74 protein-coding genes, 1 rRNA gene, 2 pseudogenes and 2 riboswitches are annotated in these 85,109 nt (G+C 34.6%); of the genes and pseudogenes, 60 read left to right on the top strand and 17 right to left on the bottom strand.

Annotated elements, in window-relative coordinates; all coding sequences use genetic code 11:
• The 8 genes from ACEVFT_RS12840 to dnaA form a co-directional block, all read right to left on the bottom strand.
• Positions 1-181, bottom strand: a 16S ribosomal RNA gene (locus ACEVFT_RS12840); the annotation flags it as partial.
• Positions 182-619: 438 nt separating this feature from the next.
• A complete protein-coding gene (locus ACEVFT_RS12835) occupies positions 620-1,702 on the bottom strand; it encodes an HD-GYP domain-containing protein (RefSeq protein WP_393950173.1) in 1,083 nt (360 codons plus the stop codon).
• 141 nt (positions 1,703-1,843) lie between these two features.
• Positions 1,844-4,309 carry a DNA gyrase subunit A gene (gene gyrA / locus ACEVFT_RS12830; protein WP_205446315.1) on the bottom strand — a complete coding sequence of 822 codons (2,466 nt, stop codon included), beginning with the start codon at positions 4,307-4,309 and terminating at the stop codon, positions 1,844-1,846.
• A 25-nt stretch (positions 4,310-4,334) separates the two neighbouring features.
• Entirely contained in the window at positions 4,335-6,269 is a 1,935-nt protein-coding gene (gene gyrB / locus ACEVFT_RS12825; RefSeq protein WP_393950170.1) for a DNA topoisomerase (ATP-hydrolyzing) subunit B, read from the bottom strand.
• Positions 6,270-6,361: 92 nt separating this feature from the next.
• Positions 6,362-7,477 (bottom strand): DNA replication/repair protein RecF, encoded by a 1,116-nt coding sequence (gene recF / locus ACEVFT_RS12820; protein ID WP_205446313.1) that lies wholly within the window; start codon positions 7,475-7,477, stop codon positions 6,362-6,364.
• Positions 7,478-7,480: 3 nt separating this feature from the next.
• On the bottom strand, positions 7,481-7,705 hold the full coding sequence (gene yaaA / locus ACEVFT_RS12815) for a S4 domain-containing protein YaaA (RefSeq protein ID WP_205446312.1): 225 nt from the start codon (positions 7,703-7,705) through the stop codon (positions 7,481-7,483).
• Between the two features lie 113 nt (positions 7,706-7,818).
• Entirely contained in the window at positions 7,819-8,955 is a 1,137-nt protein-coding gene (gene dnaN, locus ACEVFT_RS12810) for a DNA polymerase III subunit beta (RefSeq protein ID WP_004233305.1), read from the bottom strand.
• 170 nt (positions 8,956-9,125) lie between these two features.
• On the bottom strand, positions 9,126-10,520 hold the full coding sequence (gene dnaA / locus ACEVFT_RS12805) for a chromosomal replication initiator protein DnaA (protein ID WP_393950167.1): 1,395 nt from the start codon (positions 10,518-10,520) through the stop codon (positions 9,126-9,128).
• 548 nt (positions 10,521-11,068) lie between these two features.
• Between dnaA and rpmH the strand changes: the two genes are divergently transcribed.
• The 11 genes from rpmH to ACEVFT_RS12750 all read left to right on the top strand — a co-directional run bounded on the left by rpmH (position 11,069) and on the right by ACEVFT_RS12750 (position 21,661).
• Entirely contained in the window at positions 11,069-11,203 is a 135-nt protein-coding gene (gene rpmH, locus ACEVFT_RS12800) for a 50S ribosomal protein L34 (protein WP_004233310.1), read from the top strand.
• A gap of 100 nt (positions 11,204-11,303) precedes the next feature.
• A complete protein-coding gene (rnpA, locus tag ACEVFT_RS12795) occupies positions 11,304-11,648 on the top strand; it encodes a ribonuclease P protein component (RefSeq protein ID WP_205446310.1) in 345 nt (114 codons plus the stop codon).
• A 360-nt stretch (positions 11,649-12,008) separates the two neighbouring features.
• Positions 12,009-12,779 (top strand): membrane protein insertase YidC, encoded by a 771-nt coding sequence (yidC, locus tag ACEVFT_RS12790; protein WP_342442108.1) that lies wholly within the window; start codon positions 12,009-12,011, stop codon positions 12,777-12,779.
• Positions 12,776-13,576 carry an RNA-binding cell elongation regulator Jag/EloR gene (gene jag, locus ACEVFT_RS12785; RefSeq protein WP_205446308.1) on the top strand — a complete coding sequence of 267 codons (801 nt, stop codon included), beginning with the start codon at positions 12,776-12,778 and terminating at the stop codon, positions 13,574-13,576. The genes yidC and jag overlap by 4 nt, the downstream gene beginning before the upstream one ends.
• A gap of 253 nt (positions 13,577-13,829) precedes the next feature.
• Positions 13,830-15,215, top strand: a complete 1,386-nt coding sequence (gene mnmE, locus ACEVFT_RS12780; RefSeq protein WP_205446307.1) for a tRNA uridine-5-carboxymethylaminomethyl(34) synthesis GTPase MnmE — start codon at positions 13,830-13,832, stop codon at positions 15,213-15,215.
• A gap of 27 nt (positions 15,216-15,242) precedes the next feature.
• Positions 15,243-17,135 carry a tRNA uridine-5-carboxymethylaminomethyl(34) synthesis enzyme MnmG gene (gene mnmG, locus ACEVFT_RS12775; protein ID WP_393950164.1) on the top strand — a complete coding sequence of 631 codons (1,893 nt, stop codon included), beginning with the start codon at positions 15,243-15,245 and terminating at the stop codon, positions 17,133-17,135.
• A 112-nt stretch (positions 17,136-17,247) separates the two neighbouring features.
• On the top strand, positions 17,248-17,964 hold the full coding sequence (gene rsmG / locus ACEVFT_RS12770; protein ID WP_205446305.1) for a 16S rRNA (guanine(527)-N(7))-methyltransferase RsmG: 717 nt from the start codon (positions 17,248-17,250) through the stop codon (positions 17,962-17,964).
• 179 nt (positions 17,965-18,143) lie between these two features.
• The gene (gene noc, locus ACEVFT_RS12765) at positions 18,144-19,043 is read left to right on the top strand and encodes a nucleoid occlusion protein (RefSeq protein ID WP_205446304.1); all 900 of its coding nucleotides are present in this window, start codon (positions 18,144-18,146) and stop codon (positions 19,041-19,043) included.
• 223 nt (positions 19,044-19,266) lie between these two features.
• The gene (locus ACEVFT_RS12760; RefSeq protein ID WP_205446303.1) at positions 19,267-20,028 is read left to right on the top strand and encodes a ParA family protein; all 762 of its coding nucleotides are present in this window, start codon (positions 19,267-19,269) and stop codon (positions 20,026-20,028) included.
• Complete coding sequence (locus ACEVFT_RS12755) at positions 20,021-20,869, top strand: ParB/RepB/Spo0J family partition protein (protein WP_205446302.1); 849 nt, start codon at positions 20,021-20,023, stop codon at positions 20,867-20,869. The genes ACEVFT_RS12760 and ACEVFT_RS12755 overlap by 8 nt, the downstream gene beginning before the upstream one ends.
• A gap of 78 nt (positions 20,870-20,947) precedes the next feature.
• Positions 20,948-21,661 (top strand): DUF554 domain-containing protein, encoded by a 714-nt coding sequence (locus tag ACEVFT_RS12750; RefSeq protein ID WP_205446301.1) that lies wholly within the window; start codon positions 20,948-20,950, stop codon positions 21,659-21,661.
• Here the strand turns inward: ACEVFT_RS12750 and yyaC are convergent.
• Positions 21,581-22,213: a spore protease YyaC gene (gene yyaC / locus ACEVFT_RS12745; RefSeq protein WP_338652191.1), complete on the bottom strand. Its 633-nt coding sequence runs from the start codon at positions 22,211-22,213 to the stop codon at positions 21,581-21,583. The two genes, ACEVFT_RS12750 and yyaC, sit on opposite strands and share 81 nt — an antisense overlap.
• A 91-nt stretch (positions 22,214-22,304) precedes the next feature.
• Here yyaC and ACEVFT_RS12740 point away from each other — a divergent pair, with 91 nt between their 5' ends.
• The 4 genes from ACEVFT_RS12740 (at position 22,305) to ACEVFT_RS12725 (ending at position 25,701) form a co-directional block, all read left to right on the top strand.
• A complete protein-coding gene (locus tag ACEVFT_RS12740) occupies positions 22,305-23,177 on the top strand; it encodes a mechanosensitive ion channel family protein (protein ID WP_205446299.1) in 873 nt (290 codons plus the stop codon).
• Between the two features lies 1 nt (position 23,178).
• The gene (locus tag ACEVFT_RS12735; RefSeq protein ID WP_205446298.1) at positions 23,179-23,379 is read left to right on the top strand and encodes a DUF951 domain-containing protein; all 201 of its coding nucleotides are present in this window, start codon (positions 23,179-23,181) and stop codon (positions 23,377-23,379) included.
• Positions 23,380-23,476: 97 nt separating this feature from the next.
• Positions 23,477-24,577, top strand: coding sequence for a redox-regulated ATPase YchF (gene ychF / locus ACEVFT_RS12730; protein ID WP_016994923.1), 1,101 nt, complete (start codon positions 23,477-23,479; stop codon positions 24,575-24,577).
• A gap of 83 nt (positions 24,578-24,660) precedes the next feature.
• A complete protein-coding gene (locus tag ACEVFT_RS12725; protein ID WP_393950159.1) occupies positions 24,661-25,701 on the top strand; it encodes an acyl-CoA dehydrogenase family protein in 1,041 nt (346 codons plus the stop codon).
• Positions 25,702-25,767: 66 nt separating this feature from the next.
• On the opposite strand, the gene ACEVFT_RS12720 is transcribed toward ACEVFT_RS12725, so the two are convergent.
• On the bottom strand, positions 25,768-26,337 hold the full coding sequence (locus ACEVFT_RS12720) for a DUF3267 domain-containing protein (protein ID WP_393950157.1): 570 nt from the start codon (positions 26,335-26,337) through the stop codon (positions 25,768-25,770).
• A 177-nt stretch (positions 26,338-26,514) separates the two neighbouring features.
• Between ACEVFT_RS12720 and rpsF the strand changes: the two genes are divergently transcribed.
• The 3 genes from rpsF (at position 26,515) to rpsR (ACEVFT_RS12705) (ending at position 27,881) form a co-directional block, all read left to right on the top strand.
• Positions 26,515-26,802 carry a 30S ribosomal protein S6 gene (rpsF, locus tag ACEVFT_RS12715; RefSeq protein ID WP_205446295.1) on the top strand — a complete coding sequence of 96 codons (288 nt, stop codon included), beginning with the start codon at positions 26,515-26,517 and terminating at the stop codon, positions 26,800-26,802.
• A 43-nt stretch (positions 26,803-26,845) separates the two neighbouring features.
• Positions 26,846-27,415: a single-stranded DNA-binding protein gene (ssb, locus tag ACEVFT_RS12710; protein ID WP_054610250.1), complete on the top strand. Its 570-nt coding sequence runs from the start codon at positions 26,846-26,848 to the stop codon at positions 27,413-27,415.
• Positions 27,416-27,644: 229 nt separating this feature from the next.
• Positions 27,645-27,881 carry a 30S ribosomal protein S18 gene (gene rpsR / locus ACEVFT_RS12705; protein WP_004233359.1) on the top strand — a complete coding sequence of 79 codons (237 nt, stop codon included), beginning with the start codon at positions 27,645-27,647 and terminating at the stop codon, positions 27,879-27,881.
• Between the two features lie 191 nt (positions 27,882-28,072).
• Here the strand turns inward: rpsR (ACEVFT_RS12705) and ACEVFT_RS12700 are convergent, their stop codons facing one another.
• Positions 28,073-28,339 (bottom strand): hypothetical protein, encoded by a 267-nt coding sequence (locus tag ACEVFT_RS12700; protein ID WP_393950154.1) that lies wholly within the window; start codon positions 28,337-28,339, stop codon positions 28,073-28,075.
• A 361-nt stretch (positions 28,340-28,700) separates the two neighbouring features.
• On the opposite strand from ACEVFT_RS12700, the gene ACEVFT_RS12695 reads away from it, so the two are divergent.
• The 8 genes from ACEVFT_RS12695 to ACEVFT_RS12660 all read left to right on the top strand — a co-directional run bounded on the left by ACEVFT_RS12695 (position 28,701) and on the right by ACEVFT_RS12660 (position 36,976).
• Positions 28,701-29,192: an RNA polymerase sigma factor gene (locus tag ACEVFT_RS12695; protein ID WP_393950152.1), complete on the top strand. Its 492-nt coding sequence runs from the start codon at positions 28,701-28,703 to the stop codon at positions 29,190-29,192.
• Complete coding sequence (locus ACEVFT_RS12690) at positions 29,192-29,956, top strand: hypothetical protein (protein WP_393950150.1); 765 nt, start codon at positions 29,192-29,194, stop codon at positions 29,954-29,956. The genes ACEVFT_RS12695 and ACEVFT_RS12690 overlap by 1 nt, the downstream gene beginning before the upstream one ends.
• Before the next feature lie 282 nt (positions 29,957-30,238).
• The gene (gene rpsR / locus ACEVFT_RS12685) at positions 30,239-30,445 is read left to right on the top strand and encodes a 30S ribosomal protein S18 (protein ID WP_342534819.1); all 207 of its coding nucleotides are present in this window, start codon (positions 30,239-30,241) and stop codon (positions 30,443-30,445) included.
• 250 nt (positions 30,446-30,695) lie between these two features.
• Positions 30,696-31,637: a YybS family protein gene (locus ACEVFT_RS12680; protein WP_205446294.1), complete on the top strand. Its 942-nt coding sequence runs from the start codon at positions 30,696-30,698 to the stop codon at positions 31,635-31,637.
• Positions 31,638-31,650: 13 nt separating this feature from the next.
• Positions 31,651-33,621, top strand: coding sequence for a DHH family phosphoesterase (locus tag ACEVFT_RS12675; protein ID WP_205446293.1), 1,971 nt, complete (start codon positions 31,651-31,653; stop codon positions 33,619-33,621).
• Positions 33,621-34,067, top strand: a complete 447-nt coding sequence (rplI, locus tag ACEVFT_RS12670; protein WP_205446292.1) for a 50S ribosomal protein L9 — start codon at positions 33,621-33,623, stop codon at positions 34,065-34,067. Before ACEVFT_RS12675 ends, rplI begins: the two co-directional genes overlap by 1 nt.
• A 13-nt stretch (positions 34,068-34,080) precedes the next feature.
• Complete coding sequence (gene dnaB, locus ACEVFT_RS12665) at positions 34,081-35,442, top strand: replicative DNA helicase (RefSeq protein ID WP_004233370.1); 1,362 nt, start codon at positions 34,081-34,083, stop codon at positions 35,440-35,442.
• 244 nt (positions 35,443-35,686) lie between these two features.
• Positions 35,687-36,976: an adenylosuccinate synthase gene (locus tag ACEVFT_RS12660; RefSeq protein WP_205446291.1), complete on the top strand. Its 1,290-nt coding sequence runs from the start codon at positions 35,687-35,689 to the stop codon at positions 36,974-36,976.
• Between the two features lie 44 nt (positions 36,977-37,020).
• Here ACEVFT_RS12660 and ACEVFT_RS12655 read toward each other — a convergent pair whose 3' ends face one another.
• On the bottom strand, positions 37,021-37,884 hold the full coding sequence (locus ACEVFT_RS12655; protein WP_205447205.1) for a YitT family protein: 864 nt from the start codon (positions 37,882-37,884) through the stop codon (positions 37,021-37,023).
• Between the two features lie 381 nt (positions 37,885-38,265).
• Between ACEVFT_RS12655 and ACEVFT_RS12650 the strand changes: the two genes are divergently transcribed.
• The 9 genes from ACEVFT_RS12650 (at position 38,266) to rlmH (ending at position 47,890) form a co-directional block, all read left to right on the top strand.
• Positions 38,266-39,729, top strand: coding sequence for a M23 family metallopeptidase (locus ACEVFT_RS12650; protein ID WP_205446290.1), 1,464 nt, complete (start codon positions 38,266-38,268; stop codon positions 39,727-39,729).
• 213 nt (positions 39,730-39,942) lie between these two features.
• Positions 39,943-40,656, top strand: coding sequence for a response regulator YycF (gene yycF, locus ACEVFT_RS12645; RefSeq protein ID WP_036077923.1), 714 nt, complete (start codon positions 39,943-39,945; stop codon positions 40,654-40,656).
• 5 nt (positions 40,657-40,661) lie between these two features.
• Positions 40,662-42,527 carry a cell wall metabolism sensor histidine kinase WalK gene (gene walK / locus ACEVFT_RS12640; RefSeq protein ID WP_205446289.1) on the top strand — a complete coding sequence of 622 codons (1,866 nt, stop codon included), beginning with the start codon at positions 40,662-40,664 and terminating at the stop codon, positions 42,525-42,527.
• The gene (locus ACEVFT_RS12635) at positions 42,524-43,849 is read left to right on the top strand and encodes a YycH family regulatory protein (protein ID WP_342533657.1); all 1,326 of its coding nucleotides are present in this window, start codon (positions 42,524-42,526) and stop codon (positions 43,847-43,849) included. Before walK ends, ACEVFT_RS12635 begins: the two co-directional genes overlap by 4 nt.
• Positions 43,836-44,660: a two-component system regulatory protein YycI gene (locus ACEVFT_RS12630; protein WP_205446287.1), complete on the top strand. Its 825-nt coding sequence runs from the start codon at positions 43,836-43,838 to the stop codon at positions 44,658-44,660. Before ACEVFT_RS12635 ends, ACEVFT_RS12630 begins: the two co-directional genes overlap by 14 nt.
• The gene (locus ACEVFT_RS12625) at positions 44,660-45,448 is read left to right on the top strand and encodes an MBL fold metallo-hydrolase (RefSeq protein ID WP_205446286.1); all 789 of its coding nucleotides are present in this window, start codon (positions 44,660-44,662) and stop codon (positions 45,446-45,448) included. The genes ACEVFT_RS12630 and ACEVFT_RS12625 overlap by 1 nt, the downstream gene beginning before the upstream one ends.
• Before the next feature lie 167 nt (positions 45,449-45,615).
• Positions 45,616-46,911, top strand: a complete 1,296-nt coding sequence (locus ACEVFT_RS12620) for a S1C family serine protease (RefSeq protein WP_243456365.1) — start codon at positions 45,616-45,618, stop codon at positions 46,909-46,911.
• 244 nt (positions 46,912-47,155) lie between these two features.
• Complete coding sequence (locus ACEVFT_RS12615; RefSeq protein WP_205446285.1) at positions 47,156-47,320, top strand: CxxH/CxxC protein; 165 nt, start codon at positions 47,156-47,158, stop codon at positions 47,318-47,320.
• A 90-nt stretch (positions 47,321-47,410) separates the two neighbouring features.
• Positions 47,411-47,890: a 23S rRNA (pseudouridine(1915)-N(3))-methyltransferase RlmH gene (gene rlmH, locus ACEVFT_RS12610; RefSeq protein ID WP_205446284.1), complete on the top strand. Its 480-nt coding sequence runs from the start codon at positions 47,411-47,413 to the stop codon at positions 47,888-47,890.
• 294 nt (positions 47,891-48,184) lie between these two features.
• Here the strand turns inward: rlmH and ACEVFT_RS12605 are convergent, their stop codons facing one another.
• The gene (locus ACEVFT_RS12605) at positions 48,185-49,699 is read right to left on the bottom strand and encodes a P-loop ATPase, Sll1717 family (RefSeq protein ID WP_393950144.1); all 1,515 of its coding nucleotides are present in this window, start codon (positions 49,697-49,699) and stop codon (positions 48,185-48,187) included.
• Between the two features lie 483 nt (positions 49,700-50,182).
• On the opposite strand from ACEVFT_RS12605, the gene ACEVFT_RS12600 reads away from it, so the two are divergent.
• Both ACEVFT_RS12600 and ACEVFT_RS12595 read left to right on the top strand, forming a co-directional pair.
• On the top strand, positions 50,183-50,944 hold the full coding sequence (locus ACEVFT_RS12600) for a DUF5986 family protein (protein WP_393950142.1): 762 nt from the start codon (positions 50,183-50,185) through the stop codon (positions 50,942-50,944).
• 30 nt (positions 50,945-50,974) lie between these two features.
• Positions 50,975-52,156, top strand: coding sequence for a helix-turn-helix domain-containing protein (locus ACEVFT_RS12595; protein WP_393950140.1), 1,182 nt, complete (start codon positions 50,975-50,977; stop codon positions 52,154-52,156).
• Positions 52,157-52,369: 213 nt separating this feature from the next.
• Here the strand turns inward: ACEVFT_RS12595 and ACEVFT_RS12590 are convergent, their stop codons facing one another.
• Complete coding sequence (locus tag ACEVFT_RS12590) at positions 52,370-52,615, bottom strand: hypothetical protein (RefSeq protein WP_393950138.1); 246 nt, start codon at positions 52,613-52,615, stop codon at positions 52,370-52,372.
• Between the two features lie 332 nt (positions 52,616-52,947).
• Between ACEVFT_RS12590 and ACEVFT_RS12585 the strand changes: the two genes are divergently transcribed.
• The 12 genes from ACEVFT_RS12585 (at position 52,948) to ACEVFT_RS12530 (ending at position 71,676) form a co-directional block, all read left to right on the top strand.
• A complete protein-coding gene (locus tag ACEVFT_RS12585; protein ID WP_393950136.1) occupies positions 52,948-53,397 on the top strand; it encodes a hypothetical protein in 450 nt (149 codons plus the stop codon).
• Positions 53,398-54,613: 1,216 nt separating this feature from the next.
• Complete coding sequence (locus ACEVFT_RS12580; RefSeq protein WP_393950134.1) at positions 54,614-56,308, top strand: DUF5906 domain-containing protein; 1,695 nt, start codon at positions 54,614-54,616, stop codon at positions 56,306-56,308.
• 560 nt (positions 56,309-56,868) lie between these two features.
• The gene (locus ACEVFT_RS12575) at positions 56,869-57,165 is read left to right on the top strand and encodes a hypothetical protein (RefSeq protein WP_393950132.1); all 297 of its coding nucleotides are present in this window, start codon (positions 56,869-56,871) and stop codon (positions 57,163-57,165) included.
• Between the two features lie 998 nt (positions 57,166-58,163).
• Positions 58,164-61,361 carry a helicase-related protein gene (locus tag ACEVFT_RS12570; protein WP_393950130.1) on the top strand — a complete coding sequence of 1,066 codons (3,198 nt, stop codon included), beginning with the start codon at positions 58,164-58,166 and terminating at the stop codon, positions 61,359-61,361.
• Positions 61,361-62,086 carry a DUF4391 domain-containing protein gene (locus ACEVFT_RS12565; RefSeq protein ID WP_393950129.1) on the top strand — a complete coding sequence of 242 codons (726 nt, stop codon included), beginning with the start codon at positions 61,361-61,363 and terminating at the stop codon, positions 62,084-62,086. Before ACEVFT_RS12570 ends, ACEVFT_RS12565 begins: the two co-directional genes overlap by 1 nt.
• Before the next feature lie 3 nt (positions 62,087-62,089).
• A complete protein-coding gene (locus ACEVFT_RS12560; RefSeq protein ID WP_393950127.1) occupies positions 62,090-64,069 on the top strand; it encodes a site-specific DNA-methyltransferase in 1,980 nt (659 codons plus the stop codon).
• A gap of 12 nt (positions 64,070-64,081) precedes the next feature.
• A complete protein-coding gene (locus ACEVFT_RS12555; protein WP_393950125.1) occupies positions 64,082-67,183 on the top strand; it encodes a restriction endonuclease in 3,102 nt (1,033 codons plus the stop codon).
• A gap of 106 nt (positions 67,184-67,289) precedes the next feature.
• Complete coding sequence (locus tag ACEVFT_RS12550; protein WP_393950123.1) at positions 67,290-68,189, top strand: abortive infection family protein; 900 nt, start codon at positions 67,290-67,292, stop codon at positions 68,187-68,189.
• 291 nt (positions 68,190-68,480) lie between these two features.
• The gene (locus tag ACEVFT_RS12545) at positions 68,481-68,696 is read left to right on the top strand and encodes a YdbC family protein (RefSeq protein ID WP_393950121.1); all 216 of its coding nucleotides are present in this window, start codon (positions 68,481-68,483) and stop codon (positions 68,694-68,696) included.
• Positions 68,697-68,856: 160 nt separating this feature from the next.
• Positions 68,857-69,357, top strand: a complete 501-nt coding sequence (locus tag ACEVFT_RS12540) for a hypothetical protein (protein WP_393950119.1) — start codon at positions 68,857-68,859, stop codon at positions 69,355-69,357.
• 57 nt (positions 69,358-69,414) lie between these two features.
• On the top strand, positions 69,415-70,290 hold the full coding sequence (locus ACEVFT_RS12535; RefSeq protein WP_393950117.1) for a hypothetical protein: 876 nt from the start codon (positions 69,415-69,417) through the stop codon (positions 70,288-70,290).
• A 561-nt stretch (positions 70,291-70,851) separates the two neighbouring features.
• The gene (locus ACEVFT_RS12530; RefSeq protein WP_393950115.1) at positions 70,852-71,676 is read left to right on the top strand and encodes a tyrosine-type recombinase/integrase; all 825 of its coding nucleotides are present in this window, start codon (positions 70,852-70,854) and stop codon (positions 71,674-71,676) included.
• Positions 71,677-71,725: 49 nt separating this feature from the next.
• On the opposite strand, the gene ACEVFT_RS12525 is transcribed toward ACEVFT_RS12530, so the two are convergent.
• The gene (locus ACEVFT_RS12525; protein ID WP_393950113.1) at positions 71,726-72,433 is read right to left on the bottom strand and encodes a helix-turn-helix domain-containing protein; all 708 of its coding nucleotides are present in this window, start codon (positions 72,431-72,433) and stop codon (positions 71,726-71,728) included.
• Between the two features lie 272 nt (positions 72,434-72,705).
• Between ACEVFT_RS12525 and ACEVFT_RS12520 the strand changes: the two genes are divergently transcribed.
• From ACEVFT_RS12520 to ACEVFT_RS12510, 3 genes are all read left to right on the top strand, one after another.
• The gene (locus ACEVFT_RS12520) at positions 72,706-72,852 is read left to right on the top strand and encodes a hypothetical protein (RefSeq protein WP_393950111.1); all 147 of its coding nucleotides are present in this window, start codon (positions 72,706-72,708) and stop codon (positions 72,850-72,852) included.
• Positions 72,852-74,423 (top strand): recombinase family protein, encoded by a 1,572-nt coding sequence (locus tag ACEVFT_RS12515; RefSeq protein ID WP_393950109.1) that lies wholly within the window; start codon positions 72,852-72,854, stop codon positions 74,421-74,423. The genes ACEVFT_RS12520 and ACEVFT_RS12515 overlap by 1 nt, the downstream gene beginning before the upstream one ends.
• A 611-nt stretch (positions 74,424-75,034) precedes the next feature.
• Positions 75,035-76,159, top strand: coding sequence for an acyltransferase family protein (locus tag ACEVFT_RS12510; RefSeq protein WP_393950107.1), 1,125 nt, complete (start codon positions 75,035-75,037; stop codon positions 76,157-76,159).
• 98 nt (positions 76,160-76,257) lie between these two features.
• On the opposite strand, the gene ACEVFT_RS12505 is transcribed toward ACEVFT_RS12510, so the two are convergent.
• Complete coding sequence (locus ACEVFT_RS12505; protein WP_205446269.1) at positions 76,258-76,836, bottom strand: TetR/AcrR family transcriptional regulator; 579 nt, start codon at positions 76,834-76,836, stop codon at positions 76,258-76,260.
• Between the two features lie 1,165 nt (positions 76,837-78,001).
• Here ACEVFT_RS12505 and ACEVFT_RS12500 point away from each other — a divergent pair.
• The 6 genes and pseudogenes from ACEVFT_RS12500 to ACEVFT_RS12475 all read left to right on the top strand — a co-directional run bounded on the left by ACEVFT_RS12500 (position 78,002) and on the right by ACEVFT_RS12475 (position 81,263).
• On the top strand, positions 78,002-78,187 hold the full coding sequence (locus ACEVFT_RS12500) for a hypothetical protein (RefSeq protein WP_205446268.1): 186 nt from the start codon (positions 78,002-78,004) through the stop codon (positions 78,185-78,187).
• Positions 78,188-78,444: 257 nt separating this feature from the next.
• A riboswitch (PreQ1 riboswitch) is annotated at positions 78,445-78,491 on the top strand.
• A gap of 124 nt (positions 78,492-78,615) precedes the next feature.
• Entirely contained in the window at positions 78,616-79,116 is a 501-nt protein-coding gene (queF, locus tag ACEVFT_RS12495) for a preQ(1) synthase (protein ID WP_004233404.1), read from the top strand.
• Positions 79,117-79,139: 23 nt separating this feature from the next.
• A riboswitch (PreQ1 riboswitch) is annotated at positions 79,140-79,183 on the top strand.
• A gap of 52 nt (positions 79,184-79,235) precedes the next feature.
• Positions 79,236-79,895 carry a 7-cyano-7-deazaguanine synthase QueC gene (gene queC, locus ACEVFT_RS12490; RefSeq protein ID WP_393950104.1) on the top strand — a complete coding sequence of 220 codons (660 nt, stop codon included), beginning with the start codon at positions 79,236-79,238 and terminating at the stop codon, positions 79,893-79,895.
• A gap of 3 nt (positions 79,896-79,898) precedes the next feature.
• Positions 79,899-80,137 (top strand): annotated as a pseudogene (locus ACEVFT_RS12485) (6-carboxytetrahydropterin synthase); the annotation flags it as partial.
• Positions 80,117-80,677, top strand: a pseudogene (gene queE, locus ACEVFT_RS12480) (7-carboxy-7-deazaguanine synthase QueE); the annotation flags it as partial. The pseudogenes ACEVFT_RS12485 and queE, both read left to right, overlap by 21 nt.
• A gap of 46 nt (positions 80,678-80,723) precedes the next feature.
• The gene (locus ACEVFT_RS12475) at positions 80,724-81,263 is read left to right on the top strand and encodes a VUT family protein (protein WP_393950102.1); all 540 of its coding nucleotides are present in this window, start codon (positions 80,724-80,726) and stop codon (positions 81,261-81,263) included.
• 120 nt (positions 81,264-81,383) lie between these two features.
• Here ACEVFT_RS12475 and ACEVFT_RS12470 read toward each other — a convergent pair whose 3' ends face one another.
• Positions 81,384-82,574, bottom strand: coding sequence for an MFS transporter (locus tag ACEVFT_RS12470; RefSeq protein ID WP_393950100.1), 1,191 nt, complete (start codon positions 82,572-82,574; stop codon positions 81,384-81,386).
• A 236-nt stretch (positions 82,575-82,810) separates the two neighbouring features.
• Here ACEVFT_RS12470 and ACEVFT_RS12465 point away from each other — a divergent pair, with 236 nt between their 5' ends.
• Positions 82,811-84,058: a TerD family protein gene (locus ACEVFT_RS12465; protein ID WP_205446261.1), complete on the top strand. Its 1,248-nt coding sequence runs from the start codon at positions 82,811-82,813 to the stop codon at positions 84,056-84,058.
• A 513-nt stretch (positions 84,059-84,571) separates the two neighbouring features.
• The gene (locus ACEVFT_RS12460; RefSeq protein WP_342441721.1) at positions 84,572-85,078 is read left to right on the top strand and encodes a helix-turn-helix domain-containing protein; all 507 of its coding nucleotides are present in this window, start codon (positions 84,572-84,574) and stop codon (positions 85,076-85,078) included.
• The last annotated feature ends 31 nt before the right edge of the window (positions 85,079-85,109 follow it).

Below are 85,109 nucleotides of genomic sequence, written 5' to 3'. Positions count from 1 at the left end.
TTATTCGGTATTAGCCCCGGTTTCCCGGAGTTATCCCAAACTATAGGGTAGGTTGCCCACGTGTTACTCACCCGTCCGCCGCTAACGTCGAAGGAGCAAGCTCCTTCTCTGTTCGCTCGACTTGCATGTATTAGGCACGCCGCCAGCGTTCGTCCTGAGCCAGGATCAAACTCTCCATAAAAGAAATTTGATTAGCTCAAATTGTTTTGCTGGCATCAATTTTGATGTCCAAAATTTTTGTTTCGTTCACTAGCCGAAGCTAGCTACTTAAAACTTTATTGATTACGTTTTGCTTGTTCAGTTTTCAAGGTTCATGTTCTTTATTTCACTGTCACCTCTTGGCGACTCATTTATAATATCAAGATTCTAAAATAAAGTCAACACTTTCTCCGAAAATATTTTAATACATTAGATTTGAATGTTTCAAAACATAATCATAGTGAAAATGCCCACTATTTAATGATTAATATTGGTTATCATTTCTTAAGAAAAATACTAAACTGCCGCCTATTAAGAAGGCGTAAACTAAATTGTTTTCACTATATACAGTGAAAACCTCACTTCCCTGAAAACCTTTGAATAAAAATAGGCAAGCCATATAATATGGTTTGCCACTTTTTTATAGATTAGTTATGATTCGTGAAATATAAAAACTGCGATTTTTTCCTAAATCAAAAATTTCCCCTGAATGAATTAATTTAATGAGAGGTCGTGTTGGGGCAAATTTATTTACAAACATCACTTCTCCACGTTCTAGATTAGAAAGTTCTACAATCGTCCCTATCGGAAGATCTGCAACAATATCAATTAAAGCACGTACTACTTTAATATCAAACTTTCCAAACTCAGATTCATTAATCATTTCTATAACTTTAAATGAAGATTGCTTCGATCTATACACTCGTTCACACGTCATAGCATGAAAAACATCTGCAACAGCAATGATTTGTGCAAAAATAGAAATATTGGCGATCTTTTCGCTCTTCGGATATCCGCTACCATTTAAACGTTCATGGTGTTGGAAGATGGCTTCTTTCATTGTTTCTTTTAAAATGGTCAGATCTTTCACCATGTTATGGCTATAAGTCGGATGTTTATATATTTCATCATATTCTTGCTCTGTTAAAGGTGTCTTCTTATCTCTGATACGAGGATGTACTTTAGCCATACCACAATCGGCTAATAAACCACCAATGGCTACTTGAATAGTGGTTCCTCTATCATAACCAAGTTTTTGCGCAATAACTGAGGCAATCAAACCAGTTGCTACACAATGATGATACAGGTAGTCTTTAGGGCTTGAATACTCATTTAGATCAAAAATAATAGTACGATCTTCTAGCACCATCTCTACTAAAGGTAAAATAATTGTCCTTGCTTTTGCAATATCTACCTTTGCTCCCGCTTCCCAATTTTTAAATTCCTTTTTAAACTGTTCAACAGAATGATTATAGACTTTTCTAAAGGTCGGAATTTCTTCAATTGTAACTTCGACATCGATTTCATTCTTTTCTAATCGAGTATCATTTTCACTTTTGTAAACTGGGACGTTGAAAATATTAAATGCATGAAAAACTTGCAAGTGTACATAAGAAATCATTGTATCTTTGAATATAATCGGATACTGTGTATTAGCAAATATATCTTCAGAAATTACCTTGCCAACGCCTAGCTCTGAAATCGGAACATGTATAGTTTCCACGGAATGAACACCTCTCCACTATTTCTTGCTTCAAAATAAGGTATTTCCATTTTATCATGGAATTCAAAATAATTACTTATTTTTCATTATTTACGTAAAAAAACCGATGGCGACATTCAATGTTGTCGTCATCGGCTTAAATTATTCTTCTATTTCTTCTTCGTCCTCTAAAGCCTCTTCTGCTTTTTCCACTTTAGCTACAGTTGCAACCAATTCGTCATCTCCTAGTCGAATTAAACGAACTCCCTGCGTACTGCGCCCAATTAGTGAAATATCATTTACATCCATACGAATAAGCATACCATTAATGGTAATAAGCATTAAATCCTCAGAACCATCAACAGTTTTTACAGCCACCATTGGACCATTCTTATCTGTAATTTGGATAGTTTTCAGACCTACTCCGCCACGACTTTGTAAACGATAGTCCTCTTCAGAAGTACGTTTACCGTAACCTTTTTCGGTTACTACTAAAATTTCTTGTCCTGGCTCAACAATCTCCATACCTACTACTTCGTCACCATCACGCAGCTTAATACCACGAACACCACCAGCTGTACGACCCATAGAACGGATGTCGTCTTCTTGGAAACGAACGAGCATACCGTCACGTGTACCAATAATTACTTGTTTCTCTCCATCCGTTAGACGTACAGAAATAAGATCATCGTCTTCTCTCAAGCTAATAGCTATTAAACCATTTGTTCGGATGTTAGCAAATTGTGATACAGGGGTACGTTTTGTAATACCTGTTTTTGTGGTAAAGATAAAGTAAGCATCTTCATCAAACGACCCAACACGAATCATAGCTGTTACTTTTTCGCCTTTATCTATATTGAGCAAGTTTACGATTGGTAACCCTTTAGCCGTACGACCGAACTCTGGGATTTCATATCCTTTGGCTCTAAATACTTTACCTTTAGACGTAAAGAATAGAATTGTATCGTGGGTTGAAGTATTCATTAGATGCTCTACAAAATCGTCTTCATTTGTACCCATTCCTTGTACACCACGACCGCCACGCTTTTGACTACGATATGTATTCGCAGCTAAACGCTTGATATAGCCATTATGCGTTAAAGTAACAACTGAGTTTTCAACAGGAATTAAATCCTCATCCTCAATCATTTCTAGACCACCTGATGTAATCTCAGTACGACGTATATCATTAAAACGTTCTTTCAGCTCTAAAATTTCAGTACGAATAATATCAACAATTTTCTCTTCATCTGCTAAAATTGCCTTTAATTCAGCTATAAGAACTTGAAGCTCTTGATATTCTGCTTCAATTTTTTCACGCTCTAAGCCACTTAATCGAACGAGGCGCATATCTAAAATAGCTTGAGCCTGACGCTCAGACAAGCTAAAACGTTCCATCAATTGAGGTTTCGCTTCTTCACCACTACGTGAACCACGAATAATAGCAATTATTTCATCAATATGATCCAGTGCAATTCGTAAGCCCTCTAATATATGTGCGCGGTCTTCCGCTTTTCGAAGGTCAAATTCTGTACGACGACGAATAATTACTTTTTGGTGCTCTAAATAATGGTATAGCATTTCCTTTAAGCCTAATACTTTGGGCTGACCATTTACTAAAGACAGCATATTGATACCGAAGCTCGATTGCATAGCTGTTTGTTTATATAGATTATTTAAAACGACATTAGCATTTGCATCTTTACGAATTTCAATGACTACACGCATACCACGACGGTCAGATTCATCACGTAAATTTGTGATACCATCTATTTTTTTATCACGTACAAGCTCTGCAATTTTTTCAATGAGCTTAGCCTTATTCACTTGGTAAGGCAGTTCATGAATAAGAATAGTTTCCTTACCATTTGCCTTTTGCTCAATTTCCACTTTCGCACGAATAATGATGGAACCTCGACCAGTTTCGTAGGCTCTACGTATACCACTACGTCCTAAAATCAATCCTCCAGTAGGAAAATCAGGGCCTGGAATAATTTCCATTAGCTCCTCGGTTGTAATGGCTGGATTTTCAGAAAGTGCTATAACGGCATCAATTGTTTCTCCCAATTGATGTGGAGGAATATTTGTTGCCATACCTACGGCAATCCCTGCTGCACCATTTACTAATAAGTTTGGATAACGACTTGGTAAAACGACTGGTTCTTTTTCAGAGCCGTCATAGTTATCCGTATAGTCAATTGTATTTTTATTAATATCACGAAGCATTTCCATTGCAATGCGAGACATACGTGATTCCGTATAACGCATCGCCGCAGCTCCGTCACCATCGACAGAACCGAAGTTACCGTGACCATCAACAAGCATATAACGATAGCTAAAATCCTGCGCCATACGTACCATTGCATCATAGATGGAAGAGTCACCATGTGGATGGTACTTACCCATTACATCCCCGACGATACGTGCTGATTTTTTATACGCTTTATCTGCTGTATTTCCTAGCTCTTGCATGCCATATAAAATACGACGATGAACTGGCTTCAATCCGTCGCGTACATCTGGTAATGCACGCGAAACGATTACACTCATTGCATAATCGAGGAAGGATGTTTCAATTTCTTCTGTTATATTAATTCCTTTTACACCGGAGCGTTCTTGTTCTGACAAAGTGTAGACCTCCCCTCAACTAAAATTAAATATCTAAATTAGCGTATACGGCATTTTCCTCAATAAATTGACGACGAGGTTCAACTTCATCGCCCATTAAACGCTCAAATGCTTGGTTTGCTTTAATTGCATCATCTAATTCTACTTGTAATAATGTGCGGTACTCAGGATCCATTGTTGTTTCCCAAAGTTGCTCAGCGTTCATTTCACCAAGACCTTTATAACGCTGCACATTTGGTTTTGGCATTTTTGGTAGTCGTTCTAAAATTTCTTTTAATGTCTCTTCATCATAGCAATACTCAATATATTTACCTTGTTTCACTTGATAAAGTGGTGGCTGTGCAATATAAATATAGCCCGCTTCTATAAGTGGTCGAAGGAAACGGAAGAAGAATGTTAAAAGTAATGTACGGATATGCGCTCCATCAACATCGGCATCTGTCATGATAATGATTTTATGATAACGAGCTTTTTCTAAATTAAACTCCTCACCTATCCCTGTGCCGAATGCTGTAATCATTGCACGGATTTCCGCATTCGATAAAATTTTATCTAGTCGAGCTTTCTCAACGTTAAGAATCTTACCACGTAAAGGCAAAATTGCTTGGAAATGACGGTCACGCCCAGATTTAGCGGAGCCGCCGGCAGAATCACCCTCAACAATATAAATTTCACAATCAGCTGGGTTTGTAGAAGAACAATCAGCTAATTTACCTGGTAAGCTAGATACTTCAAGTGCATTTTTACGACGAGTAAATTCACGTGCCTTTTTCGCAGCTACACGTGCACGAGCTGCCATTAAACCTTTTTCGACAACCTTACGTGCAACAGTTGGATTTTCTAACATAAAACGTTCAAAGCCATCAGAGAATAATGAATTGGTAATTTGACTTACTTCTGAATTCCCTAACTTTGTTTTTGTTTGTCCTTCAAATTGAGGATCTGGGTGTTTAACAGAAACAATAGCTGTTAACCCTTCACGTACATCCTCCCCTGTAAGATTAGCGTCAGATTCTTTGAGCAAGCCATTTTTTCGCGCGTAGTCATTAATAACGCGTGTAAGGGCTGTTTTAAAACCAGACTCATGTGTACCGCCCTCGTACGTATTAATGTTGTTAGCAAATGAAAAAATATTAGAAGAGAATCCAGCATTATATTGCATGGCAATTTCTACTGTGATGCCATCCTTCTCTCCAAGAACATCAATTGGATCATGGATTGGTTCTTTAGATTGGTTTAAATGCTCAACATAGGAACGAATACCACCTTCATAGTGGTATGTAGTTGAACGAACCTCTTCTTCGCGTTCATCAGCAATCGTAATCTTAATACCACGATTTAAATAAGCCAATTCTCTAATACGATGAGCTAAAATATCATATTCATAAACAGTTGTTTCTTTAAAAATTTCTGGGTCAGCTTTAAATCGCGTTGTTGTACCATTGTGATCTGTATCACCGATAACTGTTAACTCTTGAATAGTTTTTCCACGTTCAAATTTTATTTCATGGATATGACCTTCACGATGAACTTGGACAATTGTTTCAACAGAGAGTGCATTTACCACTGATGCTCCAACTCCATGAAGACCACCAGAAACTTTATAGCCTCCACCGCCAAATTTACCACCAGCATGTAAAACAGTCATAATAACTTCAACTGCTGGCTTACCCATTTTTTCTTGAATGCTAACTGGAATACCACGACCGTTATCTTCTACGCGGATCCAGTTTTCTTTTTCAATTGTTACTTTTATATCTGTACAAAATCCTGCAAGAGCTTCATCGATACTATTATCAACAATTTCCCATACTAAATGGTGAAGCCCTTTAGAACTTGTTGAACCGATATACATCCCTGGTCTTTTACGTACTGCTTCTAAACCTTCTAATACCTGTATCTGATCGGCCTCATAAGCTTGGTTTTGTAAACCTTCGTTCTCTATAGCCACGGCTTTCATCTACTCCTTCATAACATCATTGTGTGTAAATGAATGAACAGTCAACCGAGCTGACTATTACCATTCTTTTGTAATCTAAAAAACTACCCTGGCTAACTTTTTTCAATCGCACCTTGTTTCACGTGGAACAGTTGAGCCTGTTCCATCGTTTCATGATGAATTCCATCCACACTTGTGGTTGTAACAAAGGTTTGGACTTCACCCTGAATGGTATTTAATAAATGCGATTGGCGATAATCATCGAGTTCCGATAAAACATCATCTAAAAGTAGTATGGGTGTTTCGTTTGTTTCTTGTTTAATTAATTCAATTTCAGCAAGTTTTAAAGACAATGCAGTCGTACGTTGTTGTCCTTGTGAACCATATGTTTGAACATCATAGCCATTTACTAAAAACTGCAAATCATCACGGTGTGGACCAACGAGCGTCACACCCCTATCAAATTCACGTTCTCTCGCTTCAATTAATTTTTGATGTAAAGTATTTTCAATTTCACTAGTAGAGTGTTCTTTTTCAATACCAGCTACCGTACGATATTTTATAAGCAGTGTTTCCTTACCTTGCGATATACCTGCGTGTATGGGTTCCGCCCACTCCTGCAATAAATCCATAAATTGAAATCTTTTACGAATAATTTGGGTAGCAGCGTGAATATATTGTTCATTGTAGACCTCATACATCACATCATTTGACATGGACTTGCCTTGGTTCATTTTTAAAAAATGGTTACGTTGTTTTAAAACTTTTTGAAAGGTTAATAAATCATGTAAATAGACAGGCGAAATTTGCCCAATCTCCATATCAATAAAACGTCGACGTATTTGCGGACTTCCCTTTACAACGTTCAAATCCTCTGGCGCAAACATAACGACATTCATTTGACCAATATAATGACTAAGGCGACTTTGCTCTATATGATTTATCTTGCCCTTTTTACCTTTCTTTGTGATCGTAAGTTCGATCGGTAAAATACCATGCCTTTTTTTAACGGCCCCTTCTATTTTACCATAGTCTGAATCCCAACGTATCAATTCTTTATCGTTCGTTGTTCGATGGGACTTAGCCATTGCTAAAACATAGATGGACTCCATAACATTTGTTTTTCCTTGTGCATTTTCACCAATGAAAACATTAATTTTTGGAGAGAAGTTTAAAGCTAAGGCATCATAGTTACGGTAATTTGTAAGTTTTATTTGATCAATATACATAATTTATTGTCCAGTTGGTCCTACGATTTGAAAACGACCACATCCAGGAATATTAACAACGTCTCCGTTACGTAATTTCCGACCTCGACGATCATCTACTTCTCCATTTACATATACAGCATGTTCTTGTAAAAACCACTTGGCCATTCCACCTGAACTAATGGCATCCGTAATTTTTAAAAGCTGCCCTAACGTGATGAACTCCTCATCAATTTTAATGTCCTGCATAGTGTGTTCCCCTCCGAATACAGACTGTCTATCTCTCTATCATACCTAAAATTACGCCATAAGTAAAAAAAGATAGTCACTATGAGCGACTATCCTAACAGATCTTATATTCTTTAGTAAGTTCGTACAGGTAAAATTAATTGTAAAATAGCATCATCATGAACGGAACGTAAAATAAACGGTCTCATTGCCCCAGTAAATTGAATAACTACGTCTTGTCCATCAATTGCTTTTAATGCTTCCATCATATATTTTGCACTGAAAGAGATTTTCAAACCTTCCCCTTCCAATGCTTCTACAGGGATTTCTTCTTGTACTTTACCGATTTCAGGAGAATTAGAAGAAACTTCAACTGCTTGGTTATCTAAAATTTCAAAACGTACAACATTATTACGATCTCCTCGTGCAACAAGTGAGGCACGGTCAATAGCTTGTAATAAAGATTTTCCGTTAATCGTTACATTTGTTTGATATTCTTCAGGAATTAGACGAGTTGTATCTGGATAATTTCCTTCCAGTAAGCGAGAGAAGAATAATACATCGCCAGTTTTAAATAATACTTGCTGACTTGTAATAACGATTTGTACAAGATTTGTAGAATCCTCTAATACTTTATTTAATTCGTTCAAACTTTTCCCAGGAATAACTACACTATGTTCAACTTCTGGTAAATTTTCCAGTTGCACTTTACGTCTAGCTAAACGATGACTATCTGTTGCAACACAGATTAAAGTTTCGTTTTTGATCTGCCAGTTTACACCTGTCAACACGGGTCTACTTTCTGAAGTGGCAACAGCAAATACTGTTTCACGAATAATTGTTTTTAAGAGATCAGCTGGAATAGTAAATTTTTGATCTTCTGTTAGCTCTGGTAATAATGGGTATTCTGCAGCATCCGAGCCAATTAAATGGAATTCGGATTTTCCTGAACGAATATGCGTTTGGAAACCAGGTGTCACTTGGATTTCAACATCGTTTGTTGGTAATTTACGTACAATTTCATTAAACATACGTGCCTGCACAACAATTGATCCAGTTTCTGTAATGTGAATAATTTGTTGTCCATCTTCTTCAACTGGAATAAATGTTTGAATAGTTATATCAGCATCACTACCTGTTAAGCGGATACCTTCTTCTGTAACGTCAATTTTAATCCCTGTTAAAATCGGAATAGTTGTTTTTGAACTTACTGCTTTCATGACATCATTTAAACCCTCTAATAAACGGTCACGTAAAATATCAAATTTCATTCGTTTTCCCTCACATATTTATATTATTTATTTATATAAAATAAAAAAGATATAGTAATAGGCCCTGTGGATTTGTGGATAAGTATCTTTTTATGAATAAAATCAGTCTATCCACATGTAGATAGACTGTGTATAAGTTTGTGTTTAACTAAATGGTTTGTCCACAGTATTTACTTCCCTAGCATACTACGAATTTGTTTAACATCTTGTTGAAGCTGAACGTCATTTTTCAACATAGAAGATATTTTTTCGTGCGCATGGATAACAGTTGTATGGTCGCGACCACCAAATTCTTCGCCAATTTTCGGCAGCGAAAAATCTGTTAATTCGCGTGATAAATACATAGCAACTTGACGTGGAAAAGCAATTAGTTTTGTACGTTTTTTGGCAGTGAAATCTTCCAAACGTATACTAAAATGCTCCCCTACCGCATTTTGAATGTCTAATATTGTCACTGTCCGCGGCTTTGAATTTGGAATGATATCCTTCAATGCTTCGGCAGCTAATGTCGCTGTAATATCTTTGTTAACCAGTGAAGAGTAGGCAACGACGCGAATAAGCGCACCTTCAAGCTCCCTAATATTGGAGTCAATCTGGTTCGCAATATAAAGCATTACTTCATTCGGTACCTCTAGACCGTCTGCTTTTGCTTTTTTACGCAAAATAGCGATACGAGTTTCCAAATCGGGTGGCGCAATATCAGTTATTAACCCCCACTCGAAACGTGAACGGAGCCGATCTTCTAAAGTTGGAATCTCCTTTGGAGGTCGGTCACTTGATATAACAATTTGTTTTGATTCTTCATGTAAAGTATTAAAAGTATGGAAAAATTCTTCTTGAGTTGATTCTTTTCCAGCAAGGAATTGAATATCATCAATTAGCAGTACATCCACGTTGCGGTACTTATTGCGAAAATCAAGTGCTTTGTTATCACGAATGGAGTTAATAAATTCATTTGTAAATTTTTCGGATGATAAGTACACCACTTTTGCATTAGGATTATGCTCTAATACATAATGACCAATGGCGTGCATTAAGTGTGTTTTACCTAGCCCAACGCCCCCATAAATAAAGAAGGGATTATATGCCTTCGCAGGTGCTTCTGCGACAGCTAGCGAAGCTGCATGTGCAAAGCGGTTACCAGAGCCAATAACAAACGTATCAAAAGTATACTTCGGGTTTAACATACCTGGTGAAATATCATGATGTTCATTATTTTTTGCTTGGATAATCGGCGCTGGCAAATCGAAATCGTCCGAATCCTGGTTTTTTTGAACAACAAATTTAATAAGCAAGTCTTCGCCTGTAAGCTCCGTTAATATACCTGTAATCAAATGAATATAATGATTTTCAAGCCAGTCTCGAGCAAACGAATTTGGCGCAGCAATCGTCACAGTGGAACCACTACCATTGTAAGATAGTAACTTTGTAGACTTTAGCCACGTTTCGAAGCTTGGTTTAGAAATTTTTTGTTCAACTTGAGCCAGGACATTGTTCCATAGTTCTTCTAAATGTTCCAAGCTGCTAATCTCCTTTACAGTGTTCAATACAAAAAAAAATCGCATTTATAGAAATGGTAAATACGTTCATTTTACAACTCGTCCACATAATCACAAGTTGTGGATAAAAGTTAACCAAAGGCTGTGATAAAAATTATCCACAGCATATTAACAGTTGTGGATAATTAAAACGTTCGTTTTAGTTTTCAACAAAGTGAAGCACAGTAATCGTATCAGAAAAACAAAGCCATTTCAATAGTTTGTGAAACTTATCCACATAGCTTATAGTTATGCACTTTGTAGTTGTCCACAAGTACTGCTTATGTGAAAAACCTGTAGATAATTGTTGTGGATAAAAAATAATGCAAAAAATACTATACACAACTCTGTGTAAAAAAGACAAGTACTCTGTGGATAATTATTTTTATATTTATGAATTAAAAATCTCGCTTGTAAAAATCTGAAGACTAAAAAATTGAAAATAGAATAAATACATAGTTCGACTGATTAAAAGAAATTTATGAAATTCATTGACAAAATAACTAGATACTTTATATAATATTCGAGTCTGTATGTTGAAAAATTCAACTCAATTCAGGAGGTGTCTATATACAATGAAACGTACTTACCAACCAAAAAAACGTAAGCACAGCAAAGTACACGGTTTCCGCGCACGTATGAGCACGAAAAACGGTCGCAAAGTTCTTGCTGCTCGTCGTCGTAAAGGAAGAAAAGTTTTATCAGCATAAAATAAGTCCACTGAGCCACATCAGTGGTCTTTTTTTTCTTTATTTTTGGTAAACCTAGAAATGAGGATCAAAAGATATTATCTAATAGCAGGTGAAAGAAATGAAAAAACGCCAACGAGTGAAGAAGAATGATGATTTTCAAAAGGTGTTTAAAAAAGGTAAATCTTTCGCTAATCGTCAGTTTGTTGTTTATTTTTTAGCAAAAGAGGGACAAACGGAATTTCGTGTAGGTTTATCAGTTAGTAAGAAGCTTGGGAATGCGGTAACACGCAACCAAGTAAAACGCTATATTCGACAAAGTATTCAAGAATTAAAAAATGATCTAAAGCCGAATATGGATTATGTTATTATCGCCAGACAACCGGCGGCCACTATGGATTTTCATGAAGTGAAGCAAAGTTTGCAGCATGTACTACGAATCGCAAAGGTAATGAAAAAAGTGTAATGTATGCAACCAAGTGGTGAAATTACGCCTGTACAGTTAGCAATAGAATAGAAAATGTGCGATTTTGCATACAATTATAAGTAAGTGAATTATACGCATAGGGGTATTTTGGCGTGAGTTTTTGCTTAAAATTATGTAAAATTCGCAACTTAACTCAGGAATAAGTGTATGTAGTTAGAATATTTAGTAGAGTGAACGTTATAGGCATGATAAAATAACTGATAACTTTATCTTCATCGAGGACTCTCAAAATTGGACTGAAATAAAGATAAGGCTACTGGCTGTTAACCGATTATGTCAGTATAAAAAGAAGCATATAGAAATAAGAAAAAGTGAATAGTAATTGTAGGGGGAAGAAGGTTGAAAAAACAACATTGGGTAATTTTGTCACTAGTATCAGTAGCCTTACTACTTTCTGGTTGTACAGAATTCAATGAACCAATTTCCAAAGATAGCACAGGCTTCTGGAATGAATTCATTGTTTGGCCGTTGGTATCAGCGATAAAATACTTTGCTGATCTGCTAGGTACGTATGCATGGGGGATCATTGCCGTAACGATTATTATTCGTTTAGCAATTTTGCCATTGATGATCAAACAAACAAAGAGTTCAAAAAAGATGCAAGAAATTCAGCCAAAATTGAAGGAACTGCAAAAGAAGTATGCTTCTAAGGATGCTCAGACACAACAACAATATCAGCAAGAAATGATGAAGCTAATGAGTGAATCTGGAGTAAATCCACTAGCTGGATGTTTACCAGTAATCATTCAAATGCCAATCTTAATTGGTTTCTATCATGCAATTAGCCGTATGAATGCTACATCTACATTTGATTTAGGGAATTTCTTTATCTTCCCGTTAGCAGATCCTGCACCTGCATTAGCCATTACTGCAGGTTTAATGCAATTTATCGTGTTACGTACAGGACCAGCAATGGATAATCCTCAAATGAAAATTATGATGTATATTATGCCATTCATGATTATTGGTTTTGGTATGGCCTTACCAGCTGCATTATCATTATACTGGGTGATCGGAAACATTATTTCGGTTTTCCAAAACTTGTATATTTATAAACCTTGGAATAAAGATAAAACACAACCTGCTCAAAATGGAGGGGCTAAAAAGTGAAACAACTTACGCAAATAGGCGCAACAACACAAGAAGCGGTCTCATTGGCGTTACAGAAACTTGGCAAAACCCGTGAACAAGTAGATGTTGAAGTTTTACAAGAAGGTAAAAAAGGATTTTTAGGTTTTGGTGCACGATCTGCAGAGGTACGTGTAACAGTAAAGGAAGTTCAGGTTCCGACAATTGAAAGTGACAATGCTGAAACGCAAATGGCAACTCAATTAAACGAACCAATAGTAGTAGATGATGTTGAAACACTAAGTTCACAAGTTTCTGAACAACCAAGTGAAATGGAAGACGTTCAACAAGTCGTTAAAGAACAAGATGAAGATGTAGACTCAGCAAATCCAATTGAAGAGGCAAAGGCTTATTTAATAAGTATCGCTGAACAATTGGCTATTCATGATCTTGATATTGCTACGACACGCGAAGGGAAATATGTATTATTTCAACTAAAAAGTGAGAAAGCTGCACTGCTTATAGGGAAACGTGGTCAAACATTAAATTCCTTACAGCAATTAACGCAACTCGTATTAAATAAAAGCGCTAAGCAGTTCTTAATGGTGAAATTGGATGTAGAAAACTATCGCGAGCGTCGACAAGTAGCTTTAGAATTACTTGCAGATCGAATGGCGGATAAAGCATTACGCTTAAATCAACGTGTGGCATTTGAACCAATGCCGTCTTACGAACGAAAGATAATTCATAATCAACTAGCAAATCGTCTAGATCTTGAAACGTATTCAGAAGGTACAGAGCCTAATCGTTATTTAGTAATTGAACCAGTAAAAAAATAATTAGATGTTGCTCATCACCATACAGACAGACAATATATTTTGAAAGGTCATTTTATCTTCGAGATAAAATGACCTTTTTTAATGAAAAATAGCAAAGTTTGTCGAAAATAGGATTAGCGAAAAAATTGATTTTATCCACATTTGGAAATCATCCTTACTTTAGATTTTGCTGAAAATATGTTAGTCTAAGGTGTTAGTAAGTATTGGTCGGTTTTGATTATCCACATGTGGATAACGTCGAGGAGGTCATTAAATGGAGTTCGATACAATTGCTGCGATATCCACACCGATGGGTGAAGGTGCCATAGCCATCGTTCGTTTAAGTGGGGACGAGGCAGTGACGATTGCAGATAAAATATTCAAATCACCCGGGGGAAAAAGTTTAACAACGAAAGATTCGCACACTATTCATTATGGGCATTTAGTTGATCCTAAAACTAATGAGGTAGTAGAGGAAGTAATGCTATCGCTGATGCGCGGACCAAAAACATTCACGCGTGAGGATGTAGTTGAAATAAATTGTCATGGTGGACTAGTTTCAGTCAAACGTGTGTTGCAACTTGCCTTAACGAATGGAGCAAGGTTAGCTGAGCCTGGCGAATTCACAAAACGAGCATTTTTAAATGGACGCATAGATTTATCACAGGCTGAAGCGGTTATGGATTTAATAAGAGCTAAAACAGATCGTGCGATGAACGTTGCTTTGGGTCAAATGGATGGAAAATTATCGAGACTTATTGGTGATTTGCGCCAAGCTTTACTAGAGACATTAGCACAAGTAGAGGTTAATATAGATTATCCAGAGTATGATGATGTAGAAGAAATGACAGTACCTGTATTAGTAGAAAAATGTACATGGGTAAGAAATGAAATTAGTAAACTTCTACAAACATCTTCTCAAGGAAAAATTTTGCGTGAGGGATTATCAACTGTTATTCTAGGTCGTCCGAATGTAGGGAAATCTTCACTATTAAATAGCTTAGTACAAGAAAATAAGGCCATAGTGACAGATATTGCAGGGACTACTCGTGATATTATAGAAGAGTACGTCAATGTCCGTGGTGTTCCACTTCGTTTAGTGGATACAGCGGGTATTCGGGAGACAGAAGATATTGTTGAACGAATTGGTGTAGAACGCTCACGGGAAGCTCTTCGTGGAGCAGATTTAATTCTGTTTGTATTAAACTATGCAGATGAATTAACTGCTGAGGATGAGCGTCTATTCGAAACAATTGAAGCGATGGATTACATCGTCATTGTCAATAAAACAGATTTACCGCAAAAAATTGATTTGGCACGTGTCAAAGAATTAGCTGGTGAGCATCGCATTGTAACAACATCTTTGTTACAAGAGGAAGGTATTATAGAGCTAGAGGAAGCCATTGCTGCGTTATTCTTTGAGGGACAAATCGAAGCGGGCGATTTAACATATGTTTCAAATGCAAGACATATAGCACTTCTGCACCAAGCGCAAGCAACGGTTGAAGATGCAATAGTAGCTGCACAGGATGGTGTACCAGTTGATATGGTACAAATTGATGTAACAAGAACATGGGAAATACTTGGTGAAATCATTGGTGACACTGTACAAGAAAGCCTAATTAACCAGCTATTTTCACAGTTCTGTTTAGGAAAATAATTTTAAGAAAGAAAGGAAGGTACGAGCATGCCAACAAAATATGAGGCAGGCACGTTTGATGTTATCGTGATTGGCGCAGGTCATGCAGGCTCTGAAGCTGCACATGCCGCAGCTAAAATGGGTGCTAACACATTAATGCTAACAATCAATTTAGATATGATTGCATTTATGCCATGTAATCCATCTATCGGTGGCCCAGCCAAAGGAATTGTCGTACGTGAAATTGACGCTTTAGGTGGCGTCATGGGAAAAGTGATAGATAAAACACATATACAAATGAGAATGTTGAATACAGGGAAAGGTCCTGCAGTACGTGCATTACGTGCACAAGCAGACAAAGTTTTATACCAACAAGAGATGAAACGTGTGTTGGAGGATACGGAAAACTTAACAATCCATCAAGGAATGGTTGAAGAGCTAGTTATTGAGGATGGAGAAGTTAAAGGAGTCATTACACAAATTGGTGCTGTTTATCGTGCTAAAACAGTCGTTGTGACAACAGGTACTTTCCTACGTGGTGAAATCATTATAGGTGATATTAAATATTCAAGTGGACCTAATAATCAGCAACCGTCAATCCGCTTAGCTGATAATTTAAAAGAGCTTGGTTTTGACCTAGTTCGCTTTAAAACAGGTACACCACCACGTGTGAATAACCGTACAATTGATTATGACAAAACAGAGATTCAACCAGGAGATGACGTTCCGCGTGCATTTAGTTTTGAAACAACTGAATGCATTATGGATCAGCTACCTTGCTGGTTAACATACACAAGCCCTGAAACACATGAAATTATTGAAGCAAATTTACATCTTTCACCGATGTACTCAGGCATGATTAAAGGGACAGGTCCACGTTATTGCCCATCTATTGAAGATAAAGTGGTACGTTTTAATGATAAGCCAAGACACCAAATCTTCTTAGAGCCAGAAGGCCGTAATACACGTGAGGTATATGTTCAAGGTTTGTCAACAAGCTTACCAGAGCATGTCCAAACACGTTTACTAAAATCTATACCTGGTTTAGAAAATGCGGAAATGATGCGTGCTGGTTATGCTATTGAATACGATTCAATTGTGCCAACACAATTATGGCCAACTTTAGAAACAAAACGTATTAAAGGCTTATATACAGCTGGTCAAATTAACGGTACATCTGGCTATGAAGAGGCTGCCGCGCAAGGCTTAATGGCGGGAATGAATGCTGCTGCCAATGTACTAGGTAAAGACGAATTAATTTTAAGCCGTTCTGATGCTTATATTGGCGTTTTGATTGATGACCTAGTGACTAAAGGAACAAATGAGCCATATCGCTTATTAACATCTCGTGCAGAGTATCGTTTACTATTACGTCACGATAATGCAGATCTACGTTTAGTAGAGTTAGCCTATAAAATGGGGATGATTCCACAAGAACGATATGCAAGTTTCAATGAGAAAAAAGAGCTGATTGAAAATGAAATTGCACGTCTTCGTGAAGTCATTATTAAACCAAATGAAGCGACTCAATCTGTTATTCGTTCTGTTGGTGGTAGTGAATTAAAAGACGGTATACGTGGTGCAGATTTATTAAAACGCCCTGAAATGCATTATGAGTTAATTTCTTCTTTAATTCCGGCAGAAATCGAATTGACGGATGAAGTGAAAGAACAAATTGAAATTCAACTTAAATATGAAGGCTATATCGAAAAAGCATTGCAACAGGTAGAGAAACTACACAAAATGGAAAATAAAAAAATCCCTGAAAATATTGATTACGATGCTATTTCAGGATTAGCAACAGAAGCGCGTCAAAAATTAAAACAAGTTACACCACTTTCTATTGCGCAAGCCTCTCGTATTTCTGGTGTTAATCCAGCTGATATTTCAATTCTTCTTGTTTATATTGAACAAGGTAAAATTGCGAAAGTAAGCAGCTGATCAACAACAGTAAAGTAAATAAGAGGCGGGCATACCATTGTGCCCGCTTCCTATTTTTAGGGCTATACTATTAATTGTAGTTGTATAGCTAGATCAACAAAGGAGACTTAACATGAACGAACAACAATTTATTGAGGCTCTGAAAGAGAAAGGTATCGAACTTTCTGATACGCAGATTGCTCAATTTAAAAAGTATTTTGAATTACTTGTTGAGTGGAATGAAAAGATGAATTTAACCGCTATTACAGATTTAGAAGGCGTATATTTAAAGCATTTCTTCGATTCAATTAGTCCTTCATTTTATTTTGATTTTTCAAAAGTAGTAACTGTTTGCGATGTTGGAGCTGGAGCTGGTTTCCCAAGTATCCCCATTAAAATCTGCTTCCCACATTTACATGTTACAATTGTCGACTCCTTAAATAAAAGAATTACCTTTTTAAATCATTTAAGTGATGAGTTACAATTAGAGAATATGCATTTTGTACATGCTCGAGCAGAAGAGTTTGGTCAAAATGTAAAATACCGTGAACAATTTGATGTGGTAACAGCACGTGCTGTAGCTCGTTTATCAGTTCTATCAGAGTTATGTGTACCTTTAGCAAAACAAGAAGGACATTTTGTTGCTTTAAAAGCCGCAGCCGGGGCAGAAGAATTAAAGGATGCTAAAAAAGCTTTAACAACATTAGGTGTTAAACTGAGAGAGGAATTTTCTTTCAAGCTACCTGTTGAAGAAAGTGACCGCATTTTATATATATTTGATAAAATAAAAGGAACACCGAAAAAATATCCGCGTAAGCCAGGTGTACCAAATAAAACACCAATTCAATAATTAGTGTTTCATGTGAAACTTCTCAAAGTGGAAAATATTTTTTCTATTTTGAGCATACATACTAGTTATGGATGGTTCACGCAAAAGACATCTATGAACTATATACATTTAAGGAAATATAATAAATAATAATAGAATGACACAGAGCAAGATAGTTACTTAAAGGTGGTGCCACTTGGATGAAAAGTCCTTTTTCACGTTTTTTTGGAGGCGGAAGTAAAACAGAGCCTATTGTGAAAAATGAAGTAGAACAAGCAGAGGCGGTTCATGCAGCGGAAGAAGTTATAAAGTTGCCTATTGATCAAATTGTACCTAACCGTTTTCAGCCACGTACTATTTTTGATGATGAAAAAATTGAAGAATTATCAAGAACCATTCATACACATGGTGTGATTCAGCCAATTGTTGTACGTAAAACATCAGAAAATCAATATGAAATCATCGCTGGTGAGCGTCGATATCGAGCGATGAAAAAGCTACAATGGACAGAGGTCCCTGCTATTGTACGTAATTTAACTGATAAGGAAACAGCATCTATTGCGTTAATAGAGAACTTGCAGCGTGAGGAGTTAACAGCAATTGAAGAAGCGGTAGCCTATCAAAAATTATTAGAGCTTCATGAGCTAACACAGGAAGCTCTTGCCCAAAGACTTGGAAAAGGACAATCCACTGTAGCCAACAAATTACGTTTATTAAGGCTGCCAGATGAAGTACAGCAAGCTATTTTGAAGCGTAAAATATCTGAACGACATGCACGTGCATTAATTGCTATTAAAGATCAACCATTGCAATTAGAAATTTTACAGCTAGCAATGGATAATGATTGGAATGTGCGACAGCTAGAGGAGCAAATCCAGGCCATATTACATCCTGTAGCTGACGAGCAGGAAGAAACAATCCCAAAGAAAGCTAAGCCGAAACGTAAGGCCATAAGTAAAGATGTGCGTATTGCTTTGAATACCATCAAACAGTCGTTAACGATGGTAACGAAAAGTGGGATTACGGTGAAAACTGAAGAAGAAGATACAGAAGAATACTATCAAATTACAGTGAAGATTCCTAAAAAGAAAAAAGTGTAATAAATTATTTTAGTAAAGTAATTTATAATCAAATTCATCACTGTATAGGGGAGATATCTCAAAAGATTAATTGAGATATCTCCTTTTTTGTATATATTCTTAATATTTTATACAACTCTCTTCAATTTTTTTGATAGAATGAAAGTTAGATAGCGGATTAAATAGTGATTTTACAAATGATTTGTCAAAGTAAACTTTGATAGATGAAAGCAGGTGCTTTTAAATGGGTAGAATTATAGCAATCGCCAATCAAAAGGGTGGCGTAGGTAAAACAACAACTTCGGTCAATTTAAGCGCTTGCCTAGCATACTTAGGTAAGAAAGTGCTTTTAATTGATACTGATCCGCAGGGGAATACAACAAGTGGACTTGGTATTAATAAAGGAGAAATACAAGGGTGCATTTATGATGTGCTCATTGATGATGAAGATGTTGAAAATGTCATTCAAATAACCAATGTAGAAAATTTATCTATCGTGCCCGCAACCATTTCACTTGCAGGCGCAGAAATTGAATTGGTTTCGACTATTTCAAGAGAAGTACGTTTAAAACATGCTCTACAAAATGTGAAAGAAGATTTCGATTATATAATTATTGACTGTCCACCATCTTTAGGGCTTTTAACAATCAACGCCTTAACAGCTTCAGATGCGCTCATTATCCCTGTACAATGTGAATATTATGCATTGGAAGGGTTAAGTCAATTATTATCAACAGTTCGCCTCGTTCAAAAGCATTTGAATCAACAGCTTTACATTGATGGCGTTTTATTAACAATGCTAGATGCACGCACGAATTTAGGCTTGCAAGTTATTGATGAAGTGAAAAAATATTTCCAAGATAAAGTATATAAAACAATAATTCCTCGTAATGTGCGATTAAGTGAGGCACCAAGTCATGGTCAACCAATCATCACTTATGATGCAAAATCTAGAGGTGCAGAAGTTTATTTAGAGATGGCGAGGGAAGTGATTAAAAATGGCTAAAGGTCTAGGAAAGGGTATTGGTGCATTATTTCCAGGAGAGTCTTTAGAACACAGTGGGCAAGTGGAAGAAATCCTATTAGATTTAATTGTTGCGAACCCATTTCAGCCTCGTAAAATTTTCGATGAAGAGAGTTTACAAGAATTAGCAGATTCTATCAAAGAACATGGGATTTTGCAGCCGATTGCCGTGCGTAAAAAAGCACGCAAGTTTGAAATTGTTGCTGGAGAACGTCGTTACAGAGCGTGCCTATTAGCAGGCCTAGAGGTTATTCCTGTTATTATAAAAGAGTTATCAGATGCACAAATGATGGAGCTAGCTATTCTAGAAAACCTCCAACGTGAGGATTTAACTGTAATTGAAGAAGCTGAAGCCTATCAGAGTTTAATGGAAAACTTACATTTAACACAGGAAGAGTTATCGAAGCGATTAGGAAAAAGTAGACCACATATTGCAAATCATGTTCGGCTACTTGCTTTACCAGAAGATGTACGTAAATTGATGAATGATGGAACATTATCGATGGGGCAGGGACGAGCCTTACTCGGCTTAAAAAATAAAAGAAGAATATCAGAAGTGGCCAATAAGGTAATAAGTTTAGGATTGAATGTACGTCAAGTTGAATTATTAGTGCAAAACTTAAATGAAGAAGTTTCACGTGAAACAATCCCGCCTAAGAAAAAAGATATCTTTGTAAGTGCAAAGGAGTCACAATTACGTGATTACTTTGGCACAAATGTTCAAATTAAAAAAACAAATAATAAAGGGAAAATTGAAATTGAATTTTATTCTGAAGATGATTTAGAACGTATATTGGAAATATTAAACATACAGGAAGAATAAAATAATATTTCTATAACTTAATCAGAGCGCCAAGCAAACAGGCGCTCTCTATTTTTTAGAGAGAAAGAAGGCTTAAGTGTGGTATTACTAGGAGCTTTGATAAATGCTGTGTTAATTGTAGCAGGAGCATTAGTAGGGCGCATTTTTAAAAATATCCCTGAATCTATGAAGTCTACGGTCCTATCTATTATTGGTTTAGCCGTCACATTATTAGGGATAAAAATGGGCTTTGAAAGTGATAATTTTATTATATTGGTAGTAAGTTTAGTGGTAGGTACAGTAATAGGTGAGTGGTTAGATTTAGATAAGCAAATGAATCGTCTTGGTAAATGGGTAGAGAGTTTATTTCGTACAAAACGGGATGGCCAAAATCAAATTAGTATAGCAGAGGGCTTTGTTACTGCTTCCCTAATTTTTGTTGTTGGCTCAATGGCTGTTATCGGTGCACTCGATAGTGGTCTTCGTAATGATCATAATGTACTCATTACAAAAGGATTAATAGATGGATTTACATCCATAATTCTAGCATCCACATTAGGTATAGGTGTATTGCTATCCGCTGTACCTGTCTTTGTTTATCAAGGATTAATAGCACTTTTTGCAGGTGTTATAAGTTCCTTTATCCCTGATGCCGCACTACAAATGTTCATTACAGAAATGACGGCTGTTGGCGGGGTTATGATTATGGCAATAGGGTTAAACATTGCAGGCTTAGCTAAGATCAAAGCTGCTAACTTGTTGCCAGGTATCGTCATTGTTGGTATTATGGTGGCTATCTTCTACACTTTTTAGTGAATAACGATGAGCAGCCAGTAATAATGCTCTTGAAAGCTTTTCAGCCATTGCATAAGAAATATGAAGTCTTGTGTTTTGTAAAACAAGCATTTCCATAAAGCCTCCAATATTGACGATTCCTTTCACGGAAATGTCTCCAATTGGGGGTAATTCTTTTTTTACAGCTTTTCCAGGGAATATCGGTCCACTTTGAACGGAAATATGACCAACATTTTGCTCACTGCCAAGACAGGCATCAATCGCAATAATGAATGGTTTTGTAGTATGATTGTGTAGCTGTTGCATTGTAGAATCTAGGTTTAGAGCATGTAAAGGATCTTCTAAGGATCCTACAATTTCATAAGGAAAGCTAACAGATTTTTTTAAGAAACTACCAGTTAATGGCCCAAGTGTATCACCCGTACAACGATCACTGCCAATACAACAAAAAATTAGTCTTTCATGATGAAACGGTATATGTTCTAAAAATAATGTACTTAATTGCCAAACAGCATTTTTACTCTCGTGATGAAGGGAATAAGGTAGTAACAAATTTGGTATAGTATTCATAAAAAAACTCACTTTCTTTTTATTTTTAGAAGTGCTCAATTTTTATGCAGTATACGCAAATTTTTAGCAAGTTATTCAAGAGGTGGTAATGATGGAAAAGAATAAAAAATTAATGGAGAAATACTGGGATAAGCTCACATCTGAGGATCTTTGGGAACATGTTATTGATGCATCTATAGAAATTGTGCTCATTCTATTAGCTTCATGGATAGCGGTAAGACTAGGTAAAAAATTTATTAAAAAAGTGTTTTTAATCCGTATGCGTTCACCATTAAGCCACTCAGAGCGACGCCAACGAACAATTTCAAGATTATTACAAAGTGTGATTTCCTATGTTGTTTATTTCTCTGCAATCATTGGTATTCTTTCTTCCTTAAATATAAAGGTAGCAGGTTTATTAGCGGGTGCAGGGATCGTTGGTTTAGCAATAGGTTTTGGTGCTCAAAGCTTAGTAAAGGATGTTATTACTGGATTTTTTATTATTTTTGAAGACCAGTTTGGTGTAGGTGATTATATAAAAATAAATGCTGCAGAAGGTACGGTTGTAGAAATTGGCTTACGTACAACAAAAATTAATGGTGCTACTGGTGAACAGTTCATCATTCCCAATGGTGCCATTGGCGAAGTCGTCAACTATTCTGTTAACAACTCCAAAATTTTTATAGATTTACAAATGGCCACAGATGCTGATTTTGAAAAAGCAGAAGGGGTTATTAATAAGTATTTAGAGACATTGCCTAAGATGCATAAAGAATTAATTGCCGCTCCAGTATTTCTAGGTGTGCAAAATGTTAAAGGGACAGAAGTAACCATTCGTATAGCTGCTGAAACCTTACCACAGCAACAATATGGAGTAGCACGTATCATTCGTCGCGATATTACGAAACTCTTTGAAGAAAATAATATACCAATGGCCTATCCAAAAATGATGTTCTATGGCAAAGATGAGGGGAGAAGTGAGTAAGATGGAGACAAAGAAATTTGGTTTAAATGATATTGTTGAAATGAAAAAACAACACCCATGCGGTACTAATAAATGGAAAATTATTCGTATGGGGGCGGATGTACGTATCAAATGCGAAGGATGTCAGCATAGTGTCATGATTCCACGTCGTGAATTTGAGAAAAAAATGAAAAAGGTTTTATTTTCTGCGAATGAGTCGTAACATCAGGCATATTAGACTTTTTCTGAGTGAATCAATATAATAGATAAGGTTATATGAGAGAAAATTTGAACTGAGTATAGAAAGGTTGTGTCCATTCATGGCATTAACAGCTGGAATCGTTGGTTTACCTAACGTTGGAAAATCGACATTATTTAACGCAATAACAAAAGCGGGCGCATTGGCTGCAAACTATCCATTCGCAACGATTGATCCGAATGTTGGTATCGTTGAAGTACCTGATGCACGTTTAGATAAATTAACAGAATTAGTTGTACCGAAAAAAACTGTACCAACTGCATTTGAATTTACAGATATCGCTGGAATTGTTAAAGGTGCTTCCAAGGGTGAAGGATTAGGAAATAAATTCCTAGCTCATATTCGTGAAGTAGATGCAATTTGTCAGGTAGTACGTTGTTTTGTAGACGAAAACATTACGCACGTTTCCGGTGCAGTAGATCCAATTGATGATATTGAAGTTATTAATCTAGAGCTTGCGCTAGCTGACTTAGAATCTGTAGATAAACGTTTACAACGAGTTAGCAAAATGGCGAAACAAAAAGATAAAGAGGCTATGATCGAAGAGCCAGTACTTCTAAAAATTAAAGAGCAACTAGAAAACGGTAAACCAGCTCGTGCAGCTGAGCTATCAGATGATGAATTAAAGGTAATTAAAGGTCTTCATTTGCTAACAATTAAACCAATGCTTTATGTAGCAAACGTTTCAGAAGATGAAGTAGCAGATGCTGACAACAACGAGTATGTGAAAAAAGTACGTGAGTATGCATCGGCTGAAGGTGCTCAAGTTATTACAATTTGTGCTAAAATCGAAGAAGAAATTTCTGAGCTTGATGATGAAGAAAAAGCTATGTTCTTAGAAGAATTAGGGATTAAAGAATCTGGTTTAGATCAATTAATTCGTACTTCTTATGATTTATTAGGATTAGCTACGTATTTTACTGCAGGTGTACAAGAGGTACGTGCCTGGACGTTCCGTAAAGGAATGAAGGCACCACAATGTGCAGGTATCATTCATACTGACTTTGAGCGCGGCTTTATTCGTGCAGAAACAGTTGCATATGATGATCTACTAGAGGCAGGTTCTCAAGCAGCAGCTAAGGAAGCTGGTAAAGTACGTCTTGAAGGTAAAGAATATGAAGTACAAGATGGCGATATTATGTTATTCCGCTTTAATGTATAAAAACTAACATGGGCAATCTATATGGTTGCCCTTTTTCGATTGCATAGTTATCAGAATTTTTAGTGTATGGAGGCAACCTTTGAATGAATGTTATGCAAATTAAGGAACGTGGGTTAGAGTTTGAGCAATTGGGGATGCTGCCACAAGATGTCTTAGATTATATTTATGAACAACAACTATTCAAATTGTTCACTTCAAGAGAATTAGGTGGTAAGGATTTAGATTTAGTAGAAGGTGTAAAGGTATTCCAGCAGATGTCTGCACTTGATGGCAATTTTGGGTGGCTCATTACGATTGGTACAGGTGGAAATGCATTTATTCCAACATTCAGTCAGGAAATCTGTGAAAAAATCTATTCTCCTAAAGAAGCAGTTATAGCAGGTAGTGGATATCCAACGGGTATAGCTGTCAAAACAGCTGGTGGCTACTATGTAACAGGGCAATGGAAGTATTGTAGTGGTTCTAATTATGCTTCGACATTTACGATGAATTGCTTAATTGAAGAAGATGGTATCAAAACAGAAAAAATTATTAGCTGCTCAGTGAATCCACAAGATGTTGAGATTTTGAATGATTGGTCTGCAATGGGTTTGAAGGCAACAGCAAGTCATACAATCCGTGTAAACAACGTTTGGGTGCCTCAGGAAGCTACTTTTCAATTAGGTACAATCAGAAATGATTATGGCAATTCAGTGCATAGCTTTCCATTCACCACTTTTGCGGAGGCTTCCTTTTTAGGTGTTTGTCTTGGGATTACAGAGAATTTTTTAGAAGAAGCTTTTGCTTTAATGAAGCAACGAAATGATGATATAAGCAGAACTGAACGAATTGGAGCCTTACAATTTTTATGGATGCAGCAGCAGAAACGTTTCAAGCAATGTGAGGAGCAGTTCTTCGCAACATTATCTGTCTATTGGCAAAAGCATCAAATAGGTGATGAATTAACAGAAGATGAATTATCACAATTTACCCAAATGACTAAGGATATAGCTGCTGCTTGCTTAGAGATAGCGAATAATTTAATACGCAGTCTCGGTATGGATGCTATTACAGAAACATCCACGATTAATCGAATTTGGAGAAATTTATATACAGCAGCCCAGCATGGATTTTTAACTCCTTAAAGTATAAATAGAATCTGTAGCTATTCATTTTAATCTACAGATTCTATATGTTTATGTAGTCTTACTTTACTGGGCATCCTTTTTCTTTGATGTATAAACATACAGCTTGGGTAATTTGGGATCATCCTGTACGATAGCATTTCTCGGATATTTCCGTAGTTCTTTATACATGGCAAAATCACCTACGGCACCGGCTATTAACACCGCCCCTATCAAGATTAAAACGGTGCTGTTAAGATAAAACCCAATGATAGTTGGGAGTACACCAGTTGTCCAGAATGGCAGTAATAGAGCCTTTTTCATAGCATGATTGTAGAGAGGTTGCTCAGTAGTTGCATAGGCAATGCCCAACTCTAAATTTACGCCATATTTCAAAGCTTTATAGGGCACTTTGCCAAAAATCATAAAGCCAATTAAATGAAAAGCCTCATGTAGGATAATAAAAATTATATACAGTACGACAAATAGTGCTGTGCCACCAACCATATTCCAAAAAGAAAAATGAAAATCTTTAAAGCAAATATATTGAATGGCTATAAATAATATGACAAGACCACTTGTAATGACAAAATTGTCGATCATTAATTTTTTTAAATCTAATTCGATAACGATAGGTTCCTCATCATTGGTGAACATGAAGGCACTCCTTTCATAGATAATTGAAATATACTGTTATTATATAATGAATTATTAGTTTGTGACTTGAAAGACATGTACCTATATGTTACAATTCATTGATGTGAGTAATAATTAATTACTTGCTCCTTGCTCCCTTAAATAGGAGAGCCTAAGTCCATAAGGAGGTGTAAACAGATGAGAAAATACGAATTAATGTACATCGTACGTCCGAACATTGAAGACGAAGCGAAGAAAGCTTTAGTTGAACGTTTCAACGAAATCTTAACTTCTAACGGTGCAGAAGTCATCGAATCAAAAGAGTGGGGCAAACGCCGCTTAGCTTATGAAATTCAAGACTTCCGCGAAGGTTACTACCAAATCGTAAAAGTAAACGCTACTTCAGATGCAATCAACGAGTATACACGTCTTGCTAACATCAGCGAAGACATCATTCGCCACATTGCAGTTCGCCAAGAAGCTTAATTATTAAATTTTTACAAAATGCTGAAAAGGAGGTTGTATTCTGATGATAAACCGTGTCGTATTAGTTGGAAGACTAACAAAAGATCCTGAGCTACGTTATACACCGAATGGAGTTGCGTCTACAAGATTTACAGTAGCTGTAAACCGTGCATTCTCAAATCAACAAGGTGAACGCGAAGCTGATTTCATTAGCTGTGTTGCCTGGCGAAAACAGGCTGAAAACCTAGCGAACTTCATGCGAAAAGGGAGTTTAATTGGGGTAGAAGGTCGTATCCAGACAGGCAGTTATGAAGGACAAGACGGTAAGCGAGTATACACAACAGATGTCGTGGCGGATAGCGTACAGTTTTTAGAACCCCGTAATGGTAGCGGTGCTCCTGCTCCTCAATATGGTGGTGGACAAACTTACGGTAATAACCAACCGTCATATGGCGGTGGTCAACCACAACAACAGTTTGGTGGCGCTATGCCAGGGCAGGGTTCCTATGGCGGCGATGCTTATCAGCAAAATCAACCACCTATGAATCAGCCGAATTATACACGTGTAGATGAGGATCCATTTGCGAATAGCAAAGGACCAATAGAAGTATCAGAGGATGATCTTCCATTTTGAGAAACTTAGAATGAGTAATCTGGGATTTTCTTAGAAAGCTTGTTAAATTGGCCTTTCTAAAGAGTTACTGTGTGTAATCTTAGACAAGGTTTTCATCTAAAAATTAAAGGTTATTTACAGTGCTTAAACTTACTGTGTAATTTATTGAAAAATATAGTATTACGGTGGTTTATTATAAGACATATGTGTAATCTTTAAATACTACAATCTGATAAGGAGGAGACACACTATGGCACCACGTCGCGGAGGCCGCAAACGCCGTAAAGTTTGCTACTTCACTTCAAACAATATTACGCATATCGATTACAAAGATGTAGATCTTTTAAAGAAATTCATCTCTGAACGCGGTAAAATTTTACCACGTCGCGTAACTGGCACAAGTGCAAAGTACCAACGTAAATTAACTTCAGCTATCAAAGTATCTCGTATTATGGGATTACTTCCATTCGTTGCTGAAGATAAATAAAATTTATTTATTAATAAAAGCACAACAAGGTTTTCATAACCTTTGTTGTGCTTTTTTTATTTATACTGTTTTCTCAAAGATTGTTGCTATAAAGGAAAGTTAGGATTATTCCACAAACGCACCCGATTGTGGAAGATCATAAGCATATTTCTTCTTAAACTAAATCACCTGTTAATTCAATTAGTAACACATTATTTAAGCAACGGTTGAAGATCTATTAGCAAGGGTGCATACACGATTAATGGAATAAGCAAAATTACTGCACCAATTTTTTTAATTCCCTTTTGTAATAGTAAAAGAGAAGTAATGAAAAATAATGGGTAAATAATAAACGCAATTATTAATATACCATCAACTAATTGATATAGTTTTCCTGAAAATGCTCCTATGAATGGGATTGAAATCCATTCTAGTAAGCTAAACGTAATAACTAATATCCATAACCATTTGAGTGTCATCACTAATCACCTCTAAATCCCTGATTGGTCAAAAAAGTAAAAAAACTTATTCCACTTTACATTATTATTTCAATGCATTGTATTACATTACCAATCAAACTGATTTTTGTTAAATTAAACTACCTCTTTAGTTTAAGTAAAAATCTTCAACGATAGGTACCTAAAATCGATATTCTTATCTACTTTGCAAACGAATTACACAATTTAATAAGGTTAGATTCTGATATAAGACTATTGGAAAATATTTTTTCAATTATAAGCACTGATCAGTTTTTAGGTAAGATTATTTTCTAAAATTATTTTATATAAAATGTCACCAAATGGTATCTTCATGTGTGTTATAAGTGAAAGGAGTTGATGGATGTTGCAACAATTAGTTTGGTCGAACGAACTAGATATAGAACGAATTGTTGATAAATATGGAAATATGCTTTTTAGAATGTGTCTCGTTATTCTATGTAATGAGAATGATGCAGAGGATGTCGTACAAGATACTTTTATTACCTATCTAACTAAATCTACACCATTTAACGATTCAGAACATGAGAAAGCATGGTTGATTACTATTGCTACAAATCGCTGCAAGAATATGAGAAGGTACAATATTATTCGTAAACATATGGATATCAATGATTTGCAACTATATTGTAAGGATGATGAAAACTATGATTTAATCGAACATCTTATGAGATTGCCAAATAAACATAAGATTGTATTGTTACTTCATTATGTAGAGGGCTATAAAGTAGATGAAATAGCAAAAATACTTGCCATTACTACTTCAGCAGTTAAAAAGCGATTACAACGTGGAAGAGAGCTTATTCGAGAAAGATATCGAAAGGAGAATGAATGATGAACTTTGATAAAATTAAAGAAGCGGTTAATTCTATTGAAATGTCAAAAACTATGAAAAATCGCCTGAAAGAGAATAGTAATATTATTAAAAAGAAAAAATCGGGACAATTAAATTTTAAAAGGTGGATTTCTGTAGCTTGTGCATTTGGAATCCTATTGTCAATTATGATAGGCATTCCACTTTTCAATAAGAATGGAAACTTTCAAGGCGCAAATTTTGCAATCACAGCTTATGCATTGAGTAATGATGGGAATCAGTCTAATACCAAACTTTCATCAGATAAAGCCACTTTTGAATTATCAACTGAAACTAGAGGTATTACAATTGATCGAACTGGTGATACAGGTGGTTTAATTTTTACAAATATTATGCTAAATATAAGTGGAGAACATATCGACTCAATTACTTATACCATTAACAAAGGCAAGTTTTTAGAGGATGTTATACTAACAGCTAAAGAATATGCAGACAAAGACTGGTTATTGTCAGAAAAGATAGTCACCATTGGAAATTCGCCTGGTTCAGATATATATTCTGCTACAAAGGACATTGGAAATACCTATACAGTTAAGTATAATGAACAGGATAAATATAAATATTCATTTGTAATTCATCATGATGGTAATTTGGTAATAGATGATGACATAATAATCAAAGTAATTATAAAATATACAGATGGAAAGTCTGAACAACAAGATATTATTGTAACTCAAGAATCAAATTCTATCGAATCAAAATCTATTTCATTAAAGCTAAATTAAAATAATCGAGATGATAATACTAATGTACAAAGAACTAAGTTAACTGGAGAAAAGAAGAACTAGTAGAAAAATCTACAGGATAGATTAGAAACCAAACATTGGCGAGGATACTTATTACTCTTGGTAGTATTGTTGGCTACGGAATTTATGTAGGATTTAGAAAGTTAATTAGTACGTATATTTATATTTTATAAAATATGTAGAAACTTTTCTCCAACTAAACCATCCAATAGTTTGTCAATATTTATTAATGGAAAATAAAAATAGTTCATTTTATACTAAATTTGGGCATGCCAAATAACCGCTAATAACATTACGCATATCGACTATAAAGATGTAGATTTATTAAAAAAATTCATCTCTAAACGCGGTAAAATTTTACCACGTCGCGTAACTGGCACTAGCGCTAAGTACCAACGTAAATTAACTTCAGCTATCAAAGTATCTCGTATTATGGGATTACTTCCATTCGTAGCAGAAGACAAATAAGATTGATGATGGTAAGGTAACTGACCTTACATCAATTTTAAAAACCAGCATATTACGATATTCGTATCGGGTATGCTGGTTTTTTGTTATGGTTAAAAAGGAAATTATCAACCACTTAGGTAAAAGTCTGAATTAAAATTGAAAAAATAATGACAATGTACATAGTGATCTAAGTGATTTTTGTTCAATACTATGAAAAAATGGTACAATAAAGGGTAGTAAGTTTGACTGAAAAAAAGGAAGGTTTTCAATGCCGAATAATCAAACAAAAGCGCTTGTACAAGGCTCAATGATGGTTGCACTTTTTACAATTTTAATGTTAATTTCTGCATATGTACCATTCATCTTTATAGTAGCTTTATTATTCGCTCCACTACCGATTGCTTGGTATAGCGCAAATTACAAGCGTTCCACATCAATACTCGTAGCAATAGTAGGCTGTATCCTAACCACTATAACGAGTGGAATATCCATGCTGCCATTTGCCTTTATTTTAGGGTTATTAGGTGTCGTTATGGGTAACGCCATTTATCTGAAGAAGAGTAAGCTTTATTTATTTATGTCCATGGGGATTGCTAATCTTATCTCGATGGCAATTGTTTATATTGCCTATGTAAAGCTTTCAGGAATTGACTTCATTAACATGAGTTTAGAGATGGCGCGTAAAAATTATGAGCAATCTAATGAATTTGCAAAGAATGTAACAGGTCAAGTAGCCATAAATCCAGAACAGCTTGAGGCGATGTTTAAAACAATTGAACTGACTATGCCTGCAACGATAACAATCTCAGCATTTTTTGCTGCATTTATTATCATTACAGTAAATTTACCAGCTCTAAAACGACTAGGAGTAGATGTTCCTAAATTTGCTCCGTTCCAAAATATGAGATTACCACGCTCTATTTTATGGTATTACATGATTGTTTTATGCATTAATTTATTCATGCGTCCAGAGGCTGGTTCTACGCTAGATATCATTGTATTAAATGTTTCTTATATTTTATGGTTGTTACTCATTCTACAAGGAATATCTTTTATCCATTATTTTATTTCTAAAAAAGGGATGCCAAACGGTGTTAAATGGGTAGCTACTTTGTTAGCAATTCCTTTATCATCCTTCATGATCTTACTCGGTATTGTTGATTTAGGTTTTGACGTACGTTCACTTGTAAAGGGGAAGACTAAAGAATAAGGGGCTGATTGTAATGGGGACTTTTAGAAAACGACCAATTCGCTATCCGCTTTTTGTTCTTTCCATATTTGGAACTGTGACGTTCGTGCTTCTATGTATTTGGAATATCGGGATAGGTATCGGTTATGGTGTAGGTTTTGTTTTACTGATGACCTACACATGGAAGGTAGAAAAGATAGCTTATGAGGAAACGGAAAAGCATATTGAATCTATTTCCTTCCGTATGAAAAAAGTAGGGGAAGAGGCATTGCTTGAAATGCCGATCGGGATACTTCTGGTTAATGAGCAATATGAAATAGAATGGTCTAATCCATATATGCAAGGTATCCTTAATGTGGAATCATTAGTGGGTGAAGGTATTGTCAATATATCCGATGATATCTACGTGTTAATGAAGACCGAGGAAACAAATGAGGCTACGATTACATTACGTGATCGGAAATATCGGGTTTATTATAAAAAAGAGGAACGACTACTGTATTTCTTTGATATAACTGAACAGATTGCCATTGAAAAGCAATACTTTGCAGACCGTACAGTAATCGCTATATTGTTTGTCGATAATTACGATGAAATCACGCAAGCCATGGACGATCAACCACGTAGTTTAACTAACACAATGGTTACTTCAATTGTCAATGAATGGGCTGCCGAGCATGGTGTGTTTGTCAAACGAATATCATCCGATCGTTTCCTAGCAGTATTAAATGAATCCATTTTAACGGAGCTGGAAAAGAAAAAATTTGCTATTTTAGATACCATTCGTGAAAAAACAGCTCAAAAGAATTTATCGTTAACATTAAGTATTGGGGTAGGAGCTGGATCATCCTCATTAGTTGAGCTTGGTGAGTTGGCACAATCAAGTCTAGATCTTGTTTTAGGACGGGGTGGTGACCAAGTGGCAATAAAGCAACCTACTGGAAAACTTAAATTCTATGGTGGAAAAACAAATCCAGTTGAAAAACGTACACGTGTTAGAGCGCGCGTTATTTCACATGCATTACGCGATTTAATTCAAGACAGTGACCAAGTGTTTGTTATGGGACATAAAAATCCTGACATGGACTCCATTGGTGCGTCTGTAGGTGTACGGAAAATGGCTCAAATGAATGATGTAAAGGGCTATGTCATCATCAATTTTGATGAATTAAATGGTAGCGTTACACGATTAATGAATGAAATAGAGAGTAAATCAGATTTCTATGAAAATTTCCTTACACCAGAGGAAGCCGCTGGTAAAATGACTGAGAAATCGTTGCTCGTTATTGTTGATACACATAAACCGAATTTAGTAATTGATGCACACCTATTGAAATTAGCTGAAAAGGTGGTTGTAATCGACCATCATCGTCGAAGTGAGGACTTTATCGAAAATCCTACACTTGTTTATATGGAGCCATATGCGTCGTCCACAGCTGAGCTAGTGACAGAGTTACTAGAATATCAGCCGAAGCGTGCAAAGATCAATATGCTAGAAGCTACTGCATTGCTGGCAGGTATTATTGTTGATACCAAAAGCTTTACACTTCGAACAGGAGCACGTACATTTGAAGCTGCTTCTTATTTACGAACAAATGGTGCAGATACAGTGTTGGTCCAACGTCTCTTAAAGGAGGACGTGGACACATATATAGAGCGCTCCAAAATTGTGCAAACAGTTAAGTTCGTAAAACCTGGAGTAGCTGTTGCTGTAGGTGAAGAATCAAAAGTGTATGACTCTGTCTTAATTGCGCAAACAGCAGATATATTACTAACGATGAAGGATGTTAGTGCATCATTTGTCATTGCGCATCGGGCAGATGGAAAAATTGGTATAAGTGCACGCTCACTTGGCGAGGTCAATGTACAGCTAATTATGGAGAGGCTCGGCGGCGGTGGACATTTAACAAATGCTGCCTGCCAAATAGATGCTAAATCCATTGATGGTGTGAAAAAACATTTAGAAGAGGCCATAAATGAGGTCTTTGAAGGGAGTTCTGACTAATGAAAGTAGTATTTTTAAAAGACGTTAAAGGAAAAGGAAAAAAAGGTGAAATTAAAAATGTAGCTGATGGCTATGCACAAAATTTCCTAATTAAGAATGGCTATGCAGCGGAAGCAAATGCGCAAGCTTTAAGCCAATTAGATGGGCAAAAAAAATTAGAGGCCAAAAATGCAGCTGCTGAATTAGCTGAAGCACAAGCATTAAAGGAAAAAGTAGAAGCACTAACAGTTGAGCTAAAAGCAAAATCAGGTGAAGGTGGCCGCTTATTTGGCTCAGTATCTACAAAGCAAATTGCTGATGCATTACAAAAAGTGCATGGCATTAAAATTGATAAACGTAAAATGACTTTACCTGATGGAATTCGTTCACTTGGCTTTACAAATGTTCCTGTAAAACTACATCATGAAGTATCAGCAACGTTAAAAGTACATGTAACGGAAGAATAAGGAGCGACGATCCATGAGTGAACCGATGATGGACCGCGTTCCACCGCATAACCGGGAGGCGGAACAATCGGTTATCGGTGCTATCTTCCTTGAGCCACAAGCATTAATAACAGCATCAGAAATTTTATTGGCAGATGATTTTTATTTAAATGCCCATAAGAAAATTTTCGAAACGATGTTGCGCTTGAGTGATCAAGGAAAAGCGATAGATGTTGTAACAGTTACTGAAGAATTATCAGCTAAAAAAGAGATTGAGGACGTTGGCGGGCTTTCTTATTTACTAGAGCTCGCCAATGCTGTCCCTACAGCTGCCAATGTCGCCCATTATGCCAAAATCGTTGAGGAAAAGGCCCTCTTACGTCGATTGATTCGGGTCGCTACGAAAATCGTCGAGGACGGCTATACGCGTGAAGACGAAGTAGAGGCATTATTAGGTGAGGCAGAGAAGAAAATGATGGAGGTTGCCAATCGTAAGAATGCAGGAGACTTTAAGCATGTTAAAGATGTGCTAGTGGAAACTTTCGATAATATTGAGCAACTTCAATCACAAAAGGGAGAAGTAACGGGTATACCAACTGGCTTCCGTGATTTAGATAACATTACTGCTGGCTTTCAGCGCAACGACTTAATCATTGTTGCTGCACGTCCATCTGTAGGGAAAACGGCCTTTGCATTGAATGTTGCGCAAAGTGTTGCCGTACAAGCACGTGAAAATGTAGCAATCTTTTCTTTAGAGATGGGTGCAGAGCAACTGGTAATGCGTATGCTTTGTGCAGAGGGAAATATAGATGCACAAGTTTTACGTACAGGTGCTTTAACTACAGAAGATTGGGGTAAACTAACTATGGCAATGGGTAGTTTATCGAATTCAGGGATTTTTATTGATGATACACCTGGTGTACGTATCAATGAAATTCGTGCAAAATGTCGTCGTTTAGCACAGGAAAATGGACTAGGAATGATCTTAATCGATTATTTACAGTTGATTCAGGGTAGTGGCAAGCCAGGAGAAAACCGTCAGCAAGAGGTATCAGAGATTTCACGTTCCTTAAAGGGATTAGCCCGTGAATTAAAGGTACCTGTTATTGCTTTATCACAGTTATCTCGTGGAGTTGAGCAGCGACAAGATAAACGGCCAATGATGAGTGACTTACGTGAATCGGGAAGTATTGAGCAAGATGCTGATATTGTTGCGTTTTTATACCGTGATGATTATTACGATAAAGAATCTGAGAATAAAAATATGATCGAAATTATCATTGCGAAACAACGTAATGGTCCAACAGGAACCGTTACACTTGCCTTTAAAAAAGAATTCAATAAATTCATTAATGTGGATTGGTCACAAATGCCACCACCACCGCCACGTGATTAGTCATGTTATTCGTCATTCAGATAAGTTGCCTATCCGTAATGAAATATTACCCTTAGAATGAATTAATCTGAATGTTCGATAATATTCATACCATTCTGTTATTAAACACGAACGTTAAATCAGATTTTTTGATTTTATGTTCGTGTTTTTTCACTGTTTTTTATTGACGAGTTGTTTCTATCATTGTTACAATAATTGAGGCTTGAAATTTGAGATACAAAGGTATCTAACGGAGGTGCTGATTATGACATCAGTAGTAGTTGTAGGAACACAGTGGGGAGACGAAGGAAAAGGTAAAATTACAGATTTCCTTTCGCACAAAGCCGATGCCATCGCTCGTTTTGCCGGTGGAGATAATGCAGGACATACCATTAAAATTGATGGTGAAACTTATAAATTACATTTAATTCCATCGGGGATCTTCTATAAAGAAAAAACTTCAGTAATTGGTAATGGATTAGTTGTGAATCCAAAATCACTGGTAACGGAGCTTAAAGGTTTACAAGAGCGCGGTATTAATACAGATAATCTACGTATTTCTAATCGTGCACATGTTATTTTGCCTTATCATATTAAACAAGATATAGCTGATGAAGAAAGTCGCGGAGACAATAAAATCGGCACAACTTGTAAAGGAATTGGACCTTGTTATCAAGATAAAGTAGCACGTATTGGGATTCGTATGGCTGACTTACTTGATAAGGAAATCTTTGAAGAAAAACTACGTCATAATTTAGCCATTAAAAATAAATTATTTGAGAAATTCTATGAAGTTGAAGGGGTAACATTCGAAGAAATTTTCGAGGAATACTATGGTTATGGACAAGAAATTGCAAAATATGTCGCTGATACATCTAAAATCTTAAATGATGTCCTTGATGAAGGCGGTAAAGTGCTATTCGAAGGTGCACAAGGAATTTTACTTGATGTCGATCAAGGTACGTATCCATATGTAACATCTTCAAATCCAGTTGCAGGAGGAGTAGCGATTGGCGCTGGTGTTGGTCCATCACGCGTGACAAGTGTTATAGGTGTATCCAAAGCCTATACATCTCGTGTAGGAGATGGTCCTTTCCCAACAGAGTTATTTGATGAAGTGGGTCAACAAATTCGCGAGGTAGGTCGCGAATACGGTACAACAACTGGTCGTCCACGTCGTGTAGGCTGGTTCGACACAGTCGTTGTTCGTCACTCACGCCGTGTAAGTGGCATTACTCATCTTGCCCTTAACTCTATCGATGTTTTATCTGGTTTAGAAACAGTAAAAATTTGTACAGCATATAACTATAAAGGTGAAACAATTACAGAATATCCAGCAAATCTTCATATTATTGAACAATGTGAACCGATTTATGAAGAGCTTCCAGGCTGGTCAGAGGATGTAACAAGCTGCCGAACTTTAGAAGAGCTACCTGAAAATGCACGCCGCTATGTGGAGCGTATTAGCGAACTAACGGGCATTCAAATTGCTACTTTCTCTGTTGGACCTGCACGTGAGCAAACAAACGTGTTAGTGGACGTTTGGGAAGCATAATGAAATAAAATGAAAAGGGCGTGCCAAATGCGGCATGCCCTTTTTTAGTGAATATCCTTCTTCTTAAAGCGACCACCTTTTACCTCGGCGATATTACCGATGGCTAGAAACGCATTGTCATCTATTTCAGCGACGATTGTTTTCAATTTAGACTCTTCTAAACGAGTAATAACGGTAAATATGACTTTCTTGTCATTCCCCGTATAAGCTCCCTCTCCGTGAAGGAAAGTAACGCCACGACCAAGTCGATCCATAATAGTTTGTCCAATTTCATCAATGTCATCACTTATGATATAAACAGATTTCGATTCTTCCAATCCTTGAATAACAATATCAATCATTTTATAGGCAATATAGTATGCAATGATGGAGTACATGGCTTGTTCCCAATTAAAAATAAAACCTGCCACCGTAAAAATAATGACATTGAAGAACATAATGATTTCTCCAACTGAAAAAGGTGTCTTGCTATTAAATAAAATAGCTAATATTTCAGTTCCATCCAATGAACCTCCATAACGAATGACAATACCGACACCAACTCCTAAAATCATTCCTCCAAAAACTGTTGCCAATAATGTGTCTTCCGTAAATGGATGGATAGTATGTAAGGCAAGTGTTGCGAACGAGAGTACGGTAATACCTAGACCTGTCGACAGTGCGAAGGTTTTACCAATTTGTTTATAGCCTAAAAAAATAAAAGGTAAGTTTAAAATGAAGATGAAAATACCAAGGGGTAAATTTAATAAATGAGATGTGATAATGGAAACACCTACGATTCCACCATCCATAATGTGGTTAGGTACTAAAAACAATTCTAAGCCCAATGCCATTATAATCGCACCTAGCGACACCATAACAATTCTTGCAAAAACTTTCCGCATGCTATTTTTCTGAGGTCTCAACATTTTTGCTGTGTTCTCAGAGGTTTGTGAATCACTCAATTTAATCGCTCCAATCAAATAGTGTACCTTCTATATACATTTTATCGGAATATTAAAAAAGTAAAAAGTGTTAAGCCCAAATTCACTTGAAAAAAATTAAAGAATAGTATACCCATGATATTTTTTAAATTGTATTTTAAGAACCAGTATATGAATAAAAATACAGTATTTATAAACTATATAAAATATATTCTATGTAACAATAAGTAGATAAATAATACATTTACATTACAAAAGAGCGAAATCGTTCAAACGTCATTTTCTTTATGGTACATTATAGGGGTGCAAAAAATCCTTGTGGGTAAATCATCCTACAGTAGGGTAAAGTTGGAAGGGGCTTTATTGATGAATTCGTTTTGGAATAGAAAAGAAGAAAACAATAGATTCACCTACAATTTTTCTTCTTTTAAAAAGGCTTCAATCATTGTAGTTTTAATGACAAGTCTAACGATTAATATGGGATTTGCTAAGGAATATAACAAAGAAAACTTAAATAAAATTTACCACGTTTATGTAGGGAATGAATATATTGGTGCAGTGTCTGATGAGAAAGCGATTCAAGAAATTATTGCATCAAAAGAAAAAGTAGCAAGTCAGCAATTCAAAGGTTTATCCATTGATGCTAGCTCAGCTGTTAAAATAATCCCAGAACAAGTATTTACAAATGAAACAAAAGATGCAGAAACATTATCAAAACTTAAGCAATCTTTAGTAGCTAAATCTGATGCCTTTACATTATTAGTAAATCATAAACCGGTAGTATCATTAAAGAATACGGAAGCTTATGAAAAAACGGTTCAAATGTTAAAGCTACAATATGTTTCTCAGCAAGAATTAGAGAAATTATCTAAAAACCAACAATCTAATAATAATCTACCAGAATTACAGAATGGTGAGTCCCGACTTCTAGATGTTTCTTTTAAACAAGGAGTTTCAGGATTATCACAAAAAGTTACACCAACTGATATTGTATCACCTGAGCAAGCCGTGAAATATTTAATGACAGGCTATCTTGAGCAGGAAACGTATAAAATTCAATCTGGAGATGTGTTAGGGTCGGTTGCTAAAAAACATAATTTAACAACAAGCGAACTGTTAGCTCTGAATTCTGATATTACAGTGGATACAGTTTTACAAATTGGACAAGAATTAAATGTTACTGTGGCAAAGCCGTTTGTAACACTTGAAGTAAAAAAGGAAAAGAAAGTTGCGGATATCATTCCGTTTAAAAAAGTAGTCGAAGAAGATCCTACAATGTATAAAGGTGAAAAGGTCATCAAGCAAGAAGGTGTTAATGGAAAAAAAGAAACAACCTATGCATTAACATCTGAAAATGGTACGCAGACATCAAAAGTTGCCTTAGAGGAAAAAATCCTTCAACAACCAGTAGATGAAATTGAAGTAGTCGGTACAAAGGTTATTTCTTCACGTGGAACTGGTGAATTTGCATGGCCAGCAGTCGGGGGCTATATTTCAAGTGGTATGGGTGAACGTTGGGGAGCCTTCCATCGTGGTATTGATATCGCTCGACCAAGTAACTATAATATTTTAGCTGCTGATAATGGTGTAGTTGTTGCAGCTGGCACTTCTGGCACCTATGGTAATCGCATTGTTATTAATCACAATAATGGTTTTACAACACTTTATGGACATCTATCTTCAATCAATGTTGAAGTAGGACAAGTAGTGGAAAAAGGTTCTGTGATCGGTATTATGGGTTCCACTGGAAATTCGACAGGTACACATTTGCATTTTGAAGTTGAAAAGAACGGTTCATTAGAAAATCCGTTATCTTATGTAGGCCGATAAACATGTTGAATAGAAGGCAGTCCAAATAATGGACTGTCTTTTTCTATTATTTCCCGAGAAATAATTGTTGAAATACATCGCTTTATGTCACAGTATTAGAAGGATCGAATATCGATTAATGCATAGAATGCGAAAGCATGATAGAGTTAAGAGTAGTGAATTTACCAATACACATTGTTTAAGAATAGATAAAAAGCGAAAGGGAGAGAATGTATGAACAAAACAATTTTAGTTGTTGACGATGAGAAACCAATCGCAGATATTTTGCAATTTAATTTAATAAAAGAAGGCTATAAAGTTATTTGTGCCTATGATGGTGATGAGGCATTAAAGAAAGTAGAGGAAGAGCAACCAGATTTAATGCTTTTAGATATTATGCTGCCAAAGCGTGACGGAATGGAAGTTTGTAGAGAGGTTCGTAAAAAATACGACTTCCCAATTATTATGCTAACAGCTAAAGGCTCTGAGATTGATAAAGTATTAGGTTTAGAGATGGGTGCAGATGATTATGTCACAAAGCCATTTAGTACACGAGAGCTGATTGCGCGTGTGAAGGCCAATATGCGCCGTTTACAAGTGGTCGCTCCAGCAGCAGAAGAGGCTGAGGAAGAGTCGAATGAGATTGTCGTAGGATCGCTTGTTATTCAACCAGATGCTTATTTAGTAATGAAGCGTGATGAGGCAATTGAACTGACACATCGCGAATTTGAGTTACTTCATTATTTAGGGAAACATATTGGACAAGTAATGACACGAGAGCACTTACTACAAACAGTATGGGGCTATGATTACTTTGGGGACGTACGAACTGTTGATGTAACCATTCGCCGTTTACGTGAAAAAATTGAGGATAATCCTAGTCATCCAGCTTGGATTGTCACACGACGTGGTGTAGGTTATTATTTACGAAATCCTGAACAGGAGTAATAGGAATGCAGAAAGTGAGCTTCTTTAAATCGATTCATGTCAAACTAGTGCTGATTTATATTTTATTAATATTACTTGCTTTACAAATTATCGGTATCTATTTCGCTCGTGAATTAGAACGAAATTTGAAGAGCAACTTCCAAGATTCCATTTTTCAGCGAGTTGACTTGATGCAATATAGTCTTCGTGAAGAAATTTTAAAGGAACGCGATGAAAGCATGCCTAAACTAGAGGAAAGCCTAAAGTCAATTGTTATGGAGTTTTCTACTGGTTTAAGGGATGTTTCGAATGGTGATATTTTAGAAATCCGTGTTATTGATGATAGACAAAGAATACTTGCAACATCTGAGCTTGAAAATCAAAATTTAATAGGCCAACGCTCTAATACGGATCTTGTACGTCGAGCAATATCTGCTGAAACACTATTTGATATTATTAAGCTGGACAATAAAACGAGAAATCGTGTGTGGGTATTAGCGAACCCCATTCGTGCTGGTGCAGGACCAGACGATGAAATCATTGGTGTACTCTATATTGAAGCCAATATTGAATCCGTTTTTGAACAAATGAATGATATCAATCAGATTTTCCTTGGTGGTACGGCAATGTCCTTGGTCATTACCATCTTCTTAGGTATTCTTGTGGCACGAACGATTACACAGCCAATTGCTGATATGCGAAAGCAGGCTCAAGCAATGGCTAAGGGGAACTATTCTCGGAAAGTGCGTGTATATGGTACAGATGAAATCGGACAGCTAGCCGTCACCTTTAATCATCTAACCAACCGTTTACAGGAAGCACAATCGACCACAGAAGCTGAACGCCGTAAGCTAGATTCAGTTCTGAGTAATATGACAGATGGTGTTATTGCAACAGATCGTAAGGGACGTATTATTCTAATCAATGACCCTGCACTAGAATTACTGCATATTTCAAGAGATATTACATTAGGGCGTCCTATCGCCTCCGTATTGGGGATTGATCAGGAATATAGCTTTGAAGACTTAATCCATATGAATGATGCAGTCAATTTAAACTTCAGTACATCGGATGCACCCTATATACTTCGTGCTAATTTCTCTGTTATTCAAAAAGAGACGGGCTTTATTAATGGTCTGATTACAGTATTGCACGATATAACAGAGCAAGAAAAGATTGAAATGGATCGTAGGGAATTTGTATCGAATGTATCACATGAGTTAAGAACGCCATTAACAACAATGCGCAGTTATTTAGAGGCACTAGCAGATGGGGCATGGAAAGATGAAAATATTGCTCCTACATTTTTAAATGTAACGCAAACCGAAACAGAGCGTATGATCCGTCTAGTGAATGATTTATTGCAGTTATCTAGAATGGATAGTTCAGATTATGAGTTGAATAAAGATATTGTCTTATTTAATTCATTCTTTAACCGTATTATTGATCGATTTGAAATGTCTAAGTCTGACAAAGTACAGTTTGAACGATTATTCCCTGAAACATCCTTTTATGTAGAAATTGATACGGATAAGGTCACACAAGTCATTGATAATATCATTTCGAATGCTATTAAATATTCACCAGATGGTGGGAATATTCGCTTTGGCTTTACTGGACAAGAGGACATGCTGAAGGTCATGATTTCAGATGATGGCATGGGTATTCCTAAAGAAAACGTTGGTCGTATTTTTGATCGCTTCTATCGTGTGGATCGTGCTCGTGCTCGTTCTATGGGAGGAACAGGTTTGGGATTAGCTATTGCGCGGGAAATGATTGAAGCACACGGTGGTAAGATTTGGGCTGAAAGTGAAGAAGGACAGGGTACAACAATTTTCTTCACATTACCATATGATGCAGATGAATTTGGTGAGGCAGGTGAGTGGGAATGAAATATATAGAGCCGGTTAAATCTGTTGTATTATTTCTACTTGTCATGCTGAGTGTGATCTTAACCTTTTTAATTTGGACTTATACACCTGATTATAAATACATTGAAAAAACAGAGGGAGAGGAAATTTTAATTAAGCCGCAAAAAGATATGGAGGATATTATTCGCCCATACAAGGCTATTTTCCGTTCTGAAGAAGAGTTTACAGGTACGGTTTCTAACGCAGCTATGAAAGATATGATGAAAGTATTTAAAGGCTGGAATGTTTTAGATTTAGTGCCTGTAAACAACAATCTTTCTGCAAACTATGTGAATCAAATTATTGGTGCAGATCATCGGATGACTATCTTTTTTACCGGAGAGATTCCCTTTTCAGCTTTTAACACGACTTTTCAGTTCACTGATAAGGAATTACCAGAAACAACGTTCAATCGTATGATTATAGATTGGAGTAATTATAATAGCAAAGAATTAATGTTGTATTACATTAGTGGCAATAACCAATCATTATTCCGCTCACATGTCAGTGTGCCAAACATGAATCAATTTATACAGGAAGTCATTGAGCCTGCAAAAAAATATGAGATTTTTAAAGAAGTGGAGAGAGAGGGCTATACATCTCTTTATCTGGCAAACAGTAATATTGAATCTGTAAAATATACGTACTTTATTGAGGATATTACACCAGAATTATTTAAAAATGTGTTATTCCCAGATCCAAATATTGTGCAGCGTAATGTTGAAAGTGCATCCTCTGAAAAATATACAGATGGTATGTCATTAATGACCTTAGAAACAAATCTAAAATCATTAAACTATGTATATCCAGCTGCAGAAAGTAGTATTAGAGTCGAGCCTTCCAAGCTTTTAAAGGATAGCTTTGAATTTATTAATGAGCATGGAGGATTTACGGCAGATTTCCGCTATGCTTCATCCAATACCAATAAAAATCAAATAGATTATCAAATGTATCTGCAAGGTTTCCCTGTCTATAGCAATCATGTCATTACACGAATGACAACGATTTGGGGAGATAGTCGAATTTTCCATTATAAGCGTCCATACTTCTCATTGGATATGGATATATCATTAGAGAAAGAAATTAAAGAATTAGCATCTGGTGCGGAGATCGCAGAGAGATTAAAAAGCGCTAACAGTATACCTTTGTCTGATATTGATGAAATTGTCTTGGGCTATTATTTAACACAAAATCAAGAACAGAATATATTTATATTCGAACCTTGTTGGTTTGTTATTCGTAATGGTAGCTGGACTAAACTGACTCCTGAAGTATTAGGAGGTGTTAAAAATGGATTGGAATAGAACAAAATCTATTTTTATATTCGTTTTTTTAATACTTAACATCTTCTTGTATTCACTTTATGTCAATCGCTATAATGAAGCGAAAGATATTGAGGTACCTGGTGAAAGAACAATAGAAGCTCGTTTAAAAGATGACAATATTACATATGGCACATTACCAAATAATATTGAATCTGCTTCGTATATGACAGCTCAAGTGCATAAATTCACACCAGCTGAATTTAGTAATAACAACCAACAAATTAAATTTAAAGATGATAATAATACAAAGGCACGTGTTATTTTTATGAGGCCTATTAAATTACGTAATGTGAGTGATGATGCAAGCTTTACAGATTTTGCCCTTGCAAACATTATTGAAGGAGCATCTTATGCTTTATGGAAAGTAGATCGCGAAGAACGAGTAGCGATTTTTTTCCAAAAGACAAACAACCGAATGTTCTATTATAGCGGTTCATTAAAAATCAAATGGAATGCAAATAACGAAGTAACAATGTATGAACAAACAATGATTGATAATATTGAAGAAATGGAACAGCAGGAAACAGTTATTCCACCACTTCAAATTATTCAAACTTTGTATGCAAAAGGACCGCTCAAGCCAGACTCGCGCATTACACAAATGAAACTAGGTTACTCAACGCTTGTTAAATTGACACGTACACAGGTATTGGTGCCAACATGGGAAGTTCAAGTGAAATTATCTGATGGGACAAAAGAGGAGTACTTTGTGAATGCAGTAGAAGGAAAAGTCATCGAAATCCAGGAGGACAAGCAAGAGAGCGAAGAAGAAGACTGGGGAGTTGAATAATGCGATTTAGTGTTTTAGCAAGTGGCAGTACAGGGAATTCGATTTATGTAGAGAATGACGATCATGCTTTTATCGTCGATGCGGGTCTTAGTGGGAAAAAGATGGAGCAACTCTTTACAAAAATCGACCGTAATATGAAGCAACTCAGTGGTATCTTTGTTACACATGAGCATAGTGATCATATTAAAGGAATTGGTGTACTGGCACGAAAATATCATGTACCAATTTACGCAAACGCCAAAACGTGGCAGGCGATGGACGGGCTTGTGGGTGACATTCCTGTTGAGCAACGTTTTGAATTTGAAATGGATACAGTGAAGCATTTTGGTTCTTTAGCTGTTGAATCCTTTGCCGTTTCACACGATGCAGCAGATCCAATGTTCTACACTTTTCATGAAAATGATCGCAAGCTAGTCATTATTACAGATACGGGCTATGTTAGTGATCGTATGAAAGGAATTATCCGCGGCGCAGATTCTTTTGTCTTTGAAAGTAATCATGATGTCAATATGCTTCAAATGGGACGGTATCCTTGGTCTATTAAACGTCGTATTTTAAGCGATGTAGGACATGTGTCTAATGAGGATGCAGCGATCGCTATGAGTGAGGTTGTATTTGATAAGACGACCAATATTTATCTTTCACATTTAAGTAAAGATAATAATATGAAAGAGCTAGCACGTATGAGTGTCGCACAAACTTTGCAATCTTGTGGCATCCTTGTTGGTGAGCATGTTCATCTTTATGATACGGATGCAGAAGAACCAACAAAATTAGTCACAGTTTAATCATAAGCTATTTAGGCAAAACTTGAAGCTGTTCAATGCATTTAAAAAAATGCATTGGGCAGCTATTTTTATGCCCATTTTATTTGTTTTTCATCTGATTTTAATGTTTGAATCGTAAGATTAGGGTAACAATTAACAAATAGCAATCAAAGGAAAGGATGAAGAACATGAGCTATTTCCAAGATGATGATAAAAACAGTGATTTCTTAAAAAATGATGAAGTACCGAAATCACCTCTTCAAGAAAGACTAGAGCGTGAGGAGCAAGAAATGCAGACTAAGCGTCTTAAAAAGAAAGGTGGCGGAGGAAAAGGCGGCTATTTCTTTAGTGGTCTGATTGGCGTCATTATAGGTGCTTTACTTGTATGGCTTATGCTACCGGGACTTGTCAACCAAATGCCTGGGACAACATCAAGTAATATAGAGAAAAATAACCCAACAATTAATCAAGTAGCAACAGAAATAACGACAGATGTGACAACAGCAGTTGATAAAGCCTCACCCGCAGTTGTTGGCATCACAAACATTCAAGAAGTCACAAGCGGAGGCTTTTGGAGTCCATCATCAACGACAACAAAAGAGGCAGGAAGCGGATCAGGTGTTATTTATAAAATCGAAGGTGACAAAGCCTTTATTGTCACAAATAACCACGTTATTGAAGGGGCAAAACAGTTAGAGGTCACAATGCCGGATGGAACAAAAGAACCTGCACAATTAGTAGGTCTAGACGTTTGGACAGACCTTGCTGTTATTTCAATAAGCTCAAAGAATGTAAAAACAGTAGCAACTTTCGGTAACTCTGATGTGCTAAAACAAGGCGAAACAGTTATAGCAATCGGTAATCCACTTGGCTTAGATTTCTATGGCTCTGTTACAAAAGGTGTTGTTTCTGGTAAAGACCGTTCTGTACCAGTAGACTTAAATGGTGATGGGACAGAAGACTGGCAACAAGAAGTATTACAAACAGATGCAGCAATTAACCCAGGGAATAGTGGTGGAGCACTAGTGAACTTAGCTGGGGAATTAGTAGGGATTAACTCCATGAAAATTGCTGAATCCTCTGTTGAAGGTTTAGGTTTCTCTATTCCTATTAACTCAGCTATTCCAATTATTGAGGAATTAGAGAAAAACGGTAAAATGGAACGTCCAACAATGGGAGTTTCTTTAGCAGATTTAACAGATGTGCCATCATTCTATCAGCAACAAACATTAAAATTACCTACGGAAGTGACAACGGGTGTTGTGGTAACAGATGTAATCAATAACTCAGCAGCATCAAAAGCAGGAGTCCAACAATATGATGTTATTGTTGAAATGGATGGTCAAAAAATCGAAACAACTATTGATTTACGCAAACATTTATATAATGACAAAAAAATTGGTGATAAATTAACGTTAAAAGTTTACCGTCAAGGTAAATTAGTCGAACTATCACTAACATTAACAAACGGTAATACAATGTAAAGAATATGAAGAGCGGTGGAGATTTAATCAATCTCCATCGCTTTTTTGTGAGGATGGAGAAAATACTTTTATGAAATATTGTGGATAACTAGAAAATTGTGAATACTAATACTACACAGGAAATCGTGAGTAAAAGGCGCTTCTTCCATACATGCCATTCCTTTGTTACAATAGATTGTGGATAACATAGACTGATTTGTGAATAAGTTTGTGGAAATTTCGGAAAATAAGGAGACATCAAAAAATGGAAAAATACAGCTGTGAAAGCCATATAAATCACGCTTTAGACATGTTTGTAGCAGAGCAAAAAGTGTTCCCAATTATGGATAAAATCGAAGAGGGTGAAAAGTTATCCACAAAGTGTAGCTACTGTGAACAGCCAGCAGAATATATTGTATCAAGTAAATAACTTTACACAATATATAGAAGTGACATGTGGATATGTTGATAACTTTTGTGGATAATTTGTTTGTAAATGAATTGTAAAGGTGGATAACGTGTGAATATAACGATTGTATCAGTCGGCAAACTAAAAGAAAAGTACTTAAAAATGGGGATCGATGAGTACGTAAAACGTCTTGGCGGCTATGCAAAAATGGATTTGATTGAAGTGCCAGACGAAAAGGCACCTGAACAACTAAGTGAAGCTGAAATGGACATCGTCAAGAAAAAAGAGGGAGAACGCATCCTAGCGAAAATCAGTCCAGATGCCTACGTAATCGCCCTAGCCATCAACGGCAAAATGAAAACCTCCGAACAAATGGCAGCTGATATCGAATCTCTCATGACCTACGGCAAAAGCAAAATCGCCTTCGTCATCGGCGGCTCCCTCGGTCTGCATGATGATGTGTTAAAGCGTGCAGATGAGCAGCAATCTTTTGGTAAGATGACACTTCCTCACCAGCTCATGAAGCTCGTGCTAGTCGAGCAGATTTATCGTAGTTTTAGGATTATGAAGGGTGAACCGTATCACAAATGATGGTAAAGCAGAGCAGTGAATTAATTTTGGAAAGCCCCGTTCTTCGTACAATTCTAAATTTATGAGGATCTAGAAAGTTTAAATGGAATATTTAAAGGGGATACTTTATAATAAGGACACATTGAAATTGACAATTTAATTTTAGAATGTTAATATCTAATAGTCGACATTGTAATGTCTAAGAATCGTTAAATATTGCATAATATATATAGGGACATATGAGCCCGGTACAACTGATGGACGTATGAGCCATGAGAAGAAGAGCACCCACAATTTGCGGGTGCTTTTCTTTTTTTATGAGAAATATTTTTTTAAGCCATAATGAACAACAAAGTGCTGGGAGAAATTGGGGTCTTTTGTAGAATCGTCTCGATAGCCCCATGAATAGTAGTATATAGGTTCTCCTTTTGAATCTCTTCGGTGGATCCATGAATTACCGATAACCCCAATTTTAAATAATTGTTTTAATACATCTTTTAAGTTTTTGATGTTAGGATAGTCAGATTTATGGGTCTCATAATACTGCTCGATTTGTTGATATTTCATATTTCGTTTCTTTAGGTTTTTTATTAATAATATACCATCTATAATTTCGTTTTTATTAGGCCTAATACTAATTTCATTCATCAGTTCATGATAAAACCACGTAGAGTAGTTTTGGGCACAATCTTTAAAATAAGATGGCTCAAAAGTTTTTTCAAGAGGATTACTTTCAATAATTAATTGGAGATACCTAATAATATCTCTAGGTCTACCAAAACTGTAGTCTAATAAATAATCTACTACCTCTTTATCATTAATCTTTTTAGGAAAGAGTTTTTTATAGAGTGCTCTATTGTCTAATGTAGAATATTCACTAACTGATTGTCGTATTTTATGGAGTATTAAATCCATTAATATATGTTCTGCAGGGTGATTATATTTTTTGGCAATCCAATATAGTTTTGTTTCGCCTAATGTCACTACTTTATTAGAGTTGCTAGAATGCTCATGTATTTCTTCTAAGATGTCACTACGAAGTAATACAACAATTTTTGTATGTTGTTTATTAAGTTTTTGAAGTTTCATATTTAAATCATTAATAGTCTCAATCATTGATTTAATCAATTTATAGTATGAAGAATCTTCAGTCAGTTGTTCCTCTAACTCATCTAAGTCATCGAAAATTAAAAAAGCCTCATAATTGTTTTTTAGAGAATTAAAAACTAGTTCTTCGAGTTTTGCAAGAAGAGCATAGTACTCTTTATGTTCATAATGCTCACTTTTAGAATAACTATCTTCTGCTTCTCCATTAATCTGAGCAGGAGATTTTTTATATTGAGATTTTACATTGTATTTTTTGGAGCGACTTTTGTTAAAATTAATCAGTTTAAATATGTCGTCGGGATACTTAGTACTTAAAAACTTACGTAATTTGTTTTCAGTGGAAAAAGGATTTTTAAACCTCCAACTTTTTGTAGAGAGTAAACTTTGAGCAATTTGTAAAAGAAAGAACCATTTCCAAAATAGTGAGAGTTCATCTTTTTTTAAATCTCTATAATCTAAATCAATAAGTTTTTGGAGTTTAAAATCATCTTTATTAAAAACCGTACATACAGTGTTTTTTTGAGTACTGAGATTTTTAACTATATAATTTGCAAGAATAGTTTTTCCTGTACCCTTTCTTCCAGAAATAATAAATTTCTCAGGGTGCATGATTTCATTGTATTTACTATTCTTAGTATAAAAGAGTCTATCGAAGTTTTCATAGGAGGATTCTTTTTCTCCATCTATACTACCGAGGTTAATTTTATTTAAATCTATATTCAATGATAAGCCTCCTGTTAGTAAAAAAATTGTTTAGTAATTATAGTATATAAATGGAATGTACGTTCCTATGATATTCTACTAATGATATTATACAATAAATAAATGTAAGAGGGAGGACATCAATGTTATTAGAACCAATATTCCGAAAGCGTTTGATAAATATGGTTGTATTCTCTTGGGAAATCTTTTCAAGAAAACTAGGCTTAGGGCTAATTATGGATTGAAACAGCCGCTAAAAAGGCGGGAAAATAATCTTTATTTTCGAGAACAATTAGCATAATAGAAAAGATATGTGTAGAGAAATAATGCCTAAAAACCATTGAATAAAATTTTTCGATGGTTTTTTGTTGTCATAATAAATTAAAGTTGATAATATAATTCAAATAAGTTACTAATTTAATTATAGTAAACATTTGGTTTACTTTTTAAAATAAAATGTAGTATTATAATATTAAATTATAAGTGGAAGAGAGGGAACGTTTGTTGAACATTACTTCAGGTATTCATGAATCAGTTGTAGGAGATTTAGTGAGGGCGTTTACAGAAACAACTAATGATGTCGTAAATGAAATAAAACAAGAGTATGGACTTGATACAGGGAACTTTAAAAATGGTGGGACTTGGGATCTGCGATTTAAACGCATTAAGCAGATTGCACTAACAAATAATTTAATCGTTTTAACTAGAAAAAGAGGCATTTGGAATTTTGTTTGTGTTTTGAACGAAGATTCGGGAGATTTATACGTATTTACAAAAGAAAAGAATTTAGAAAAAACAATTAAAAATCTTGGTAAAAAGAAGATCCATTACTTCCATGCCTTTATTTCATTAAATGGAGGACCAGTAGAATTAAATAATCAACAAACGACATTATTCTCAATTTTACCAGAAGAATATGAATCAAAGAGGGTTCAAGAAGTACAAAAAATACTAGGAGAAGAATACCCTTTGGTAAACCAAGTAATATTTATTGTTGCTCAAGAAGAAGAACGAAAAATAGTAAGCGTACAGGCACAGTTATATAATCGCTTTTTTGAACTGCTTGATTTTGAGGATTGGTCATCATATATTCCAGAAGATCAGTATGGAAATGTTCTTGTATTAAATGAGGAAGTCGTTGATAATACTGAGAGTGTAGCAGTGATTCCTAAGGTTAAACAATCAATTAAAGAACGGAAGATAAGCCGTGAGAATGAAATTGCAACAAAAAAACAAGAAGATTTAATAGAGGAAGAAAATAGTTAAATATACCTCTTATTACAAGGAGGAATTAACGTGTTAGAACGACACTTCAACGGTTCTAGGTTAAGAGAAGGAAGAATATATAGAGGACTAACGATTACGGACCTTGCAAATAATTTGGGTGTTACCAAGCAAATGATATCTAAGTATGAAAATAACAAGGCTGTTCCAACATTTGAAGCCCTACTACAAATAACTCAAATATTAAAATTTCCTAAAGAATATTTTTATGAAAATGCTATTGAGGTAAAGACAGGAAATACTTACTTTCGATCTTTGCTAACTACAGGGAAAAAAGAAAGAGAAATGCAGCATGATCGAGTGAAATATTTAACGATTATTCGCTCTTTACTTGAAGAATATGTTGATTTTCCAGAGTTAGATGTACCTGATTTTACAGAACGCGATACAGATAATGTAGAAGAAATAGCAGAAAGGTTAAGGGCGTCATGGGGATTAGGTGATAAACCAATAAAGGATATTGTCTATTTATTGGAAACAAAGGGTTTTGTTATATCTTCCTTAAATCTTGATAAAAAATCCATAGATGCTTTTGGTTCACAGCATGAAGTAAATGGAAAACAATATTATTCAATTGTTCTAGGTAATGATAAAAACTCATTTTATCGACGTCAATTTGACGTTGCTCATGAGTTGGGTCACAAAGTATTGCATGATCCATATATGAATATTGATGATTTAAGCAAGGAAGAATTTAAGCAAATAGAACAAGAAGCAAATGATTTTGCAGCAGCGTTTCTTTTACCAAAAGAGAGTTTTTATAAAGATGTATCAATACACCCAAATGATTTGATGTACTATAAAACTCTAAAAAAGAAATGGTGTGTTTCCATTGGTGCAATGGTTATGCGTGCTTTTAAATTAGGTGTTATTTCAGATGGGACATACCAATATATGCAACGTTCTATTAGCCAAAAAGGCTGGAGGTCAAAAGAACCGCTTGATGATATAAAAGAAATGAGAGAGCCAGTATCAATGAGACAAGCAATTGAATTACTAATTGAAAATAATTATATTAATGGTGACGAATTCATGCAGAAATTATCTAATCATTATGGATTAAGTCTATATAGAGAAGAAGTTGAAGAGTTATTGGGCTTAGAACATGGTTATTTAAAAACAGAACTCATAGTATATAAAGATAACATTGTAAGCATTAAAGACAAACTTGATTCAAGAGACAAGTCTAATTAATCTTGGGTCGATCTATAAATCTGGATTAAGCAGCAGGTAGGTGCGTCTTCCTGCTGTTTTTATATGCAAATGAGTAGGAATGTTAGGAGAAAGATCTTAATATTGCGATGAAATCCTGCTTTTAGTGGAAGACCAATTTTTAATGAGCGATTAATGAACAAGTAACTAAACAAAAAAGACGAAGAGAATTAAGTTCCCTTTCGTCTTTTCCGTTTAAATGGTATTTATAAAATCTTCGAATTCTTCAACATTGTAAAAAAGATTTTCTTTTTGTTTAATGCATTCATACTCATCCAGATACCATCGCTTGACATTATCTAAGTGGTCCAATAAATCTTCTTTGTCATTGTATGTATATTGATCATATCTATCACCAGCGACTAGATATAAATTGTAAAAATCCTCTTCTTCTGATACACGTACCTCTACTAAATTCAAGTAACTAATTATTTTTAGCATACAAAGTCTTCCTCCTTTTCGATTGTTTTTCTTCTTTTTTGAAGGGAATGATTAAACTTTTGTAATTTCGTATTATTAATGGTAAATTCCCCTTACTTATAATTATAATGACTACCAATGGTTGTTCAACGATTGTTATATGATACCACTATCACCTTAAAACGTTTCATTCCTACAAAGCCTATATTTATCTCTATTCACCAGTCTTATACAATCTCCTTTGAAAAGGATAATAGTAATAAAGATATTTTTACATATTTACTACCAACTTTTACTTGTAGATGAAACAGATGCGCGTTATAACTTTTTTATAAACTAAAGGGGGAATCATCATGTTTAAAGTAAATTCAGATATGATTTATAACGGCGGCTATTTCGATGTAGAAGAAAATCGAGTAATGACAAATGAAGTGATATTAAGTATTCGTGATTCCTTTTTGAGTCTAGAGGAAAAGGTGATTTTGCAAGAGGAAACATTAATTTGTTATCTTAACCGTCCATACGATTTTAGCCAGATAAAAGAAATTTTAATAAATGGGATTCATTTTAAACGATTTTTCCGAAACCTTTTTGAAAATGGGGATTTTTATTACAAAATTCAGCCTAAGCAATTATTTCAAGTGAAAGGGCAATGGATATTATTTCTTAAAGTGGCTCAAGCCGAATTGCATCAAGATTTTGATAAGCATCACGACCATTTTTTTGCAAAGTACATGCACCTTCAAAAAATGCATCGGCAAGAGATACAACTGCAGAGGCTCATGGTTGATGAAAGTGAATAGCATGAAAGGGTTAATATATAAGCGCATAGAGCGAATTATAAGATGAGAAAAAAGTTCAATAATTCGGGAGAAAATAGCGTACATTTTTATTTATACGCGTTAAAATATAAATATCTCCAGTACTTGGAGATAGGCAACCTATACAGATTGAAAGTGTTCGCCTTATAGTTTGCCCAACTAGATCGCTCTGTTGACGAATGGAGGATTTAAAGGGCTTTATAGTTATAGTTTATAGGGTAGTAGAGATTATAGGGTGTTTGATAGTTTGGGTTTCTATTTGTCAGGGAACTCTCCTTTCTAAGTGATATAAAATACATTGGGGCTTTAGGTGGCGGAAAACACCTAAGGCTTTTTCTATTATATTTGAGAAGAACGGATATCTGGATTTCATTCTAGGTAAATAAAATTTTTGAAAATGTAAATTTTTTTTGCAGGAGTTGTAATTGATATCTCTAACTAATAGATAGATGTGACTCATATGGAAACACTCAATCTTACTAAGTTAGATAAAATATCTAGAGAAAATGCGGTCTCGGCTGCATTTTCTTAGACAGGAATTATTAAGAAGTTTGTAAGTATTATCGATTTGTTACTTATATCATCGCATGCTTTACTTATGTTTTTTGACAATGTATAACTAACGTATACATTGTGATAGTCGCATTTTTAAAGCATGTATGAATTTACTTTAAACATGGCGATTATCCCTTGTATGTATAAAGAACTTATAAAGTGTATCTATTTCATCTACAAGTAAAAGTTGGTAGTAAATATCTCAGAATATCTTTATTACCATTATTTAATGAAGACAGTGGTATCATATAACAATCGTTGAACAACCATTGGTAGTCAGTATACTTATAAGTAAGGAGATTTTTTAATGGATAAAAGAAATTTCAACTGTTGAATTATTTCCTACCCAAAAATAATAGGAAGGGAGAAGTATTTTACAATTTATTTAGTCGCTAGTGATAGACACGCTTAATGTACATATAACAACAAAGAACAACTGCTGGACCATTTAGATAATCTCAAGCATTGGTATCTGGATGAATATGAATACATTGAACAAAAAGTGCAGATTTTCTAAATATCATTGTAAAGCGAAAAAGAAAAAAATACTGTAAATTAAGAAAAAATAAGTTTGGAAAAGTATTTACTTCAAAACACTACATTACAGCATTAATCCTTTTCCTTCTGAGAAGGAGGATTTTTAATGATGCAAGATAAAGAAAGTATCCAATGTACTTCAATTGATGAAGTAAGTGTAAAAAATGATTTTGAGGTGTCCGTTATTATGCAAATGTCTGAAGAAGACATTGCTCAATTAACTGCAAAGGATATAAAACAATTTACAAATCAACAATTTGAAGCATTGAAAAATAGAAAAAAGGTTTTGTCTAATGAAAAGATTTTGTCTAGTTGGTTAAAAAATCGTATTTTTAATAGTTTTGCTAATGAAAACAAGAACGATTTACCAATATTTATTAAGAAAAAAACAAATGGTGGGTATTATATCAATAAAACATTATTAGCAGAGGTACTCATGGAGAAATATTCATGGATTATTATTTCTGACGAATTGTATATGTACATTGATGGATTTTATCAAAAAATTCCAGAAAATTATGTGAATTCATATATAAAAGAAGAAATCCCTGCTAAATATGATTTATATAATACTACTATACAAAAACAAGTAAAAAATATAATTTTTAGTGATAAGAGAATCTTGGCTCCCTTTTCAAATCAAGATTTTTCGGAGATTTCAACTCGATATACAAATTGTAATAATGGGGTATTCGACTGGTATAAGTGTGAATTTATCCCTCATAGTAAAGATATTATTACATTTAGCCAAGTTAGAGGATCTTATCTTCCAAATGATGATCTTTGCTCAGAGTTTATAGATGATCTTATTAGTTTTAATTTTCCAAATAAAGATACACAGAAAACTTTATGGCAAATTGTTGCTACGGGATATAGACCTTTTGTATTAAAAAATGCTCATTTGTTTATGGTGGGCCAGTCAGATGGTGGGAAATCCACACTGCTTGAGGCATTAGTCCTTCCAATTCCAAAAGAAGCAAAAGCAAGTATAGGATTTGGATCTCTTACAAAAAAGGATAGTAAAGAGTGGCTAAATCTTAGAGGAAAAACTGTAAATGTAATCGGTGAAAGTACAATCGAAAAAGCGGAAGCATTGGAAGAGTTAAAAGATGCTACTTCAGGTATGCCGTTCCAAACAAGGTTGCTATATAATAACGGTGAAAAATATACGAATCAAGCAACGTTAATGTTTGCTTCTAATTCAGTACCAAATTTTGATGAAGCCTCATTGGCCATTACTAATCGATTTAACTTTTTCTTAGTGGACAAGTATCTTCCTCAAGAGTTACAGGATCCAAATTTACTGCTAAAAATTGAATTATTGGAAACAGACTATATTGTGACTAGGGCAATCACAGAGATGTTAGAGATAATAAATAATGGTAACAAATTATTTATTTCAGAAGAAGTGAAGAAATGGAACGTACATTTCTCTAAAGCAAGTGATTCTGTAGTGCAGTTTTATGAAGACTGTTGCATTGATCAGGTAGAAGGTAGTTATGAACCTTATACTGTACCAAGTATTTTTTATGATGTTTACAAACAATTTTGTGAGCATGAATTAGGTCTTAAACCTAAAATGAAAAAAGATGTCATGGCAGTTTTAAAGAGTAAATTTAATCTTAAAATTGATGAGACAAGAATCCCGGGTACAAAAATTAGAGCAATTAAAGGCACTATGGTGAGTCTAGAGAAACTTAGAGAGTATGAGTGGTTTGAGAGATTACCAGCCAGTCTAACTAATAAGATTGATTCTACTTACAATATGAAATATGAAAAGAAAAAGGATAAAAATAAATAATTTTAAAAAATTGCGATGCCAAAGCGGTATCGCAATTTTTTTCTGAATTTAAAATGGAAATACCACAATAAAACCATGATATATAGAGTCTTACCCAAAAACCCAAGAAAAACTGCAAATATCTTATTAGTTTTTTAATCTTTAAACAATATATATTAATGAAAGAGTATGTTTGAGAAAAAAGGAATTTTAGAATTACAATGCTCCCCATTTTTAAAAACTTCTTAAAATAAAAATAATAGAGCAAAGCGTTGATATAAAAGGATTCCCCAAAAACCCAAGAAAAACTGAAAATATTTTATTAGTTTTTAAATCTTTAAACAAAATTGTATTAAACAAATAGTTTGTCGAAAAAATTGGGTATTTGGGGGGATAATTATTTTATCTATAAAGCAGGTTTCTTAAATGTTTTGTTTAACTGATATAAAGTATTTCTTTTTGCATTATTAAGAAATTTATAAGAAAAAAATTATTTTGTTTTAAGTACATAGATATAGGATTTTGATTTATTTAGAGCCAATTGTATCTAACAGGTGTTAATTAGAAAAGAGGTGAGTATTATGAAATACTATGGAAATAAGTCTAACGGAAAGTTAGTCCATGTGAAAAAAATGTATGGAACGAAAAATCAAATTGTTCAGTTTGGTTATGATGATTTTTTAGGGAGCAATCAATATAATATTCAGCAATACTTCGTTTTGAGACGTAAAGAAAATGATGAGTATGTTTTTTGCAAAACCGTCTCAGAGGGTAAAACAAGAGCATTAATTACAATGGGCTGGGAGTTAATAAAGGTCAAAGGAACAAATTTAGTAGCCGAAGAATTTATGGATTCATCCATCTTAATTATAAATTGATTCTTCCTCCTTCGTGAAAATCTGCGATGTTACGATATATGCCTATTTTGGCGGACCATATAAGTTCTTACTAATCGTTAATAACGGTTAGTAATGATTATTAATAGTTATTAAGCGTTACTAATTATTCTTAAGTGTTCCTTTTTATTATGAATGGACACTAGGGGAGCATAATCAATAAGAGAAATACTATCTTCATTTATTTCTGCCGAAAAAAATGCTATATACAGTAGTAATAAAATGAAAAAAATAAATAAATAGGATAAAAACGAATAAATGAGGAAAGAGCCTTCTTTTAATTATACTCGCCTAAAACAGCCTAAAATCAATGAATATAAAGAAATTTGAAAATGAAGGTTCTGTATAGCCCTTATGTAATTATATAAGAAAGGGACAAAAGAAAAAAAGCCGGCTCAAAAGTCAAGTAAGTCCCTTAGGTGCTGCTAGTGCTAGAAAACATGCGATAGGCATTAGTTGTAGTCTAGTTACAATCTTTATAATACCATTTTTACTTTAAAATTTTAATAGTAAACAGCAAACGGGTGGTCTAATGTATGTGCAAACATAAGATTGCCCGTTTGTTTTTGGCATTATCTTATAAATTTCTTAATTTTTGAAGTTGCGTAGAAAGACTTCGTGGAATTTGTTTTCTATGCAATTTGTAGGCTCAAATTGGAAAGAATAGTGCCCTTATTTATGAAATAGTGATATAAAAAAATTGCGTAGAATTATTTTAATGTGAAAATGAAACTATTCAGATACAATAACTGTATAGTTTATTATTAATGTAATGTTTATAATTTAGTATAGTTGTTGAATATTATTGTAAAAATAAGTAGTAAAATCCAAAACTTTAAGATAATGTCTAGAAATATAGAATATAAAGCAATAAATTTTAAATAGCATTGCTAAATAGTCTAAGGCATCAAAATTCAATTAATACATATCGTTTTTCTTTAGGAGTAGCAGATAAAATTAAGAATTTGGAAGTGATAATGGTGATTACTTTGCAAAATGATTCAGATAAAATTGTAAATTCATTAAATCAGATTATATCAAATACAAAAAACTGTGTTGTCAATATTATTAATGACAAATTGACATTATCAGTGTTTTCTTTGCTCGAACAAAATTTGCAAAACGTAAAAGAAATCAATCTGATTATTCGGGAATCACAATTTTTACCTGATAGTAAAGAAATATTCCGAGAGTTTGACATCGAAACGAATGCAAGTGAAGTGTTATTCAATGAATATGACATTGTGCAGAAAAATAAATTGCAACATTTTTCAAGGGCGAAATCAATGTATGATTTCATAAAAAATCATGTCAATATAAAACGTGTGACACCTAATTGTAAAATAAAAGGAAACATCATTTTGGTAGACGAAGAATTCATGATTCAAGGTTCTTCATCTCTTGAAATATCCGATCGAGTACGCAAATCGAGAATGCATATTGTGAACTTTGACTCTATTATTAACGCTTCTATGGACCGTACACAAATTCAGCATACAAAACGAATGTACGAGCAACTGTGGCACTCACCAGAACATACAGTGGATTTTAAAGACGAGGTATTAAAAAGTTTAAGTTATGTGTATAAAGAACATTCTCCAGAATTTCTTTATTATTTTACATTAAACGAATTGTTTGGTTCGCAGTTAGATTATGGTGTTGAACGATTTGAAAAAGACAATATGCATTTTAAAAAGACGAAAATTTGGAATATGTTATTTGACTTCCAAAAAGATGCTGTACTATCTGCTATTCAAAAAATTAATAAATACAATGGTTGTATTATTGCAGATAGTGTAGGTTTAGGGAAAACATTTGAAGCATTAGCCGTTATTAAATACTTTGAATTACGTCAAGATAATGTACTAGTACTGACACCTGCAAAACTATATGATAACTGGAATTCATTCCGAGGAGCGTATAAAGATAGTGTTGTAGATGAAATTTTCAACTATAAAATTATGTTCCATACAGATTTATCACGTACAAAAGGCGAGTCGAAAAGTGGTTGGGACTTACGTCGTTTTGATTGGAGTAAATTTGATTTAATCGTTATTGATGAATCACATAATTTCCGTAATCGTACTGAAAAAGACGGAGGATTTACACGTTATCAGCGTTTAATGGAAGAAGTAATTAAGAAATCACAAAATACAAAAGTGCTACTGCTATCTGCAACACCAGTAAATAACTCATTAACGGATTTGAAAAATCAGTTGAGTTTAATTACAAGAGATAATGATGGTGCGTTTGAAGAAGAAGGTATTACTAGTGTGGATAATTTATTACGAAGAACATCCGCCGCTATTAACGAATGGAACAAAGAGACAAAGAAAAACAAAAAAGAGTTAATGGATAGGCTTCCTTCTGAGTTTTTTAAATTGTTAGAGATGGTGACGATTTCACGAAGTCGGAAACATATTACGAACTTTTATGGTACTGAAAAAGTCGGCAAATTCCCGACAAAATTAAAGCCAGATACGTACACACCAGATATTGATACACAAGGGCAATTGCTAAACTTTGAAAAGACGAATTTAATTTTAGAAAGTTTGAATTTATCCGTTTATGCGCCAATGTATTATATTAAAAGTTCTTATAAACAAGAATATCAAGAAAAGTACCAAGCCGTTTCTGATGATGGGCGTGTATTACTAAGTAATGATTTGCGTGAACAAGGAACACGTATTTTACATCGTTTTAATTTATTCAAACGTTTGGAAAGTTCCATTTTTGCATTTGGTGAAACTATTCGCCGCTTAATGGAGCGAATGGAACGATATATTGCAGTACTTGAAAAAGCCAATGATACAACAACTGTTCTTTCTTTAGAAGAACAGGGGGAAGACGAATTTGATGATATTTTGGATTACAAATACGAAATTCATGTGAAGCATTTAAATATTCCGCTATTTCTTGAAGATTTGTATTATGATTACGAAATTTTAAAAGGTTTATTTACAGATATTCAATGTGTATTAAATGAACATCGTGATGCCAAATTAAAACAATTAACGGCTGTATTATCAGATAAAGTTACAACAACACCTTACAATACTCAAAATAAAAAAGTGCTGATTTTCACTGCATTTGCTGATACGGCTAAATATTTATATGCGAATTTAGCACCTATACTTGACCAGTATCATGTTAAAACGGCTATGGTATCAGGTTCCACAAAACCACAATCTAATAATCGTCATGTAGATGCCGAATTTAACTCTATTTTAAGTGCATTTTCGCCGAATTCTAAGTTAAAGAAAAACATAGAAGCGCAGTTGCAAATTGACGTGCTTATCGGCACAGATTGTATTTCAGAAGGGCAAAACTTGCAAGATTGTGATTGTTTAATTAATTACGATATTCAGTGGAATCCAGTGTCGCTTATTCAGCGTTTTGGACGAATTGACCGTATAGGTAGTACGAATACATCTATTAAAATGATTAACTTTTTTCCGAATGTGGAATTGAATGAATACTTGAATTTAGAGCAACGAGTAAAAGGAAAAATGTTATCAGTGAATATTACGTCTACAGGAGATGAAGATATTTTATCGCCAGAAATGAACGACTTACAGTTCCGTAAAAAGCATTTAGAACGTTTACGAGAGGAAGTCATTGAACTAGAAGAAGCGGGCGAAAATATTTCATTAACAGATTTGAATATGAATGACTTCTTGTATGATTTGTCAGAGTATTTAAAGCAAAACCCAGATATTAAGAAAGTACCGAGAGGCATTTTTTCAATTACAGATGCCGAACAAGAAGGGGCTATTTTCTGTTTCAAACATCAGTACGTAGAAGACAAACCGAAAAGTGATAGTTCCATTTATCCTTATTATTTGTTATTCATTAACCATAAAGGTGAAATGATCATGGATAATTCATATGCTCGCAACATTTTACAAGAGTTTAGGAAATATAGTTATCGAAAAGATGAGCCAAACGCTAAGTTATATAACCGTTTTTATAAACAAACGAATGATGTTCAAGATATGTCACACTATTCAAAACTATTGTCAAAATGTATTCAGTCTATTCAAAAGACAGAACAAAAAGCAGCGGAAAAAACGATTTTTGATTTCTCAGGTTTTAGCAATGACTTTACAAATGATAGTGTAGACGACTTTGAACTCATTTCGATGTTTATTATTGAAAAGGCAAAGGTGAAAGCATAATGTTTCAAATGCCAGCGGAGTATTACTTACATCGTGAAATAGATGTAAAATCAATCATTCCACCAACGCTAAAACCAAATGATAAAAAACGCCTGCGTGAAAACATTCAGAAAGTAACATTAGAGTGGCAGTTAAATGGAGAAAGCATACCGTCACGTGTCGATGAACACGTTAACTGCCAAGTCATTATGTTTTTTACAATCGAGTTAACAAATATCAAACACGCTGCATTTATCGCTCAGACTTTGCAACGTGCATTAAAAGGCTTTGTCATTCTACGCTTTTATGATGTGACTGCAGAAGCGTACTCTTTTGCACTTAAACGGCTACATGCAGTGCAAAAAGACGAGGTGGTAGTGGAGGAAGAGTTTCTAACAAATCCACTACCGCTTATCGTGACACATGCTGAAAAACAACAACTCATTCAGTACACAACATTCAAAGCACTTCAAAATAAATTCGATAAATACAACGTTTATGTAGAAATGGCAGTAAAAGCGTATATCGTGTCACATAAAAAAGCATACACACAAGCCGAAGCACTGTTACAACACCCAACTCTATGGCTTAACAAACAGCATGTACAATCATTGCTTATGTTGTATGTGAAGTTAGTAGAATTAAGAAAACAAGTAACGCAACAAACCAAAACAGCAGAAAAAATCGCTTTAAATACAGTAATCAAACAACAAATGAATCAATTACAAGCATTACTGGAGGTATAACAAATGGAAATTCCAAAAGTATCAGAAACAATCTTTGATAGTAAACAAGAAAACCTACAAAAACTAGCCCAACTATTCCCCGACGTTGTAAAAGACGGACAAGTAGACTTCCAAGCACTCAAAGCAGTACTTGGAGAATTTGAAGAAGTAGAGAATGAGAAATATGAAATAAGTTGGAGTGGTAAAAGTAGTTCTAAAAAAACTGCGTTTTCAGATGTTATTGGTAAAACTTTAAAATTGAAAGAATTTACATTAAAAGATACTACAAATATGTATATTGAAGGAGATAATTTAGAAGCATTAAAGATACTACGAAATAACTATTATAATTCTATCAAAATTATATACATAGATCCCCCCTATAATACAGGTAATGATTATATCTATAAAGATAACTATCACATGAATACGCATCTTAGTGAAGAGTTAGAAGGTAATCAGATTGATTCAGAGAGATTAATAGTCAACCAAAAGAGTAGTAATAGGTTTCATGCAAATTGGTTAAATATGATGTATTCGAGACTTGTGGTTGCTAAAGATTTACTTAGAGAAGACGGGGCAGTTTTCATAAGTGTAGGTGCAGACGAGCAATCTAATTTAAAGAAAATTTGTGATGAAATATTTGGAGAATCAAACTTTATAGAATGTTTAATTTGGAACAAACGAGTACCGAAGAATGATAAGGGAATAGGAAGTATTCATGAATACATTCTTGTTTATACAAAGACTAAAAATAATTTGAAATTTAATATGTTAAAAGAAGGACTAGATGAAGTATACGAATTGGTAGCAGGGTTCAAAAGAAGCAAATTACCAATTGCTGAAGCAGAAGACGCATTAAAGAAATTTTATAATAAAAAGGGTTATGATAGAGGGATTACGCTTTATAACTCTCTAGATGATGATTATAGAATATGGGGAAAAATTAACTTAAGTTGGCCTAATGGAGATACTTTTGGGCCAAGGTACGATGTGATTCATCCAATCACAAAGGTTCCTGTGAAAGTACCAGATCGTGGTTGGAGATGGAAAAAAGAAAGTTTTGATGAACAGTTAGATTATGAAAAAATTAAGTTTAGACATGATGGTAGTTATATGTGTGGAGGTATTTGGTTTGCGAAGGATGAAAGTACTCAGCCAAGTTCTATAAAATACCTAGATGATGTGAATGAAATGTTATTACGTTCTATTCTTAGTTTTAAAAGTGATGGTGGTATAGAGGTTGAAAAAATTTTTGAAGGAAAAAGTTATTTTTCTTATCCTAAACCTACTTCTTTAATTAAAACTATACTAGGCTCTGTAGAGTGTGAAAATGGAGATATTGTTCTAGATTTTTTTTCAGGCTCAGGAACAACTGCACACGCTGTATTAAAGTTGAATGAAGAAGATAAAGTAAAAAGAAATTTTATTCTGATTCAAATTCCAGAAAATACTGAAGTTGAATCAGAAGCATATAAGGCTGGATTCCATAATATTTGTGAAATTGCAAAAGAGAGAATAAAACGTATAGACGATTCTTGTGATAGTAAGTCAGGTTTTAAAGTATTCGAAGTTTCTAATACTAATATTCGCTGGACGCATGAGGCTTTGACGGAGGGGCAGGTTACAGCGAGTGAGGTGGAACTGTCGGATAAGGATCAGTTGGATTTTATGCCGGGGACGAAGGATATTGATGTGGTGTATGAGGTGATGTTGCGTCAGCGTGATGTGCCGTTGTCGTCGCCTGTGGAGTTGCTTTCGGATATTGGGGAGCGGACGTATTTGTTTGCGCATAGTTATGTTGTTTGTTTAGAAGATACAATCACGCCTGAGTTAGTTGAGAAATTAGCGTCGATTGACCCATTACCTGTGAAGTATGTTTTACGTGATAGTGCGTTTGGTGAGGATATTTCTTTAAAAGAAGAAACATTTAGACGACTACAATTGCTTGTAGAGCGTAATACAGGTGTATCGAAAAAGACATATACTGTCGAATTTTTGTAGGAGGTTATGGCAATGAGTAAAATTCAATTTGAATTTCAACAAGACCTACTACACCAAAAAGCGGCTATTGAGGCAACTGTTTCTTTATTTGATGGATTACCGAAACGAGTACCCGGATTATATACAGGTGTTCGTAAAGTGCAAAAATTAGATGAAACGGGTGCTATTATTCGTAACCCTGAAATTGTTGAAGGGAAACGTTTATTAGAAAATTTAAACGGTGTGCAATTAGAAAACGGATTATTTGCAGATAGTACAATGGCAAGTAATGATTTCTCAATTGAAATGGAAACAGGTACAGGAAAGACATACGTTTATTTAAAAACGATATTAGAGTTGTATCAAAAGTATCAGTTTAAAAAATTTATGATTGTTGTGCCATCTGTAGCAATTCGTTTAGGTGTACAACAGTCTATCGAGCAACTGACAGAGCATTTTAAAGGTATTTATAATATTGATTTATCGAAATATTGTTTTACGTATGATAGTGATAGGTTAAGTGAAATAAATACAAAGTTCATTGAAACAAAAGAACTGAGCATTTGTATTATGAACATTCAAGCGTTCAACAGCAGCAACAATAAAATTCGTCAAGAAGATGAGTATGGTAAGGTCATTTGGGATGATATCCGATTAACACGCCCTGTTTTAATTATAGATGAGCCGCAAAAGTTGGAAGGAACAGCGAAGAAAAAATCAAAGTCCATTCAAGCGTTAGAAGAACTGAATCCATTGTTTACATTGCGTTATTCAGCAACACATAAGCAACTATATCATCAAATTTATAAATTAGATTCATATGATGCTTATCAAAACGATTTAGTCAAAAAAATCATTGTTAAGACGGTTAACGCTGTTATTCCAAAAGATATGCCATTTATTCGTTATGTTGAGTTTACAAGCGATTTATATGCCCGAATTGAAATTTTTTCACAAGAGCAAGGTGGCTATATAAAATTCAAAAAGTTCAAAGTGCGTGGTGGTGATAATTTATTTGATTTATCAGGTGGATTGCCACAATATCAAAACATTCGCATTCATGAAGACCCACATAAGTTAAAACCGTTAAAAATCGCATTTGGTACAGATTTTAGAGAGTTATCTATTGGGCAATCGACAAATGATGTGTCTAGTGAAGACGCAGTGCGTATTCAAATTCAACTAACGATTAAAAGTCATTTAGACAAGCAATTCTCTATTTTAGAACAGGGGAAAGAGATAAAAGTATTATCTTTATTTTTCATAGATTCTGTTCAAAAAGTACGTGATACATCCGCTGAAGATGGAAGAGGTGAATATTTAAAAATATTCGACCAAGAATACGAGAAAATCATTCAGTTACCTGAATATAAAAGTAAGTTTGAAAAATATAAAAAGTTTTTTGCTCAGTATGAAGATATCTATGCAGTGCGTGAAGGGTATTTTGCAGTAGATAAGAAAAAAGAGATTGTTGAGGTAGAAGGATGGGATGATTCTACTCCAATGGACGAAATCAAATTAAAAACAAAAGCCCAAGAAGACATTGATCGAGGAATTGACTTAATTTTGCGTCGAAAAGATGAATTAATTTCATTTAGCGAACCATTGGCATTTATTTTTTCACATTCAGCATTACGAGAAGGATGGGACAATCCGAACATTTTCACGTTATGTACATTGAAAGCAAGTGGCTCTGATATTGCGAAAAAGCAAGAAATTGGACGTGGCTTACGTCTAGCAGTTGATACGAAAGGTGAACGTATTACAGACCCTTCTATTAATGAGTTGACAGTGATTGCAAATGATAACTATGACCATTTTGCAGAACTTCTACAAAAAGACTTCAATGATAATGCTTCATTTAATAAAGATGAAGTAACGGCGGATGTATTAATTGCGACATTGAAAAAAGCACGTGTTCCAGAACATAAAATTACGCCTGAACTTATTAATTTGTTTAGAGAAGAGTTACAACAAAATAATATCATTTCAGCAACAAACATTTTGACAAAAAAAGCAGATGATATTCACAAAATACAGTTCCAAAACGAATTATTAAACAATTTTGCAGCGCATATTCGAGAACATTTTGTGGAGTACATGACGAAAAAAGGTACACGTAAAATCTCGATTCAAAATGGTGATAACGACCTTCCTGAAAATGCACCACATTCATATGTAGCAGAAGAAGATTTTGCGGAGATTTTAAACAATTTAACTGTACAATTGTTACCACGATCGATGTATCGTGTGCAGATTAATAGTGCTGTGTTTATCCAAGAGTGTATTAAAGAAATAAATAAAAATTTACAATCTAAGAATATTTCAGCGGAGTTTGAGTACACAACAGGACGCAATGAATTTGATACGGTGCGTAGAATGCAGTTAGTGAAAGATGCTGACCCAGCAAAGATTGAATTAACGCTATTAGATACCATTGATAAAAAAAGTGAATTAGAGATTGTGGACTACATTATGTATCACACAATGCTACCACGTTTAGCCATATTGAAAATTATTCGTGGTATTGATAAGAACGAACTACTCAGCAACCAAGACATTTTAGAAGATGTTACGAAATGGATTAAAACTGCTCTACAAGAAACAAAAGCAAAAGCATTTAAAGAAAAAAATGGTTCGGGCTATTATGAAGTCATTGAAGGATACGAATTAGATAGCGGTAAAATTTACGGTCTGGATAATATTATTGATGAATCGTTGCTCGATAAAGAAAAGAAAAAAGTATATGCAACAAACGCAGCGAAACGAAAAGCCATTAATAAGTTTTATCGAACAGATAGTGACGGAGAATATGACTTTGCACAAAGCCTAGAAAACAATCCAAATGTTTTGCTATTTACAAAGTTGAAAAAAGGCGGCTTTATCATAGATACACCATATGGCGACTACTCACCAGACTGGGCAATCGTTTTTAAAACTGATGACACACCAAGATTATATTTTATCGCTGAAACGAAAATTGATAAAAATTGGTCTGATTTAGATGGTAAAGAACAAGTTAAAATCAACTGTGGCTTTAAACATTTCGAAGCCGTATCTGCAGACATCCGCTTCGACTGGGTGAAAGACTACAACGATTTCAAGGCGAAATCGGGGTTGAGGGATACGGTGTAAAACAAATTCAACGCTACTGTATATGGCTTATATAGTGGCGTTGAAATTTTTTGATATGAAATGCTTATAGAAATTATTACCGATGATATTGTATTGGGGGTACTGTATGTCCAATTTTATGTTGTTAAAAAATAGAAAGATTATAGATATGTTGATAGGTGACAAAGAAATGCAACTTGAGGACTATAAGTTTACTATGCCAAGGTTATCAGGTCCAAATTTATGTGATTTGTCAACAGAGTTTGGTTTGCTTGAAACTTACTCATGGTCTGGTGGTGCAAGAAGTAGATGGGAATATTTATCTAACCTAATAGACCATCTTGATTCGAAAAACCTTGTTCCAATTTTGTTGAAGCGCTTATTTCAATTGCAATCTTTCGAAGGTCATATTAATGGTGAAAGTAATGATGAAATAAAAATAAAACATACCGGTATGGTAAATACCGTAATAACTAATATCAATAATATATTGTCATACAGTGGATATGCATTAAGGAAAGTCCATGATAATTTTATAATTACAGAAACAGACAATACTTTAATTGTCGAACATGAAATTCACGAAATTATTGATGTACCGTATATTTTGAATTTAAAAGAACGAACAAAAGAAGATTTATTGAGTGGCAATTATGACAGTGTAATTACTAAGTCAAGAACATTGATTGAAGAAACTTTAATATTCATTTTAGAGGACAGCGATAATCTTCAAAATAACCATAAAGGTAATATATTGAAGTTGCTCAGTGAAGTAAAAACACTATTAAACCTTCATCAAAGTAGCGAATATGATAAACGAATAAATGGAATGTTGTCAGGATTGGAAAAGATTATTCAAACAATTGCGGAAATGAGAAATATTAATAGTGATGCACATGGTGTCGGTAGTAAACGTATTAACATTACAAAGCGTGAAGCGGAATTAGTCATTAATGCTTCTATGACTATTACAACATATTTTCTACAAGTTTATGAGGACTTTAGAAATAGAGGTACTTCAAGATAACTGATTTTTGAAATTTATAAATTTAAGAAGTTTATCAGTGACAATCTATATGATTTCTTGAAGGCTTAGAATGATGCCGATGTTTATATACAAAAGAAAGATGAAGAGAAAATAGTAATTATCTTGGACTCTTTCAAATTGAAGCACTATTTAAATGTAAAAAAATCAAGCAAAAGTGTTAGTTCAGAAAAAAACTCATTCACTCGAAAAGTTAACGAAGAAATTAGGATAGATTGTACGAAAATAAAATATTTAAGGCTAAATACATAATTTGTTATAGGAGGTTCACCCATGCCTGAAATCAAATTTGAAATCAAAGAACATATCGCAGTTTTATCCGAATCGGTAAAAGGCTGGAGAAAAGAACTGAATCTTATTAGTTGGAATGGCAGCGCACCAAAATATGACTTGCGTGATTGGTCGCCTAATCATGAGAAGATGGGGAAGGGAATTACCCTTTCTTTAGAGGAAGTACAGAAGTTAAAGGATATATTAAACCATTTTTAAGTTTTTTAATCATTTGCATGGGCGGTCTTTCATAGGTGAGGCTGTCCATAGCACTTAATACAAACTTACTGTCAATTTTAATTTCTGATTTTTCTGTATTTTATAGTAGTACATATAAATCTATACGTAGCAAATGCAACAGCAAAAGGAGTAGTTTATTATGCCATTAGCAAAAGCAGATTTTTATTATGGTGCATTATTATCGCAACTTGTGAATAGTGGGTTTGCACCAGCAATTATTGATCAGGGTGAAGCAAGACGAGTTTATGAAATAGCAAATAATACGGCAGATTTTAAAGTATACGCAAAGTATGTATCGAAACCTGTAAATACTGAAGTTGAAAATAAAAGATGGGACTTTAGTTTTAATGAGGAAGAAGTACAAACGGTGTTAAATGATGTTTCAATGAATATGTTTGCGTTTGTGTGTGGGATAGATAGTTTACGAGATAGTGAAATATGTTTTTTGTCAAAAGAACAGTTGCGAGAATGTTTTGGTTTGGATTATAGTTCACCCACTCGTCGGATTACAGTGTGTGCAGATAAGGGAAGCAGATACTTTACTGTATATGGTACAGCACTTGAACGAACACAAAATCCATTAAAAGTAACACGCAACCTCGACAAACGATTACAGGAGTTTTTGGTGATTGGTGTTTAGAATCGAGGAATCTGAACATTTAATGTTATAAATTGTTGGATAGGAAGGTTATAGTAAATGTCGCAGTTTCTAGTTCGTTATCAGATAGATCCATTTGTATACAGTGTGTTAGATAATTTATTTGAAGATAGTCAAATAAATAATTTTGAAGACTGGGTTTACAAAGGGCATAGTGAAGTAATTCGAAAGAAGATGACATCTAAGTTGAATTCTGAATGGATTACTCGAAATTATTTAAGTGTCAAAATGATTTTATCAGCAACGACTATGCTCACGTCACTTGAATATGCCATCGAGAAAAACTTGCAGGTTACAGTACCTTATTTATCATATTATTCTTTAATCACCTGCTGTAGAGCGTTTTTGTATACGATTCCATATAATAAGTGGACGAATAACAAACAATTTTTAACAATGGAACACAGCAAAATAATCAACAACACAACTAATTTTTTAAAACAACTAGATAAAAGATTTTCAGATAAATTAAATGGAATGTTGCTACATTATAAAGAATGGAGAGAGTTATTTTCATATAAATTTCCAGCATCAGGTATAGATAGATATTCGGATAATCAATATACTATTGAAGAATTGATTGAAACTTGTAAAATAATTTGTGAATTAGCACAATTATCAAGTGAGCAGTTACAAAAATATCTATTTAAAAATTGTATAGAGGATTTAGAGGATTGGACAAGTATAGACAATGAATTTATCCAAAATTGTTATGTATACAATGAAATTTTAGATTCAGAAGACTATTATAGAGTTCGTTATATTCAAAGAAAGCAGCCCTTTCCTACAAGTATTTATTACACAATGACTGAGGGAATGGTAGAAGATTTTTTTGCTACATGGGCATCAGAAAGTGAAGAAGACGATTTATATAATCCAGATGCAAATTGGCAAATTATTTTTCCAGTTCCATAAGTGTTTGAAGCGAGAATTTTACTATGTTTAAAATTAAATGTACAGGAATGAAAGTCAAAATATGAATAATTATCTTGCGCCATATCTATATATGATGAAGAATTATTCTAAAAGATTTCTTATTGAAGCACTAACACAATAAGTTATGTTAGTTGAAAGTGATTTGTATCTTAATGATTATATAGCAGGTAAAATAAAGGAGATTCATTACGTTGGAATGCTATATTGTTAAGGAAGACCTAAGAGAGAGTTTAGACATTTAGTATTTTTGATTGTTAGTAAAAATATTGTATGTAATTAAGGATTTTTTGATAACAGTCTATTTAGTTATAAAAGGGCAAGAATAGTGTATATTGAATCCACACTATATTGCCTTTTGTTATTTATTTTAAAGTTGATCTATATTGCTCTACTTGCATGTGTGAATGGTTTTTTTATTTGCAATAGTAAAATATATACAGAATTGATTAATGAAATTAACTTGAAGATGGTTTAGATGCGCGTTAAGTTCTCTTTAGAAATGAATTTTCTAAGCGTAATAGAAGAAAGGGGAGTCTAAATATGCTGAAACAATTTCTAGAAGAAGGACTTTTGGGGAAATCTAAAACAACTGTTAGTACTTATTCCCATTCACTAAAGTTATTTTCGGAATGGCTAGACGGTGCAGGGGCAAGCATTGAAAACTATTCCCGTAGTGATGTACAACAATATGTTGATTATCTGGTTGGTCGAAGAAAGAGCCCCGCAACAATTAACAAACATTGGAGTGCAATTAAAAAATATAGTTGCTGGTCAAAGAATGAGCGAGCGATTGAGGATATTTCGGTTGTTAAGCCGATAGAATATACCAAATTATCTCCCAAATCTTTAGATAGAATTGAAGTAAATCGTCTAATTCGAGAAATTGACAGGGAAGATAATGCGAGAGATATGGCAATTACTCAAGTATTATTGAACACGGGAATACGCCTTTCTGAACTAGTAGCCTTAAATAAGGCAGATATTGATATCGGTGAACGTAAAGGCGAATTATTTGTACGCAACGGTAAAGGAAACAAGGCGCGAAGTATCCCATTAAATAAGGAAGCACGTAGAGCCATTAACAAGTATTTAAGTGAAAGAAATGATTCAATTGAAGCGCTATTTATTTCAAATCGTGGAAAACGAATAAGTGTACGCAGCGTACAGCATATTTTCGAAAAGAAAGGTGTTAATGTTCACGCATTACGGCATACATTTATTACCCATTTGATACGTAATGGGATTGATACAAGTATTGTACAATCTTTAAGCGGTCATTCAAGTGCGGATATGCTGTTTAGATATTCTGTGCCAAGTGAGGAGGACAAATTACAGGCTTTAGAAGGTATATGGCTAACTCAATAAATAAAAGGCAATCTATTGCTGCGTAGAGCAGTTGTAGATTGCCTTTCTGTTATTCGTTTTCTAATTCATTTAATAGATTGAGTGCTTTTTGTGTTGTGGCAATATTGTTTTGTAAATAAGACTTCAATAGAGCGATTTTTTCAGATTGCTGTAACTCCGTATTTTCTTCTAAGTTGCTAATGATTTGATCATCGACAAAGCGATAGTCACCAGCGTTATGAAGTTGAATATTTTGGTTTAGTAACTGTGCTTCCGTTAGATTAAAGTTTGGACTGTTTGGCATATCTATAACATTCATACAGATTTTTGTTAATGTATCAATAGTTGCAACAAACTTTTCTCTTTCTTCACCTACAAAATCCTCCATAATCTGATCGTTTCTTAAGGAGTTAAATATGAGTGAAAAAAGAATGGCATAACGTGTATCTGGTGAGGGCAAAGTAAAATCTCCACGATTCATAAAGTAATCATTAATTTTCTCCTTAGAATACTCTCCAAATTCATTTAGAAAATCGTAATCCCAAGTATCTAGAACATAGTCAGTACGTTGAATAATATAGTCGACAGATGTGTTAAAAATATTGGCTAATTTTCTTAATTCTTCTAATTGAGGACGCCTAACATTTGTAAGATATTTTTGCAAACTTGTCCTTGAGACACCAACCTCATCTAATATTAGATTTTTGGTAGCATCAAATCCATTAATATCTAATAAATGCTTTAAACGTTCTCCTATAAAAATTTTTGGTTCTTCCATCAAATCCCCTCCTTGTCACTATAATAACCTATTTAGTTCTAAAAAAGATAGTGTTTTGAGACAAAAAGTCTTTTTAAAATAAAAAAGCGACAAAAAGTCTTTACTTTGATTTGGAAATCCCTTACTATAGTGATAATGGATCGGATAATTCAGATTTATTTTAAAATTACAACAACGTTTCCCAAGTTCGTTAAGAGATTCTAGTAATTTTGTAGAGAGATGGATTGGGGATATAATTAATTATTTTTGAAAAAATAAGGGGGAATAGAGATATGACATTAAACGAAAAACATTCAAAGAAAAAAGATATTTTTGAAATGAAAACTAAGGAAGATTTAAAGCAGGAAGAATTTTTAGAGGTTTTAGCAGAGATGTTTTATTTCCATATTGTAAAAAAAGATGAAAAGAAGGTGGCATAATGGTACAACAAAATTTAAAAGCAGCAATTTATACACGTGTTAGTACTCAAGAACAGAAACGAGTTGGTTTCTCTTTGGAAGGGCAAAAAGAGGCACTAACAGCATTTGCCTTACAAAAAGGTTATGAAGTATATGATTATTATTCAGATTCGGATTCAGGCAAAGACTTTAACAGACCAGATATTCAACGCCTTTTTATTGATATGCGAAATAAAAAGTTTGATGTGATTATTGTTTGGAAAGTAGATCGTATCTCAAGAAAAAATAGTGATGTACTTCGTTTGATTGATGAAGAACTAAAACCTAGAAATATGAAGTTATTAGTGGCAACTTGTGATATTGATAGTAGTACATCTAACGGCTATATGTTTATTTCTCTATTAGGAACTTTTGCAGAGTATGAAAGAACTTTAATCATTGAAAGGGTTGCAGCAGGTATGGAGAAAAAGTCGCAATTAGGTCAATGGAATGGAGGAGCATTATTAGGTTACAATGTTGTTGACAAAAAATTAGTTGTAAATGAAGAAGAAAGTATTATCGTGAAACGTATTTTTGAATTACGAGCACAAGGAAAAGGCTACAAGGCTATTGCACAGGATTTAAATAGTCGTGGTTATAGAACGAAGAAGAACCATTCTTTTGGTATTAATGCTGTAAAAACTATTTTAGAAAATGAAACATACATTGGCCATGTTCGATGGGGGAGACACAGAAATTGGAACGCTCTTCGAAGAAAAGGTAAACAAGCAGATTGTCATGTAGAAAAGGGCATTCATGATCCAATCATCGATATGAATACATGGAACGCTGTACAGCAAACGGCTGTTTTAAATAGAGATTCAGCAGTTAATGAAAAGAATATAAAAACAGATTTTTTACTATCAGGTATTTTAAAGTGTCCACAATGCGGGGGCGGTACAGTGATGAGTAAAACGAAAAAAAGAAATGGAAATGGCTATTATTACTATTATATGTGCCAAAATTTCCATACGAAAGGAAAAAATATTTGTTGTTCGAATCTAATCAATAAAGATTGGATTGAAAAAACTATTTTAAGTATTATCAAAAATTTAGTGGGAAAAAAGGCTGCTGTAGAGGATCTTGTAGAAGAAATAAATCAAAATTATTTGGAGGAAAATGCAGAAGAGATTCTTCAATATGAGAAGAATAAAAAGCGATTAACAGAGTTAAACAAGGAATTAGATGATTTGGATTATGAAAAGAGACGAACAGAAATTACTCCAGAGTCATTTGGTAGATTAGCGGCTAAGGTAGAAAGGGATAAAAAAATTATCGAACATCAAATTATTGATTTTGAAAGAAATAATGCTATGCAGAAAGGGGCAATTTCTACCGAAAAAGTAAGTGAATTATTAAAAGCATTCGATCAAGTATTTGAGCAAGCAGATATGCCTTCCAAGAAATTACTTATTCGATCACTCATAAAAAGTATCGAGGTAAATTCAGACAGAAAATCATTAAAACGTATTGTCTTATGGCACACAGAAGACAGTACTATTTTTTCAGATATTGTTTTACCACAAGAACCGATGCGGAGAACCGTATCATAAATAAGTGTGGTTTTTGAATAAATCACTAATCATATTGATAATGATATGATTAGTGATTTATTTTGCTTCATAATTAATAGAGAAAGGTAAATTGTTTGCAGCTGTATTGTGAGGGGGCACTAATAATACTAAATTAAATTCATTTAAATAAAAAGTTCAGTTTTGCGGAGAATATAAGTTATTACAATTAATAAATAACAATAAAAGCGAGTGACTTTTTTGCCAATTAGAAGGTTAGTAGAATAGAAGTGTACGGACAATGATATTTTTTTACGTTTTAAAGGACCCATAACTGCTAGAATTTCCAGTTACAGTCTGCTCCTTTTTTATTTTGCACTAAACATTTTATATTAAAGTGAACTTCAACATAATTAACCATATATAAATTGACCCGTAGTCATAAATAATAATTGTAAAATAAATATTCTAAAATTTAATCAATAATATAATAAGATAAATATTGACCGTGAGTCTAAAAAGTATTATAAATAGTTTAGTAGTTATTTCCAAAAAGGGGAAATGTGAGTTGTCTAATACACGTATTCATTTTATGGATTTTTTAAAAGTGTTTCTTTCTTGCACTGTAATTGTCCACCATGCAGGTCAACCTTATGGTGGGGCAAATGGTTTTTGGTATGTACGAGATTTGGGTGTCGATTCTGACTTGGGCGTTTTTTTTTGGGATAAACTCTGCCTTTAATATGAGTCTTTATTTTTTTCTTTCTGCTTATTTTATTCCTCTTGCGTATAAACACAAAGGGAATATAGGTTTTTTGAAAGATCGGTTGAAGAGAATTGGTATACCTTTATTATTTGGATTTATAGTAATAATTCCTTTAATAATGTACTTTTATTATAATGAATTTCGTGGTTACCCTAACCTATCGTTATATGAATACTATAAAAATATTTATCTAGGATTTGGTGAAAAACCATTAAATTGGGCAGGACCATCTTGGCCAGACCTAAATTTTGGCCATCTTTGGTTTATTGAACATCTTCTTATTTATTCACTGATATATCTATTATTAATGAATCTTTTTAAAAATATTAATTTACCAAAAATTTCAATTACCCCAACACATAAACATATTTTTATATTTGTTATTATCGTATCGTTAATTACTTTTTTAGTTCGAACAAGTTATTCGATTGATGAATGGATTGGTGTACTAGGTTTTATCCAAATGGAGTATGCACACTTTCCTCAATATTTAGCATTTGTAGTTTTAGGAATAACAGCTGCTAATAGTAACTGGATTTATCATATCCCTAAAGGTGTTGGTAATTTATGGTTATTTATAGGGGTTTTATTAATTGTTTTAAATGTTATTGGGTTTGTACCACATTCAAGGGGTGGATGGGATAGTAGTTCACTTATTTATGCAATCTATGAGACCTTTTTATGTACAGGACTTTCAATTGGTTTAATTGAATTATTTCAACGTAAATTAAATAGAGAATCAAAATGGATGGAGCTTCTAGCTAAAAATTCCTTTTGTGTTTATATAATTCATATTCCGGTTTTAATTGGAATTCAATATATTTTAATTAGTGTACCTGTTTCAGGCTATATAAAATTTGTATTAGCATCACTATTGGGGATTGTATTTAGCCATTTAATATCGTATTTTATTATTCGAAAATTACCGGTTATTAGTCTACTATTCTCTGGTACAAATCATAGACGTTCTCAAAGTTTAGTCGATAAATTTAATAAGAAGAGTATATATTAGTTCTCTGCTTGTCTCCAATTCTCTCTTTGACAACATACCTGCGAGTTTTTATAACCCAGGCTATTCTCGCAGGATTACTTTGGAAATCAACAGGATCTTTATGAAGATATTCCTTTAAAGAAAACATCAAAACTCATCATAAGTTGTGTAATAAGATCATCTTCGCCTCCACCAAGACACCAGTGGGTTAATACACCAATAAACATTTGAATAGTTAAGTCTGCCAGTGTTTCAGGGGGTAATTTTTGTGTAAATTCCCCCGTTTCTTGTCCATGTTTAAAAATTGGTATCAATAAAGCACGAAGATTATTCATATTATCTATGTGATTATTTAAATTATTAGCACTTGAGAGAGTTGCCATTAAAGTTGCTCTTCTTAATGACCTTGTATAGTTTAAATTATGTACGATATTAATTAACGAAGAGAGTAGTTTAGGCACAACTGGACTTGTGATATTCATTAATTTTTCAGCTTCCGAATAGATTGAAATTCTTTCGAAATCTTCTATGACTGCCTCTTTTGTAGGAAAATAATTAAAAAAAGTTCCCTTAGAAACTCCAACTAATTTCACAATATCTTCAACCTTTGTCGACTCATATCCATTTTCTGAAAATAATTTGAAAGCGGCGTTTGTTATAGCTAATTTAGTTTGTCTTTTCTTTTCTTCCCTTCCCAAATTTATTCACTCCATTTCTTACAATAACGTTATTATTAATTCTACTATAAATAACTGTTTAAAAAGTAATTATTGTTTTAATAATACGTATTAAGAAAAACAGACAGCTAATATTGATATGCTCCCAATTAGGTAGACAAATAAAAAATTCATCTTATCTAATTGGGGGCATTTTTGTATGGCCTTTTATAAACATCCCGAAGAATTAATGTTACCTATTGTTCATTTATATCAAGACACTAGCGTTGCATTAAAATAGCTTAGGTTTTAATTTGAGTCTGAATTTTTTGTAAAATTTTATGGATTTTCCTAAGGAACTTTTGAGCATTCAGCAATTTACAGGGAGTGACAGCATCCTAAATCTTCGAATACTTAGCTACATATGAATGAATATAATATACTCAAAAAGAAGTTTATTTGATCCTGTGGCGCTACCACCAGGTAGTGTGACTGCTTCTTGCGTTAACTAATAGACATCCCCCATAACCTCTGAGGATACTCCTCTAGCTTTTAATTCTCCAAGGTTCGAGTTGCTTTTTTTTAATCCTCTATCTACGGTTATAGTTTCTCTTTTCAAATATGCATTAAGAAAAAGATTAAAACATATTTTGTCATAGTCTTTTCCTTATACCCACTTATCAATGTGGCGTCATGCTTCGAAGATATTTTCCATGATTTTGCAGGGGATCCAAATAGCCTCACTTCTTTAGTTCGACCCGTTCAGCTACCACATTCAATACACAGATAGATGCGGCTCCTAACTATTACTTCCTTATGAGTGACACACAGCACTCCGTTTGTCTCGAATGCATGCTACATAAATAATGGCACTTAAAGTATTAAATATATATATAGTTTACGTTTAATCTTTGTGATATTTAGGGTGTTTTTGGGAAAAATGTTTATATAAATTGCAGTTAATCAATACAAATCAGATCGGTTACATTTGCTTCATACAAATGTGCCTGTTTTTTTAAAAACTACCTTTACTTATGATTAGGTTCACCGTAATGTATCTAAATGAGGTTTATTCTTCTTTTCGACAGTAAAAAAACAGAGAGGCTTTCCAAAATACTAGAACAGCTTCCGATGCTCAAGTATTTTGTAGTTCCAAACTATTTTAAAGTTGTAATTCCTCAAGTTATAGAAAAAAAGGATGAATATAATGAAATATAATAAATCAATTATGCTAAAGCTAATCAATGAACATCGAACATTGCATGATGAATTAAAAAAGCTAAAATCTGAAATGGGTTTAGAGAAAAATTTTGCAGTAAAGGCATTGTATCATTCATATGTTGCAGAGGATGGTCCTTATATGAAAGAATATCAGGACTTAGAGCGATTATAAATCGGGGTGCTACTAACAAATGGTTAGAAGGATAATTGGAAATCTTTAGTTTAAATGATTCAAGAATTTCGGAAACATTTTTTCTGTTTTCATTAAAACCACACTTTATTATGATACAGTTCTCCGTGACTAGTCTAAGTGCAGTTTTCATAATGCTTGTAATTCGTATTCCATAGGGTAAGATTTTATAAAAAAATCTATTTGACGTGCTGTACTATTTTTTGTACGATATTGAAGAAAAGAATGCCCGGACTAGAACGGGAGAGGTTCATAGCTGATACCCTCTATAAAAAACTATGGAAACATGACAATATGCCATGTCCATATCGGACGTGGCTTTTTTATGTTTTTACTTATGTTTTAATAGACTGATTGGTGATGCCTCTCTTGAAAAGTGTTGGGAAACATTTTTACAAGGAGGTTTTTTTATGTCTGGCAGAAGTCATGAAGAAGGATTAAAAGATTTAACCCTATTAGGTAATCAAGGTACAAAGTATTCCTATGATTATGCACCTGAAGTATTAGAGGCAGTGGATAATCTACATGCCAATCGAGATTATTTCGTTAAGTTTAATTGTCCAGAGTTCACTAGTTTATGCCCTTTGACAAATCAGCCGGATTTTGCCACGATGTACATCTCGTATATCCCGGATAAAAAAATTGTTGAGAGTAAATCACTAAAATTGTATTTATTCAGTTTTAGAAATCACGGCGATTTCCATGAAGATTGCGTCAATATCATTATGAATGATTTAATTGCATTGCTTGATCCACGATATATCGAGGTTTGGGGGAAATTTACTCCACGTGGGGGTATCTCGATCGATCCATGGTGTAACTATGGGAAGCCAGGAACGAAATATGAAGAAATCGCCAATTATCGTTTAATGAACCACGATCTTAATCCAGAAAAAATTGATAATCGATAAATGAAGATTTGAATAGTTCAATCAAGAAAGAGGTTTTTAGCTACCCTCTTTAAAAAACTAAGAAGAAAGCAGCACTTTTTCTTAGAGTGCTGTTTTTTTAATATAAGGGAGTTTTATAGATGAAGCAGGAAAAAGCAATTGTTGTATTTAGTGGAGGTCAGGACAGTACAACTTGTTTGTTTTGGGCAAAAGAACGTTTTGAAGAGGTTGAGGCAGTCACTTTTGATTATGGTCAAAGGCATCGTCTTGAAATTGAATGTGCAAAAGAGATAGCGAGTGAACTTGGAATCAGGCATCATATTCTTGATATGTCACTCCTGAACCAGCTTGCTCCGAATGCTTTGACACGACAAGATATTGAAGTAGAAGACGGAGATAATGGTGAGCTGCCATCGACTTTTGTTCCTGGTCGAAATCTTCTCTTTCTTTCATTTGCAGGTGTTTTAGCGAGTCAAGTAGGAGCTAAGCATATCGTGACTGGCGTTTGTGAAACAGATTTTAGCGGATATCCAGATTGCCGAGATGTTTTTATTAAATCCTTGAATGTAACGTTAAATTTATCGATGGATGATTCTTTTGTAATTGATACACCATTGATGTGGCTGAATAAAGCACAGACATGGGAGCTTGCTGATCAGTTCGGGGCATTGGACTTTGTTCGAGAAAGAACGTTGACTTGCTATAACGGTGTCATAGCTAATGGTTGCGGTGAATGCCCAGCATGTAAACTACGAAAAAAAGGACTTGATGAGTATTTGCGTTATAGGAAGGAGTCTTAAGGCATGTCAGATTTTAAAATCGTCGAGAGACTTCAAAAAATTGATGTGGATATTCAAAGAAATCAATTGAACTATCATGCAAAGCGTGTTCTCGTAAGCAAGGAATTTACCTTCGATGCTGCTCATCATTTACATGATTATGAAGGGAAATGTAAAAATCGCACGGTCATACCTATCGTGTAGTATTAGGGCTGAGTGGCTACACAGATGAACGTGGTTTAATGACAGCGGAAGAGATTTGGTCTGAGTTGAAACGTCTGGGGGGCAATGGTTTTTCATTTGTCACGATTTCAGGAGGCAATCCTGCACTCAATCCGCATTTAGCAGAGCTCATTGCCATTTTAAAAGGAAATGGCATAAAAATCGGGGTGGAGACACAGGGGAGTAGGTGGCAGAAATGGATGTATGAGATTGATGAACTGACAATTTCACCAAAGCCACCTAGTTCTGGAATGACCACAGACTATTCTGTGCTTTCTTATATCTTCGAAAAACTTAAAGATCGAAACAGCAATCACCATGTATCCCTCAAAATAGTCGTTTTTAATCAAGAGGATTACGATTATGCTAAACAAATTCACCATCGATATCCAATGATTCCTTTTTATCTTCAAGTCGGTAATGATGATCTCACGACAACTGATAATTCACAATTAATTATGCATTTATTGGATAAATATCATGCGCTGATTGATAGAGTAATGAAGGATGAAGAATTAAGAGATGTTAAAGTACTGCCACAGTTACATGCCCTTGTTTGGGGGAATAAAAGAGGTTTATAGTGTGCCATTACGAAAAAGCTTTTAAATTTACTTGAGGAGTAATAGTATGAGCGTATTATTTTATTTATTATCTATTGTTATCGCTAATGTGGTAACGGCAGCATTTGCACCATTGCACTTTGGTATGTTTATTGTTCCGATGGGGACACTTTTAATTGGGGCGACCTTTATTTTTCGTGACCTAGTACAAAATAAATATGGTAGAGCAAAAACGTATTTATTTATTATTACAGCTTTAATTTTATCAGCAGTGGTATCATTCCTACTGGGAGATACACTTTTGATTGTAGTAGCATCAGCGCTATCGTTTATTGTCGCTGAAACGGCTGATACAGAAATCTATACTCGATTAAAATTACCAATGGCTTGGCGTGTGTTCTACAGTGGAATTGTTGGAGGCTTTCTAGATTCTGCAATTTTCGTAGTAATCGGCTTAAGTCCACTTGGCGCCAATATATTGCCATGGGAAGCGGTACCTGCTGCTATTTTGGGGCAAATTATTGTGAAGACGATTATTCAAATGGTTGGTGCAATCATTTTAAATAAAGTTGGACCAATGAAAGAAAAACATCTCATTTCAGGATAATTCTTTGAAATAGCCTTCCTTATTATGAAGATTCGTATCACAAGTAATTGTTTTAATAACAGACCCATTCACTTTATGCGAATGGGTCTGTTTGATTTATATTCTTACTAAAGTGCATCTTTATGCCATTTTCTTTTGTTTATGATCTAAATGATAACTAAAGATAGTTAGCAGACTTGCACAGACGGCAACTATACCACCGACCCATGTGACATTCATCAAATTTCCTTGATGATACACAATTCCGCCTAATGCAGACCCAAAGGCGATGCCTACGTTACTTGCCACTGGCATAAGAGAAGCAGCGAGTCCTTTAGCATCTGGTTTATAAATTTCGGCCAAATCTATTAAATAAAGCTGAGTAGATGTTGTTAAGAGGATGGCCATTAGTGACATTAATCCGATGTTTGCTAGTCCTAAAATAAAATGATTTGTCGTCCAAAATAAAGTTGTCAGTACAATTGCTTGGACGAGAAAAACAAACCGAAGTCGACCTATGGCATTGTGACTGGCAATTTTACTGGCAAGAATGTTGCTGAAAATCGAAAGAAACCCGTAACCGAATAAGATTAAACTAATAGAATTATTTGGTGCACCCATCCCCTTTAAAATTGGAACAAGGTACGTAAAGACTGCATAGGTTGCACCAAACCCAAGTGCAGGAATGAAAAAGGCAATTAAAATTCGTGGCTGGATTAGTAAAGAAAATTGATCGCGTATCGAGCTTCGTACTTGGCTGAGTCGAGTAGGTAAGACAAAAAAAGATGCCGCAAACGCCAACCCTCCGAGAAGAGTGGTTAACATAAAAGTGGCATTCCAGCCGTACCATTCGGCGATAACAATTCCAATGGGTACGCCAACTACATTTGCCAGTGTAAAACCACCGAAAACGAATGATATAGCAAGGCCGCGTTTGTTAGTCGGCATGGTTTCGCTCGCAACAATCATAGCTAGAGAGATCAATACGCCTGTTACAATCGCTGTCATAACCCGAAGTATAAGGAGCATACTATAGCTCGTTGAAATTACGCACAGAGCATTTAATGCAATGAAGGAACCTATCAAAAACAGCATCCATTTACGCTTTGGAAAATGGCTTGTTGCTGACATCACGAGTGGTGTGGCGATGGCAAATGTAATAGCAAACGCAGAAACGAGTGTGCCTGCTTTTGCATTTGTCATATGAAGGCTTGAAGAAATATCAGTTAAGATCCCGACAATAACAAATTCGCTTGTCCCAAGAACAAATGTTAATAATGCTAGTGTTAAGATAAGTAACCAATGTCGCTTGGATAACTGTGTATGATGCATAAATACCTCTTTCTTAGATGAATGTAACTGTGTTACTTAGTAGACACAATTTAAACATCATAGCATAAAATGTTTTTATGAGAAATTAGATTGGTTTTCCTTATATGTTGTCAGTATTTGTTTCCAACGATTCCCCTTAAGAAGGATTTTGTAAATATTACTCGAATTTTCTATTGGAAGATTAACTTTAAAATTGTTTGATGTGTATAAATAATAAGGGGAAAAGGGGGATTCACATGATTCAATTCCTTCAGATGGGAGAAAATACAGTTATAAGTTCCCAAAAAGGTAGTGTTACTATTAGCTACGAAATGTCTAATTTGGTCGATATTTCGTTAACTGCATTTCTTTTAACGGATGCAAACAAGGTACAAGGAGATAACGGAATTATATTTTATAATCAACCAACTAGCATATCTGGTGCAGCTACCCTGATACCATCTGAGAATGTAGGGAATATAAAAATACATAAAATGAATTTTGACATGAGTAAAATTCCTGAAGGTATTACTAAAATAGCAATAACACTTACAGAAGATAATAGCCGAGGTTTTTCAAATGTGAAAAATTTAAAGGCAGAGATATGTACTGATAGCACTGTTATCGATTTAGCGCCATCTAAGTTCGCAAATGAGAATGGAATAGTAGTATTAGAATTATATCTAAGGAATAGTCAGACAAAGGTGAGATCTATTTGGCGTGGATTTGATTCTGGGTTAGAGGGGTTATGTGAAAATTACGGTGTTGAAGTTGAACCTGATGAACAAAACAAGCTTTCTGAATCTACAACTATAAAAAAACAAACACCGAGAGAACCTGATAAATCACTAACTGTTCAGGAAAATACAAATAGACAAACCATGTTGTCACCGATAAATCTTGAAAAGGTAAAGGGGAATGTCAGTCTTACCAAAGGTCAAAAGCCAGTTATCATTGATAAAACGCCTGAAATTACTGCTACGGTATCTTGGAAAACTGGTACTGACTACGATATATATGCTTTAGTCTATACAAAGGATGGTCAGCAGATCGATGTAGCTATGTTTGGGGCGAAAAAAACACCTCCACTGAGGAGTTTTGGCAATGGAGTAGTCGAACACATGGGGGATGTTGGGAGAGCTGGTGGATCCACGAAAACTGAAGTAATCAAATTGAGACTAAATAATAATGTTCTAGCAGTTGTTCCTGTCGTTTACTCCGCTCAATCAAATGGCACAGGCTCATTCTACAGATATAAGGTGTCCATGAGTATAGATAATCATAATGGAACCTCCGTTACTATTTTCGCTAAAAATGCCAATAATAATGATAGAATTTATTCCTGTGTGCCTGGAATACTTCATAATACTCCGGATGGCGTGATTATCAGTCCATTAGAGCTTTATAGTGAACCGAATTCAGAACGTAGACCTAAACTGAAGATGGGGTCTTCTAATATGGTAGAAGTTCTAATGGATAAAGGCCCAATAAATGATTACAAGTAAAAGCAAATAAAAGGGAGATTGGCTATAGCCAATCTCCCTTAGTGTTGAAAAACAAAACCATCAATAGAATTTTTGTGAAAGGTGAAAATGGTTTCCGTTGCAGGCTACTTGCTTTCCTGTGGGCGAGCGCCGAGCCGCTTCCTCCGCTCCCGCTCCGTTTAGTGGCTCGCCTGTCTCGCTATCCCACGGGAGTCAAGAAGCCCTCCACTCCAACCTACAAAATGTTAACTTTTTAGCAAAGGTTTTCAAATAAAGTGAAGGTCTTCACTACCCATTTTATGGAGGGCTTTTGACACTCATCACTTCTTCGCAATGAAATTAAGAGTCTATCCTTTCTCTAATCATACAAATCATAGGCTAATTTGATTACTACGGCTAGCTAGTATGAAAGATAAGGAAAAGACACTTTTGCAGAATGGTTGATTGGAGTGGAGCCAGCGTCACTCCTAGGGGATTTAGTGAACTGCACCCAAAATATTGGACTTGAAAAATTTAATATAGGGGGTGCAGTTAGTGATTTCTGATGAACAAAAGTTAGCCGCAGTTCTAGCCTACTTTGAAGAAAAAGAAAGTACGTATCAGATTGCCAATAGATTACAGAGGGATCGACAGTACATTCGATTATGGATTGAATTATATCGCTATCATGGCATTGAAGGAATTATTCGTCCTCAAGGGTTCACGAATTACGAAGATTCTTTTAAAATAAAAGTAATTCAACACCTGATAGAGACGGGCGATTCGCTCCTTCAGACTGCTGCGAAGTTTAATATTCCTTCTCGTGAAACCATTCGGAGATGGAAAAAACAGTGGATGTCAACGGCTGGAGAGGTGCTCTATCAAGTAGAAAAGGAGCACCAATCAATGCCAAAAAAACAACCACCTTCGTCCGATTTAAATGAAAAAACAACGGAAGAGTTAAAAGCGGAAATTGAGTATTTACGGATGGAAAATGCCTATTTAAAAAAGTTGAAAGCCTTAGTTCAAGAAAAGGAAGCCTTCAAATCCAAGAAAAAGTGAGAGCTGTGTATGAGCTAAGGCTGGAATTTCC

The organism is Lysinibacillus sp. PWR01 (genome assembly GCF_043359455.1).
In the GTDB taxonomy this organism is placed as follows: domain Bacteria; phylum Bacillota; class Bacilli; order Bacillales_A; family Planococcaceae; genus Lysinibacillus; species Lysinibacillus fusiformis_F.
Note: the sequence above shows the minus strand (reverse complement) of the source record. Positions and strands in the feature narration are given on the sequence as shown.

Coding starts and splice junctions, on each gene's coding strand:
- gyrB (WP_393950170.1), bottom strand. CDS start 6,269: ATGAAAGCCGTGGCTATAGAGAACGAAGGTTTACAAAACCAAGCTTAT.
- recF (WP_205446313.1), bottom strand. CDS start 7,477: ATGTATATTGATCAAATAAAACTTACAAATTACCGTAACTATGATGCC.
- yaaA (WP_205446312.1), bottom strand. CDS start 7,705: ATGCAGGACATTAAAATTGATGAGGAGTTCATCACGTTAGGGCAGCTT.
- dnaN (WP_004233305.1), bottom strand. CDS start 8,955: ATGAAATTTGATATTTTACGTGACCGTTTATTAGAGGGTTTAAATGAT.
- dnaA (WP_393950167.1), bottom strand. CDS start 10,520: ATGCGATTTTTTTTTGTATTGAACACTGTAAAGGAGATTAGCAGCTTG.
- rpmH (WP_004233310.1), top strand. CDS start 11,069: ATGAAACGTACTTACCAACCAAAAAAACGTAAGCACAGCAAAGTACAC.
- rnpA (WP_205446310.1), top strand. CDS start 11,304: ATGAAAAAACGCCAACGAGTGAAGAAGAATGATGATTTTCAAAAGGTG.
- mnmE (WP_205446307.1), top strand. CDS start 13,830: ATGGAGTTCGATACAATTGCTGCGATATCCACACCGATGGGTGAAGGT.
- mnmG (WP_393950164.1), top strand. CDS start 15,243: ATGCCAACAAAATATGAGGCAGGCACGTTTGATGTTATCGTGATTGGC.
- rsmG (WP_205446305.1), top strand. CDS start 17,248: ATGAACGAACAACAATTTATTGAGGCTCTGAAAGAGAAAGGTATCGAA.
- noc (WP_205446304.1), top strand. CDS start 18,144: ATGAAAAGTCCTTTTTCACGTTTTTTTGGAGGCGGAAGTAAAACAGAG.
- ACEVFT_RS12760 (WP_205446303.1), top strand. CDS start 19,267: ATGGGTAGAATTATAGCAATCGCCAATCAAAAGGGTGGCGTAGGTAAA.
- ACEVFT_RS12755 (WP_205446302.1), top strand. CDS start 20,021: ATGGCTAAAGGTCTAGGAAAGGGTATTGGTGCATTATTTCCAGGAGAG.
- yyaC (WP_338652191.1), bottom strand. CDS start 22,213: ATGAATACTATACCAAATTTGTTACTACCTTATTCCCTTCATCACGAG.
- ACEVFT_RS12740 (WP_205446299.1), top strand. CDS start 22,305: ATGGAAAAGAATAAAAAATTAATGGAGAAATACTGGGATAAGCTCACA.
- ACEVFT_RS12735 (WP_205446298.1), top strand. CDS start 23,179: ATGGAGACAAAGAAATTTGGTTTAAATGATATTGTTGAAATGAAAAAA.
- ychF (WP_016994923.1), top strand. CDS start 23,477: ATGGCATTAACAGCTGGAATCGTTGGTTTACCTAACGTTGGAAAATCG.
- ACEVFT_RS12725 (WP_393950159.1), top strand. CDS start 24,661: ATGAATGTTATGCAAATTAAGGAACGTGGGTTAGAGTTTGAGCAATTG.
- ACEVFT_RS12720 (WP_393950157.1), bottom strand. CDS start 26,337: ATGTTCACCAATGATGAGGAACCTATCGTTATCGAATTAGATTTAAAA.
- rpsF (WP_205446295.1), top strand. CDS start 26,515: ATGAGAAAATACGAATTAATGTACATCGTACGTCCGAACATTGAAGAC.
- ssb (WP_054610250.1), top strand. CDS start 26,846: ATGATAAACCGTGTCGTATTAGTTGGAAGACTAACAAAAGATCCTGAG.
- rpsR (WP_004233359.1), top strand. CDS start 27,645: ATGGCACCACGTCGCGGAGGCCGCAAACGCCGTAAAGTTTGCTACTTC.
- ACEVFT_RS12700 (WP_393950154.1), bottom strand. CDS start 28,339: ATGACACTCAAATGGTTATGGATATTAGTTATTACGTTTAGCTTACTA.
- ACEVFT_RS12695 (WP_393950152.1), top strand. CDS start 28,701: ATGTTGCAACAATTAGTTTGGTCGAACGAACTAGATATAGAACGAATT.
- ACEVFT_RS12690 (WP_393950150.1), top strand. CDS start 29,192: ATGAACTTTGATAAAATTAAAGAAGCGGTTAATTCTATTGAAATGTCA.
- ACEVFT_RS12680 (WP_205446294.1), top strand. CDS start 30,696: ATGCCGAATAATCAAACAAAAGCGCTTGTACAAGGCTCAATGATGGTT.
- ACEVFT_RS12675 (WP_205446293.1), top strand. CDS start 31,651: ATGGGGACTTTTAGAAAACGACCAATTCGCTATCCGCTTTTTGTTCTT.
- rplI (WP_205446292.1), top strand. CDS start 33,621: ATGAAAGTAGTATTTTTAAAAGACGTTAAAGGAAAAGGAAAAAAAGGT.
- dnaB (WP_004233370.1), top strand. CDS start 34,081: ATGAGTGAACCGATGATGGACCGCGTTCCACCGCATAACCGGGAGGCG.
- ACEVFT_RS12660 (WP_205446291.1), top strand. CDS start 35,687: ATGACATCAGTAGTAGTTGTAGGAACACAGTGGGGAGACGAAGGAAAA.
- ACEVFT_RS12655 (WP_205447205.1), bottom strand. CDS start 37,884: ATGTTGAGACCTCAGAAAAATAGCATGCGGAAAGTTTTTGCAAGAATT.
- ACEVFT_RS12650 (WP_205446290.1), top strand. CDS start 38,266: ATGAATTCGTTTTGGAATAGAAAAGAAGAAAACAATAGATTCACCTAC.
- yycF (WP_036077923.1), top strand. CDS start 39,943: ATGAACAAAACAATTTTAGTTGTTGACGATGAGAAACCAATCGCAGAT.
- walK (WP_205446289.1), top strand. CDS start 40,662: ATGCAGAAAGTGAGCTTCTTTAAATCGATTCATGTCAAACTAGTGCTG.
- ACEVFT_RS12635 (WP_342533657.1), top strand. CDS start 42,524: ATGAAATATATAGAGCCGGTTAAATCTGTTGTATTATTTCTACTTGTC.
- ACEVFT_RS12630 (WP_205446287.1), top strand. CDS start 43,836: ATGGATTGGAATAGAACAAAATCTATTTTTATATTCGTTTTTTTAATA.
- ACEVFT_RS12625 (WP_205446286.1), top strand. CDS start 44,660: ATGCGATTTAGTGTTTTAGCAAGTGGCAGTACAGGGAATTCGATTTAT.
- ACEVFT_RS12620 (WP_243456365.1), top strand. CDS start 45,616: ATGAGCTATTTCCAAGATGATGATAAAAACAGTGATTTCTTAAAAAAT.
- ACEVFT_RS12615 (WP_205446285.1), top strand. CDS start 47,156: ATGGAAAAATACAGCTGTGAAAGCCATATAAATCACGCTTTAGACATG.
- ACEVFT_RS12590 (WP_393950138.1), bottom strand. CDS start 52,615: ATGCTAAAAATAATTAGTTACTTGAATTTAGTAGAGGTACGTGTATCA.
- ACEVFT_RS12585 (WP_393950136.1), top strand. CDS start 52,948: ATGTTTAAAGTAAATTCAGATATGATTTATAACGGCGGCTATTTCGAT.
- ACEVFT_RS12580 (WP_393950134.1), top strand. CDS start 54,614: ATGATGCAAGATAAAGAAAGTATCCAATGTACTTCAATTGATGAAGTA.
- ACEVFT_RS12575 (WP_393950132.1), top strand. CDS start 56,869: ATGAAATACTATGGAAATAAGTCTAACGGAAAGTTAGTCCATGTGAAA.
- ACEVFT_RS12565 (WP_393950129.1), top strand. CDS start 61,361: ATGTTTCAAATGCCAGCGGAGTATTACTTACATCGTGAAATAGATGTA.
- ACEVFT_RS12560 (WP_393950127.1), top strand. CDS start 62,090: ATGGAAATTCCAAAAGTATCAGAAACAATCTTTGATAGTAAACAAGAA.
- ACEVFT_RS12555 (WP_393950125.1), top strand. CDS start 64,082: ATGAGTAAAATTCAATTTGAATTTCAACAAGACCTACTACACCAAAAA.
- ACEVFT_RS12550 (WP_393950123.1), top strand. CDS start 67,290: ATGTCCAATTTTATGTTGTTAAAAAATAGAAAGATTATAGATATGTTG.
- ACEVFT_RS12545 (WP_393950121.1), top strand. CDS start 68,481: ATGCCTGAAATCAAATTTGAAATCAAAGAACATATCGCAGTTTTATCC.
- ACEVFT_RS12540 (WP_393950119.1), top strand. CDS start 68,857: ATGCCATTAGCAAAAGCAGATTTTTATTATGGTGCATTATTATCGCAA.
- ACEVFT_RS12535 (WP_393950117.1), top strand. CDS start 69,415: ATGTCGCAGTTTCTAGTTCGTTATCAGATAGATCCATTTGTATACAGT.
- ACEVFT_RS12530 (WP_393950115.1), top strand. CDS start 70,852: ATGCTGAAACAATTTCTAGAAGAAGGACTTTTGGGGAAATCTAAAACA.
- ACEVFT_RS12525 (WP_393950113.1), bottom strand. CDS start 72,433: ATGGAAGAACCAAAAATTTTTATAGGAGAACGTTTAAAGCATTTATTA.
- ACEVFT_RS12520 (WP_393950111.1), top strand. CDS start 72,706: ATGACATTAAACGAAAAACATTCAAAGAAAAAAGATATTTTTGAAATG.
- ACEVFT_RS12515 (WP_393950109.1), top strand. CDS start 72,852: ATGGTACAACAAAATTTAAAAGCAGCAATTTATACACGTGTTAGTACT.
- ACEVFT_RS12510 (WP_393950107.1), top strand. CDS start 75,035: ATGGTGGGGCAAATGGTTTTTGGTATGTACGAGATTTGGGTGTCGATT.
- ACEVFT_RS12500 (WP_205446268.1), top strand. CDS start 78,002: ATGAAATATAATAAATCAATTATGCTAAAGCTAATCAATGAACATCGA.
- queF (WP_004233404.1), top strand. CDS start 78,616: ATGTCTGGCAGAAGTCATGAAGAAGGATTAAAAGATTTAACCCTATTA.
- queC (WP_393950104.1), top strand. CDS start 79,236: ATGAAGCAGGAAAAAGCAATTGTTGTATTTAGTGGAGGTCAGGACAGT.
- ACEVFT_RS12475 (WP_393950102.1), top strand. CDS start 80,724: ATGAGCGTATTATTTTATTTATTATCTATTGTTATCGCTAATGTGGTA.
- ACEVFT_RS12470 (WP_393950100.1), bottom strand. CDS start 82,574: ATGCATCATACACAGTTATCCAAGCGACATTGGTTACTTATCTTAACA.
- ACEVFT_RS12465 (WP_205446261.1), top strand. CDS start 82,811: ATGATTCAATTCCTTCAGATGGGAGAAAATACAGTTATAAGTTCCCAA.